The sequence below is a fragment of the Bradyrhizobium sp. 6(2017) genome, assembly GCF_011058295.2.
GTDB classification, from domain to species: Bacteria; Pseudomonadota; Alphaproteobacteria; order Rhizobiales; family Xanthobacteraceae; genus Bradyrhizobium; species Bradyrhizobium septentrionale.
On sequence record NZ_CP049289.2, the window covers coordinates 6,934,064 to 7,046,266 of the forward strand.

General features: G+C 63.6%; 112 protein-coding genes, 1 tRNA gene and 1 pseudogene (2 of these 114 only partly in view). 41 read left to right on the forward strand and 73 right to left on the reverse strand.

The window, feature by feature from the left end:
• Both G6P99_RS32845 and G6P99_RS32850 read right to left on the reverse strand, forming a co-directional pair.
• Positions 1-31, reverse strand: the start of a protein-coding gene (locus G6P99_RS32845; protein WP_035976615.1) for a PQQ-dependent catabolism-associated CXXCW motif protein. It extends 506 nt beyond the left edge of the window; the window shows 31 of its 537 coding nt (coding positions 1-31); the start codon lies at positions 29-31; the stop codon falls past the left edge of the window.
• Between the two features lie 14 nt (positions 32-45).
• The gene (locus G6P99_RS32850; protein ID WP_165124980.1) at positions 46-927 is read right to left on the reverse strand and encodes a substrate-binding domain-containing protein; all 882 of its coding nucleotides are present in this window, start codon (positions 925-927) and stop codon (positions 46-48) included.
• A gap of 167 nt (positions 928-1,094) precedes the next feature.
• On the opposite strand from G6P99_RS32850, the gene G6P99_RS32855 reads away from it, so the two are divergent.
• Both G6P99_RS32855 and G6P99_RS32860 read left to right on the forward strand, forming a co-directional pair.
• Positions 1,095-2,021, forward strand: coding sequence for a quinoprotein relay system zinc metallohydrolase 2 (locus G6P99_RS32855; RefSeq protein WP_165124983.1), 927 nt, complete (start codon positions 1,095-1,097; stop codon positions 2,019-2,021).
• Between the two features lie 44 nt (positions 2,022-2,065).
• Entirely contained in the window at positions 2,066-2,890 is an 825-nt protein-coding gene (locus G6P99_RS32860) for a quinoprotein dehydrogenase-associated SoxYZ-like carrier (protein WP_029080064.1), read from the forward strand.
• Between the two features lie 24 nt (positions 2,891-2,914).
• Here the strand turns inward: G6P99_RS32860 and G6P99_RS32865 are convergent, their stop codons facing one another.
• Positions 2,915-3,256, reverse strand: a complete 342-nt coding sequence (locus tag G6P99_RS32865) for a hypothetical protein (protein WP_371261155.1) — start codon at positions 3,254-3,256, stop codon at positions 2,915-2,917.
• Between the two features lie 149 nt (positions 3,257-3,405).
• Between G6P99_RS32865 and G6P99_RS32870 the strand changes: the two genes are divergently transcribed.
• From G6P99_RS32870 to G6P99_RS32885, 4 genes are read left to right on the forward strand one after another with little or no spacing between them, the layout of a single operon-like run.
• Positions 3,406-4,338: an ABC transporter substrate-binding protein gene (locus G6P99_RS32870; RefSeq protein ID WP_245284613.1), complete on the forward strand. Its 933-nt coding sequence runs from the start codon at positions 3,406-3,408 to the stop codon at positions 4,336-4,338.
• Positions 4,339-4,340: 2 nt separating this feature from the next.
• On the forward strand, positions 4,341-5,078 hold the full coding sequence (locus tag G6P99_RS32875; protein WP_029080067.1) for an ABC transporter permease: 738 nt from the start codon (positions 4,341-4,343) through the stop codon (positions 5,076-5,078).
• Positions 5,068-5,778, forward strand: coding sequence for an ABC transporter ATP-binding protein (locus G6P99_RS32880; RefSeq protein WP_029080068.1), 711 nt, complete (start codon positions 5,068-5,070; stop codon positions 5,776-5,778). The genes G6P99_RS32875 and G6P99_RS32880 overlap by 11 nt, the downstream gene beginning before the upstream one ends.
• A 41-nt stretch (positions 5,779-5,819) precedes the next feature.
• On the forward strand, positions 5,820-6,173 hold the full coding sequence (locus tag G6P99_RS32885) for a hypothetical protein (protein WP_029080069.1): 354 nt from the start codon (positions 5,820-5,822) through the stop codon (positions 6,171-6,173).
• A 125-nt stretch (positions 6,174-6,298) separates the two neighbouring features.
• Here G6P99_RS32885 and G6P99_RS32890 read toward each other — a convergent pair whose 3' ends face one another.
• The 4 genes from G6P99_RS32890 to G6P99_RS32905 form a co-directional block, all read right to left on the reverse strand.
• A complete protein-coding gene (locus G6P99_RS32890) occupies positions 6,299-6,535 on the reverse strand; it encodes a hypothetical protein (RefSeq protein ID WP_029080070.1) in 237 nt (78 codons plus the stop codon).
• Between the two features lie 96 nt (positions 6,536-6,631).
• Positions 6,632-7,516 (reverse strand): hypothetical protein, encoded by an 885-nt coding sequence (locus G6P99_RS32895; RefSeq protein ID WP_051346135.1) that lies wholly within the window; start codon positions 7,514-7,516, stop codon positions 6,632-6,634.
• A gap of 217 nt (positions 7,517-7,733) precedes the next feature.
• Positions 7,734-7,814, reverse strand: a complete 81-nt coding sequence (gene pqqA / locus G6P99_RS32900) for a pyrroloquinoline quinone precursor peptide PqqA (protein ID WP_009031067.1) — start codon at positions 7,812-7,814, stop codon at positions 7,734-7,736.
• 342 nt (positions 7,815-8,156) lie between these two features.
• Complete coding sequence (locus tag G6P99_RS32905) at positions 8,157-8,555, reverse strand: EF-hand domain-containing protein (protein ID WP_029080072.1); 399 nt, start codon at positions 8,553-8,555, stop codon at positions 8,157-8,159.
• Between the two features lie 202 nt (positions 8,556-8,757).
• Here G6P99_RS32905 and G6P99_RS32910 point away from each other — a divergent pair, with 202 nt between their 5' ends.
• The 4 genes from G6P99_RS32910 (at position 8,758) to G6P99_RS32925 (ending at position 12,199) form a co-directional block, all read left to right on the forward strand.
• Positions 8,758-9,003 carry a hypothetical protein gene (locus tag G6P99_RS32910; protein WP_245284607.1) on the forward strand — a complete coding sequence of 82 codons (246 nt, stop codon included), beginning with the start codon at positions 8,758-8,760 and terminating at the stop codon, positions 9,001-9,003.
• A 232-nt stretch (positions 9,004-9,235) separates the two neighbouring features.
• Entirely contained in the window at positions 9,236-10,900 is a 1,665-nt protein-coding gene (locus tag G6P99_RS32915; protein WP_165129063.1) for a methanol/ethanol family PQQ-dependent dehydrogenase, read from the forward strand.
• A 76-nt stretch (positions 10,901-10,976) separates the two neighbouring features.
• The gene (locus G6P99_RS32920) at positions 10,977-11,264 is read left to right on the forward strand and encodes a c-type cytochrome (protein WP_051346139.1); all 288 of its coding nucleotides are present in this window, start codon (positions 10,977-10,979) and stop codon (positions 11,262-11,264) included.
• Positions 11,261-12,199 carry a substrate-binding periplasmic protein gene (locus G6P99_RS32925; protein WP_029080076.1) on the forward strand — a complete coding sequence of 313 codons (939 nt, stop codon included), beginning with the start codon at positions 11,261-11,263 and terminating at the stop codon, positions 12,197-12,199. The genes G6P99_RS32920 and G6P99_RS32925 overlap by 4 nt, the downstream gene beginning before the upstream one ends.
• 16 nt (positions 12,200-12,215) lie before the next feature.
• Here G6P99_RS32925 and G6P99_RS32930 read toward each other — a convergent pair whose 3' ends face one another.
• The 11 genes from G6P99_RS32930 to G6P99_RS32980 all read right to left on the reverse strand — a co-directional run bounded on the left by G6P99_RS32930 (position 12,216) and on the right by G6P99_RS32980 (position 22,370).
• A complete protein-coding gene (locus tag G6P99_RS32930; RefSeq protein WP_165124986.1) occupies positions 12,216-13,130 on the reverse strand; it encodes a flagellin in 915 nt (304 codons plus the stop codon).
• 14 nt (positions 13,131-13,144) lie between these two features.
• Positions 13,145-14,920 (reverse strand): flagellar hook-associated protein FlgK, encoded by a 1,776-nt coding sequence (gene flgK, locus G6P99_RS32935; protein WP_029080078.1) that lies wholly within the window; start codon positions 14,918-14,920, stop codon positions 13,145-13,147.
• Positions 14,921-14,947: 27 nt separating this feature from the next.
• Positions 14,948-15,403 carry a hypothetical protein gene (locus tag G6P99_RS32940; protein WP_029080079.1) on the reverse strand — a complete coding sequence of 152 codons (456 nt, stop codon included), beginning with the start codon at positions 15,401-15,403 and terminating at the stop codon, positions 14,948-14,950.
• Between the two features lie 19 nt (positions 15,404-15,422).
• The gene (locus G6P99_RS32945; RefSeq protein ID WP_029080080.1) at positions 15,423-15,674 is read right to left on the reverse strand and encodes a hypothetical protein; all 252 of its coding nucleotides are present in this window, start codon (positions 15,672-15,674) and stop codon (positions 15,423-15,425) included.
• Complete coding sequence (flgE, locus tag G6P99_RS32950; protein WP_029080081.1) at positions 15,671-16,954, reverse strand: flagellar hook protein FlgE; 1,284 nt, start codon at positions 16,952-16,954, stop codon at positions 15,671-15,673. The genes G6P99_RS32945 and flgE overlap by 4 nt, the downstream gene beginning before the upstream one ends.
• Positions 16,955-16,973: 19 nt before the next feature.
• Positions 16,974-17,642, reverse strand: a complete 669-nt coding sequence (locus tag G6P99_RS32955; protein ID WP_035976580.1) for a flagellar hook assembly protein FlgD — start codon at positions 17,640-17,642, stop codon at positions 16,974-16,976.
• Positions 17,643-17,880: 238 nt separating this feature from the next.
• On the reverse strand, positions 17,881-18,399 hold the full coding sequence (locus tag G6P99_RS32960; RefSeq protein WP_334261766.1) for a hypothetical protein: 519 nt from the start codon (positions 18,397-18,399) through the stop codon (positions 17,881-17,883).
• A gap of 103 nt (positions 18,400-18,502) precedes the next feature.
• A complete protein-coding gene (gene fliS / locus G6P99_RS32965) occupies positions 18,503-18,934 on the reverse strand; it encodes a flagellar export chaperone FliS (protein ID WP_029080083.1) in 432 nt (143 codons plus the stop codon).
• Positions 18,934-20,640, reverse strand: coding sequence for a flagellar filament capping protein FliD (gene fliD, locus G6P99_RS32970; protein ID WP_029080084.1), 1,707 nt, complete (start codon positions 20,638-20,640; stop codon positions 18,934-18,936). The genes fliS and fliD overlap by 1 nt, the downstream gene beginning before the upstream one ends.
• Before the next feature lie 63 nt (positions 20,641-20,703).
• On the reverse strand, positions 20,704-21,528 hold the full coding sequence (locus G6P99_RS32975) for a flagellin (protein ID WP_029080085.1): 825 nt from the start codon (positions 21,526-21,528) through the stop codon (positions 20,704-20,706).
• Between the two features lie 140 nt (positions 21,529-21,668).
• On the reverse strand, positions 21,669-22,370 hold the full coding sequence (locus G6P99_RS32980; protein ID WP_029080086.1) for an RNA polymerase sigma factor: 702 nt from the start codon (positions 22,368-22,370) through the stop codon (positions 21,669-21,671).
• 509 nt (positions 22,371-22,879) lie between these two features.
• Between G6P99_RS32980 and G6P99_RS32985 the strand changes: the two genes are divergently transcribed.
• The 4 genes from G6P99_RS32985 to G6P99_RS33000 are packed head-to-tail and all read left to right on the forward strand — an operon-like array spanning position 22,880 to position 27,564.
• A complete protein-coding gene (locus G6P99_RS32985) occupies positions 22,880-25,384 on the forward strand; it encodes an HAD family hydrolase (protein WP_165124989.1) in 2,505 nt (834 codons plus the stop codon).
• 58 nt (positions 25,385-25,442) lie between these two features.
• Positions 25,443-26,141, forward strand: coding sequence for a hypothetical protein (locus tag G6P99_RS32990; RefSeq protein WP_334261769.1), 699 nt, complete (start codon positions 25,443-25,445; stop codon positions 26,139-26,141).
• 3 nt (positions 26,142-26,144) lie between these two features.
• Positions 26,145-26,801 carry a hypothetical protein gene (locus G6P99_RS32995; RefSeq protein WP_334261770.1) on the forward strand — a complete coding sequence of 219 codons (657 nt, stop codon included), beginning with the start codon at positions 26,145-26,147 and terminating at the stop codon, positions 26,799-26,801.
• Positions 26,802-26,841: 40 nt separating this feature from the next.
• A complete protein-coding gene (locus G6P99_RS33000; RefSeq protein ID WP_029080087.1) occupies positions 26,842-27,564 on the forward strand; it encodes a formyltransferase family protein in 723 nt (240 codons plus the stop codon).
• 100 nt (positions 27,565-27,664) lie between these two features.
• On the opposite strand, the gene G6P99_RS33005 is transcribed toward G6P99_RS33000, so the two are convergent.
• The 5 genes from G6P99_RS33005 to G6P99_RS33025 all read right to left on the reverse strand — a co-directional run bounded on the left by G6P99_RS33005 (position 27,665) and on the right by G6P99_RS33025 (position 35,889).
• Positions 27,665-28,840, reverse strand: coding sequence for a calcium-binding protein (locus G6P99_RS33005; RefSeq protein WP_165124992.1), 1,176 nt, complete (start codon positions 28,838-28,840; stop codon positions 27,665-27,667).
• 537 nt (positions 28,841-29,377) lie between these two features.
• Positions 29,378-30,331: an aliphatic sulfonate ABC transporter substrate-binding protein gene (locus tag G6P99_RS33010; protein ID WP_029080089.1), complete on the reverse strand. Its 954-nt coding sequence runs from the start codon at positions 30,329-30,331 to the stop codon at positions 29,378-29,380.
• 24 nt (positions 30,332-30,355) lie between these two features.
• On the reverse strand, positions 30,356-30,604 hold the full coding sequence (locus tag G6P99_RS33015; protein WP_029080090.1) for a hypothetical protein: 249 nt from the start codon (positions 30,602-30,604) through the stop codon (positions 30,356-30,358).
• Between the two features lie 374 nt (positions 30,605-30,978).
• Positions 30,979-32,433: a short-chain fatty acid transporter gene (locus G6P99_RS33020; RefSeq protein WP_051346136.1), complete on the reverse strand. Its 1,455-nt coding sequence runs from the start codon at positions 32,431-32,433 to the stop codon at positions 30,979-30,981.
• A gap of 54 nt (positions 32,434-32,487) precedes the next feature.
• On the reverse strand, positions 32,488-35,889 hold the full coding sequence (locus G6P99_RS33025) for a molybdopterin-dependent oxidoreductase (protein WP_029080092.1): 3,402 nt from the start codon (positions 35,887-35,889) through the stop codon (positions 32,488-32,490).
• Positions 35,890-36,031: 142 nt separating this feature from the next.
• Here G6P99_RS33025 and G6P99_RS33030 point away from each other — a divergent pair, with 142 nt between their 5' ends.
• The gene (locus G6P99_RS33030; protein WP_035976586.1) at positions 36,032-36,709 is read left to right on the forward strand and encodes a GntR family transcriptional regulator; all 678 of its coding nucleotides are present in this window, start codon (positions 36,032-36,034) and stop codon (positions 36,707-36,709) included.
• A gap of 39 nt (positions 36,710-36,748) precedes the next feature.
• Here the strand turns inward: G6P99_RS33030 and G6P99_RS33035 are convergent, their stop codons facing one another.
• From G6P99_RS33035 to G6P99_RS33110, 16 genes and pseudogenes are all read right to left on the reverse strand, one after another.
• Entirely contained in the window at positions 36,749-37,909 is a 1,161-nt protein-coding gene (locus G6P99_RS33035) for an acyl-CoA dehydrogenase family protein (RefSeq protein ID WP_029080093.1), read from the reverse strand.
• Positions 37,910-38,052: 143 nt separating this feature from the next.
• Complete coding sequence (locus G6P99_RS33040; protein ID WP_029080094.1) at positions 38,053-38,820, reverse strand: crotonase/enoyl-CoA hydratase family protein; 768 nt, start codon at positions 38,818-38,820, stop codon at positions 38,053-38,055.
• A 22-nt stretch (positions 38,821-38,842) separates the two neighbouring features.
• Positions 38,843-39,625: an SDR family NAD(P)-dependent oxidoreductase gene (locus G6P99_RS33045; protein ID WP_029080095.1), complete on the reverse strand. Its 783-nt coding sequence runs from the start codon at positions 39,623-39,625 to the stop codon at positions 38,843-38,845.
• 18 nt (positions 39,626-39,643) lie between these two features.
• Positions 39,644-40,894, reverse strand: a complete 1,251-nt coding sequence (locus G6P99_RS33050) for an acetyl-CoA C-acetyltransferase (protein ID WP_165124995.1) — start codon at positions 40,892-40,894, stop codon at positions 39,644-39,646.
• Between the two features lie 265 nt (positions 40,895-41,159).
• Positions 41,160-41,417: pseudogene (locus G6P99_RS33055) on the reverse strand (helix-turn-helix domain-containing protein); the annotation flags it as partial.
• Between the two features lie 10 nt (positions 41,418-41,427).
• Positions 41,428-41,850, reverse strand: coding sequence for a hypothetical protein (locus G6P99_RS33060; RefSeq protein ID WP_029080098.1), 423 nt, complete (start codon positions 41,848-41,850; stop codon positions 41,428-41,430).
• 477 nt (positions 41,851-42,327) lie between these two features.
• Positions 42,328-42,403 (reverse strand) — tRNA-Lys (locus tag G6P99_RS33065).
• Positions 42,404-42,578: 175 nt separating this feature from the next.
• Positions 42,579-43,172 (reverse strand): Spy/CpxP family protein refolding chaperone, encoded by a 594-nt coding sequence (locus tag G6P99_RS33070; protein WP_165124998.1) that lies wholly within the window; start codon positions 43,170-43,172, stop codon positions 42,579-42,581.
• A gap of 159 nt (positions 43,173-43,331) precedes the next feature.
• Positions 43,332-44,615, reverse strand: coding sequence for a TRAP transporter large permease (locus G6P99_RS33075; protein ID WP_029082597.1), 1,284 nt, complete (start codon positions 44,613-44,615; stop codon positions 43,332-43,334).
• Positions 44,615-45,187: a TRAP transporter small permease gene (locus tag G6P99_RS33080; protein WP_029082598.1), complete on the reverse strand. Its 573-nt coding sequence runs from the start codon at positions 45,185-45,187 to the stop codon at positions 44,615-44,617. The genes G6P99_RS33075 and G6P99_RS33080 overlap by 1 nt, the downstream gene beginning before the upstream one ends.
• A gap of 288 nt (positions 45,188-45,475) precedes the next feature.
• Positions 45,476-46,480, reverse strand: coding sequence for a TRAP transporter substrate-binding protein (locus G6P99_RS33085; RefSeq protein WP_029082599.1), 1,005 nt, complete (start codon positions 46,478-46,480; stop codon positions 45,476-45,478).
• Positions 46,481-46,539: 59 nt separating this feature from the next.
• On the reverse strand, positions 46,540-46,827 hold the full coding sequence (locus G6P99_RS33090) for a hypothetical protein (RefSeq protein ID WP_156928725.1): 288 nt from the start codon (positions 46,825-46,827) through the stop codon (positions 46,540-46,542).
• An 838-nt stretch (positions 46,828-47,665) separates the two neighbouring features.
• Positions 47,666-48,184, reverse strand: coding sequence for a hypothetical protein (locus G6P99_RS33095; RefSeq protein ID WP_029078765.1), 519 nt, complete (start codon positions 48,182-48,184; stop codon positions 47,666-47,668).
• Positions 48,185-48,244: 60 nt separating this feature from the next.
• The gene (locus G6P99_RS33100) at positions 48,245-49,015 is read right to left on the reverse strand and encodes a carboxymuconolactone decarboxylase family protein (RefSeq protein WP_165125001.1); all 771 of its coding nucleotides are present in this window, start codon (positions 49,013-49,015) and stop codon (positions 48,245-48,247) included.
• 109 nt (positions 49,016-49,124) lie between these two features.
• Positions 49,125-50,294 (reverse strand): 3-keto-5-aminohexanoate cleavage protein, encoded by a 1,170-nt coding sequence (locus tag G6P99_RS33105; protein ID WP_084518315.1) that lies wholly within the window; start codon positions 50,292-50,294, stop codon positions 49,125-49,127.
• 50 nt (positions 50,295-50,344) lie between these two features.
• The gene (locus G6P99_RS33110) at positions 50,345-50,737 is read right to left on the reverse strand and encodes a VOC family protein (RefSeq protein WP_245284537.1); all 393 of its coding nucleotides are present in this window, start codon (positions 50,735-50,737) and stop codon (positions 50,345-50,347) included.
• 308 nt (positions 50,738-51,045) lie between these two features.
• Between G6P99_RS33110 and G6P99_RS33115 the strand changes: the two genes are divergently transcribed.
• Positions 51,046-52,059 carry an AraC family transcriptional regulator gene (locus G6P99_RS33115; RefSeq protein ID WP_165125004.1) on the forward strand — a complete coding sequence of 338 codons (1,014 nt, stop codon included), beginning with the start codon at positions 51,046-51,048 and terminating at the stop codon, positions 52,057-52,059.
• 492 nt (positions 52,060-52,551) lie between these two features.
• Positions 52,552-53,475, forward strand: a complete 924-nt coding sequence (locus G6P99_RS33120) for a catalase family peroxidase (protein ID WP_165125007.1) — start codon at positions 52,552-52,554, stop codon at positions 53,473-53,475.
• Positions 53,476-53,504: 29 nt separating this feature from the next.
• On the opposite strand, the gene G6P99_RS33125 is transcribed toward G6P99_RS33120, so the two are convergent.
• Both G6P99_RS33125 and G6P99_RS33130 read right to left on the reverse strand, forming a co-directional pair.
• Positions 53,505-54,437 (reverse strand): helix-turn-helix domain-containing protein, encoded by a 933-nt coding sequence (locus tag G6P99_RS33125; RefSeq protein ID WP_029078768.1) that lies wholly within the window; start codon positions 54,435-54,437, stop codon positions 53,505-53,507.
• Positions 54,438-54,550: 113 nt separating this feature from the next.
• Complete coding sequence (locus G6P99_RS33130; protein WP_165125010.1) at positions 54,551-55,480, reverse strand: helix-turn-helix domain-containing protein; 930 nt, start codon at positions 55,478-55,480, stop codon at positions 54,551-54,553.
• A 429-nt stretch (positions 55,481-55,909) separates the two neighbouring features.
• Between G6P99_RS33130 and G6P99_RS33135 the strand changes: the two genes are divergently transcribed.
• The 4 genes from G6P99_RS33135 to G6P99_RS33150 all read left to right on the forward strand — a co-directional run bounded on the left by G6P99_RS33135 (position 55,910) and on the right by G6P99_RS33150 (position 60,218).
• Positions 55,910-56,860 carry a helix-turn-helix transcriptional regulator gene (locus tag G6P99_RS33135; RefSeq protein WP_029078770.1) on the forward strand — a complete coding sequence of 317 codons (951 nt, stop codon included), beginning with the start codon at positions 55,910-55,912 and terminating at the stop codon, positions 56,858-56,860.
• Between the two features lie 99 nt (positions 56,861-56,959).
• Complete coding sequence (locus tag G6P99_RS33140; RefSeq protein WP_156928404.1) at positions 56,960-57,277, forward strand: hypothetical protein; 318 nt, start codon at positions 56,960-56,962, stop codon at positions 57,275-57,277.
• A 146-nt stretch (positions 57,278-57,423) separates the two neighbouring features.
• Positions 57,424-58,578 carry an HlyD family secretion protein gene (locus tag G6P99_RS33145; RefSeq protein ID WP_165125013.1) on the forward strand — a complete coding sequence of 385 codons (1,155 nt, stop codon included), beginning with the start codon at positions 57,424-57,426 and terminating at the stop codon, positions 58,576-58,578.
• A gap of 152 nt (positions 58,579-58,730) precedes the next feature.
• Positions 58,731-60,218 carry an MDR family MFS transporter gene (locus G6P99_RS33150; RefSeq protein ID WP_414645601.1) on the forward strand — a complete coding sequence of 496 codons (1,488 nt, stop codon included), beginning with the start codon at positions 58,731-58,733 and terminating at the stop codon, positions 60,216-60,218.
• Positions 60,219-60,255: 37 nt separating this feature from the next.
• Here the strand turns inward: G6P99_RS33150 and G6P99_RS33155 are convergent, their stop codons facing one another.
• Entirely contained in the window at positions 60,256-60,894 is a 639-nt protein-coding gene (locus G6P99_RS33155) for an HD domain-containing protein (protein WP_165125016.1), read from the reverse strand.
• Positions 60,895-61,123: 229 nt separating this feature from the next.
• Positions 61,124-61,492 carry a hypothetical protein gene (locus G6P99_RS33160; RefSeq protein WP_156928405.1) on the reverse strand — a complete coding sequence of 123 codons (369 nt, stop codon included), beginning with the start codon at positions 61,490-61,492 and terminating at the stop codon, positions 61,124-61,126.
• Between the two features lie 29 nt (positions 61,493-61,521).
• Here G6P99_RS33160 and G6P99_RS33165 point away from each other — a divergent pair, with 29 nt between their 5' ends.
• Together G6P99_RS33165 and G6P99_RS33170 are read left to right on the forward strand one after the other, a co-directional pair.
• Positions 61,522-61,821 carry a hypothetical protein gene (locus G6P99_RS33165; protein WP_156928406.1) on the forward strand — a complete coding sequence of 100 codons (300 nt, stop codon included), beginning with the start codon at positions 61,522-61,524 and terminating at the stop codon, positions 61,819-61,821.
• 85 nt (positions 61,822-61,906) lie between these two features.
• The gene (locus G6P99_RS33170; protein ID WP_029078775.1) at positions 61,907-62,887 is read left to right on the forward strand and encodes an alpha/beta fold hydrolase; all 981 of its coding nucleotides are present in this window, start codon (positions 61,907-61,909) and stop codon (positions 62,885-62,887) included.
• Positions 62,888-62,930: 43 nt separating this feature from the next.
• On the opposite strand, the gene G6P99_RS33175 is transcribed toward G6P99_RS33170, so the two are convergent.
• The 3 genes from G6P99_RS33175 to G6P99_RS33185 form a co-directional block, all read right to left on the reverse strand.
• Positions 62,931-63,356, reverse strand: a complete 426-nt coding sequence (locus G6P99_RS33175; protein WP_165125019.1) for a GFA family protein — start codon at positions 63,354-63,356, stop codon at positions 62,931-62,933.
• Positions 63,357-63,490: 134 nt separating this feature from the next.
• Positions 63,491-64,486 carry a LysR substrate-binding domain-containing protein gene (locus G6P99_RS33180; protein ID WP_029078777.1) on the reverse strand — a complete coding sequence of 332 codons (996 nt, stop codon included), beginning with the start codon at positions 64,484-64,486 and terminating at the stop codon, positions 63,491-63,493.
• 392 nt (positions 64,487-64,878) lie between these two features.
• On the reverse strand, positions 64,879-66,441 hold the full coding sequence (locus tag G6P99_RS33185) for a 2-isopropylmalate synthase (protein WP_029078778.1): 1,563 nt from the start codon (positions 66,439-66,441) through the stop codon (positions 64,879-64,881).
• Between the two features lie 1,003 nt (positions 66,442-67,444).
• Between G6P99_RS33185 and G6P99_RS33190 the strand changes: the two genes are divergently transcribed.
• A complete protein-coding gene (locus G6P99_RS33190) occupies positions 67,445-69,730 on the forward strand; it encodes a hypothetical protein (RefSeq protein ID WP_198031127.1) in 2,286 nt (761 codons plus the stop codon).
• A 311-nt stretch (positions 69,731-70,041) separates the two neighbouring features.
• Here G6P99_RS33190 and G6P99_RS33195 read toward each other — a convergent pair whose 3' ends face one another.
• The 13 genes from G6P99_RS33195 to G6P99_RS33255 all read right to left on the reverse strand — a co-directional run bounded on the left by G6P99_RS33195 (position 70,042) and on the right by G6P99_RS33255 (position 84,385).
• Positions 70,042-70,986 (reverse strand): polyphosphate kinase 2 family protein, encoded by a 945-nt coding sequence (locus tag G6P99_RS33195; protein ID WP_029078780.1) that lies wholly within the window; start codon positions 70,984-70,986, stop codon positions 70,042-70,044.
• A complete protein-coding gene (locus tag G6P99_RS33200; RefSeq protein ID WP_029078781.1) occupies positions 70,952-71,962 on the reverse strand; it encodes a branched-chain amino acid ABC transporter permease in 1,011 nt (336 codons plus the stop codon). Before G6P99_RS33200 ends, G6P99_RS33195 begins: the two co-directional genes overlap by 35 nt.
• Positions 71,959-72,840, reverse strand: coding sequence for a branched-chain amino acid ABC transporter permease (locus tag G6P99_RS33205; protein ID WP_029078782.1), 882 nt, complete (start codon positions 72,838-72,840; stop codon positions 71,959-71,961). The genes G6P99_RS33200 and G6P99_RS33205 overlap by 4 nt, the downstream gene beginning before the upstream one ends.
• Before the next feature lie 164 nt (positions 72,841-73,004).
• The gene (locus tag G6P99_RS33210; protein WP_029078783.1) at positions 73,005-73,709 is read right to left on the reverse strand and encodes an ABC transporter ATP-binding protein; all 705 of its coding nucleotides are present in this window, start codon (positions 73,707-73,709) and stop codon (positions 73,005-73,007) included.
• A gap of 5 nt (positions 73,710-73,714) precedes the next feature.
• Positions 73,715-74,488, reverse strand: coding sequence for an ABC transporter ATP-binding protein (locus tag G6P99_RS33215; RefSeq protein ID WP_029078784.1), 774 nt, complete (start codon positions 74,486-74,488; stop codon positions 73,715-73,717).
• A gap of 22 nt (positions 74,489-74,510) precedes the next feature.
• Positions 74,511-75,821, reverse strand: a complete 1,311-nt coding sequence (locus tag G6P99_RS33220) for an ABC transporter substrate-binding protein (RefSeq protein ID WP_165125022.1) — start codon at positions 75,819-75,821, stop codon at positions 74,511-74,513.
• A 227-nt stretch (positions 75,822-76,048) separates the two neighbouring features.
• Positions 76,049-76,843, reverse strand: a complete 795-nt coding sequence (locus G6P99_RS33225; protein ID WP_029078786.1) for a dienelactone hydrolase family protein — start codon at positions 76,841-76,843, stop codon at positions 76,049-76,051.
• Positions 76,844-76,924: 81 nt separating this feature from the next.
• Positions 76,925-77,683, reverse strand: coding sequence for a substrate-binding domain-containing protein (locus G6P99_RS33230; protein ID WP_029078787.1), 759 nt, complete (start codon positions 77,681-77,683; stop codon positions 76,925-76,927).
• Positions 77,684-77,822: 139 nt separating this feature from the next.
• Entirely contained in the window at positions 77,823-80,933 is a 3,111-nt protein-coding gene (locus G6P99_RS33235; protein ID WP_029078788.1) for a multidrug efflux RND transporter permease subunit, read from the reverse strand.
• Entirely contained in the window at positions 80,930-82,126 is a 1,197-nt protein-coding gene (locus G6P99_RS33240) for an efflux RND transporter periplasmic adaptor subunit (RefSeq protein ID WP_246709682.1), read from the reverse strand. Before G6P99_RS33240 ends, G6P99_RS33235 begins: the two co-directional genes overlap by 4 nt.
• A gap of 365 nt (positions 82,127-82,491) precedes the next feature.
• The gene (locus G6P99_RS33245) at positions 82,492-82,947 is read right to left on the reverse strand and encodes a hypothetical protein (RefSeq protein WP_029078789.1); all 456 of its coding nucleotides are present in this window, start codon (positions 82,945-82,947) and stop codon (positions 82,492-82,494) included.
• Positions 82,948-83,157: 210 nt separating this feature from the next.
• Entirely contained in the window at positions 83,158-84,018 is an 861-nt protein-coding gene (locus G6P99_RS33250; protein WP_246709684.1) for an NAD(P)H-binding protein, read from the reverse strand.
• A 130-nt stretch (positions 84,019-84,148) separates the two neighbouring features.
• On the reverse strand, positions 84,149-84,385 hold the full coding sequence (locus G6P99_RS33255) for a DUF2798 domain-containing protein (protein ID WP_084518317.1): 237 nt from the start codon (positions 84,383-84,385) through the stop codon (positions 84,149-84,151).
• A 111-nt stretch (positions 84,386-84,496) separates the two neighbouring features.
• Between G6P99_RS33255 and G6P99_RS33260 the strand changes: the two genes are divergently transcribed.
• Positions 84,497-85,009 carry a TetR family transcriptional regulator gene (locus tag G6P99_RS33260; RefSeq protein WP_334261782.1) on the forward strand — a complete coding sequence of 171 codons (513 nt, stop codon included), beginning with the start codon at positions 84,497-84,499 and terminating at the stop codon, positions 85,007-85,009.
• A gap of 218 nt (positions 85,010-85,227) precedes the next feature.
• Here G6P99_RS33260 and G6P99_RS33265 read toward each other — a convergent pair whose 3' ends face one another.
• From G6P99_RS33265 to G6P99_RS33280, 4 genes are all read right to left on the reverse strand, one after another.
• Complete coding sequence (locus G6P99_RS33265; protein WP_246709686.1) at positions 85,228-85,587, reverse strand: potassium channel family protein; 360 nt, start codon at positions 85,585-85,587, stop codon at positions 85,228-85,230.
• Between the two features lie 133 nt (positions 85,588-85,720).
• The gene (locus G6P99_RS33270) at positions 85,721-86,980 is read right to left on the reverse strand and encodes a cupin domain-containing protein (RefSeq protein WP_246709688.1); all 1,260 of its coding nucleotides are present in this window, start codon (positions 86,978-86,980) and stop codon (positions 85,721-85,723) included.
• A gap of 244 nt (positions 86,981-87,224) precedes the next feature.
• Positions 87,225-87,926: an NUDIX hydrolase gene (locus tag G6P99_RS33275; RefSeq protein ID WP_029078795.1), complete on the reverse strand. Its 702-nt coding sequence runs from the start codon at positions 87,924-87,926 to the stop codon at positions 87,225-87,227.
• A 17-nt stretch (positions 87,927-87,943) separates the two neighbouring features.
• Positions 87,944-88,969, reverse strand: a complete 1,026-nt coding sequence (locus G6P99_RS33280) for an ABC transporter substrate-binding protein (protein ID WP_029078796.1) — start codon at positions 88,967-88,969, stop codon at positions 87,944-87,946.
• A gap of 179 nt (positions 88,970-89,148) precedes the next feature.
• On the opposite strand from G6P99_RS33280, the gene G6P99_RS33285 reads away from it, so the two are divergent.
• Together G6P99_RS33285 and G6P99_RS33290 are read left to right on the forward strand one after the other, a co-directional pair.
• The gene (locus G6P99_RS33285; protein WP_165125028.1) at positions 89,149-89,598 is read left to right on the forward strand and encodes a cupin domain-containing protein; all 450 of its coding nucleotides are present in this window, start codon (positions 89,149-89,151) and stop codon (positions 89,596-89,598) included.
• A gap of 216 nt (positions 89,599-89,814) precedes the next feature.
• A complete protein-coding gene (locus G6P99_RS33290) occupies positions 89,815-91,140 on the forward strand; it encodes a 4Fe-4S binding protein (RefSeq protein WP_029078798.1) in 1,326 nt (441 codons plus the stop codon).
• A gap of 75 nt (positions 91,141-91,215) precedes the next feature.
• Here G6P99_RS33290 and G6P99_RS33295 read toward each other — a convergent pair whose 3' ends face one another.
• Positions 91,216-92,115, reverse strand: a complete 900-nt coding sequence (locus tag G6P99_RS33295; protein WP_165125031.1) for an SDR family oxidoreductase — start codon at positions 92,113-92,115, stop codon at positions 91,216-91,218.
• A gap of 92 nt (positions 92,116-92,207) precedes the next feature.
• On the opposite strand from G6P99_RS33295, the gene G6P99_RS33300 reads away from it, so the two are divergent.
• Positions 92,208-93,092 carry a helix-turn-helix transcriptional regulator gene (locus G6P99_RS33300; protein WP_165125034.1) on the forward strand — a complete coding sequence of 295 codons (885 nt, stop codon included), beginning with the start codon at positions 92,208-92,210 and terminating at the stop codon, positions 93,090-93,092.
• A gap of 74 nt (positions 93,093-93,166) precedes the next feature.
• Positions 93,167-93,733 (forward strand): GNAT family N-acetyltransferase, encoded by a 567-nt coding sequence (locus G6P99_RS33305; RefSeq protein ID WP_029078801.1) that lies wholly within the window; start codon positions 93,167-93,169, stop codon positions 93,731-93,733.
• A gap of 497 nt (positions 93,734-94,230) precedes the next feature.
• On the opposite strand, the gene G6P99_RS33310 is transcribed toward G6P99_RS33305, so the two are convergent.
• Positions 94,231-95,016, reverse strand: coding sequence for an ABC transporter permease (locus G6P99_RS33310; RefSeq protein WP_029078803.1), 786 nt, complete (start codon positions 95,014-95,016; stop codon positions 94,231-94,233).
• Positions 95,016-95,831, reverse strand: coding sequence for an ABC transporter ATP-binding protein (locus tag G6P99_RS33315; protein WP_029078804.1), 816 nt, complete (start codon positions 95,829-95,831; stop codon positions 95,016-95,018). Before G6P99_RS33315 ends, G6P99_RS33310 begins: the two co-directional genes overlap by 1 nt.
• 180 nt (positions 95,832-96,011) lie before the next feature.
• Between G6P99_RS33315 and G6P99_RS33320 the strand changes: the two genes are divergently transcribed.
• On the forward strand, positions 96,012-96,935 hold the full coding sequence (locus G6P99_RS33320) for a ketopantoate reductase family protein (RefSeq protein ID WP_029078805.1): 924 nt from the start codon (positions 96,012-96,014) through the stop codon (positions 96,933-96,935).
• Here the strand turns inward: G6P99_RS33320 and G6P99_RS33325 are convergent.
• Positions 96,911-97,720 (reverse strand): IclR family transcriptional regulator, encoded by an 810-nt coding sequence (locus G6P99_RS33325; protein ID WP_029078806.1) that lies wholly within the window; start codon positions 97,718-97,720, stop codon positions 96,911-96,913. The two genes, G6P99_RS33320 and G6P99_RS33325, sit on opposite strands and share 25 nt — an antisense overlap.
• A 129-nt stretch (positions 97,721-97,849) precedes the next feature.
• Here G6P99_RS33325 and G6P99_RS33330 point away from each other — a divergent pair, with 129 nt between their 5' ends.
• From G6P99_RS33330 to G6P99_RS33360, 7 genes are read left to right on the forward strand one after another with little or no spacing between them, the layout of a single operon-like run.
• Complete coding sequence (locus G6P99_RS33330) at positions 97,850-99,085, forward strand: ABC transporter substrate-binding protein (RefSeq protein WP_029078807.1); 1,236 nt, start codon at positions 97,850-97,852, stop codon at positions 99,083-99,085.
• A gap of 56 nt (positions 99,086-99,141) precedes the next feature.
• Positions 99,142-100,491 carry an aromatic ring-hydroxylating oxygenase subunit alpha gene (locus G6P99_RS33335; protein ID WP_165125037.1) on the forward strand — a complete coding sequence of 450 codons (1,350 nt, stop codon included), beginning with the start codon at positions 99,142-99,144 and terminating at the stop codon, positions 100,489-100,491.
• Entirely contained in the window at positions 100,488-101,294 is an 807-nt protein-coding gene (locus G6P99_RS33340) for an SDR family NAD(P)-dependent oxidoreductase (protein WP_029078809.1), read from the forward strand. The genes G6P99_RS33335 and G6P99_RS33340 overlap by 4 nt, the downstream gene beginning before the upstream one ends.
• Before the next feature lie 31 nt (positions 101,295-101,325).
• Complete coding sequence (locus tag G6P99_RS33345; protein WP_029078810.1) at positions 101,326-101,919, forward strand: 3-phenylpropionate/cinnamic acid dioxygenase subunit beta; 594 nt, start codon at positions 101,326-101,328, stop codon at positions 101,917-101,919.
• Positions 101,920-101,946: 27 nt separating this feature from the next.
• A complete protein-coding gene (locus tag G6P99_RS33350; protein ID WP_029078811.1) occupies positions 101,947-102,141 on the forward strand; it encodes a hypothetical protein in 195 nt (64 codons plus the stop codon).
• A 23-nt stretch (positions 102,142-102,164) separates the two neighbouring features.
• Positions 102,165-102,560, forward strand: a complete 396-nt coding sequence (locus G6P99_RS33355; RefSeq protein ID WP_029078812.1) for a hypothetical protein — start codon at positions 102,165-102,167, stop codon at positions 102,558-102,560.
• A gap of 14 nt (positions 102,561-102,574) precedes the next feature.
• Entirely contained in the window at positions 102,575-103,774 is a 1,200-nt protein-coding gene (locus tag G6P99_RS33360; RefSeq protein ID WP_029078813.1) for an FAD-dependent monooxygenase, read from the forward strand.
• 13 nt (positions 103,775-103,787) lie between these two features.
• Here G6P99_RS33360 and G6P99_RS33365 read toward each other — a convergent pair whose 3' ends face one another.
• The 4 genes from G6P99_RS33365 to G6P99_RS33380 form a co-directional block, all read right to left on the reverse strand.
• The gene (locus G6P99_RS33365; protein ID WP_029078814.1) at positions 103,788-104,075 is read right to left on the reverse strand and encodes a DUF3551 domain-containing protein; all 288 of its coding nucleotides are present in this window, start codon (positions 104,073-104,075) and stop codon (positions 103,788-103,790) included.
• A gap of 119 nt (positions 104,076-104,194) precedes the next feature.
• A complete protein-coding gene (locus tag G6P99_RS33370; protein ID WP_414645442.1) occupies positions 104,195-104,467 on the reverse strand; it encodes a DUF3551 domain-containing protein in 273 nt (90 codons plus the stop codon).
• 42 nt (positions 104,468-104,509) lie between these two features.
• The gene (locus tag G6P99_RS33375) at positions 104,510-105,220 is read right to left on the reverse strand and encodes a hypothetical protein (RefSeq protein ID WP_245284539.1); all 711 of its coding nucleotides are present in this window, start codon (positions 105,218-105,220) and stop codon (positions 104,510-104,512) included.
• Between the two features lie 118 nt (positions 105,221-105,338).
• Positions 105,339-106,175, reverse strand: coding sequence for a hypothetical protein (locus G6P99_RS33380; RefSeq protein WP_029078817.1), 837 nt, complete (start codon positions 106,173-106,175; stop codon positions 105,339-105,341).
• A 229-nt stretch (positions 106,176-106,404) separates the two neighbouring features.
• Between G6P99_RS33380 and G6P99_RS33385 the strand changes: the two genes are divergently transcribed.
• The 3 genes from G6P99_RS33385 (at position 106,405) to G6P99_RS33395 (ending at position 109,126) form a co-directional block, all read left to right on the forward strand.
• Positions 106,405-106,620, forward strand: coding sequence for a hypothetical protein (locus G6P99_RS33385; RefSeq protein ID WP_029078818.1), 216 nt, complete (start codon positions 106,405-106,407; stop codon positions 106,618-106,620).
• Between the two features lie 158 nt (positions 106,621-106,778).
• Entirely contained in the window at positions 106,779-107,567 is a 789-nt protein-coding gene (locus tag G6P99_RS33390) for an ATP-binding cassette domain-containing protein (RefSeq protein WP_029078819.1), read from the forward strand.
• On the forward strand, positions 107,564-109,126 hold the full coding sequence (locus tag G6P99_RS33395) for an ABC transporter permease/substrate-binding protein (RefSeq protein WP_029078820.1): 1,563 nt from the start codon (positions 107,564-107,566) through the stop codon (positions 109,124-109,126). The genes G6P99_RS33390 and G6P99_RS33395 overlap by 4 nt, the downstream gene beginning before the upstream one ends.
• Positions 109,127-109,131: 5 nt before the next feature.
• Here the strand turns inward: G6P99_RS33395 and G6P99_RS33400 are convergent, their stop codons facing one another.
• Positions 109,132-110,844, reverse strand: a complete 1,713-nt coding sequence (locus tag G6P99_RS33400; RefSeq protein ID WP_029078821.1) for a sulfatase-like hydrolase/transferase — start codon at positions 110,842-110,844, stop codon at positions 109,132-109,134.
• A 169-nt stretch (positions 110,845-111,013) separates the two neighbouring features.
• Positions 111,014-111,727 carry a TetR/AcrR family transcriptional regulator gene (locus tag G6P99_RS33405; RefSeq protein WP_029078822.1) on the reverse strand — a complete coding sequence of 238 codons (714 nt, stop codon included), beginning with the start codon at positions 111,725-111,727 and terminating at the stop codon, positions 111,014-111,016.
• Positions 111,728-111,836: 109 nt separating this feature from the next.
• Here G6P99_RS33405 and G6P99_RS33410 point away from each other — a divergent pair, with 109 nt between their 5' ends.
• Positions 111,837-112,203 carry the 5' portion of a hypothetical protein gene (locus G6P99_RS33410; protein ID WP_035976313.1) on the forward strand. 254 nt of this gene lie beyond the right edge of the window, so only the first 367 of its 621 coding nucleotides appear in the window; the start codon lies at positions 111,837-111,839; its stop codon lies off the right edge, out of view.

Sequence of the window (112,203 nt, forward strand, 5' to 3'; positions counted from 1 at the left end):
GCGAAGCGGCGACCAACATCACCGCCAGCATGGCCGCAAGCCGGATCACGGCGACTTGGTTGCGGTCTCCGGCCCGATCGGACGGTCGTTCTCGTCGAGCAGCGGAACGCCGTAATCGAGCAGGATCTTGTTGATCGCCGGCTGGTTCTCCTGGATCAGGCGATTGAGCTGCCGCTTCCAGTTCTGATCGGACCCACGCACGCCCATGCCGATGCGATAGACGAGCTTCGGTCCAGTGGTCTCCTTGACCAGCGGCGTGATATGCATCGGCGGGTTCGCCTTCTTGGCGTAATAGGACGCCATCGGTCCCCACAGGATGCCGGCGTCGATCTCACCCTTGGCGAGATCGTTCATCATGGCCTCGGCCGACGAATCGTAGCGCGTGTCGATCATCAGCGGATAGGGCTTGGCGTTGCTCATCAGACCGTTGATGGCCATGTTGGTGGCGGGCGGCGTTCCCGCAACGATACCGATATGCTTGCCCTTCAGCCGCGCGTCCTCGAGCGTCGTGACCTCGTCGAGCCCGCTGCCAGGCTTGGCGACGATCGCATAGGCCGTGCGATAGTAGGGATTGGTGCCTTGCGCGAGGTCATCGCCTTGTGGAAATCCCATGATCACGTCGCAGCGATGCGCCGCCAGCGTCATCCGCACGAAGCCGGTCGCCTGCGGAAAGTACATGTAGTCGAGCTTCTTCTGCAGTTTTTCGGCAAACAGCTCGCCGAGCTTGTTCTCAAAGCCCTCGCCCTTTTCGTTCGAGAACGGCAGGTTGCGCGGATCGGCGCAGATGCGCAGCACTTTGGCATCGATCAGTTCGATGGAGAGTTCGCCCTGATCATTGACCTGCGCGTGCGCGATCTCGCGCCCGGCGAGACAGGCGATGAAGCCTGCAAGCGCGAGCAGAACAGGACGGTATCCGGCAATTCTCATCACGCGGTCTCCTCTCGAACGGACGCTTCGCCGTCATCCAGCAATTGCAGGGCGTACCATGACGTGCAACAGGGATAATGATCGCGACAGCGCCGCGTTGCTTGTTGCAGCGCAAACTGGCGCGCAACGACATTGATCGCGCGTCCCGGAGAAACTGAGGCTGAAACATGGCTCATGGCGGTTCGGTGCTTGCGCTGCTCCTGATGCTTTGGGCGCCGACCATAGCGTGGGCGCAAGAGGCGGAATTGCCTGTGAGCGAAGTCGCCCCCGGAATATTCGTTCACACCGGGGTCATTGCGTTGATGACGCGCGAGAACGAAGGCGCCATCGCCAATGTGGGGTTCGTGGTCGGCGACAGCGCCGTCGCCGTCATCGACACCGGCGGCAGTGTCCGCGAAGGGCGGCAATTGCTTGCAGCGGTCCGCAGCCACACCGACAAGCCGATCCGCTACGTGATCAACACCCATGCGCATCCCGATCACAGCTTCGGCAACGCGGCCTTCGTGGATGACGGGACCAGCTTCGTCGGCCACAAGACCCTGCCCCGCGCACTAGCGACGCGAGGGCAATTCTATCTCGACGGCTTTCGGCGCACGATGGGCGACGCGCTGATCGACGAAGTCAGGATCATTCCCCCGACCGTGCTGGTCGAGGACACGCTGAAGCTCGACCTCGGTGGACGCAGCCTGACGCTGAAGGCGTGGCCGCCGGCGCACAGCGACAACGACCTCACCGTGCTCGACGAACAAACCCAGACCCTGTTCGCCGGCGATATGGTGTTTCTCATCCATATTCCCGTGGTTGATGGCAGCCTCAAGGGCTGGTTGCGTGCACTTGACGACCTCGCGGCGATTGCCGCTGAGCGCGTGGTTCCCGGTCACGGCCCCGTGAGCGCATGGCCTGCAGCGCTTGCCGACCAGCGGCGTTATCTTGGGACGCTGGCCACAGACGTGCGTGCGCTTCTCGCGAGCGGCAAGCCGATCACGGTAGCCGCCGAGCATGCCGGGGAAGCCGAGCGGCCGCGCTGGCAATTGTTCGACGATTACAATGCCCGCAACGCAACTGCAGCATTCTCGGAAATTGAATGGGAGTAGCTGTTGGTCCTATAATGACGCAACTCGCATAGGATTTCGCGAACATGCCTCGACATCGCGCCCGCCTGCTTTGCATCGCCAGCCTGCTCACGATGACGCTGGGCATATCGGCTGCGCCCGCCGCCGAGGCCTATGATCCCTGGCCGGGCCTCGTCCAGGACATCTTCAGCAACCGCCCGATGAACGACGGCGGCGACGTCATCGGCATCGAGATGCCGGCGCGCGCGGAAGACGCCGCGATCGTCCCGGTGACGCTGCGTACCAAGCTGCCGCCCAGCGACAGCCGCCGCGTCGTCGCGATCACGCTTGTCATCGACGAGAACCCGGCGCCCATGGCCGCGAAATTCACGCTGGGGCCGAGCGCCAACGTCAGCGAGATCTCGACCCGCGTCCGCGTCAACAACTACACCAATGTGCACGCCGTCGCGGAACTCAGCGACGGCAAGCTCTATGTCAGCAAGGTCTATGTCAAGGCATCCGGCGGCTGTTCGGCGCCGGCCGGCAAGAACGTCGAGGAGGCGAAAAACCGCCTCGGCCAGATGCGCTACCGCCAGTTTACGAAGTCCGAACAGGGTCCGGCGACCAGCACGCGGGAAGCCCAGATCATGATCGGGCATCCGAACAATTCAGGCCTGCAGATGGACCAGGTCACGCAGCTCTATATCCCGGCCTTCTTCGTCAACGAGCTGCACATCTGGCAGGACGACAGTCCGGTGCTGGCGATGGAGGGAGGAATCTCGATTTCCGAGGATCCCAATATCCGCTTCACCTACGTCTCGAATGGCGCAAAGCTCTTCCGTGCCGAAGCCAAGGACACCGACGGGCACGTCTTCGAGCACGAGTGGAAGGTCGAGAATCCCGGGACCTGACGCGCCATCCGTCCACGACAGACACTAGAAGCACCTGACCTCGGCCTCGGCCTGGGCGCGCCTGAGGTCATTGAGCGCGTTCGCGGCCTGCTCGGACGAGCGGAACTGGCCGCCCAGATTGCCGCGCACCTGCGACATACTCAGCACCGTCTCGGCGGTGACGTAGCGATCATAAGGGATGATCGATGCGACGACGTCGATCGAGCAGGAACATTGCTCGATCGACTGCCGGCCTTCGCCATTGGCCTTCATGCAGCCGAACACATATTCGGCCCGTGCGGAGGTCGGATAGTCGTTGATCTCCTGGGCCCGCACGCTGATGGCCGTCCCGGCGAGCACCCAGACGGCGACAATCGGTCGTAGCATGCCAGCTCCTGCCATGGTCCTGCTTCCTCTTCTCTTCGCGCAAGCTATGCTATGGATGCTGATCAGAAAAGAAAACATTCGGGGAAGTGGCACAAGAAACGATGATCATCTCTGTTCGCACGGTGTTGGCTGCGGCAGTCCTGGCGGTCATGCAGTTCGGCACCTCGTGCAACGCGGAGACCATCCGCATTGCAGCGCAGAAGACCGGAACGCTGGCCTGGGAACTGGCCGTCATTCGCTCCCATGGCCTCGACAAGAAGGCCAATCTGACGATCGACGTCACCGAGCTCGCCAGCCCCGAGGCCGGCAAGATCGCGTTGCGCGCCGGCTCGGCCGACGTCATGGTGTCCGACTGGCCCTGGGTGTCGCGGGAGCGTTCGCTCGGCGCCAAGCTGCAGTTCTATCCCTATTCGAGCGCGCTGGGGGCTGTGATGGTCCCCGCCGCCTCGCCGCTCAAGACGCTCGCGGACCTCAAGGGACGCAAGCTCGCAATTGCCGGCGGCGCGATCGACAAGAACTGGCTGCTGCTGCAGGCCGCGATGAAGCAGGACGGCGTCGACCTGAAGTCGCAGTCGACCATCGTCTATGGCGCGCCGCCACTGCTTACGGCCAAGACGCTCGACGGCGAGATGGACGCGACGCTCAACTACTGGAATTTCTGCGCCGCGCTTGAAGCCAAGGGCTTCCGCCGTCTCGCCGGCATGGAGGAGATCCTGCAAAAGCTCGGCAGCAAGGGCCGCATCGCAATGATCGGTTACGTGTTCGACGAAGCCTGGGCCAACGCCAACAGGGATCTGGTGGCTCGTTTCATCGCCGTGACGCGCGCCGCAAAGCAGATCCTGGCGACCTCGGACGCCGAATGGGATGCGATCGCGCCGCTCACCGGTGCGCAGGATGCCGCAACCGTGCATGCCTATCGCGACCGCTACCGCGAAGGTATCCCGCGCCGGTCGATCGCGGACGAAGAAGCGGATGCGCGCGTACTCTACCGGGTGCTGGCGCAGCTCGGCGGCCGCGAGCTGGTCGGCACGGCAACCGAGCTCGATCCGGGCACGTTCTATCAAGCGATCCCAGGAGACTAAAGGTGCTGCGCCTCCTGTCCTTCGCGCTGTTCATCGCGACCTGGTGGATCGCCTCGCTGCTGATCGGCGATGCGAAGTTGCCGGCACCGCCGGCGGTGCTGTCTGTGCTCGTCGCCGAAGCCCGATCGGGGGCGCTGTTCCTCAATCTCGGTGCAACGCTGGCGCGCGTCGCGCTGGCCTTCACGCTCGCCATGGCGCTCGGCTCGGCGATCGGTTACCTGATGGGCCGCGTCTCGCTGGCCAACCGCCTTGGCGACCCCTGGCTGATCCTGCTGCTCAATTTGCCGGCACTCGTCGTCATCGTGCTGGCCTATATCTGGGCCGGACTGACCGAGGTCGCCGCGATCGCGGCCATCGCCATCAACAAACTGCCGACCGCCGTCGTCACGCTACGTGAGGGCGCCCGCGCGCTCGATCCCGCGCTCGACGAGATGGCAGCGGCGTTTGCCCTACCGCGCGGCCGCGCCTTCCGGCATGTGATCCTGCCGCAGCTTGCGCCCTACATCGCGGCCGCGGCGCGCTCCGGGCTCTCGCTGGTGTGGAAGATCGTTCTGGTTGCTGAATATCTGGGCCGGCCGAACGGCGTCGGCTTTGAGATCGGCGTCGCCTTCCAGCTGTTCGATATCCCCTTGCTGCTCGCCTACTCGCTAAGCTTTGCTGGTGTCGTGCTCGTCATCGAGACCCTGCTGGTGCAGCCGTTTGAAACCAGGCTAACGCGGTGGCGGCTCCGTGCAGCTTGAGGTCAATATCACCGGCAAGAGTTTTGCGAGCGCGGCCGGGAAGCGGCACGACGTGCTCGACAACGTCACCTTCACATTGAATGCCGGCGAGGTTGGCGTGCTGTTCGGCCCGTCGGGCTGCGGCAAAAGCACCCTGCTCAGGATCCTCGCCGGGCTCGACGGCAACTACCAGGGCCACGTCGCGCGCTCACCCGGCATGCGCCTCGGCATGGTGTTCCAGGAGCCACGGCTGCTGCCCTGGCGCACCGTCGAGGAGAATGTGCGGCTGGCCGCACCTCATGTCGACGACAGCACGCTCTCGGCGCTGTTCGAGGTGCTCGAACTGACCGTGCACCGCAACCATTTCCCCGGCGAGCTGTCGCTCGGCCTCGCCCGCCGCGTCGCGCTCGCCCGCGCCTTCGCCATCGAGCCGGATTTCCTGATCCTCGACGAGCCGCTGGCCTCGCTCGACAATGCACTGGCGGGTCGGCTGCGCGACCAGGTCGCGATCCTGGTGGCAAGCCGGAAGATGATGACGCTCCTGGTCACTCACGACCTCGACGACGCGGTCCGCCTCGGCGACCGCCTGTTCTTCCTGTCGCCGCGGCCGGCGCGGATCCTTCACGTCGAGACCATCGCCGCGCCGCGCGCGTCGCGCGATGAAGCCCAGATCGACGAAATCAAGCGGCAGCTCTCACAGTTGGACCTTGCAAATATGTGAGACGCCGTCATCCTTGGACAAAGGCGTAAGGGAGACGTTGGATGTCGCGTGCGTTGATTGCTGCTGGAGTTGCGTTGCTTGTGCTGCCGGGCGCGGTGCTGGCCCAAAGCAAGGGCAAGGGAATCCGGCTGTGGAATCTGACCAGCGCCACGATTTCGAGCTTCGAGCTGTCGCCGGCGGGCAAGAGCGAGTGGGGTCCCAACCAGACGCTCAACGACAAGGACAAGGAAGTCGACCACGATGAGCGCCTGCGCATCACCGGCGTCGAGCCCGGCCGCTACGACGCCAAGGTCGGCTACAGCGGTGCCAAGCAATGCTTTGTCCGCGACATCGAGATCAAGGCCGACGCCGTGTTTTCGATTTCCGACAAGGACCTGAAGGATTGCAACAAATAGAGCATGATCCGGAAAAGTGTGAAGCGGTTTTCCCTCGCGACAAACGCGGAACGCGTTTGCGCGGAGATCATGCTCAAAACGAGAAGCTGGAGCGCGACGACGATTGAACCCGGACCAATCGCACTCTAGCCGGCCGGCGGCTCGCCGCCCGTGTCAGCGCGATCATTGCTGTGCGGATACTCACAGCGCCATCGTACCGCGGTCCATTTCGGATGCTCGCCGACCCATTGCGCGATGTAAGGCGGCGCGGCCATGGCGCATTGCTGCAGCGAGCCGCTCCAGTTGAACACCAGATGCTGCTCCTCGCAGGTGGCGGGCGACAGCACGGCACATACAGTGACGATCAGATCAATCGGGTTCATGCGCGATCCCTAAGCGTGCTCATGAAATAGATAACACGACGGAATACGTATTCAGCCAAGACAGAGTTTCACAGCCCCGTGAGAGGACGTGGGAACCTAGAAGTTGAGACCGTACACCAGCCGCGCCTGATGGCGCTCGAAATTGACCAGATCGAGGGCGCCGCTGCTCCCGGCGTGCTGCCCCCAGGCCTGGACGCTCCAGGTCGCGGTCAGGCGTGAGCGCTCGGAGAGCTGGAAATAAGCGGTAGGTCCGATGAACAGCGCCTGCCCGGACAGTTCATCGAGGCCGATCCCCTCATACTTCCGGAAATAGCGCGCTTCGCCGCCGATCAGGATATCCGGCTTCACCTTGGCCATCAGCGCGAGCGCAACGCCGACCGTGGCGTCCTGCTCTGCTGTACCGGTGCGCGGTATCCGCGTCCATTCCGGCTCATAGCTGACGTTCAAAGCCGCCACCACAAAGTTCGGGATCACTTCGCGGTCGAACGCCAGCGTGAGCTCGGTGCCGTAGCTGCGGACGGCCGCGGCCGTCACTTCGTCGATGCGGTCGGCACGCGTCTCCAACGCGACGGTCATGCCGAATGGCGCCGCCTCGCGATCGAGAAAGCGATAGCGGAAATCGGCCGAGACGCCCTGCCACGACAATTGGCGGCGATCGTCAAAGCCCGGGACGCGATTGATGTCGTAGGCCGAGAACGACGTTCCGAGCTCGACGCGAAAATTCGGCGCCGGAACGAGTTCGAGCTCCAATTCCTGATTGAGCGTGCGATACCGTCCGCCGTCCTTGGCGAAGCGCCCGGTGGTCTGAGTCTGAAACTCGCGCTCGCCGACCTCGCCCACATCAGAGCCGATCATGAAGCCGAAGATGTGCTCGGTATCAAAACCCTCGGCATAGGCGCCGAGCGGCAACGCCGCGGCGACGCCGGCAACCACCGCGCACACCACGCCTACCCAACGCCCGATCTTGATTGCGAGATTCATCGTCCCGTAGCACCACCTTGAACCGCACTGTAGGACAAAGCAGTGTGGCCCGCCAATCGCGCGGGCGATGTCGGTCTCAAGGTCCTGTGGGAAGGATGTGAGGGACGCTGTTCGAGCGACTGTGTCAGAGCCGCGAAGGTACTTTGCGCGAAAGACGCCTGCCACGGCCCGATGCAGCAAGCTGCACCAGCCGGGCAGGCTGTCTCACATTATTGCGTTACTTGCGCGCTGCGCAGGCGTACATGTTGATTTCCATGCCCACCGGCACTTCGACGATCTTCGGTGTTTTCCAGGCCATTTCCTTCTCCCAAGTATAAGTTGACGCAAGCTTCGCGCCGCGCGGCAAGCTAGGGCTGGGTTTTCCAGGGCGCAAGCTGGGGTGGTCGGGACCCGACTTCGCTGCTGGACATGCCGGAACGGACGACGGCTCGCTGACGCCTGCCCGGCTTTGGAACGGTTGGGAAATTCCGACACTGTTCTGTCAGGCATATTCCGGCTGCCGGGCAGCGACGCACGGATAAGGAGACCCGAACACGGCGGCCGAGTCTTGCCCAAGAGCGAAATCGCAACTTTTTTTGTTATGCGCCGGATTCCGGCGTCAATGACCGGAATCGGCCCCGTGGAGGGTGCTGCCGGAAGCTTATTTGAGCAGGCGCAGCAGTGCCCGCCCGGCGCGCGACTTCAGCTCTTTCGCATCCAGCGTTCCGTCATTGTCGGGATCGGCGGCCTTGAAGCGCTGCTCGACGACCGCGAGATATTCGTCGAGCGTCAGGGTGCCGTCGTGATCCGGATCCGCCATCGCCAGCTCTTTTGCGGTCAGCCGTCCGCGCAATTCGCGCACGTCGAGCGTGCCGTCATGGTCAGGATCCAGCTTCGCGAACAGGACGGCGGCCGCCTTCTTGGCTTCGGCAAGGTCGACCGTCCCGTCATTGTCGGGATCGAGCATCTTGAGCACGCTGCCGCGGCCGGATGCCGCCAAAGCGGGGCCCGCGAGGGCGGCCATGGCCAAAGTCAAAGCAAGCGATCGGCGCGAAATCATCATTCGTCTCCCTTGCGTGCCGCTCCGGCGACGTGACGAAGCGCGCGCGCTGCAAATCGAGACAAAGCATAACAGCTTTGGAGACGCGTCGTACAGTTTGCACAGCCGGTAAGCGCTCGTCGGGTTTCGGGTGGAACGAGACCTCCCCACCGGGTCATCTCTGGAGTCCTGACGCATCGCACCCGAATGAACGAGGTCATCCATGAGCGGCATTTGCAGGAATGCGTTGGGCTTCCTTGTCGTGCTCGGCCTGATCGCGCCGATGTCGGCACAGACCAGAGCCCCTGCCCGATCCGCGGAGGCGGTCCAGCAACGCACGCTCACCGGCAAGGAGCGGCTCGGCCGCAAATGGACCGACGAGCAGCGCATCGACAATTGCAATGTGCCGCCGGACAAGCGGGGCATGAAGCCGCGCCCGAGTGCCTGTCCTCATTCGCCGTCAAGCTGATCGAACCGTGCGCGCTGCGACATAACCGCGGGCCACGCGTGGTGTTGTGTATTCCACGCCGCGGTAAGCTACGGACGCATCTGCGAAAAACCTGACGCTTCGGCCGCCCTGGGGCGTTCGCTGGGGTTCGTTCACGTTTTCGTATTGACCCGTTTTGCTTTCAGGCCGATGGTTGCATCCGCAACGTCAGGGAATAGGCGTGCAGCAAAAAGGTTCATTGGGAGGAGATATGATGAGACGCATTGCGCTGGCCGCAAGCCTCGTGATTCTTGCATCGTATGGTGCAAGCGCGCAGACCAACGAACAGTTGGTCAAGGGGGCGACTGATACATCGAACGTTCTCAATTATGGAATGGGCTACAATCTTCAGCGCTTCTCGCCGCTGAACCAGATCAACAAGGACACCGTCAAGAATCTGGTGCCGGTCTGGAATTACAGCTTGAACGACGACCGCAGCGAGGAATCGCAGCCGCTCGTCTACCAGGGCGTCCTTTACGTCACCACCCACAGCGCCACGATCGCGATCGACGCCAAGACGGGCAAGCAGATCTGGAAGACCAAGGTCGAGTATTCCGCCGAGACGCCGCGTATCGTCTGCTGCGGCATCATCAATCGCGGCGCGGCGCTCTATGACGGCAAGGTGTTCCGCACCACCCTCGACGCCAACGTGATCGCGCTCGATGCCAAGACCGGCAAGGAGCTGTGGCGCGAGAAGGCCGCCGACATCAAGGAAGGCTACTCGATGACGGTGGCGCCGCTGGTCGCCGACGGCGTTGTCATCACCGGCATCTCGGGCGCCGAATTCGGCACCCGCGGCTTCATCGACGGCTGGGATCCCGCGACCGGCAAGCGCCTCTGGCGTACCCACTCGATCCCGACGCCGGACGAGCCCGGCGGCGACACCTGGAAGGGCGATACCTGGAAGCTCGGCGGCGGATCGACCTGGATCACCGGCTCCTATGATGCCGAATTGAACACGGTGTATTGGGGCATCGGCAATCCCGGCCCGTTCAATTCGGCGGTGCGCCCGGGCGACAACCTCTACACCTGCTCGGTGCTCGCGCTCGACCCGAAGACCGGCAAGATCAAGTGGCACTACCAGTTCTCGCCGAACAATCCGTTCGACTATGACTCGGTGGCCGAAATGGTGCTCGCCGACATGAATGTCGAGGGCAAGCCGACCAAGGTGCTGATGGATGCCAACCGCAACGGCTTCTTCTACGTGCTCGATCGCACCAACGGCAAGCTGCTCGCGGCCAATCCCTATGTGAAGGTCAATTGGGCCACCGGCATCGACATGAAGACCGGGCGCCCGATCGAGACCGACGTCAGCAAGGATGCGCGTGACGGCAAGAAGGTCACCGTCTATCCGTCGATCCTCGGCGGCAAGAACTGGGAGCCGATGTCGTACAATCCGCAGACCGGCCTCGCCTACGCCAACACGCTGGCGTTCGGCGGCAAGTACAAGGCCGAGCCGGTGACGTTCAAGCAGGGCGAGTGGTACCTCGGCATGGACCTCACCGATCCCTGGGAATGGGGCACCGGACCGCGCGGCCATCTCAAGGCGATCGACCCGATGACCGGCAAGGCCAAGTGGGAAGCGCCGAGCGACATTCCGCGTTTCTCCGGCGTGCTCTCCACCGCCGGCGGTGTGGTGTTCTCCGGTCAGCTGACCGGCGAGTTCGAGGCGTTCGACGCCGACACCGGCAAGAAGCTCTGGCAGTTCCAGACCGGCTCCGGCATCGAAGGGCAGCCCGTCACCTGGCAGCAGGACGGCGTGCAGTATGTCGCGGTGACCTCGGGCTATGGCGGCGTCTACGCACTGTTCTCCGGCGACGAGCGGCTGGCGAAAGTGCCGCCCGGCGGGTCGCTGTGGGTCTTCGCGGTCAAGAACTGAGCGCGGAGCGCACGTGACTGAAAGAGTAACCCTGTTGACGGCGGCGATCTTCGCCGCCGTCGCGGCGGCCTTGATCATGCTGATCCCGGCTGCCGCACAGCAAACCAGTGCAATCGATCTTTCCGGTCAGGCCGACGAGGGCAAGGTCACCTACGCGAAGAACTGCTCGCATTGCCATGGGCCCAACATGGTCAACTCCGGCACCATCACGCCGGACTTGCGCGCCTTCCCCGACGACAAGACGCGCTTCGTGACGACCGTCAAGCAAGGCAAGAACGGCAAGATGCCGCCCTGGGTCGACATCCTGAACGAACAGGAGATCGCCGACGTCTGGGCCTTCGTGTCGAGCCGGAGGACGCCATGAGGGCTCTGCTTGCGGGCGCAGCGACGGCTCTGCTGCTCACCGCGATGCCGGTCGCGTATGCCGCCGGCGACCCGCTCAAGGTATGTCTCGACGAGGATCTGCCGCCGCTGTCGGCGCATCATCGCGGCAAGCCGGATGCCGGTTTCGACGTGGCGCTCGCGCAGGCCATTGCCGAGCGTCTGGGGCGGCCGCTCAAGATCCAGTGGTTCGAGAGCAAGCTCGACGAGGATTCGAGTCCCGCGCTCGAAGCCAACGCGCTGCTGTCGGACGGACGCTGCGCGCTGGTCGGCGGCTACGCCCTCACCACGGACTCGCTGAGGGTGCCCGGCGTCACGACGGCCAAGCTGCCGGACTTCGACGGCGCCACCCGCGAGGATCGGCGCCGGCGGATCCCGATCGGCGTGCTGGTGCCGAGCCGGCCCTATATCTACTCGCCGATGACCGTCGTGCTCGGTCCCAAGGCCAAGGACAAGCTCAAGGACCGCAAGATCACCGATATCGGCGATGTTGCCGGGCTTCGCCTCACGATCGAAAGCGGCACGCTCGGCGATGCCATCCTGATGACCTTCGACAAGGGCAAGCTGATCGACGACATCACCCACCTCGTTCCGGGGCGCAGCGACCTGCTGGGCGAGCTCGAGCGCGGCGAATTCGACGCCACGTTGCTCGACCTGCGCCGGTTCGACGCCTACCGCGCCGAGCATCCCGACACCAGGATCACGGCCTCGGGCTACTATTATCCGATCGGCGCCAACCGCGGCTACGTTGCGCTCGAAACCGACAAGGCGCTGCTGGAGGCCGTCAACAAGGCGCTTGAGGATATGCAAAGCAAGGGCAGCATCGCCGAGCTTGGCAAGGCCGCCGGCCTCACCTGGCTCGCCCCGCGCGAACCGATCATCCTCGGCGATGTCTGGCTGAAGATCTTGAACCGCTGATGCGACCTGTGGCCTGCTATCGCAGATAGCTCGCCAGGTTCAGGCCCTGGATCTTGGCGATCGCCGAATAGGATGCGGTCAGCTGCGCCTGATAGGTCGAAAGCTGCGCCGTCACTGCAGCGACGTCGACGCTGGTGAGGTTGGTCGACAGGGTCTTTGCGAAATTCTGGTAGTCGCTCTGGTTGGTGCTGGCGGTCTCGATCTGCGAAGCCGCTGTCGAAAGCTTCGCCTGCACCGTTGACGTCGCATCCAGCGCATTGCTGGCAAGGTCGAGCGCTTGCGAAATATCGCTCGACGACAGTGTCGTGCTGTTGCCGACGTACTTCAAGAGCCGCATCACCTGCTCAAAGGCCGGGTTGTCAGCTGTGACGCCGTAGGAAATCGACTGGCTGTCGGAGACGCGCACCGACGCGATCTCGCTGTCGCCCTTGTAGTAGCTGGTGTCTGATGTCGTCAGCGAGCCGGTGCCGGTGCCGGTGTCGAAGGTCGACAGATCCGCAGGGGCAGTGTCGGTGCGGGCGCCGCTGAAGACATATTCGCCGTCATATTGCGTGTTCAGCAGTCCCTGCATCTGCGATATCGCCTGCTGGGCATAGTTGATCACCGACGCCGTCGCCGTGCTGCTGCCGGTGGTCGCGGCACTGAGCTGGGTCCGAAGCTGCGTGATGATATCCGTCACCGAGCCGACCGCCGAATACATCGCCTGCACCTTGTTGTCGGCGAGATTACTGGCATCGATATAGGACTGGGCGCGCGTCACCGAGACCTGCAGATTGATGACCCGACCGGCGCCGGAGCCGTAACCGCCGAAATCCTCGGATTGCAGCCCGGAGGACTCCTGCACCTGCTCGTTGGCCATCACCGCCTGCACCCGCAGCGCACTGGTGATCATCTGTTCCGATTGTGCAAAGGTGGCAACACGCATCATCATGACAGCGGCCTCACTCAGCTTGCGCTCATCGCGGTCATCAGCGCCGAGAACATGGCGTTGATGGTCGTAATGATCTGGGACGCGGCAGCGTATTTGTTCTGCAACGAGCTCAGATTCGCGCTTTCCTGGTCGAGGTTGACGCCGGACTGCGACGACAGCGAGCTCGCATAGGTCGATTGCGCGGTCTGCTTGGCGGTGTAGGTCGCCGACGCCTGGGTCGCCTTGCTTGCGACGTTGGCGACGATCGCGGCGGCATAATCGGTGAACGAGCCGGTGGTGGCGCCGAGCCCGCCCGCCATGGCGAAATTGGTCGACCCCGTCAGCGTGCTCGAGAGCGCGTTCACCACCGTCGCGGAGCCCGGCGACAGCACCGAATTTCCGACCGTCAGCGTGGATGACGCATCGAGCGTTGCCGTCGGCAGCGCCGCCGTGCCGTTAAGGATGTCGCTGCGGACCGCGATATCCGACGCGCCAGTCCCCGTGATCAGGTCGTTGAGCCCGAAATAATCCGAAAACCCATCACCGGAACTGCCGACCGAGCTCGTCATCTCGTTGATGGCGACGCCGTTGCCGGACCCGGTCGCCGAAATTGACAAATGTCCGTTGGCATCGACCGACGCTGACAGGCCCGAGATGCCGTTGATCGCGGTAACGAGATCACCGACCGTCGCGTAGGACGACAGATCAAGATCCTTGTAGGACGCGAGATTGCCGCTCTTGTCCGCAACCGCGATGCGCACCGTGCCGGTTGCCGACAACGGCGTCGCGCTGCTCACGGTGGCGGTCCCGGTCAGGCTGGACGGCGGCGGCACCGACGTGCCCTGGTTCGACACGGCATTGACGCTCGTGGCAAGCTGCTGGGCGAGTTGATCGAGCTGCGATTGTGCGGCCGGCAACGTCTGGTCGCGCAGGGTGATCAGCGCGCTGACCTTGCCGGAGGAGATCTGCGAGGTGATGTCGACCCCGTTGACGATGATGCCGCTGAAGCCGCTCGACGATCCTGCGCTGTAGGTCGTTGAAGCCGTGACGCTGGGCAACGCCGTATAGCTCAGCGGATGCGCCGTGCTGTCGACCAGCGCCTGCCCCGATCCGGTATAGACCTGCAGATCGCCGGTCGACGTGGTGAAATAGCTCACATTCATCATCGACGCGAGGTCCTGCAGCGCGCTGTTGCGCTGGTCCTCCAGATCGGCGGTCGACTGCCCGGTTGCGGCCTGCTGCTTGATCTGCTTGTTGAGGTCGGAGATCTGCTGCAGATCGGAATTGATGTCGGTGACCGACGACGCGATGTCCTGGTCGGCATTGGAGCGCAGCGTCTGGATGCCGCTCGACGTCTGTTGAAGTTGCGTCGTGACCGCGGCAAGCGCGCTGACCGCGTTCGACTGCAGCGACGCACTGCTCGGCGTGCTCGCCAGCGACGACAATGCCGATTCGAAGGCCGCGAGCGTGTTGGCAAGCGAGGTGCCCGTGGTGGAGCTGTCCCCGCTCGAGGTGCTGCCATAGAGCTGCTGGAGCTCGGTCAGAAAGCTGTTGGTGGTGTCGGCGGCGCCGAGATCGGAATCGGCCCCGACCAGCGACTTCAGGAGCAGCTTGTCGACGGCGCTGGTGATCCCCGTGATCGTGACGCCGGTACCGACGCCGCCGGTGACGCTGGCGCTCTGGTTGGCGGTCTTCTCGGTATAGCCCTTGGTATCGGCATTCGAAATATTTGCCGAGGTCACGCTGATCTGCACCTGCGTGGCCGACAGCCCGCTGAATGCAATGCTTCGTGCAATATCGAGCGACGACACGGCTAACTCCCTCCGGCGCGGACCAGATCAGGCCCGCACGTTTGTGCCATAGGACATCGCGGGCGTGACGCGACGGCCGCCGGCCCCGTAGGGCGATACGTTGGCGATCTGCTCGCGGATCGCCTGCATGATCGCCTCGATCCGGCGATTGCTGGCATCGATCGCCGCACGCAACCGCATCACGTTCTCGTCCATCGCCCCGCGGAGCTTCAGGATCCGGTCCATCAGCTGCTCGCGCAGCACCCGATCCTGGACGTTGAGGTTTGCGGTCTTGCCAACGGCCTCTGCCACGCACTGCTCGAACAGGGTGGCAAGCCGGTTCTTCTCGTCGACCTGCTTCAGCCGCGAGGCCGGCAGGCCCTTGGCGAGCTCGACGTTCTCCTCGTTGACGATCGCGATCAGATTGTCGATCAGCGCGATCAACGACCTCGCGCGCTCGTCATTGCCCGCGGGATTGATCTTGATGTTGCGTTCCGGTGTCATGTCATCGCTCCCGTTCAAGCTAGTGTCCGCGACGCAGGGCGCGGACCGATTGTGCGCTGCGCCCATACGCGGTGATCGCCGTTACCCGGACCGTGGCCCGGTTGAGTTCCTGGTCGAGCCGCGCGCATTCGCGCATCAGCTCGCCGCGCAATGTCTCCACATCGTCGAGCAGCGCAGTGAGCTGCGCCCGGTCATTCGGCTGAGCTGAAGCGGCCCTCGCCTTCAGCCGCCGAAGCCGGACCAGCAGGCGGTCATTCTTTGCGGTCATCATCGCGACACCGCCGAGATCAGCGTATCGAACATCTTGTCGACGGTGGTGATCACCTGCGAGGCCGCGGAATAGGCCTGCTGCGCCGAGATCATGTTGGAGAACTGGCCGCTGGTGTCGGTGGTGCTGGATTCCAGCTCGCTGCCGTAGATCGTTCCGGCACCGTTGCTCCCCGAAGTCTGCAGCGTGGCGTTGCCGGAGGCCGCCGTCGCGGAGTACATGCCGTCGCTGGCCGCGCTCAATCCGTTGGGATCGCTGAAGGTCGCGACCGCAATCTTGTAGATCGCGATCGTCTGCCCATTGGAATAGGTCGCGTCGACCACGCCGCCCTTTCCGATCGAGATGCTGCTCAGCTTGCCGTAGGGCAGGCCGTCCGACGTGATGCTCGTGAGATCGACCGCTGGCGTGGTTTCGCCCGACGAATATTGCGTGAGACCGTCGGTCTTGCCGACCGTACCGAGATTGAGCGTGATGGCGCTGGTGCCGGAACTGTCGGCCGCACCATCTTTCCAGCCGGTCACCGAGATTGTTGGCGGGCTCGGCACCGTCGAGGCAAGCGAGCCATCGCTGTTGAAGGTAATATCCACCGTGTCGGTGATCGCGTTCGCACTGGCCGTACTGGAGTCCGACGCAAGCTTCGGCTGCTCGAAGCTCGCCTGCCAGGTATTGTCGGCGGTCTTTTTCCAATCGATCTGGATCGTGCTCGCCGTGCCGAGCGAATCGTAGACCGTTATCGAGCTGTTGAAGGTCGCGTTGACGGCGGCATCGGCCGGCAGATTCGCCGCGACTGTGGTCTTGGTGGTGGCACTGCCGCTGGTCGATGCCACCTGGGTGTTGATCGGCCCGAGGCTCGCGGCCGAGGCGTTGCCAACGATGTTGCCGTCAGCGTCGGTGCGCCAACCCTCGAGGTAATTGCCGTTGTTGACGAGATAGCCGGCGTTGTCGGTGGTGAACGCACCGTTGCGCGTATAGGAGGTGGTGCCGCCCGACGTCGCGTTGGTGGTGACGAAGAAGCCGCTGCCCTGGATCGCAACGTCGGTGGCGTTGGTGGTCGCGGCCAGCAATCCCTGCTGGGTGATGTTGGCACGGCCGGACACCGTGACGCCGCCGGACGTATATGAGGTGGCGCTGTTCGACGCCGTCACCAGATCTTCGAACATCGCCGAGGTGGTCTTGTAACCCGTGGTATCGGCGTTGGAGATGTTGTCGGAAATCATTGCCAGCGACTGGCTCTGCGCATTGAGCGCCGAGATCGCCGAGGAAAGTGCACCAGTGAGACTCATGATAATACTCCGGAAGCAATCAGGACGTGACGCCGATGATGTTGGCGGCGCTGACGGGGACGCCATTCACAAGCAACGAGGGCGTCGAGCCGGAGGCATCGATCCCGGTCACCGTTCCCGTCATCGTGGTGTAGCTGAGCAGCGAGTTTCCGGCGGCGTCGGTCGCGGTCACCTGGATCGTGTACTGGCCGCCATCGCTGAGCTGGGTGCCGCTCGTGGTCTGACCATTCCAGGTGAAGCTGTTTGAACCGGCGTTTCCGGTCCCCTTGCCGCTCCAGACCGTGTTGCCCGAGGAATCCTGGATCGTGATCGCGACGTTGGAAGCGGCCGAGGTGAGCGAGTAGCCGAAGGTCGCCGAGCCATTGGTCAGTTCGGCCGTGCTCGTCTTCGCCTCGACGGTGTGGCCGATATAGTTGACCGAGTTCAACGTCACGAGACTCGAGAACGAACTCGCCAGCGACGTCATGCTGGCGTTGGTCGACTGCTGCTCGGTGAAGTTGGCGTAGGAAGTGAGCTGGTTGATGAAGTCGGTCGTGCTGGTGGCGTTCAGCGGATCCTGGTTCTGCAGTTCGCTGACGAGCAAATTGAGAAAATCGGTCGAGCTCATCCCCATCGATGCGCTCGACGATGAACTCGACGAACTCGAGGCGGCGGAGGCTGCAGCAGAGGTTGCCGAGGAGACGGTCATGACAAGGCTCTCTTCGCCGCGGGCTAAGGCGGCGGAACGCGTTGGAACATTTGGATCGTGAAGTCGTTCGCAGATAAAACGGACGACGCGCCGATTTCAGGCGCGGATTCATTCGCGCGGAATCACTTGATTAATCGGCAGAATTTGCCGCGTCGGCTGCGGGCTCACGGCGCGCCGAGCGGGCGCAGGCGACCTGCCGCGGACACCGGGCCGCGGGCGCAAAAGGAATGTGGAGAGCCTAGAGCGAGAGGCTGATCGGCAAATCCGGCTCGCCGAGCATCAATGCCGGCGGCGCCAATGCTGGCAACAGGCAGAGGGCCAGCAACAGCGCGGGCAACACCTTGCCCTGCTGTGCGGTATCATCCGGAGCTTGCGCATCGTTCGGCTGTTCCGCCGGCGCGGCCGGCTCCGAGGCCGTCTCTTGTGCCGTCTCTTGGGGCAGTTTCGCCGCGGCGGTCACGATGCGATCGACAAGCCCCTTGGGCGCGCGAACCGGCGGCGCCGTAAGCGCCCGGCGCACCGCGCTCGCCTCTTGATAGAGCGTCCGCGCCTCGGCCGAGGATGCGAGGAGTTGGACGGCGGCAAGACGTTGATCGTCGGGCCAGCGGGACAGATCCTCCCCCAGCCGGTCGATCAGGTCTTCGAATATCGCAACGTCCATCGCGCGCGCAGATCCAGCCTCGTCGCCAAGGCTGTCATAAAGCATTCGCGGGACGGCGGAAATCAATTTCCGCCGCCGGTGCGTCACGTCCAGCATGGTGTCCGTCAGGCGGCTATTTTCCCCACCAGGACGCCTTCCGCGGGGCGTCCTGCACCACCGGCGAAGCGGTCTCGCCGGGCGATTCGTGCCTCAGCCGCGCCTAGCGGCCGGCGGCTGATTCGAGCGTTTTGGCCTTGGCGGCCTTGCCGGCGGTGGCCTCGACGTACTTCCAGGCGTCGCGGAGTTCCGTCAGGCTGGCGATGATGCGCCGGAAATTCTCCCTGGCCTGCGGCCGGCCATAGGAACGCAGGCACGCCATGATCAGGGCGTTGTAGGTGCGGTAGAGCCGATCGGCCATCGCGCCGCCACGGGTGAAGTCGAGATTGTGGCTCAGTCCGCGCAGGATCGCGGTCGCCCGCGTCAGATAGGTGTGGCCTTCCTCGAAGCGCTTCGCCTCGTGCGCGTCCAGCGCCTTCTGCAACAGCGTGATCGCGCCGTCGCACAGCATCACCACCGCCTTCAGCGGCGGCACCGCCACTGCGGCGGATCGGTAGGCATTGTTGGCAAGGTAGGCGGTAGCGTTCTGTGTCATCAGTTACTCGATGCTGAATCCAGGAGTGCTTTAAGGTAGCCCAGCGTGTTGTTCGCGCTTTCGATGGCAGCCTGATAATTGGCGTATTGGACCTGCAGCTGCGCCTTGAACGTCGCGGCATTGCTCTGGATGTCGCTGACCTGGGACTGCAGATCGGTATCGCGCGACTGCAAATTGGTGATCATGGTCTGCAACTGACCGCTGGTCCCGGAGCTGGTATGCGCGAGCTGATAGAGCTGCGATGCAAGGCCGGACGTCGACGTCACGGTGATCGATTGCGAGGTCGATCCGGTGTAGGTGAATGCCATGCCGGCGTAGATCGTGCCCGAATTGCCGATGAGGGTGTTGCCGACCACCGAAAAGCCGGAACTGTCGCCGCCGACCGAAGCGCCGCTCAGCGTGCCGGTCGAATCCACCGTCACGTCGAGCGTGAACGATTGCGGCGATGTGCCGGTGTTGACGACGTTGAGCTGGCTGGACGAGGTGGTCGTCTGCGCCGACAGCAGTTGGGTGACGCCGGCGAGATTTTGCGTCAGCACGGTCGACAGCGTACCGGTATCGAGCTGCAGCTCGTTGTTCTCGTTGAAGGACAGGCCGAGGTCGGCCATCGTCATGCCGCCCACGGAGCCACTGAGCACCTGCTGCAGCTCGGTCATGATATCGCGCATCGTGCTATCGCCGAACAGCACGGCGCTCGATGAGGCCGTACCGTCGGAATTCTGCGCGGACTGCGCGATCACCTGGTCGCGGAATGCGTTGTAGTTGGTGACGAAAGTCTGCAGCGCGGAGGTGATCTGGCTGGTGTCGGTCTGGATGCTGATGTTCAGGCTGGTGCCGCTCGGCGTCGGCTGCAGCAGATCGAAGGTGACGCCCGAGAGAACGTCGGAAATGTCGTTGGTGTTGCGGGTGAGCGCGATGCCGTCGAGGGTGAATTCCGCGGACTGCGACTTCTGCAGCACGTCGGTGAAGGCACCCGACGTGTCGGTGACGCCGAGCTTGTTCAGGATGTCGTCGCCGGAGGTCGAGGAATAGGTGATGTCGGCGGCGTCCTCGGTCCCGGTCAGCACCATCTCATAGGACCCGCTCGACACCTGGACGATGGAGGCCTGGACATTGGTGCTCGAGGTCTGGGCGTTGATGGTGTCGACGACATCCTGCATCGTCATGCCGCTCGTGATCGAGATCGCGGTGCCGCTGCCGCCCGCGAGCCCCAGCGAAAACGTGCCGGCGAGGCCCAGCGCCGTCGACGAGCTCGACTGCGAGGAGCCGATCACCTTCTGTGCGGTCGCGAGCTGGGTGATCTGGAGCGTGTGATCGCCGGTCGCCGAGCCGCTGTTCACGCTCATGTTGAGCGCCGAGGAGGCACTGACGTCGCCGGTGGACGAAATCGTCGCCGAGCGCGTGGCAAAAGCGTTGGTGGCGATCGAATTGATGATCGACGAGCTGAGCGACGACAACCCGGTTGCCAAAGTCGACAGCTCGGTCTGCAGCGACTGGTAGGCCGTGACCTTGGCCTGGTTCGCGGTGATCGTCGTGGTGATCGAGGTTGCCGCCGCGAGCTTGGCGTCGACCTCGGCTTCGATCAGGGCGTCCCAGTCGATGCTGGTCGAATTGGTCGTGCCGGTCGTGGTCACCGTGCTGGCAGAGCTGGCAGAACTCGACGACGTCGTGCCTGATGTACTCGAGGTGGCGCTGCTAACCGTCATGTCGACACTTCCGCCGCAATGGAAATCGGGCCGGCATCATGCCGGCCCGATCTGTCCTTCGAATTAGCCAAGCAGCTTGAGCAGGTACTGCGGCATCTGGTTCGCCGCCGTTTCCGCCGAAACCGCGGCCTGGGTCTTCACTTCGGCCGAGGACAGCGTCGCCTGCTCGGAGGCGATATCGACGTCCTTGATCGCCGAATTGGCGGACTGCAGGTTCTGGGTCTGGGTCGAGATCGAGTCGGCGCTGAAGTTGAAGCGCGACTCCTGGGCACCGATCTCGGCGCGGGCGGACGACACGGTGTCGATCGCGCTGTCGAGGGCCGACATCGCGCTGGTCGCGCTCGACAGGCTGGAGACGTCGAGCGAGGTGACGCCGAGCGAGGACGCCGTCAGGCTGGTCAGCGTGATCGTGATGGTGTCGGCCGAGGTCGAACCGACCAGCACCGAGACGCCCGAGGAGAACACGCTCGAACCATCGAGCAAGCTCTGGCTGCTGTAGCGGGTGCCGGAGGCGATGGAGTCGATTTCGCCCTTGAGCTGCGTGAATTCCGAGTTGATGTAGGCGCGGCTGGAGTCGGCCACGGTGCCGGAGGCGGACTCGGAGGCCAGCGACTTCATGCGGGCCAGGATGTCCGAAATGTTGGAGGCGCCGCCGTCGGCGGTCTGCAGGATCGAGGTCGCCTGCGCCGCGTTGGTGGCGGCCTGCTGCAGCGTCGTGATGTCGGAGGAGATGCGGGTCGAGATCGCGAGACCGGCCGCGTCGTCGGAGGCCGAGGTGATACGCGAGCCGCTCGACAGCTTCGACAGCGCGCTGGTTTCCTGCTGCGAGTTGATGTTGAGGTAGCGGACCGCGGAGTTGGCGGCGGTGTTGGTGGAAATTGCCGGCATGAGTAGCTCCTGTGCTGATGGGGCATGGCATGCCGCATCGTGAAAAAGAGAGGTGACGCGGATCCAGCCCCCGTCCGCCCGATCAAACGGGTCGGCCGCCGGTGGTCAGGCGCAAAAACTTCAGAAGCCGGAATTTATGGTTAGCAGTCGGTAAACGCGCCGCGCAGGTCACGTTCGTGCCGCTTCAGCATTTCGCGCAGCTGTTGCCGCCCGCGCTTCAACAGCGACTCCACCGCGGCCACGGTCGTATCCATGACCTCGGCGATCTCGCCGTTACTCATGCTCTCATGATAGGAGAGGATCACCGCAACGCGCTGCTGCTCGGGCAGCCGCTGCATCGCCACCTCCAGAAGATTGCCGATTTCGTTGCGCTCGATGACGGTCGAGGCATCGAGCTGGGTATCGGCGACTTCGGGCACGACGTCGACATTCTCGGTGCGCGGCTTGCGGCGCAGATCGATGCAGCGGTTGCTGACGACGCGATACAGCCAGGTCGAGAACTTGGCGCGGCCGTGCTGCCAGCGGCCGCGATGCGTCCACACTTTCAGCATCGTGTCCTGCACCACGTCTTCGGCGTCGGCGGCGTTGCCGACGATGCGCAGCGCGATCGCGTAGGCACGATCGACATGGCGTTCGACCAGAGCACGAAACGCCGCCTCGTCGCCGGCGGCGAGGCGGTCGAGCAGCTCCTTGTCCTCGTCCTGGATCTCGACGGTGTCGAGCGGGCCTGCATCGGCGACCGTGGGAACGTCGCTCCAGGGCGCAGCCGTCTCGACTGGCGCGACCGCGGCTGTTGTAGCCTCGATCTCGGCCGCTGCCGTCATATCAAGCGCGTAACTCATGCCCCGCTCTCCAACCAGCGCCGCTGGCACACATCCCATGCGGCTTCTGAGCGTTGAACGGAGGGGCTGGGCAAACCAGGCGAAGATTTTTTGTTATTTTTCAAATGCTTAGCTGGATGTTTTTGCCGACTGCCCGGCAAAAGCTGCCGCTGCGTCAGCGCGCAAGGAAAAGTTCGACGGGATCTGGAGCAGTCGTTCAGCATCGCCTTGCATGCCCGCGGGAAGAGATCGTCGCGCCGGAAAACGCTGTTGTCACACCAACTAACGCCACGCGAACACACGCATGCGCGGAGCATGCGAGTGATCCATCGCCGTTGGTCGCCATCTTGCATTCGACGATTGCGACTAGGCAATTTTTTCCGAATCACCTTTTCGACGTTATCGGATTTTTTGAATCTGTCAGTCGCGAAGCGCGCGTTTTTGAATCGCACATCAACTTTTTTGGATCAGCGCGCCTGATTTGTCTCACGCACGCGTTCAACGCATGAGGACTGGTGGGAATTTTGCGCATGACGATCATGACGGTCGACGCGACGCGTCGAGCGCAGAATGTTTCTGCATGTTCATTCGATGTTTTCGATACATTTCTGTTGCGTGCGTGCACGACGCCAGATGGCGTATTTGAAAGGGTTTTTCAGCTTTCGCGCATTGCTGAAAAATTTCCAAATATGTCCGTCAGTTTCGTTCAGCATCGAATCCAGGCCGAAGCGCGCGCGCGCAAGGTTGCGCTGGAGCGCAGCGGCTCCACTGAAGTGCACATCGCCGACATCTATAAGTACTTTCCGTTCAGGCTGTTCGGCTTGAGCCGCGATGCGTTGCGCGATCTCGCGCGAATCGAGTTCGAGGTCGAGCTCGAGCTGTGTCGCGCCAATCCAGAAATGCTCGAGAAATATCTGGACATGAAGCGCGGCGGTTTTCGCACTGGCTTCATTTCCGACACCTACTGGAGCACCGACCAGCTCGCGCGGCTGTTGCGCAGCTGCAGCCCCGGCCTGACCTGGGATTTCCTCTACGCATCCTGCGATCACGGCTCTGGCAAGAGCGAGGCGCTGTTCGAGGCCTATCTCGCCGAGCAAGGCATCGATGCGGCAAGCTCGTTCCATATCGGCGACAACCACATCGCCGATATCAAGGGCGCCCGCCGTCATGGCATCCGCCCGCGCTACTATCCGCAGGCCAGCGCGGCATTGTCCTCCAAGTTTCAGCGCGAGACGTCGATCTACGAATTGCTGTGTCCCGATCAGCCGTCGCGGCTCGATTGCGGCTCCCGCACGCTGCGGCGCGCGGTGACGGCACAGAGCGCGGAGCATTCTCCCGCCTTCCATCTCGGCGTCACCGTGCTCGGCCCGGTGATGGCGGCGTTCGACGCTTTCATCGAAGCGCGACGCTCCGCGCTCGCCCGCGAGGGCGCGCGGGTTGCGATCGGATTTCTCGGCCGCGACGGCCTGCTGCCGCATCGTGTCTGGCAAGCAGACCATGGCGAGAGCGGCGCCTATGTCGAGATCAATCGCCGCGTCAGTCTGGTCGGATCCGCCGATACACTCGAACCGCTCTGTGAACTCTTGAGCCGGGTCGTCAAGATCGATGCGGCGACCTTCGTCGATATCGTCAAGGTGCAGCCGCCCGCGGTGATGAGTTTCTTCGCGCAATATCCTGACGGCATCGCGAGCGGCCGCGAACTCGCCGACGCCCTGCCCGATCTGATGGATCCGCGCGAGATCACCGACATCGCTGCCGGGGTCCGCGCACGGCTGCTCGCCTATCTGCGCGCGCATATCCGGGATTTTGACGACTGCACCGACCTGATCCTCGTCGATCTCGGCTATTCCGCTAGCGTGCAGAAGTCGCTGCGCCGGATCTTCGATCGCGAGGGCATTCGCACCCGCCTGCACGGCGCCTATCTGCTGACGCTTGACGATGCCTTCGACGACATCGCCGATGACGACACCGCAGAGGGGCTGATTTCCGATCGGGTCGTCACGCCGCACGTAAAACGCATGCTGATCCGCAACGTCGCGCTGTTGGAGCAGCTATGCTGTTCTGCGGAAGGATCGGCGCGCGACTATCGTGGCGGCGAGGTGTTGCGCGAGGATGATCAGCGCCCAGCCGCGCAGCTGGCGCTCGCAACCGAAGTGCAGTCGGGGGTGCTGGCCTATGCCGCGCGCGCCCACGAGCTGGCACCGCGCTACGCGCTGCAGCCTTACGCGGACCCCACTGTTGCGGCACGCTGGGCCGCCGCTGTGCTTGGACGCCTGCTGCTGCTGCCAGACGACGACGAGCTCGTGCTGCTCGGCGGCATCAAACATGACGTCAATCTCGGCACCCAGGCGCTGGCGCCCCTGCTCGACGCCAGCTTCGTCAACGACTGCATCGTCGCCCGCGGGCTCGTGTCCGCCTGCACCGCCCCGGCACCTCCGATGTGGCTGGCCGGCAGTTTTGCCGCCCTGTCACCGGCGCATGCCTATCTCTACACGCTGTTCGGCGCCAACCGCCTGTCCGCGAACGTGTTCGGCGAAGCTCAATGCGGGACGCTGCAGGTCGGCCTGTTCCGCCACGACGGCCAGGCGTCGCTTGAGGCCATCAACGTCTATCACACCGGGCTCGGCGACCTTCGCCTGCGGATTCCGCTGTCGCGCCGCATGGCGGTCGCGACCATCGCGCTGCCGCTGGCAAAGCTCACCAGCAACGGGATGCTCCACGGCATCACGGTGCAGTACGGCGAGAGCGCCGCAAAGGCCGCGGACAATTCGAAAATGAAGACGATCGCCGAGGGACGGCTCACCGATGCCGGCATCGAGAGGAGCGGCCGTCACTTCCGTGCCGCCGGTGACGACGGCATGCTGCTGATCCCGGTCGACGGCTTCGAAGACGATGTTGCGATCTACACGGTCGCGCTGACCGCACTCGACCATGACCGCATCCTTGCGCTCGGGGACCGCGACGGCAACGAGGCCCCCTCGGCCACGCTGACCTGGCGCAGCGCCAATCGCACGCCGGCAACCAACGGCAAGTGATTTGTCCGCCTGATCTGACCGCCCCGCTCGTAGAAGGTTAACGAGGGGTAGCGCGGGCATGACATCGGCTGACACGGCGCAAGCGGACGGCTTGCACACGAATTTCGACCAATTGCTGTCGGCAAACGGCATCCGGATCAACGCGGCGCAGCGCCGGCGGCTCTCATGGCTGTCCGCGCGGCTCGGACGCGCAGCCGTCCATCAGCCCGGTTCAGTTCCGGCGCGGGATCACGGCGTCGTCATCCTCGTTGAGCCGCCGAGCGGCCCGGCCGCCGAGATGCTTTACCGGTCGCTTCGCGCCGACTGTGCGGTCGTTATCCCCTTCGGCGAGAATCCGGCATTCGACTTCCTCAAATCCAAGCTCACCGACTTCGGTACGATCGGGCCGAGCTCCGACCGTCCGCACGAGATGTGGTGGGGCGGCCTCAATTGGCGCCCGATCGCGCCCGAGGAGGGCTCCCGATCCGACGCATCGCTGCGCGTGGTCTCCTGCTATCCTCGCGCCCTCGGGGACGATCATGCCGGCACGCTCCGGCAGAAGCTCGCCGAATTTCAGATCGCCTGCGACATCGTACCGATCGACACCGCGGACGGCGAGCAGATGCTCGCATCTGAGAAATCAGCCTTCATGCTGCGGATGTGGGAGGAGCATCGCGAGCCGCTGCTCTTCGTCGAAGCCGATGCAACGCTCAGCGAGCCGCCGCTGCTGCCGTCATATCTCGATTGCGACGTCGCCCTCCACAAGTGGAACCGGTAGGAGATGTCGGCGCGCACCCTCTATCTTGGCCGGTCGCCTGCCGCCGAAGCGCTGCTGCGCAACTGGCATCACATCGCGACCGCCTATCCCGCGGTCTGGGAGGGCTATCTGCTCGATCAGGCCTGGAGCCTGACGTCGTCGCAGATGGCGCTCGACACCGCCTGGCTGCCGCGCTCGTACCATGCGCCCGCTGAGGACGTCGGCACGCCCCGCCACACCACCGTCGTTCACAATCTGCCGACCGATAACAGCGATCTTGGACCCGACGTCGAATTCGGCGTCGCAATGCGCCCCGCGCGGCGCGCCTGCCGCAGCGGCGGCCGCGACGCGATGATCGTAATCAACTCGCAGGCAGTTTCGAATGCCGCGATCACCGTGATCATGCGCGATATCGCGACCAGCGACGCGCGCGAGATGGCCGCCAGCATCGAGGCGGTGACCGGCGCGTTCGTCGCCGACTGTGGCGGGTTCGGCCGGCTCGAGCTCGCGCTCTGTCCCTGGCAGGACGATATCCGCGCGGCGAAGTCGGCCGCGAAAAGCGCGAACAACCGGATCATCGAGATTGCGCCGTGGCAGACGCTGCCCGCCGATCTGTTCCGCACCGTGGGTCAATCCCGCGATGCCGGCAGTGTCGTCGTCATGGCCGGTCAACGCGGCTGATATCGGCTGAAGGGCTGAACAGGGGAAGGACACCCGCACCATGAAGACCATCATCCTTCTCACCGGCGTCGCCAGCCAGCAATTCGCGCTCACCGAACTGTTGAAGGCGCACAATCCCGCGCTGTCGTTCCGCTGCGTGGTGGCGGCCGACGACCTCGCGGCGATCGAGCCGGAGGTCCTGCGCGAAGCCCGGCTATTAGCGTTCACCACCAGCGTCATCGTGCCTGAAAGCACATTGGCCGCGCTCGGTCATGGCGCCTACAATTTCCACCCCGGCCCGCCGCAATATCCGGGCTGGGCGCCGGCGCATTTCGCGCTCTATGACGGAGCCCGCACCTTCGGCGCGACGGCCCATGTGATGGCTGCGCGCGTCGATGCCGGGCCGATCGTCGGCGTCGAGTCCTTCATCATTCCCGACAAGATCAGCGTGCGCGGGCTCGAGCAGATTGCCTATGTGCGGCTTGCCCATCTGTTCTGGCGGATGTCGCGCGACCTCGCCTGCGATCCCTCGCCGCTGAAGGAATTGGACATCGCCTGGTGCGGCATCAAGAGCACCCGGCGGATGTACCGGGAGATGTGCGAACTCCCCGCCGGCATCAGCGCCGGCGAGCTGGCGCGTCGGATCCGCGCCTTCCACGACGATTTTCGCGGCATCCCGCTGGCCGTTTCCCTGCACGGCATCCGCTTCCAGCTGGCGACGACGGCCACGCAGACGTCCGAGGCGCCGCAGGTGGTCTCGCCACCGCTCGCCGCCGCCTCCTGAACACCGAGCCCAACCGGGCCTTGCTCTCGTTGCAGTAACCTCGCTCTGCCGCCAAACAACGGCAGAGGGTGGCAACGCAGCCGCCCTCTGCCGGGAGACTTCAGCTCACGATCTTGAAGTCACTTGCGCTGACGGAAGCAGCCGTCGCACCGTTCAGCCACACTGCAGTGTCAGGATCGACCTGAACCACAAAGTATGCGCCGTTCTGGTAGGAGTGCGACAGGACATCGGAGAAGGATTGGAACCCGGAGCCGTTGAGTTGTACGGTGTCCTTGCCTTCCGTCCAGTCCTGCACGACGTCGATGCCGCCAAGGCTGACGTTGAAGGTATCAGTGCCGATGCCGCTACCCGGTGCGCCGCCATCGCCTCCGAAGTAATAGTTCACGCCGGTGCCGCCATCGAAATAGTCGTTGCCGGAGCCGCCGATCATGTCGTCGACTCCGCTGCCACCGAAGAACTCGCCGTTGCCGGTGCCGCCATAGAAGTAGTTGTTGCCGCCGGCAGCACCGTACATGACGTCGTTGGCGCCCTCGCCGATCATGACCGATCCGTTCGGACCGGCGATGAAGACGTCTTCGCCCGCGGTGCCGCCGAACGCTTCCGAGCCCTCGCCGCTGGAAAGGTAGAAGTAGTCCAGCGACGTCGCGGTGCCATGGCCAATCTCAAGGCTCTCTCCCTCGCCGCCGACATAGATATCGTTGCCATTGCCGCCATACATCGTGGAGTCGCCGGAGCCGCTATAGAACAGGTCGGTCCCGTTGCCGGCTTCGATCAGATCGTTGCCCGTACCGGCGTAGAACACGTCGTTGCCGTCGCCGCCATACAGGCCTGAATTGGCGGTGTGAGAGAAACCGGAAGCTACCGCAACCGTAATGCTGGCTCCGTTGTCATTGCCGGAACCGCCGAAGAACGTGTCGTTGCCGAACGCGCCGTAGAGACCGTCCGTCCCGGAGCCGCCGAACAACATGTGCCTTTGGGTTGTACTGGTGCCGTCATCTTCGATGATGGCATTTCCGGTGCCGCCAAACTCGTGCTGAATGTTGGTCGTGGAGTTTCCGCCCTGGATCCAGTCGTTGCCGGTTCCGCCGTAGATGTCGCCCCAGGCAGTGCTGCTCCATTCATACCAGAGATAGTCGCTGCCCTGGCCGCCATAGATGACGTCGAAGCCCACAACGCTCGACGAAAGCTCGTCGTTACCCTGACCGCCGAACAATGTGTCGTAGCCCGAGGCAGGTTCAATATCTTGATTGGTGCTATCGCCATAAAAAACTGGCATCTCTTCGTCCTTTCATTTACGCGCGGACGGACAGGCTCGTATTTCTGGATGTGATACTTTTTCACCACGGAAAAATGCGTGGGCGAGAATGGCAACGCGTGCCGCATGAAATTACGCGCGCCGCGCAGAAGGCTAGTTGTCGAAGCTGACGCTGACCTTACGGCCCCGCGCGACCGCAGATCGATCGTTCGAGTCCGATTGTTCGACGGTTTGAATTTCAGAATGGATCGATAGCCGAACGATCGCATGCGCTTGCTGGCAACGCGATCGCGACCAGTCGCTCAGTTCCGGCGACGCGCACGACCGTTCGTGGCTGATCGCTTCGCCATCAAATGCTGGTGAAGTTTGACGATGAACGAAGTCTCCTGCTCACGCCGCCTCCGACGTCTAGCGAAGTGTGAGACAGGTCACGAGACGATGTGTGTCAGATGTCACTGATGTTCGACGACACGCATCTGGCCAACGCGCGCTGACATGAGGTTGAATCGTCATCGCGCTTTGGCTCGATATATGAGCGTGATCTCCGAGCGCACTCGTTCACGAGCCGGGTATCCACTTCCAGACGATATCCGATACGTTGATCGATTTTGGAATGAGCCCGATCCCTTTGAACCGATCGGCAATCGCCTGCTGGCTCCGGACGATCTCGGCATCGACCGGCACCACCTGGTAGTTCGAGCGCGCAACGAAGCGCCTGATAGCCTCGATGTCGACGCCGGTCGCCTCGGCTTGCGCGCGGGCCACCTCCTCGCGGTGGTCAGTCGCCCATTTTCCTTCGGCCGCGAAGAGCGAGTTGAGCTTCGCAACGACGGACGGATATTTCGCAACAAAGTCCGATCCCGCGATGTAGAATGCGTTCGGCTTGTGCACGTCCTTATCGAAGGCGATGACGCGCACCTTGTCCTTGATCTCCGCCAATGCCAGATACGGATCCCAGATCGACCACGCGTCGACGATGCCTCTGGAGAAGGCGACGGTCGCGTCCGCGGGCGCAAGCGGCGTCGGCGTGATCTCGTTCCAGCTGAGGCCCGCTTTCTCGAGCGCCGCGACCAGCAGGTTATGCGCGCTCGACCCCTTGCCGAACGCAACGCGCTTGCCCTTGAGGTCGGCCAGCGTTTTGACGGGAGAGCCCGCCGGCACAATGATCGCCTGATTGTTGCCGTCCGAGGTCACCGCCGCGACGTATCGGATGTTGGCTGCGCCAGCCTGCGCGAAGATCGGCGGCGTATCGCCGACAAAGCCGAAATCGACACTGCCGACATTGATCGCCTCGAGCAGCGGCGGCCCGAACTGGAAGTCGATCCACTTGACCTCAATGCCGAGCGGCTTGAACGCGTCCTCGACCGTATGCCGCTGGCGGACGGCGGGAAACAAGCCGCCCTTCTGCGTGCCGATGCGTATCTCCGCCGGCTTGTCGTCGGCCCGCGCCGGCACGGCCGCAAATGCTGACAACACCAACGCGACTGCAAGGATGCTACGTCTGGTCTTCATGACCGTCCTTTCAAAGGTTGCCTTTCAGATATTGCCTGAGCTCGATGACGGCCGGCTGCGGGCCTGACGTCGCTGCTGCAACGGCGCCCTCACCGCGCGCTCCGCGGCCCGCGCGGAGCCGAAATAGCCGCCATCGAGGCCGTCAAAGGCGCGATCCGAGGAGAAGAAGCAGAAACCGCTTTTGTCGCCGACAACGATACCCGCGGTGCGATCCGATACTTCGATGACATAGGCCTGGGACTTTTGGGCCTGGGATTTTTGGGTTTGGGACATGCGTGCTCAATCGCCGAATGGCGGCGCTCCTGTCTGATTGTCGCTGGCTTTGGGTTTGTCGAAGCGATCAACAACAGACGCCGGTCGCCGCCGAGACGCAGCGATGCTGCATGCGGCTTCGCATGTCGCACATCAGGCTGCGGTCATCATGTCTCATTGCGGTGGCCTTGAACAACGCGGGATAGCGCGCATCAATGTCCAGCCGAAGCGCGCGGCGGTCAATGAAATGGCTGTCCAAAGTTGACCGCCCGGCGCGATGCATCCATTCGCGACGGGCAGAAAAACAGCACAGATTTGGTGATGACGGTTGCGGACCGCCGAAGTGGCGGAGCGACGGCCGGGCGCCGAGCGCTATGGTGCCCGGCCGTGATTCCTCAAGGCAGGATCGGCGGGTGATAGCTGAAGGTCGCCATCAGGATTGCCGCCAGCAGCATCACGATCGGGAAATGGATGAAGAACTGCACCGAGGTGTAGCCGATCAGATCCTTCGACTTCAGGCCGAGAATGCCGAGCAGCGGCAGCATCCAGAACGGATTGATGAAGTTCGGCAGGGTCTCGGCGATGTTGTAGACCATCACCGTCCAGCCGAGATGCGCGCCGATATCGTTGGCCGCCTTCATGATATAGGGCGCCTCGATGATCCACTTTCCGCCCGCCGACGGCACGAAGAAGCCGAGCAGCGCCGAATAGATTCCGACCAGGAACGAGAACACGGTGGAATTGCTGGAGGCGCCGACGAACCAGTGCGCGATCGTGTCCGACAGCGTGGTGCCGCTGCTGTTCGGCACCTTGGTCAGGATCTGCGCGATTCCGGCATAGAACGGAAACTGCAGCAGCACGCCGGAGACGCTCGGCATTGCCTTGGAGAAGGATTCGATCAGGCTGCGCGGGCGCCAGTGCAGCACGATGCCGAGAATGAGGAAAACGAAATTGTAGGTGTTGAGCCCCGACAGCGTGATCAGCGGATTGCCGGACTGAAACGTCTGCCATAGCCAGCCGGCGGCAAGCAGCGCGATCAGGATTGTTAGCAGCGGACTGAACTCGAGCCAGTCGCCCGGACGGGCCGGCTTCCTGGCCTCGATCCGGTCATCGCCGAGCGCAACGCCGAGGTCTTCCGCCGTCTTCGCCTGCTCGGGCGCCGGCGTCGTGAAATAGCAGATCGTGGCCGAGACGACGGTCACCATCACGACGGTGACCATGTTCTGCCAGGTCAAAATGGTTTCCGAGAAACCGATCACCCCGGTGATCGGCAGAAGCGACGCCGGAATGCTGCCGGCATTGGCCTGGAGCTGCGCAGCCGACGAGGTGATGCCGAGGGTGAAGCCACAGCCGAGCCCGAGATAGCCGGCCGCGCCGGCCGCCCGATAGTCGAGCCGGATGTCGGTGCGCCGAGCGATCTCCCGCACCAGCAAGCCGGAAAAGATCAGGCTGAGACCCCAGTTCAGCAGCGAGAGAAAGATGCTGAGCACGCCGACAAAGACCACCGCGCCGCGCCCGGTCTTCGGCACGCTCGCCAGCCGCGCAAGCACGGCCGCCACCGGCGGCGACATCGCCACGACATAGCCGCCGATCGCGACCAGCGCCATCTGCATCGTGAAGGGAATCAAATTCCAGAACCCGTCGCCGAACGCGCGACTGACCGCTAGCGGCGAGCCGCCATGCAGGATCGCACCGACGGCAACCGCAATCACCGCGATCAGGACGAAGACATAGGCATCCGGAAACCAGCGCTCCGCGAACGCCACCAGGGCCTGCGAAAATCGCGCGATGATGTTATCAGCGACAGGTTTTCGCAGGCTCACGGTTTGGTCATGCGTTGCATTGGTCATTAATCTCGTCCCCCTACCGGTGATGCGGTGACAGCCTTCAGTGTGATTTGATCATCAAACCGCGAGCGTGAGGTCGGTCAGAGGGACCGCCTGGCAGGCAAGGCATTGTCCCTCGCTTGCATCGACAGGCCCGAGATGGGTGAACTCGCCATCGACGACCTCGACCGCACAGCTTTCGCATTGCCCGACGCGACAGCCACTCGGCAACGCGACGCCCGCCGCACTGGCAGCGTCGAGCAGCGTCCCTTGCTCCGGTGCCCAGGAAAAGCTCTGCTTGCTGCTGGCCAGCCGGACGGTGCGCGGCGCAAGATTGCCTGGCACCGCGGGCGGCGACACGAAGCTTTCGGCGAAGATGTCGAAGCGCGGGATACCGAACGCCGTCACAGCCGCGATCTGCGCCGCGACGAAATCCGGCGAGCCGCAGATGTAGACCAGCGGCCGACGCGTCGACAGCCGCTTGACCTGTTCGAGATCAAGCCGTCCCTTGCGCTGCGAATGCGAACCGACCGGGTCCTGCGCGAGCGGTGCCGAATAGAACGTCCGGCGCTTCAGCCCTGGTGTACAGGCTTCCAGCTCCGTGAGCCGCTGCGCGAACGGATGCTCACGGCTGCTGCGGCAGCCGTGCAGCAGCAGGATCTCGCCGACACGATCATCCGGCGCAATGTGTTGCAGCGTCTCGAGATGGCTGACGAATGGCGTGATGCCGATGCCGGCGGCGAGGAAGATCAGCGGCCGCGGCCCCTTCAATGGCGGCGTGAAGATGCCGCCCGGCGGCTCCAGCAGAACCTCATCTCCGACCGCGAGACTGTGCAGACGATCCGGCATGAAGAACGGCGCATCGCCGCGCCGTGCTTCGTCGAAGAAGCGCCCCTTCACCGCAATTGACAACGCTTGCGACAGTTCGCGCGATCCGGTCAGCGAATAGGCCCGCGCCTCCGCTGCGCCAGGCAGCGAAATCATCACGTGCTGGCCCGGCAGGAAGTCGGGCAGCGGACCACCGTCAAGCGGCCGCAGGCTGAGCGCGACCACGTTGTCGGCCTCGGCCCGGCGCTCGCCAACCACGAAGCGCCGCCGGCCGCTCCAGACGCCACGGCTTGCATCGGCGTCGCGCCTGATGTCGCAGACGATCGCGCGCAGCGGCACGGAACCGCTGACGGGATCGCGCGCATCGTCGTGCAGCACTGCGTTGATATTGCGCGTGCGGATACCTGCCGTCGTGGAGCGATCGCGGCCGAGCGGCGGACAATCCTCCCACCAGCCGAATTCGGCGACGACGACGCGATCGTCGAGCGCCGCATTGAGACGCACCTTCAGGCGTACGGCACCGCCCTGGGTCTCCACCACGGCCCAGTCGCCTTCCAGCAGCCCGCGCCGCTCGGCGAGTTGCGGGCTGATCTCGACGGCCGGATCCGGTGACTTTCGCCGCAGCGAGGCCACATGCCGATAGGAGGAGTGGACGAACCAGCCGCTCTTGGCGGTAGAGAGCACCAGCGGAAAGCGCTCATCCGCGGCACTGGTGAGCGGGCTGCCGACCGGCTCGACATGATCGGGCAAGGGATCGTACCCGTGCCCCAGCATCAGCTCCGAATAGATCTCGACGCGTCGCGTCGGCGTCGCAAATCCCGCCACCGTTCCGTCGTCGCGCGCGACGGCGTATTTTTCATTGCGGAAGGTTTGCGGGAAGCGGCGTCCCTCAGGATGCGCGCGCAGCTCATCGACGCCGACGCCGAGCGGCGCCAGCTGATAATTCCAGCCGGCCTTGATGTCGCCACCGAAGAACAGTTCGCCCATGCCGAGCTTCAGCGCGAGCGCCGCGGCGATCTCGTAATCGGCCTTCACCGCGCCCACCGGTTCGACCATGCGCGGGCGAAACTGCACGGTCTCGACAGCTTCCTGCGTGATCTCGAACCCGATCTTGAGCGCGTCGCGTTCCCACGGCGTGCTAGCCGGCAGCACGAAATCGGCGCTCTCCGCGGTCGGGTTCATGAACATGTCGATATGAACCTGGAATTCCAGCGCATTCAGCGCCGCACGGTTGCGCTCGGAATGGCCCTGCGAGACCACGAAGTTGGTGCCGAACGCGACCAGCGCGCGCACCCGGTAAGGCTCGCCGTCGAGCACAGCCCGGCTGAAGTCGCGCGCCGTGATCCAGCCCTTCGCCGGCGGGCCGAGCGGCAGTTCGCCAATGCCGAGCGCTTTGGCCTGCTGCTCCGGCGGCAGGATGTTGTAGTCGTTGAGGGCGCGGGTCGGCGGCGGTACCGGCCAGCGATTGCCGCCGGGCCGATCGCAGGCGCCGGTCAGCGCGTACAGCGTTGCGATCGCGCGCTCGATCGCGGTGGCGTTGGTGTGCTGGCCGACACCGGTCCAGGAGTGATAGGCGAGCCGCGGCCGGCCCTCGAGCAACGCGTTGAACGCGTCGACATCTTCGGTACGTAGCCAGGTCAATTCCGCCACGTGCGCCGGCGTGTAAGGCGCAACGCGCTCGGCCAGCAATTCGAACGCGGTTGCCGCCGATATCATCCGGCCGTCGCGCGCACGGATCGATAGCGCGCCACGCAGCCGGCCGCCGCTCTCCGGCGCGTGGCTTGTGTCGCAGGGCACCGGCGCGCCCGACGCATCGAGACGAACGAAGGCGTCCGCCGCGCCATCCGGCCACAGCGCGTCGGCGCGCAGGAAACGGCCGGTCGCGCGATCGACCAGCAGCGATCCATTGGTCCATGCGTTGACGAATTCAGCATCGAAGCTGCCGCTCGCGATGAGATGACGGATCGCGCCCATCGCGAGCGCGCCGTCGGCGCCCGGGCGGATGCGCAGCCAGAGATCGGCCTGCTGACCCGAGCCGTTCGGCTTCGGATCGACCACCACGACCTTGGCGCCGCGCCGCCGCGCGTCCGCAATCCGCGTCGCCTGGGCGAGCCAGGTGCGGGCCGGATTGTGGCCCCACAAGATGATGGCATCGGCGTTGTCGTAATCGGGAAAGCCGATGCCGCGGCCGAAGGTCAACGCATGCGCGTAGTCCTTGTGCCAGCCGCAGATCTCGACCGCATAGATCAAATTGGGGCTGCCGAAGCCGCGGATGAAGCGCTCGACCCACTCGAAGCTATCGACCATCGGCGTGCCGCTCGGCGTGGTGACGCCGAATGCGACGGCTTCGGCACCGCTCTCGGCGCGGATCGTGCCGAGCCGGTCGGCGATCTCGGTCAACGCCTCGTCCCAGGACACCTCGACCCAGCCCGGATCGGCGGCACCGCGCGGACGGGTCCGCTTCAGCGGCACGGTCAGGCGGCGCGGGCTGGCGACGATTTCGGGGGCGGCCCGGCCCTTGGCGCAAAGCGCGCCGCCGGTCGGGTGGTTATTTAATACCTCTACGCCGACAAGACGCCCGTCCTCGACCACGGTGACGGCACCGCAGCGCGAGCGGCAAAGCGTGCAATAGCCGGGCAGACGCTGTTTCACCGCCATCTCACGATCAGTCACCCCTAGTGACGCATCTTAGTAACGCGTTACACATTTACGTCATACGCTACCGCCCTCGTCAAGGCTAAGTAATAATCAGGGACGAATCGGAGCTCGGAGCGAGAGGCGACCACGACCACCCATGGACCAGAATTTGCGCGAACAGGTGCTGCAGCGGGTGCGCGCCGAGATCATTTCAGGGCAGAGCCTCCCGGGCACGATGTATTCGGTGCCTAGCCTCGCCGCGAGCCTCGGCGTCTCCTCGACGCCGGTGCGCGAGGCGCTGCTCGAGCTCAGCCGCGGCGGCCTGGTCGAGCCGATGCGCAACCGCGGCTTCAAGGTGGTGGAGCCGACGCTGACCGAGCTGCGCAATCTGTTCGACATGCGCGAGGTGCTGGAGTTGCACGCCGCCGTGCTGGTCGCCGCCAATCCCCCGCGGGATCTTCCGGCGGTGCGCGGCTGGGCTGACCAGATCGCCAGGGCCGTCGAGAACGACGACGTCCAGCTCTATCTGGAAGCCGACCGCAACTATCATCGTGAGTTCATCGCAGCAGCCGGCAACGAGCTCTTGACCGACATGGTGATGGGCCTACGCGACAAGATGCGGCTCTACGGCATCAGCTCCCGCGCGGGCCACGAGCGGCAGCTGGCGTCGGTGCCCGAGCATTACCGGCTGATCGAACTCGCGCTCGCCGGCGAGACCGAGGCGCTACCGACCCTGCTGCGCAGCCACATCCGCTCCTGGGAGCCGATCTTCGTCGATGCGCTGCTGCGCTCGAAGGAGCACGTGCGCGAGCCGCTGCGCCAGGCGCGCGGCTGACGCGGAGCGAGGCAGATAGCTGATCGCGGCGGCGATCGGCTAATCCAGAATGCTCTTGTAATGCTCCGAGAAGACATCACGGCCGATGATGAGCCGCATCACTTCGGAGCTTCCCGCCAGGATCCGATTGACGCGCGCGTCGGTGAACATGCGGCTGATCGGATATTCATCCATGTATCCTGCACCGCCATGCAGCTGCACGCCGAGGTCGAGCATCTTCCACTCGACTTCCGACGACATCATCTTGGCCTTGGCGCCCATATTGCTGGTCAGGCGTCCGGCATTGTGCTCGGCCACGCAGTGATCGACATAGACCTGCACCAGATCGATTTCCGCATCCATCTCCGCCATGCGGAACTGGGTATTCTGTTGTTCGGCGAGAGGCCTTCCGAACAGCTTGCGTTCCATCACGTAGGCACGCGTGATGTCGAACGCCTTGCGGCCATTGGCGATCGATCCGACCGCGGAGATTAGCCGCTCCTCCGCAAGGCCTTCCATGAGATAGTAGAAGCCCCTGCCCGGTTCTCCCAGCACGTTGGCCTTGGGCACCTTCACATTGTGGAAGAAAAGTTCGGCGGTGTCCTGCGCCGGCATGCCCATCTTCTTGAGATTGCGGCCGCGCTCGAAGCCTTCCATGCCGCGCTCGACGATCAGCAGCACCATGGCATGCTTCTTCTCGGCACCGGCGAGCCTGGCGGCCACGATCACCACGTCGGAATTGATGCCGTTGGAAATATAGGTCTTCGAGCCGTTGAGCAGAAAATGATCGCCCTTGTCCTCCGCCATCGTGCGCATGCCCGCGAGGTCTGAGCCCGCGCCGGGCTCGGTCATCGCGATCGCCAGGATCGTCTCGCCGCTGACGCATTTGGGCAGGAATCGATCACGCTGCTCCTCGGTGCCGAAGCGCTTGAAATAAGAGCCAACCAGGCGGCTGTGCAGCGTGTTGTACCAGCCCTTGCAGCCGGAGCGCGCGGTCTCCTCGATGATGATCTGCTCATAGCGGAAGTCAGCGTCGCCCATGCCGCCGTATTTTTCCTCAGGCCAGATCATCAGGAAGCCGAGGTCGCCGGCCTTCTTGAACGCGTTGCGGTCGACGATGCCGGCCTCTCGCCACTCCTCCATATGGGGCGCGATCTCGCCGGCGAGGAACTTCCGGTAGGAGTCGCGGAAAATGACCTGATCTTCGGTAAAGCTGCGCATCATTCCCCCAATAGAGCGTTTTCGAGCGAAGTGGGCACCGGTTCGCGTGAAGAAGCGACGTGGACACCGGCCGGCGTAAAAATTCGGAGCGCCGGTTCTGATTCAATCAAAACCGGCGCTCCGTTACCGAAACAGTCGATGGCTTACTTGCCCTTCCAGTTCGGCGCGCGCTTTTCTGCAAAGGCCGCCGCGCCCTCGCGGGCATCCTCGGATACGAAGACAGGACCGACGATCTCCTGTTGCCTCTTCCACATCTGGTCTTCCGGCCAGAGCCGGGATTCGACGATCACCTGCTTGGATGCCTTGACCGCGAGCGGGCCGTTGGCGCCGATCGCTGCCGCAAGCTCAAGCGCGGCGTCGAGCGCGGGGCCATCGGTCACGCGGTTGATGATGCCGAGTTCGTAGGCGCGCTCGGCGCCGAAGAACTCGCCGGTCAGTGCGAACTCCATCGCCACGCGAATGGGCATCTGGCGCGGCATGCGGATCAGCCCGCCGGCCGCAGCGGCCAGCCCGCGCTTCACCTCAGGGATCCCGAACTTGGCGTTGCCGTTCGCGACGATCATGTCGCACGACAGCGCGATCTCCATCCCGCCGGCGAGCGCATAGCCGTCGACGGCCGCAATCAGCGGCTTCTTCGGCGGCGCCTCGGTGAGGCCGGCAAAGCCACGGCCGGGGATCGACGGCCGCTCGCCCTTCAGGAACCCCTTGAGGTCCATGCCCGAGCAGAACGTGCCGCCGGCGCCGGTGATGATGCCGACGCCAAGGGCATCGTCGGCGTCGAGCCGGTCGATCGCCGCAGCCACGCCCTTGGAGAGGGCGAGATTGGCCGCGTTCTTGGCTTCCGGCCGGTTCAGGGTGATGATCAGTATCGGTCCGCGGACTTCAGTGAGGACCGGCGTTTCTTCGGACATCGCTTTCGTCTCCTGTAGTCACCTAGCGCGGGGCCATGCGGATGGCACCATCGAGGCGAACGTCTTCACCGTTGAAGTAGCCGTTGGTGATCATGGTCAGCGCCAGCTGCGCATATTCCTCCGGCATGCCGAGACGCTTCGGGAACGGCACCGACGCGCTGAGCGCGGCCTTCACGTTCTCCGGAGCGCCCTGCAGCAGCGGCGTGTTGAAGATGCCCGGCAGGATGGTGTTGACGCGGATGCCCTCGGCCATCAGGTCGCGCGCGATCGGCAGGGTCATGCCGACGACGCCGGCCTTCGAGGCCGAATAGGCGGCCTGCCCCATCTGGCCGTCCTCGGCCGCGACGGACGCCGTATTGACGACCGCGCCGCGCTCGCCGTGCTCCAGCGGCGTCAGCGACAGCATGCCCTGCGCCGACTTGGCGATGCAGCGGAAGGTGCCGACGAGGTTGATCTGGATGATGCGGTTGAAGGCGTCGATCGGGAAGTGAGTAGGTTCGCCGGTCTTCTTGTCCCGGCCGGCGGTCTTCACCGCGTTGCCGGTGCCTGCACAGTTCACCAGGATGCGCTCCTGGCCGTGCGCCGCGCGGGCCTTGGCGAAGCCCGCATCGACCTGCCCGTCGGAGGTGACATCGACCTTGCAGAACACGCCGCCGATTTCCCTGGCGATGGCTTCACCCTTCTCCTCGTTGAAGTCGAAGATCGCGACTTTCACGCCTTTCGCGGCGAGCGCCCGCGAGGTAGCTGCGCCGAGGCCGGAAGCGCCGCCGGTGACGACGGCGGCGACCGATGAATCGAGTTTCATTGCAGGTTCCTTTCGAGCTCAGATGCGTTCGATGATGATGGCCGGCGCCATGCCGCCGGCGGCACACATGGTGACGAGACCGTAACGTCCGCCGCTGCGCTCGAGTTCGTCGAGCGCCGTACCGATCAGGATCGATCCGGTCGCGCCGATCGGGTGGCCGAGCGCGATCGAGCCGCCGTTGATGTTGACCTTCTCGCGATCCAGCTTGAGGTCGCGGATGAATTTCTCGGCGACGACCGCGAAGGCCTCGTTGATCTCCCAGACGTCGATGTCGTCCTTGCTCAGGCCGGCCTTGGCGAGAACCTTCTTGGCCGCCGGAACCGGCGCGTTGAGCATCAGCGTCGGGTCGTCTCCCTGGTTGGCATAGGCCACGATGCGGCCGCGCGGCTTGAGGCCGTGCTTCTCGGCATATTCCTTCGAGGTGATCAGCACCGCGGCGGCGCCGTCCACCACGCCGGAGCTGTTGCCGGCATGATGCACGCCCTTCCAGTCGAGGTCCGGATAGCGGCGCTGGATCTGCTTCTTGAATGTCACCCCGTTGCCGAGATCGAAATCGGCAAGCTGCTCGAAGCTCGGCTTCAGCGATGCCAGTCCTTCGGCAGTGGTCTCGGGGCGCGGGAATTCTTCGCGATTGAGGGCGACGCTGCCGTCGTCGTTGAGCACGGGGATGACCGACTTGGCGAAGCGGCCTTCATCAATCGCCCGCTTGGCGCGCTGCTGGCTGACCAGGGCAAGGGCATCGCAGGCCTCCCGGCTGATCCCCTCACGCGTGGCGATCGCGTCGCCGCACACGCCCTGGTGAGACTGCGGGTGAATTTCGTCAAGCGCCGGATTGCCCGAACCCATCATCCGCGCCGGCTGTCCGGCCTTGGAGCGCTCGGCTGCGAGGGTCTGTTGATAGCTCATCATCTCGGTGCCACCGGCGATGACGCAATCCTCCATTCCCGACATCACCGACGCCGCCGCAAGGTTCACCGACGTGATGCCGCCGCCGCAGAAACGATCCAGCGTCGTGCCGCTGGCGTTGATGTCGTATCCGGCCGCGAGCGCCGACATCCGTCCGAGATCGCCGCCCTGCTTGCCTTCCTGGGTCGACGTCGACCAGATGATGTCGTCGACGGTCGACGTATCGAGCTTGTTGCGCTGCTTGAGCGCGCCGAGCACCGTTGCTGCCAGTTGCTGCGGGTGCAGGTGCGACAGCGCACCCTTGCCCGGCTTGCCGATGCCCCGCGGCGTGCGAACAGCGTCGATGATATATGCTTCAGACATGCGTTTCCCCTTCGTTTCAGATGTTTCGTGACTGTGGGCTCGTGGCGATGGTCCCGGTCATTCCGCCTCGGAACAGGCCGAAGCGTCAGCGGTAAGGTGGCGTCGCCGCAAGCGGCCCGGCAACCGAGTTGCGCTGGTCTTCGAAGTACTCGAAGCGCGAGCTCGTCCCCCGCGGCATCGATGCTTGCGCGTCCGGGAGTACTCGCTCTTCGGCACAGGCCGGCCTGTCGCAACCCTCCGCGAGCAACGGGGCGCCGGCCGTGTTGGCGTCGGGAGCCAGAGCATATTTCTGCTCGTGCGGCAGATAGATCAATTGACCGATCTGGGTGAGGGTCAATGTGAGACGAGAGACCGTCGATCGCGGAAGCCCGCAGCGATCGGCGATCTCGCGATTGCCGAGGCGCATGCTTCGACCCTCGAAGCAACGCACGATGTCGAATGCGCGCGATACCACCTGTATCACGCGTCGATTGTCCGTGCCGGCCGTCTCTTGCGCCATCAGTACTTCAGATCGACGTCCCATCGTTTACGCCTCAATCCTCATTTTCGTACGGGTGAACAAAGCCCACGCTGATTCGAGCAGAAGGCGCCGATCCGCGACGTCGCCGTCGGGCGCGCAACGTGGCGCGGCCCACGCGCGAGCGGACACGCATGCAGGATTTGACGGCAAGGATCGGGGTACGCCCGCGTCGGTGATCGCAGGGGTGCTGGTCAGCTTGTTCCGGGATCGACGGTTTGGCGCGGTCGCCGGTGTCATTCGGCGGAATGGCGCCCGCGTCGATTGTGCCGACACCGTGCCGCCGCAGGCTCAGCAAGGAATGCCGCCTGCCAGACAAGGCCGCCTCGGCCCGTTCGAGGCCGGTCTGCATGGAATCCGTGAGCGCGTGGTGTTCCAGCCGAGCGAAGCCGCCACCGAACGGGGCAAGCAGCTTCGGATATCTTTGGCCGGCCAGCATCAGGCGGATTCTTTCCCTAGGGTTTCTGCCTTAATTAAATGATTAATTAGTTGATTGGCTGATTAAGATGGGCGGGCCTCGCTGTCAACCGTCCTTCGGCGCGCGCCTGCCCCTCGCCCAGCGCCTTACACATCGCTCCACCCGCTCGCGGCCGGCTTCGTCGGAGCGGTGACCACGAGCCCGGCGTGACGAACTTTCTTCAAGCTGCGCCGACGCCGAACAGTGATCGAGCAGAACGTCTGCGAAAGTCCCCGCAATAGCGGGCATGCTCCGACGCATGATGCAGGAGCTATCGCGGAATGAGGTGCCGCCGGCCGCAATCGGTCGGCGCGACAATGGCAGGCTCATGCGAAACGCAGACGCACGCAAATTGAGATCGGACTGGGAAGCGGAGCAAACGCGCGCGGGCGTTGCCGGAATAGACACGACCGCTGGTCGGAATGACCGTTACGAGGGCGAACCTAAGCTATGAAAGCTTGGTGGGCGCACCAGGGCTCGAACCTGGGACCCGCTGATTAAGAGTCAGCTGCTCTACCAACTGAGCTATGCGCCCGGAACTTGTCCGGAAATGACCCTCGCAAGAGAGCGGTCGTTTAGCAAAGCGATTCCCCGATGTCCAGCAAATGGGCGCAACTTTTCCCGACTTTTACCAGCCCTCCTCACAGCCGAAAGGCCGCCGGATTCCAGCGGCCTTTCAGTAGCTTGGTGAAGAGCCCGGTGAACGGCTCTCAGAGCCGGCCGGAGCGCTCCTGATCCGGACCGTCGTCACGGTCGAAATGGTGGTCGCGGCCGCCGCGTTCCCAGCGGTCCATGCCGCGCTCGAGGCGGTGGCGGCGCCAGCCCTCGGCGCCGAAGCCGCGCCCCTCCATGTGGGTGAGCATCGTCAGCCGCCGCTTCTGGTTGTCGTCGAGCGTCTTGTAGAGCGGGTCGGCGGCGTCGGCGATCTTCTTCAGCGACGTCGCGGTCGCCGCCATGTTGTCGGCGCGGTCGCGCAGACGGGCGACCGGATCGTCCGGCTTCGCGGCCTTGTTCTCAGCCTTGTCCGCGTCGGCCTTCTCCGCGGCCATCCGCGCATTGGCGCGATCGAGCCGCGCCTTGGCGAAGTCGCGCACCGCGGCCTCGACCGGCGGCCACAGCTTCTCCTGATCCGCCGTCAGCTTCAGCCCGGCGTGGACGGCGGCGATCCGCGCGTCGAGGAAGGCGGCCCGGTCCTCGGGGCTCATCCGCATATGGCCGTGGAACCAGGGACGATGCTGGGCATAGACCACGGTCGAACCGGCAATCGTGAGCGCCGCGACGCCGGCGAGCAGAACTTTCTTCATACGAACCTCCTTTGAAGGTTGCTCGAAGATGATGCGCCCTGCCCACGCCTTCAACTTACGGATTGGACAGAGAGACCTCTCTTACCAAGATGTAATCCCCTTCTTTGCCCGCCAGAAACATCCAGAGCGCGAGGTCGCGCTTTGGATTTCTTGTTGTCGCTAAATCATTCCCAACAGCCGCGGCAGCCACAGCGAGATCTCCGGCACGTAGGTGATCAGGCCGAGGAACACCAGCATCGCGCACAACCACGGCAGCACCGAGATGGTGATCTCGCTGATGCCCATCTTGGCGATGCTGCTCGCGATGTAGAGGTTGAGCCCGACCGGCGGATGGCACAGCCCGACCTCGGTGTTGACGATCATCAGGATGCCCAGATGCACGGGATGCACGCCGAGCTTGGTCGCCAGCGGAAACAGGATCGGCGCCATGATCAGGAGGATCGACGACGGATCCATCACGTTGCCGGCGAGCAGCAGGATGACGTTGACGACCAGCAGGAACATCCAGACCGAGAAGTTCTTGTCGATGATCCAGGCCGCCATCTCCTGCGGGATCTGCTCATGCGTCATCAGGAACGAGAACAGCACCGCGTTGGTGATGATGTAGAGCAGCATCGAGCTCATGCTCGCCGCCTGCAGCAGCACCTTCGGCACCTCGGAGAGTTTTAGCTCCTTGTAGACGAACACGGTGATGAAGAAGGCGTAGGTCGCGGCGACCGCAGCCGCTTCGGTCGGCGTGAAGACGCCGCCATAGATGCCGCCGAGCACGATCGCGATCAGCGAGAGGCCCCAGATGCTTTCACGGAACGCCGTGAACTGCTGGCCGATCGTCGCCTTCGGCATCTTCGGATAACCGTTGCGCCGCGCGACGAAGAAGGTCACCGCGGCCAGCATCAATGCCAGCACCACGCCCGGCACGATGCCGGCCATGAACAGCGCGCCGATCGAGGTGTTGGTCGAGACGCCGTACAGCACCAGGATGATCGAGGGCGGCACCAGGATGCCGAGCGCACCCGAGGTCGAGATCACGCCGACGCCGAACCGCTTCGGATAGCCGTGATCGACCATCGCCGGCATCATGATCGAGCCGATCGCGACCACGGTGGCGACGCTCGAGCCCGAGATCGCCGCGAACATCGCGCAGGCCGCGACACCGGCAAGCCCGAGGCCGCCGGGCAGATGGCCGACCAGCGAGGTCGTGAACGCGATCATGCGCCGCGCGACGCCGCCGCGGGTCAGGAAGGTGCCGGCCAGGATGAAGAACGGGATCGCCATGATGCCGAAATTGTCGAGGCCGGAAAACAGCTTCAGGCCGACGCTCTCGATCGGCACCTCGGTCATCGTGAACAGGAAGGTCAGCACGGTCAGGCCGAGCGAAATCGAGATCGGCATGCCCGTCAGCATCAGGGCAAACAGCAGTCCGAAAATAAGGGCGGCGCTCATCACGCTTCTCCAAGCGCGATCGGCGCATTCTTGCTGGTCTCGACGCCGTCGACATGGGAGGCGTCATGGTGCGGCAGCTCGTTGGTCCACCAATAGTTCCAGCACACCTGCAGGAAGCGGAAGCACATCAGGTAGGAGCCGAGCGGGATGCAGGCGTAGACGATCCAGCTCGGGATCTCGAGATCGGGCGAGACCTGGTCGGTATGCATCAGTTCGAACACGAACTTGGCGCCCATGGTGCCGACGATCCCGGTGAACAGCGCGCCGCCGAGCAGGCCGAACATGATGGTGCGCTTGCGCCAGAAATCATTGAGGCGGTTGATCAGGACGTCGACGCCGACATGGACGCCGGCGCGCACGCCATAGGCCGCGCCGAACTTCGCCATCCAGATGAACATGTAGATGCAGAGTTCCTGCGACCAGGCGAGATTGATGCCGAACAGGTACGGATACAGCACCGGCACGTCGACCAGAAAGCGGTGCACGACCGTGATGAAGGTCAAGAGCGTCGCGGCGCCCATCAGGCTCGCGATGATGATTTCCTCGAGCCGGTCCAGAATTTTCAGCAGCATTGATCTCCCCTGTCATGGCCTGATGCGGCGACCGGCCACGGCACCCAGGCCGCGGCCTCGCACGGCCGCGGCGTTTATTCGATTACCTGACGGTTCTCGGTCGAGAGACCGATCCGCAAACTCCCTTCACCTCTCCCGCTTGCGGGGGAGGTCGCATTGCATCGAAGATGCAATGCGGGTGGGGGCTCTCTCCACCAGAATGACTCGCGGCGATGCCCCACCCCAGCCCTCCCCCGCAAGCGGGAGAGGGAGCGCACCGCCTTCTTGGCGGCTAATAGGCGATCCGCCTCAGTTCATCGGGCCGCGGCCCGTTTCCTTGAGGAATTCGTCGATCAGCGGCTGGCCGACGCGCGACGCCACGTCCTTGTAGACCGGCATCATGGCCTTGCGCATCGCCTCGTCCTGCTCCGGCGTCAGCGCGATGATCTCGGTCTTGCCGGCCTTCTTGATCTCGGCGAGCGCGTCCTCGTTCTCCTTGGCCGACTGGCTGTTGCCGAACTCGGTCGCTTCCTTCATCGCCTTGGAGAGCTGGTCGCGGACATCAGCCGGCAGGCCGTCCCAGAACTTCTTGTTCACGACGACGATGTAGCCGATATAGCCGTGATTGGTGACGGTCGCGTACTTCTGCACCTCATGCATTTTCTGGGTGTAGATGTTCGACCAGGTGTTCTCCTGGCCGTCGACCACGCCGGTCTGCAGCGCCTGGTAGACGTCGGAGAACGCCATCACCTGCGGGATCGCGCCGAGCGAGCGGAACTGGGCCTCCAGCACCTTCGACGACTGGATGCGGAACTTGAGCCCCTTGTAGTCGGCGGGCGCGACCAGCTTCTTGTTCGCGCTCATCTGCTTGAAGCCGTTGTCCCAATAGGCGAGACCGGTCATGCCCTTGGAATCCAGCTTCTTCAGCAGCTGGGCGCCGAGCGGGCCGTCGGTCACCTTGCGCAGCGATTTCAGGTCGGGGAGGATGTAGGGCAGATCGAAGACTTCGAATTCCTTGATGCCGATCGGGCCGAACTTCGAGTTCGACGGCGCCAGCATCTGCACGGCGCCGAGTTGCAGCGCCTCGAGCTCTTCCTTGTCCTTGTAAAGCGTCGAGTTCGGATAGACCTCGACCTTCACCTTGCCGCCGGTGTACTTCTCGGCGAGTTCCTTGAACTTGTCGGCCGCCTTGCCCTTTGGCGTATCCGAGGCCACCACGTGGCTGAACTTGATGACAACAGGCGACTGCGCCGACGCCGGCCCGACAAAGGTCAAGGCCGCGATCGAAGCCGCAGCCAATATGAGTTTACGCATGTTTCCTCCCGCGTAATTGCGGAGCACGTTTACCGGCCCCGAGACATCCGGTCGCACCATTACAGAGAAGCCGCGGCGATTGCCATTGCCCCTTTAGCAGGGGCCAAATGCGCCGTTGCTGCACTGCAAAATCCGATGCGGCGGTATCCCCTTCGGCTCTTGCGACCGTTCAATGACACCGCCCGCACGCTGTGCCCGGCGATCGCGATACGGTCAATGCGAGGTTTGGCAATGGCGAGTTCGCCGGGCGCGAATGCTGCGCTGTCGTCCCTGCGAAAGCAGGTAGCAAGAAAGGCCGTTGCGCGACCCAGAATTCCACCACTGTTTTTGCGAGCAACGAAGACCATGTATTCGGTGTCATCACCCGCGCATACGGGTGATCCAGTATTCCAGAGGCGTCCGTGCTTGAATCGAGAGGCCGCGGCGTACTGGATGGCCCGGTCAAGCCGGGCGATGACAGATGAGGGTGGGACGCAGCTCCGCATTCTCGCGACATGATTTGTCCGAGCTTTGCATCTCGTCTCGCCCTCCTCAGAGGGCGCAGGGAAAGCCGGGTGCCGATTGCACCCATGGGCCCCGAGCAACGGGTAGAAAGCTCGGGGGTAGGACCACAGGTGTAACCGGAGCAGTCCGGCTTTCCCTGCGCGATGGTTTTACGGCTTACTTCGTGCTCTCCCCGGCGAGACTTGGCTTTTTTGTCACCGCCTTCGCAAGACGCAATTGCCTCTCACAAAAGGACACCGGCCGCTAGGGCGTCAGGACCACACGACTTCACCGTCCGCCTCATGCACACTCGTCACTCGCGCAATCGGCGTCCACCGCATCTCACCGCAACACCCGTGACGATGCGCAGCGCCCCTCGATCGGGTGAGACGGACACATTGAACATCTGAGTTGGGTGAAACGCCAAGCGGAATATTTTCTTATGCCGATATTGACAGGTTTTGCCGAGTTGCCCGTCGTGTCGAACCGGCAACACACCTCCGGGCCAACGCGGCGCCCAGGCGATCTTCGCTTTCCGGGATTCGAGCGCCGGAAATAGTCTCCGCCATCGTCGAGCTGCCGCTTCCTGCGATAAATCGTTGATCACCACGTCGCGCACAAATGGTGAACCGGAAATACCCACTCAGTTCGTGATCAAGGCGCAGGCAATCTCAGCCGCAGTTGCGCTGTGCCCGGACTGCTTCAGGGTTGCATCGGGACCGATCGGCGGCGTCGCACAAAAAATTGCTCGAACAATTCGTCACCACCGATATCTCTGGCGATTTCTCTCAATGCAAAGAATGGCATCAGCACAACAAACATGATCACCGCGAGCACGAGTTGTTCCAAAACACCCTGAGTCCCGATGCTGCTCATTACTGTCTTTCCCTTCCATAAGGCGGCCAGGCCTTCCTCGAGCAGATGAAATACAAGCAGAATAATCGAGAACACGGCAGACCTGTACGCGATCGGGTAGATCAAAGGCTTGTCTCGCAGCTCATCGGCGACGTGAAGCTCTTCTGCGACAAAAACAATCTTGGCCAGCACGAGGGCATTTATGATGGCAAAGCCCTGATGATAGAACGAGGCCTCTCCCAGAACGATCGATTTGTGAAGCGCGAACAGGCCGAGCAGTACCCAGAGATAAGCGAATATCCAAAGCAGCTTCTTTGCTTCGACGACGCCCTTCTCTTTCAGGCGGTTGAGCAGATCCTCGGCCATTCCTCGATCTCCTGCCAAATCTCGTTCGGTTAAATCACGCTAATGAACAAGTTTCGGCCGCTAGTTTCTGCCGGCCGTCGAACCGACGTTGGCGCGCTGAAATCGCTCCAATTCCTCCGCGAGGATCGGGACGCCGAGATTACAGGCCTGAACGCCCTGAACGACACACAACTTCAGGACCTCCATGATTTCTTCAATCGTTGCGCCGGCGACGAGCGCCCCCTTGATGTGGCGTCGCGTCCCGGGCGCATACATGTGGGTGTAAGACGCATCGAAAGCGACGCTTAAGAGCTCCACCTCTTTGGGCGCGAACGTGCCGCTTCCATAAACCCCCGCACCTGTCGCCATGAATGCGTCGGTCCAAACCGGGTCGAGCTGAAAAAACGGGTCCCACGCCGTATTCCATTGACCGACCGACCTCATCTTGTCGCAGGCCGGTGTCGCGACCGGGGGCCTCGGAGCGGACCTAGCTCCGGCCGCTTTGCCTTCCTCAAGCAGGATAGGCGCGCCGAGGCTGCAGGAATGGATCGACATCACCGATGCCATCTTGAGGATGGTGAGAATCTCATCGCGGGTTGCCCCGGTCTGGAGCGCTGCGCGGATATGCCGCCGCGTACCTTCCGGATTGAGATTCGTGCAGGCGGCGTTGAGCGCTACGCCGACCAGTTCGACGAATTTCCGTGGCAGGACCCCGTCAACCCACGGATCGATTGTCATCTTCATGCACGCCGCAGCCCAGGCCGCGTCCCATTCGACGAGCTTGGCCCCGGCCGCGTCCCACGGACCCATCTCGCCCGGCGAGGCTGACGCAATTGCATGATCATTGATCATTTTTCTGCCTCGCTAGAATGAGAACTGGCTATCGGCATCCGGCGCCGTCCGCAACATCTGCCATAAGCCCCGCCCTCAGCCGAGGGCGGGACTTCGAAGTCTTCGTCAGCTAATTCCTCGCTGCCATCAACGCGGCTTGTGCAGCCCTGACCGGCTCTGGTGCGATCATGCACGCGGCGATTGGATGCGAGTCACCTCCGATGACGGCCGGTTTGATCTTCCCGTCGGTCGGCCACGTGAGGAAACCCGGATTGAACTCGGTAGGATTGGGCGGCATGCCGTTGTTTTGGAGCGTCTCGTCAACGCTGTTGTACCAGGTGCCGACCTTCATAATCTTGCGCGCCTCTTCTGCGGTCGCCACTTTGCGGCCGAACTCCTTGCAAAGCCGCACCACACCCTGAATTTGCTCGACCGTAGTCTTGCGCTTGCGATCGGCGCCCCAGAGATTGTCCTCGTTGCCGACGCGCACGTGCTGACCAAGCACAAGGGACATCGCGGAGATGGATATCAAACCTCTCATGCTGGACCAGAACGTGTTAACCGATCCCTGCGGCACGCGTTGCAGGAAATGCATCAGATCAAATGGATTTCGGCCGAGCGTCCCGCCGCCGTAAGCGCAGAGCGCCATGTTCAGCGGACCCATGTAAACGCCTGCACGGATCAACCGCTCGATGATCTCCCACTGGTGAACATGAGCGGGAACGAAGTAAGGCTGGATGCCATTCTTCCGAAGACGTTTGAGGTGCTCGACGTAGAAGGCAGGCGTCGAATCCACCACCATGCCGGACCACGCCGCAAGCACCTTGGGATCGTCCATGTGCGTCCCCTTGATGTCTTCCTTAGAGAACATCGAGGCGATGTCCCACAACGTGGTTCCGGTCGTAATCGTCACATATTCCGGCTTGGGGTCTATTTCCGTGAGCATGTGGCGGGTGTCGTAGTCGAGCCACTTCGCCTTGGCGTCATCCGTGTGCGGCGCGAACGAGATCGAGCCGCCGACTTGAATGATCATGTCCGGGACGGCTTCCTTCACCCGCCTCATCAGGTAATTGTACTCGTCGAAGTTCGTCGAACCCATACCGGTGGCCGGGTTGCGAACGTGGAAGTGCAACATGGTGGCGCCGGCTTCGTAGCAGTCCACCGCGGCCTGAACCTGCTCGTCCCAGGAGAGGGGAATATCACTCGCGTCACCCGGCAGCCACGCCGGACCGTACGGCGCCGCGGTAATAATGAGCGGTGCCATGTTTTCCGGGAGGATTGAATTGTCCGTGTAATACATCTTCGTTCCTTTCGGGTTGGCGTTAGCGGTCCATCGTGATCGTTTCGGAACTAGTCGGGCTCCGGCATCGGAAAGGCGGTCGGGTCGGCCTGCCAAATGCCGAAAGTGTTCTTCGCAGGGTCCGCCACAATGGTCACCCAGGCGGTCTTGGGCACCGCTGTCTTCGGGCGGATAATCGAACCGCCCAAGTGCAGAATCCGAGCAGCAGTTTCATCGAGCGAGGGCACGTTGACGAACAGCATCCAACCGTTCAAACCGGGAATCGCGCGATGCGTGAGCCCGCCATGCAATGCCGGTCCCTCGCCTGCGCCGGACTGGATGCGCCAGTAACCAATGCCGGGCATCTGCTCGACCTGCCAACCGAACGCCTTGCGATAAAAGTCGGCCAATGCGCGCGGCTGCTCACCGTAGATCTCAAAATGAGTGACTGTGTTTTTCATCATGATGATGGTTCAAGACGTCTGTCTTGCTTCGCCAATAATTTACGCCAGAAGCCCTTCTCGTCTTCGATCAGAGAATGCTCGTAGTGCTCTCAAAGTCGCTTTGTGAAATTGTATCGTCCTAAGATTGCTTGACGGCACGAGCCTTTCCCCGCGGCGTTGTATTCCTGTCAATGCGATCTATGACCGCACGCCAACTTGGGGTAAGGAGATCATGGCCAGAAATGAAATAAGATCGCTTGCTATTTTGCGACAATCCGATCTGATATTTTCCGCCGCGCAATGGCGGCTGTCACGCCGGGTCACAGCAGATGGATGGGCAACAGCGCGTCGGAGTTCTGGTCGCGCTCCCGCTAGTCCTGCAGGAGCTGGGCGAAGACCCCGCAAGGCTCATTGCCGGCGCCGGTATTGACCCTGAGTTGCTGCACAATCCCGAAAACTCACTCACCTTCGTTGAGCTCGGAAGACTTCTGGAGGCCTGCGTGACTGCGACGGGCTGCGAGCATTTTGGGCTGCTTGTCGGACAACGGTCGACCACCGAAAGCCTCGGACTGGTGGGACGGCTGATGCGGAATGCTCCGACGCTCAAGGACGCGCTTCTCGACCTGTGCACCAATCAAAAGCGCTACGTTCGTGGCGCGGTGGCGTACCTCGTTGTTCAGGACGAAATCGCTTTCCTGGGGTATGCCGTCCATCATCCGGCGATGTTGGCCATCGATCAGCTCAGTGACGGAGCAATCGCAGTAGGCTTCAACATAATTTCGGAGCTTTCAGGTACCGCACCTGATGAGGCCTTGCTGGCTCGCCGTGCACCCGGCAATCTCGCGCCTTACCGCCAATTCTACGGTTCTACCCCGAGGTTCGATGCACAACAGAATGCATTGGCCTTTCCTGCCAGCCTTCTCACACATCCCGTGCGTGGCGCCGATCGCGAGTTGCGCAAAACCCTGGAAAAATTGGTCGCCAGCTATTGGGCCGTCGAACAGCCGAGCGTTGCGCAAACGGTCACTCGCCTGCTCCGGGCTCGAATCGTTTTTCCCAACACGTCGCTGGAAACGGTGGCAACTGAGCTATCCATGCACCCCCGCACGCTCAATCGCCGATTGCAGGCGGAGGGCAAGAGTTTCCGGGACTTGATGAGTGAGGCGCGTTTTCAAGGCGCGCGTCAACTGCTCGAAGGGACCAGGATGGAGGTTACCGAGATCGCGCTTGCGCTCGGTTATGCCGAACCGAGCAGCTTCACACATGCATTTCACAAATGGTCAGAGATGACGCCCAGCGAGTGGCGCAAGCACGGAAACGCAGGACTTGATCGTCTGCAGTAGGCCTCGCGAGCCGTGGTGCAAAAAAGCCAGCGCCGCCGCGACACTTTGTTGATACGCGGAATATCCGGGTTGCACCAAAAGCCGGTCATCCACGACGCGACGGAATATCAGATTTTTTTTTGCGAAGGACCGCGCCTGGCTAGGCGTCAGGACCACACGACTTCACCGTCCGCCTCATGCATACTCGTCAGTCGCACACTCGGCGTCCACCGCATCTCACCGCAACACCCGTGACGATGCGCAGCGCCCCTCGATCGGGTGAGACGGATATATTGAACATCTGAGTTGGGTGAAACGTCGAGCGGAATATTTTCTTATGCCGATATTGACAGGTTTTGCTGAGTTGCCCTTCGTGTCGAACCGGCAACACACCTCGGAGCAAGATTGATGTGTTCGCAGCAATCGCTCTGCAATCAGGTCAATTGCTCGGGGGCAGCGGCACGCACGGCTCGGTAGATATTCACGATTACCGAGCTTCGAACAAAGGTCGCTATGTCCGAATCCCCGAGGGGCGCTGTTACGCCCGCCTCGATTGTTGACGCGCTGAAAGCTGTGGCCGGCGATCCGCCAAAGGCACGCGCGAGCTTTGCCAAAGGCCAGTGCGTCCACGGCACCTACATACCGTCCCATCAGGCGGAGGAAATCACGAAATCGCTGAGCTTCACGAGACCATCCCGCGTGCTGGCGCGCTTCTCCGTGGGCGGCGGCAATCCCGATGTGGCGGATACCGAAAGTCTCGTTCCGCGCGGCTTCAGCTTCAGGCTCGGCGACATCGGCCATCGCACGGATATCGTCACGCAAAACTCTCCCGTTCATTATGCACGGACGCTCGCGCAGATGCTGGCGTTCCTGGAGGCGCGCATCCCGGGCCCCGATGGAAAGCCGGATATGGAGAAGGTCAGAGCATTCTCTGCCGCCAATCCGGAAACGCTGCATCACGTGAACTACATCGCCACGCGGCCGCCTGGGAGTTTTGCCGGCACGACCTATTGGGGTGTGCACGCCTTCCCCGCCACCAATGCGATGGGCGAGATACGGTTCATCAAATTCAAGATCGCGCCGGTCGGCGGGGACGTGACGCTGGCGGGACCGGAAGCCAAGGCGAGGTCTGCCGACTTCCTGCACGACGAGCTCGAACAGCGGGTTGCTACGGGCAACATTCGCTTCAGCGTGCTCGCGTTGCTCGACCGCCCCGGCGACCCCACCATGGACCTGACTGTCCGATGGCCCGATGAGGATCATCGCGAAGCCGTGCGACTGGGGACGATCGTGATCACCGGCATCGAGCCAAACGAAACCTGCGATGGCTCCATCTTCGATCCGGCAAATCTCGCCGAGGGTATCGGTCACCCGCATGACGAGATCTTTGCAGCGCGCGCCACAGCCTACGCCATCTCACTGAAGATGCGTCGCTGATCAGACGGGCCGCTGCACATTGCCCGGAATTACGCATCCCCTCCGGACACGCCGAGCTTTTCGCGACGCCACACGCCCGGGCTGATCCCGACCACGGCCGTAAACACCCGCGTAAAGTGGCTTTGGTTGGCAAAGCCGGCCGATATCGCAATCTCGGCCAGGGGCAGCTCGCGCACCGTCATCAGTTGTTGGGCCACCTCGACACGCTGGCGGAGCAGCCACCGGTGCGGCGGTAGGCCGGTGGAGATTCGAAATGCGCGCGAAAAATGGCTGACCGAGAGGTCAAACTCGGCCGCGATTTGTTGCAATGGAAGCTTTCCACCGAGGTCGGAATCCAGTCTTTCGCAGGCGCGTTTCGTCTGCCACGGCGCGAGGCCACCGCGAGCCGGCTCGGCTCTGCGCTGCATTCCGCCATAGGTCTGCGCGACATGAACTGTAAATGCGAACAGCGAGTAGTCGATGAAGAGCCGATTGGTCTCAGTCGGCCGACGCAGCGCTGGCAGGAGCGCCCCACCGATATGACGGATGATCGGGTCGTCATGGCCGACGCCGAACTGACAGGGAAGATCGCCAACGCGCGGTGCGCGGGACTGCTCCGTGATGCCGTCGAGCGCCGAGCGCGGAAGATAGAAATGGAGGGAATGGAACGGCTTGTCGATGACGAATCGCGGATCGATCTTCATGTCGTACAAATATGTTGCGCCCGCTCGGATATCGGCCTTGGTGACGCACTTGCTGCGTGCCCAGAGCTCGCAGCTCGGGTAATCGTTAAGCTTCAGGCTGACAACATAGGAATCCTCAAGGACCATCCCGCCGGAAAGGCTCCGCACCGGGGCATCATCCCGGGTTTCAGTGACGGCGATCTCGGTATTGCGCAGTGAACGCGTGATCAACGAGGGCGGTTCATGCTCGAGATGCAAGAACCGCCTGACGTTCTGACCGTAGAAACCCCTCTGCGTCATGTGGGCCGTCCCATCGTCAGGAGTTGGGCCGGCTGCTCTCACTCGCATTGTCGCCTGCGCCATCTCATTGAAGACTCGCCGCTGATCGGACGAGCCGCCGCGCTGCCCGGAAATCACGCATCCCCTCCGGACACGCCGAGCTTTTCGCGGCGCCACACGCCCGGGCTGATCCCGACCGCGGCCGTAAACACCCGCGTAAAGTGGCTTTGGTTGGCAAAGCCGGCCGATATCGCGATCTCGGCCAGCGGCAACTCGCGCACCGTCATCAGCTGCTTTGCGGCCTTCACCCGCTGACGAAGCAGCCACTGATGCGGCGGCAGCCCGGTGGAGCTGCGAAAGGCCCGTGAAAAATGCCCGACCGAGAGGCCGAATTCAGCCGCGATTTGTTGCAGCGAAAGCTCTCCGCCCAGATCGGAGTCGAGCCTTTCACAGGCTCGTTTCACCTGCCAGGGCGCGAGACCGCCGCGGGCCGAATTAGTGACGCGCTGCAGTCCGCCATAGGCCTGTGCGATGTGCGCGCCGAACGCAAGGATCAGGTGATCGATGAAAAGCTGGTTCGCCTCGTCCGGCCGGCGCAGACCCTGCAGCAGCGCCGCGCCGACATGGCGCATCACCGCGTCGTCATGGCCGGTACCGAATTGACAGGCGAGGTCCTCGACGCGCGGCGCGCCGGCCTCTTCAGCGATACGATCGAGCGCCGAACGCGGCAGATAGAACTGGATGGAATGGAATGGCTTGTCGATGACATAGCGCGGATCCTGCCTGAGATCGTACAGCCATGTCGTACCAGCCCTGACATCCGCCTTGGTGACACACTTGCCGTGCTTCCAGAGTTCGCAGTCCGGATAGTCATGGAGCTTCAGGCTGACGATATAGGCCTCGTCTGCCATGGACCCGGAAAGACCCGGCACGGGGTTATCATTCTGCGTTTCGGCGGCAGCGAGATCGATGCCGCGCATTGAGCGCGTGATCACCGCGCTCGGCGCATCCTTCAAATGCAGGTAACGCCCTACCCTCTGCCCGAAGGTGCCTGCCTGGGTCATGTGGGTCGATCTCATCGTGAGGAGCTGGGCCAGGCGGCTCTGGGTTCGCCTGCGCGGTCGCCTGCATTATCCGGGATCGGCGCGCCGTGGTCTAGGTCTGCGGCGTATCGCGCGGCCATTGTGACCGTCTCGTGACGGGGACGATTTCCGCAGTGATTTCAACGCGCGGCATGCGACCGCGCTGATGACATCGATCAACGATGCTGACCTAACGCCCGCGGGCCCACCCGTCACACGACGCTTGCAGCAGGATCAGGCAAGGCGCGGCCGTTTTGGGAAAGAACCCGTAGTTCTCCGGGCCTAAAACGCGCAGCCAAAGCTCGCAGCATTGACCGGCAACAATACCGAACACCCGAAGCAACGGCTTCACGCCAACCCGGGCGTCGGGCCGGTGGCGCGCGCATGGCCTCGCAATACGAGTACAAGCCGATGAGCAAACCGATCCAGCACGATGCGCCAGAGCATTCGCAGGCAGCCCCCGAGGCGCGTCAAACCGACGTGCCAAGCAACGAGCACCGTACCGCCGATGCCGAGATGGCGCGCGTGCTCGGGACCACCCCGTTTCACATGGCTCTGGACTCCTCGGGTGCCGGGATCGCGCACTGGAAACATGATCCATTGCACGACGTCGTCGAGCCGATGACCCATCACGTCATCATGGCCTACAACGGCACGGTACAGCACGTGGAGCGGCGGTCGGGACAATCGGTTGCGACTGGAACGTTCCGGCCCGGCGTCGTGATCATCATTCCGGAAGGATCGAGCTCGCGATGGGATATTCCAAAACCCGTTGACGTGGTTCAGCTCTATCTTCCGCACGCCATGCTCACACGCGTTGCGGACGAGGTCGACGCGGCCACGCCGAAGGACATCCTGGAGCGCACGGGGCATCCCGATGCCATCACGTCCCGATTGCTGCTCAGCGCATCGGAGATCGTGGAGAGCAACGACGCGCTGGATACGTTGTTCAGGCAGCAACTGACCGAGTTGCTGGCCACCCGTCTCCTGCTGGCGCACGCCAGTTCGCCAACCACGATCCAGCCGGTCAGGGGAGGATTGGCGCCGAAAGCGCTGCTTCGCGCGATCGAGCGCCTGCGTTCGGACAGCGATTCTGACGTGTCATTGGCGGCGCTCGCGTCGGAGGCCGGCCTGTCGCGCTTCCACTTCTGTCGCGCCTTCAAGGAGAGTACCGGACTGTCACCCCATGCCTGGCTGCGCCAGCACCGGCTCGAGCAGGCAATGAACATGTTGCAAAACACCGATGAGCCAATCGTGTCAGTGGCGGCGGAGCTCGGCTACGCCTCGCAGACCGCCTTTGCCGCGGCGTTCAAGAAACTGACCGGCGAAGCACCGCGCGATTGGCGGCGACGCGCCCGTTAGCCGCAATCCATCTGCAAGCACGGCAATCTCGCTGGGGCAGCGGCAATGTCGATCCGATAGATCAGCATGGCCAACACCCGCAACGGATGGAGACTAGCGATGAACTGGAAGACATGCGTCACCGCCCTTCCTGCAATCGTTCCACCACGGCGAGCCATTGCGACCGCCCTCGTCTACGGTCTCTCGCTCGGCGTTCGTTTCACCTCAGCCACCGGCGAACAAGTGGAAGTTCACTCGCTGGCCACGGCGTCGATCATGACAACAGACGATACACCAACATCCGACAATGGCTGGCATCTGGGACCGGCGCAGCCGATTGCTCTGCGGCTCACCCAGCCGCCGGCTGCCGGGCGCTGTCATGCGGGGTGTGGACGCACCATGCCCATGGCATCGGCGCCCACATGCGGCGCTCCGTAAGCGTCGGATAAATTCCTCTCACATCTTCGTATCGCATGCGATCGCGCCGGTCCCTCAGGGATCGCGATGATGACGCGTGCATCCGGCATCACTGCCGGCGCCTCTCACCCGATTGAACTCTTGCGCCACAGCTTTCGGAGGACACCATGTCGACCCTTCCCTACGCCGCCGAGCAGAAAGCCGGCATCCACCCGTCTCCGTCGCGCCATGCCATCCGGCGCGCAGCATTCGCACTCGCCGCAGCGCTCGGCGTCGCCGGCACTGCCGATTTCGGCTACTACTACATCACCACCGGCCGCTACCTGGAAACGACCGACGATGCCTACGTCAAGGCCGACTCCACTATCGTCGCACCCAAGGTTTCGGGCTACATCGCCAAGGTGCTCGTATCCGACAACGAGCCGGTCAAGGCCGGCCAGACGCTGGCGCGGATCGACGATCGCGACTTCAGGGCCGCGCTGCAACAGGCCCAGGCGGATGTCGCCGCCTCCGACGCTGTCGTCAAGAACCTCAACGTGCAGATCGAATTGCAGGAGCCGCTGATTCAGCAACAGGCGGCCGAAGTCGATGCGATCGATGCCAGCCTGAAATTCGCGCAGCAGGAACGCGCCCGCTACGACGAGCTGATGAAGACCGGTGCCGGCACGATCCAGCGCGCCCAGCAGACCGACGCGGCGTTGCGCGCGCAGACTGCGCAGCTGCAGCAAGGCAAGGCCGGATTGATCGCGGCCAACAAGAAGATCGAGGTGCTCGCGACCCAGCGCGCGCAGGCCGTCGCGCAACTCGGCCGCGCACAGGCGGTCGAACAGCAGGCTGCCCTGAACCTCTCCTATACCGAGATCACGGCGCCGGTCGGCGGTACGGTGGGCGCACGAACACTTCGCGTCGGCCAGTATGTGCAGGCCGGAACCCAGCTGATGGCGGTCGTGCCGCTCGACGCGGTCTATGTGGTCGCGAATTTCAAGGAGACCCAGCTCACCCATGTGCGCAACGGCCAGCCGGTCGAGCTGCGGGTCGACAGCTTCCATTCGACCAGGCTGAAAGGTCATGTCGACAGCCTGTCGCCGGCGAGCGGCCTGGAATTCGCTCTGCTGCCGCCCGACAATGCCACCGGCAACTTCACCAAGATCGTGCAGCGCGTGCCGGTCAAGATCGTGCTCGACGATGCGAGGCTGAGCGGCCGCCTGCGGCCGGGCATGTCGGCTGAGCCGACCGTCGATACGAAATCGGCCGCTGTCGCCGAGCGTCTCTCCGACAAGAAACGGCTCGCAACGCGCGACGCCGGTTCGACAGCCGACTGATGCTTCATCCCTCGCACGCGGTGACCACCATGACCACAGCGCAAGCCACCAGCGAAGTCGCTCCCGCCAGCGCAACTCCGTTGCCGGCCGCAGGTCCCGCCATCTCCACAAAGACCTGGCTCGCGGTGACGGGCGCGACGCTGGGCGCCTTCATGGCGGTGCTCAGTATCCAGATCGTCAATGCCTCGCTTGCCGACATTCAGGGCGGAATCGGCGCGGGCATCGACGACGGCGGTTGGATCTCGACGTCCTATCTGATCGCCGAGATCGTCGTGATTCCACTCTCCGGCTGGCTCGCCCAGGTGTTCTCGGTCCGCATCTATCTGTTGACCAACGCGTTCCTGTTCCTGGTGTTTTCCGCGGCGTGCGCGCTCGCGCACGACCTGCCGCAGATGATCGTGCTGCGCGCCGTGCAGGGCTTCACCGGCGGCGTGCTGATCCCGATGGCGTTTACGCTCATCATCACGCTGTTGCCGAAGGCGAAGCAGCCGATCGGGCTCGCGATGTTTGCGGTCTCGGCAACCTTCGCGCCTGCGATCGGTCCGACCATCGGGGGTTATCTCACCGAGAATTTCGGCTGGCAGTACATCTTCTACGTCAACGTCGTCCCCGGCGCGGTCATGATCGCCATGCTGTACGTCTCGCTGGAGGCTGCGCCGATGAAGCTGTCGCTGCTGCGCGAGGGCGACTGGGCCGGCATCATCACCATGGCGATCGGGCTCGCCGCGCTGCAGACCGTGCTGGAAGAGGGCAACAAGGACGACTGGTTCGGTTCGCCCTTCATCGTTCGGCTGGCCGTCATCGCTGCGGTCGCGCTGGCGCTGTTCCTCGCAATCGAGCTGGCCACCAAGCGGCCGTTGCTCAACTTACGCATCCTGCTCCGCTGCAATTTCGGGTTCGGCGTTCTCGCGAACTTCCTGCTTGGCGTCTCACTGTATGGCTCGGTCTATGTCCTGCCGGTCTACCTGTCCCGGATCCAGGGTTACAATTCGGAGCAGATCGGCATGGTGCTGGCCTGGACCGGCCTGCCGCAGCTCCTGCTGATCCCGCTGGTGCCCCAGCTGATGAAGCGCTTCGACCCGCGTCTCGTGATCGGCATCGGCTTCGTGTTGTTCGGGGGTTCGAACTTCATGAACATCCATATCACGAACGACTATGCGGCAGACCAGCTGTTTTGGCCGAATGTCATCCGCGCCCTTGGTCAGGCACTGGTGTTCGCGCCGCTTTCCGCAGTTGCGACCGCCGGAATCGAGCAGGAGAACGCCGGCTCGGCCTCTGCGCTATTCAACATGATGCGAAACCTCGGCGGCGCAATCGGCATCGCGGCACTGCAGACATTGCTGACGAAGCGCGAGCAATACCACTCCAATGTGCTCTCGCAGCACGTCACCATGCTCGAGCAGGCGACCCGCACCCGGCTCGATCAGCTCACGCAGTATTTCATCAACCATGGTGTGGTCGACCGGGTGGACGCCGTCCACCACGCCTATGTCGCGATCGGCAAGGTCATCCAGAAGCAAGCCTTCATTCTTGGCTTCAGCGACACCTTCTATCTGCTCGGCGTCTCGCAGATCGTCGCGCTGATCGCGGCGCTCATGCTCACCAAGCCCGATCGTCTCGACGCCGGCGGCGCGCACTGACCGTCAACGGCAACGCCTCACCGGGGTTGATGACGACCTAGCTCGGCCACGGCGTATTGCGAATCCGCGTGCAGGCGTTCGGCCTGTGGAACGTCGGATCGTGCTCGCAGACAAAATCGAAGTTGACCGTGCCGAACGTGGTGTGCGGCTTCTTCAACGCCGAGCAGGTTTGAACCGCGATGAACTCGTTCTTGAAATCACCGCGGGGAAACGCCGCGATAACGCCGTCGCGCTGCTCTGCCGTGTAGTCGTCGTATCCGACGCCGACGGCGTCGACCAAAACCCCGGCATTGGTGAGCGCGATTTCCGGCCGCATGTATTGCGGGATGCCGGGCGTGGTGTGCAAGGCAATCGCCCCCCACACCAGATCCGCCTTCGGCTCGGGAATGCCATGACTGCGGAGAAACTCGCGCGCCGCATCGGCTCCGTCGACCTCGAACCGCTTGGTCTCGGTATGGAAAGCGTCGGCAAGACCCAAATCATGGAACAGCGCGGCGACATAGAGCAGCTCGAGATCGAACTTCAGGTTCTGCCTGATGCCCTTGAGCGCGCCGAACATGAACACGCGGACCGAGTGATTGAACAACATCTCGGTCTCGTGCTGCCGCACCAGCTCGGCGGCTTCGCGTGCGATCCTGCTATCCGGGATCCGAACGCCGGAAATGATCTCGGCCATCGTCGCGCTCCTGTCTGCTGCGATATCGTTGGTCAATACGTAGCGCGCAAATGGCGAACCGGAAGTCTTCTGCTGAATGAAGATTTGACACTGAGATATTGAACCTGATGCAGCATCTCGCTCAGGCATCGAGCCTGCGGCGCGGCCGCCTGGCTCCGCGCGTCCGTCGCGATGGACAGCAAGAGACCGCCCGAAGGCGGTCCCTTACTCAGGAGAAAAGACGTTTCCGTCAGATATCGACCTGGATCGAAAGGTTGGAGCGTACCCAATCCGATTGCCCAGCCTTCAGCCGCTTGGCTTGAAATTCCGCGAAAGCCGGATCGGCACCAAGTGAGGCCAAGCTGCGCCCATAAGCCTCTATACTTTCGAAGCGAGCGACAAAGGCGTAATTCCCGACCTCGCCACCGATCACCGACCAATAGCTCACGTCGGCCCCGTGTTTCCTCCAGAGTACAGCCCCTTCCTTTGCAAGCTGCAAGACCGTCGCAAGATCGCCACCGGGTTTTGGATGTGAAACGAACTGCATGACAACTGCAGGCATTTTCCCCTCCATTGATAAATTATTGCGCCAAATAACTAGGTGGTCATTCAACGCCATGGAGAATTCCAAACAGGGCCGTCTCAGGCTTGATCTGGATCAATCCTTTTCCAGCAAACAGCCAACGGGCGATGAATGAAGCGGCCGTCATCACCGTCAACGCGCAGACCATCAATTTGGCGGCTCGCGCTGGATGCGATCTGGAGCACACCCGCGAAACCGGACGCAAATCGCCTGATAGCCCGGAGATCGATCTGCCGCCCGGCAAGGTCACCCTCCAGGTCGCGAGCGGCACGGCCGATATCCGGGAGTTCGAGGTCGCGGCCGACGAGACCTGGGGCCTGCTGGCCGGTCCGACCGGCGTCCCCCTCCCCATGCGGCTTTACTGACGCGAAATTGCGCTAAGCTGTCGGCACGCGTTGTCCTTGGTGGATCGAAAATGGTCCTCGCCTCGCCCTGAATCGGGAACAGCCCATGCCGCCTGCCATCACACCGGACTTGCAGACCATCGAGACCAACGGCATCCGCCTTCGTGTGGCATTGGCCGGCGCGGGCCCGCTCGTGATCTTGATCCACGGCTTTCCGGAGAGTTGGTATTCGTGGCGGCACCAGATCCCGGCGCTGGCAGCCGCCGGCTATCGCGTTGCCGCGCCTGACGTCCGCGGCTATGGCGGCAGCGACAAGCCGCACGCCATCGAGGCCTACGCGCTCAAGACCATCGCGGCTGACATCAACGGCCTGATCGCGGCACTCGGCGCGGACCGCGCCGTCGTGGTCGGTCACGACTGGGGCGCGCCGATTGCCTACGGCACGGCCTCGTTTCATCCCGAGCGCGTGCGCGCCGTGGCGGGCCTGAGCGCACCGGCGCTCGGCCGGGGACCGATGCCGAGCGTCCAGCTGTTTCGCAACATCTACAAGGATCGCTTCTTCTACCAGCTCCATTTTCAGGAACCCGGCGTGGCCGAGGCCGAACTGGAGGCCAACGTCCCGACCAGCCTGCGCAAGCTCTATTATTGGAGCTCGGGCGAAGGCCAAAAAGCCGGCGCGAAGATCGACAATCCGGCAGCGCGCGGCCTGCTCGATCGCCTGGTCGATCCCGATCCGCTTCCGGGCTGGCTGAGCGCGGCCGATCTCGGCTACTTCGCCAGCCAGTTTCAGAACAGCGGCTTCCGCGGCCCGCTCAATCGCTATCGCAACTCCGAGCGCGATTTCGAGGACATGGCCGTTTTCGACGGCAAGCAGATCACGCAACCGACCGCCTTCTTGGCCGGCAGCCTCGAGCCGATCCTGCGCATGATCCCCGGTGTCGATATGGTCGACCTGATGCGGCAGCGCTGCGCCGACCTGCGCCTGGTCCGGATCATGGAAGACGCCGGCCATTGGCTGCAGCAGGAGCGGCCGGCCGAGGTCGACGCAGCGCTGCTCGAGTTTTTGCGCGGCCTTCCGGCGGAGTGACGCGTGGCGACATTGCCGCGCTGCCGACGGCCGACGGCGACGGTCAGTCAGCCGGGCTGAAGCGCAGCGTGCCGGCCCGACGCGTCGGTTTCCCGGTGTCGTTGGTATGATTGACGCCGTCCATGACAGGCACTTCAGGGAAATCGAACGGGCTTACCCCGTCCAGGCAAGCCACGTTCACGGCATACAGGCTCTGGTCAGATCGTCGTTGATGATGGGTGTAGATTCCGCAGCGAGAACAGAAGAAATGCTGCGCCGATCCGGTATGGAAGCGGTAGCGTGTCAGCGCATCGTCGCCCTGCAGGAGCTTGATCCCGCCCATCTCCGCCATGGCAACGATGGCGCCTCGTATCCGGCAGTAGGAGCAGGTGCAGCGGCGGATCGAATTGAAGCCGTCGCTGAGCGTTGCCTCGAAACGCACCGCGCCGCAACTGCACCGGCCAGCCCGAATGTTCGTGTCGCTCACCATGTTGCCCGTGCTGATTGAGACTGACCTCAACACGAAGCGTATCTCTGGAATGTGGGCCGCACAATTCAGAAAAATTCGCGCAACACGCGAGAAAAACTTGCGCGAAGGCAGGCAGCAACGGTGTTGGGCGTGAACTACACGTTACACGCCAGTCCGCCAACCCGCCGGCTCTGGTCTGTCTCGACGGCGCGCAGATGATCCAGCATCAGGCGGCTGGTGGCCGACAGATGCGCTGAGTCGCGGATCACGATCTTCAATTCGCGGCGGCCCCAGGCATCGCGCAGCGGAATCGCGCGAAGACCCATGCCGGCGCCGACCACCTCGAAGGCGCGATCGGGGATCAGGCCAAGCCCCATATTGGCTTGCACCATGCGGCAGACCGCATCGAAGCCGGGCACGTTGATGCGCAGCCGCATCGTCTTGCCGGCCTGGGTCGCGGCATATTGCGAACGCAGATAGATCGAGCTCGCGGTGTGCAGGCCGATATGGTCGAAATCGAGCGTCTCGGTGAACAGCAGACTGGCGCGGCCGGCCAGCCGGTGGTCCGGCCGCATCACGACCACCAGATTGTCGTAGCGGTAGTGGAAGGCCTCGAGCGCGCGGCTGTCGGCCTCGGCCGAGCAGATGCCGATCTCGGCCGCGCCCTCCTCGATGCCGCGCACCACCTGCCCGCTCGGCCGTTCCTGCAGGTCGACGCGGAGCAATTCATGCGCTCCGAAGAAGGCCGAGAGATCCTCGGGCAGATACTGCACGATCGCCGAGAGGTTGGCGAGCATGCGGACATGGCCGCGCACGCCGTGCGAATATTCCGACAGCTCGACCGCGATCTTCTCGACATTGAGCAGCGTGACCCGGGCGTGATGCAGCAGCGCCTCGCCGGCCGGCGTCAGCGCCATGCCCTTGGCGAGCCGCTTGAACAGCGTGACGCCGAACGCCAGCTCGAAATCGTTCATCCGCTTCGACACCGCCGACGCCGCGATCCCCTCGCGCTGCGCGGCGCGGGTGAGATTCTGCTCGTCGCAGACCGCGACGAACAGGCGAAGCGTGGTGAGATCGACGCGGCGGGTGAGCGCGGTCTCTGCGGGCGTGGGGCTGCGTTGCGTGTCTGATACGAGCGAGGCGAGCGGCATGGGCAGCGTCCTGGCGGGAGAGGACGCAAGGTTAGCCCCGGGGGTGGCGCGGAAGATTCCAAAGCAGCGCGGGATGGCGCGAATTGTTGGTAAATTATTCCAAGAATGCCACAGGAAAGCGAATTCCATCCCAAATCGCTCAGGGCAATCTCTCACCATCACCCCCGCGCAACGGCTTCGCCGTTGTCGCTGGAGGTGCGAGCGAAGCGAGCCTCGAAGGGCGACGGCCCGGCCCTCTCCACAAGGCGATCGTCACGCGCCGAAGCAGCGGGGCCGTGCATCCTTCGAGACGCGCGTTCCGCGCTCCTCAGGATGACGGGTTGAATGTGTGCTCAAACGAAAAACGCGGCGCCGGGGCGCCGCGTTTCCGATGCGTCGATCGCGCGCGTTCGTCAGCCCGCGACCTTGGACGCCGGCACGTCGCGCTGGCGCTTCATCACGATCTTGTTCAGCGCGCCGAGATAGGCCTTTGCGGAGGCGACCAGCGTGTCCGGATCGGCGGCGCGCGCAGTCATCGAGCGGCCCTCATGGGCGAGACGCACCGAGACTTCGGCCTGCGCGTCGGTGCCTTCAGTCACCGCGTGGACCTGATACAGCTCCAGCTTGGCCTCGTGCGGCACCAGGCGCTTGATGCAGTTGAAGACGGCGTCGACCGGGCCGTTACCCTCGGCCTCCTCGATCTTGATCTGGCCGTCGACGTCGAGCTTCATGGTCGCGCGCTGCGGGCCATGGGTGCCGGCGATCACGGTCAGCGAGGCCAGCTTGATGCGGTCGTGGGCGGCCGCCATCTCCTGGTCGACCAGCGCCTCGATGTCCTCGTCGTAGATGTCCTTCTTGCGGTCGGCGAGCGCCTTCATCCGCGTAAAGGCATCCTCCAGCTGATTGGCGCCGAGCTTGTAGCCCATCTCCTCCAGCTTGTGGATGAAGGCGTGGCGGCCGGAATGCTTGCCGAGCACCAGCGAGGACTGCTTCAGGCCGACCATCTCGGGACGCATGATCTCGTAGGTCGAGGCGTCCTTCAGCACGCCGTCCTGATGGATGCCGCTCTCATGGGCGAACGCGTTGCGGCCGACGATCGCCTTGTTGTACTGCACCGGGAACGAGGTGGCGGCCGACACCACCTTCGAGGCGCGGGTCAGCTGCGTGGAGTCGATCTTGTTCCAGTACGGAAACTTGTCGTTCCGCACATTGATCGCCATCACGATCTCTTCCAGCGCGGCGTTGCCGGCGCGCTCGCCGATGCCGTTGACGGTGCACTCGACCTGCCGGGCGCCGCCGACGATGCCGGCCAGCGAGTTCGCGACCGCCATGCCGAGGTCGTTGTGGCAATGCACCGAGAAGATCGCCTTGTCGGAGTTCGGCACGCGCTCGATCAGCGTTCGCATGAAGTGGGTGTATTCCTCCGGCACCGTGTAGCCGACGGTGTCGGGGATGTTCACCGTGGTGGCGCCGGCCTTGATCACGGCTTCGACGATCCGGCACAGATAGTCCATCTCGCTGCGGGTGCCGTCCTCGGCCGACCATTCGACGTCGTCGATCTGGTTGCGGGCGCGGGCGACCATCGCGACCGAAGTCTCGATGACCTCCTCGGGCGTCTTGTTCAACTTCACGCGCATGTGCAGCGGCGAGGTCGCGATCACGGTGTGGACGCGGCCGCGGCGGGCGAACTTCACGGCCTCCGCGCAGCGGTCGATGTCGGCCGGATGGGCGCGCGAGAGGCCGGCGATGACCGCGTTCTTGGAGCGGCGGGCGATCTCGCTGACCGCCTGGAAGTCGCCTTCCGAGGTGATCGGGAAGCCGGCCTCGATGACGTCGACGCCCATGTCATCCAGCAGTTCGGCGACCTCGAGCTTCTCCTCGAAGGTCATGGTGGCGCCGGGGCACTGCTCGCCGTCGCGCAGGGTGGTGTCGAAAATGATGACGCGGTCCTTGTCGGACTTGTTCGCGGTGGTCATGTCAGAAATTCCTTTGAGCTTTTGCGCCCGTCATGTTGCTGCTTGAGCGATTACCTGGGCGAATATCAGGGTCCGGTGATCTCGTACAAACCCCTGAGTGCCCAGGCGCAAACGCCCAGCCGGCCCTCAGGGGCAGGTAAGAAGCAGGCCGCCAATAAGCAGGGTGGGCCGCGCGGCCGGGATCGTGGCGGTAGCCTGCGCCACCTCCCCCGAAATCCCATCGATTTGGCCGCGAATCAGCATTGCCAGACCCTGTCGAGCGCCAAAATCCTCGGGCAAAACCGTTGACGGTTGGTTGCCGGGAGCGCTTACGCGCCGTCGTTCTAGACGATTATGGCAAGCCGCCGCAATGGGTAAAGATGGTCAGAGGGGTTGACCTAAAGGCGGGGCGGCGGGTTCGCTCGTGGACGCTGCACACGTGAGGGATGCACCGGCGGTAGGATTCCCTCCCCCCTTGCGGGGAGGGTTAGGGAGAGGGGTGGCCACACGACGTGCTCTCTCCATCTTCTGCCTGGATCATCACGATGCGATCGAGATTGTGAGAACGGCGGCCCTACTTGATCATCTCGCCCCCGGGGCCACCCCTCTCCCCACCCTCCCCCGCAAGGGGGGAGGGAGCCCGACCAGTCTGCTCACCTCACGAGATCGACGCCGTGAATCGTAGAATCGTAGAATGGGTAGAGCGAAGCGAAACCCATCGCCTTCCGACGTTGTCACGCCGGTCATCGCATCGTCGGCTGCGTTAGGCGCAGCGCGCGCTCGCACCCGTGCCGGGACAAGCGCAACGAAACCTGACGTACACCATGACACCATAAGCGACATCATCAGGCGCCACCCACGCCACCTACGCCGCCGGCACAATCAATCTTTGTTCAACTGGTTGCACCTAGTCTGCGGGCGGCGACCCGAGCGGACTCATTTCATGGCCGACGAGACGACCACCTGGTAGCCGCGGCGCTTTTGCCGGCGATCCAGGCGAAGACTTTTTGGTTAAGGAGATATGATGCCCGCGACGAAATTGGCCGAAGGGCTCGACCAGCGAGAAGAGTTCAACCAGCGAGAACAGCTAAACCAGCGAGAAGGGCTCAATCAGCGACAGGTCGGCTTCAATCTCTTTCTCGTCGGATTCCTGATCCTGTTCCTCGAGCTGGCCTGCATCCGCTGGTTCTCGGCCAAGGTCGTCTTCCTGCAGTTCTTCACCAACATCGTGCTGCTCGCGGCGTTCCTCGGCATGTCCTGCGGCTGCCTCGCCGCGCGGCGCAGCACCAACTGGCTAGCGCTGTTTCCGGGGCTCGCCTTCGTCACCTTCGCCACCGTGGTCGCGATCATGCTGCTGTATTCCTACTGGGGCGGGCTCGCGGTCGACGTCGGCAATCAGGCTTCGCCGCAGGAGGTGTTTTTCGGCACCGAGTATCGCAACCCCGATCTCGCCCAATTCGTCGTGCCGATCGAGGCGATCGCCGGACTGTTCTTCGTGCTGATCGCGCTGATGTTCGTCGGCCCCGGCCAGGCGCTTGGCCGCGCCTTCGACGCCTACCCCAACCGGGTCGCCGGTTATTCGCTGAACATCGGCGGCAGCCTCGCTGGCATCGTCGGGTTCTCGCTGCTGTCGTTCGCGCAGGCGCCGCCGGTGGTCTGGTTCGGCATCAGCTGCGCCGGCATCGTCTATCTGCTCTATCAGGACAAGGCGCTGTCGATCCTGCGTCTCGCGACACTGATCGTGGTGGTGGGTTTCATCGGGTTCTACACCGATCGCTCCGAGACCCATGAAAACCGCTGGTCGCCCTACTACGCCGTCGACCTCAACAAATCGAGCGGCGAAATCACCGTCAACAATATCGGCCATCAGGAAATGATGCCGTTCAGCGATCGTGGCTCGTCCTATTCGCTGATCCATCTGCTGCAGAAGCACAGCGGCGGCGCGCCGTTCAAGGACGTCATGATCATCGGCGCTGGCTCCGGCAACGATCTGGCGCACGCCTTGCGCTTCGGCGTCGACCGCATCGATGCGGTCGAGATCGATCCGGTGATCCAGAACATCGGCATCAACAACCACCCCGACAAGCCCTATCAGGATCCGCGGGTGGTGCCGCATCTCGATGACGGAAGGCATTTCCTGCGCACCACCGAACGCAAATACGATCTGGTGGTCTACGCGCTGGTCGACTCGCTAATCCTCCACAGCGGATACGCCAACATCCGCCTCGAAAGCTATCTGTTCACCGAACAGGCGTTCCAGGACGTCCGCCGCGTGCTGAAGCCGGACGGCATCTTCGTGATGTACAATTACTACCGCCAGGGCTGGATCGTGCAACGCGTCGCAGCGATGGCGAAACAGGTGTTCGGCTGCGATCCGCTGGTGCTGCCGCTGCCCTACAAGGAAACGCTGACGTCGTCGGAGGCGGTCGGCTTCACCACCATCATCGCGGGCTGCAATCCGCGCATCTCCACCGCGTTCCGCGACCGCGGCCAGTTCTGGCTGAACAGCCTGCCACCGGAGAACCTTTCGGTTGACGGCTTCGACAAGCCGCAGGACAAGGTACAGGTCAAGGCGCAAGATAAGCCGCAAGACAAGTCAGCCGCCAAGCACGGCGACTGGGTGCCGCTGGCGCCGGCGAAACTGGTGGTCGACAATGCAGGCGCCGGGCAATCGACCAGCGACGACTGGCCGTTCCTCTATGTCAGCGGCAGGCTGATCCCCGACCTGACCGTTCGCTCGATGATCCTGCTCGGCGTGCTCGGGCTTGGCCTCGTCTATCTGTTCAAGCCGAAGGGCGTCTGGCGGCCCAACAACCGGATGTTCTTCCTCGGCGCAGCCTTCATGCTGCTGGAAACCAAGGCGGTGGTGCAGATGGCGCTGCTGTTCGGCAGCACCTGGCTGGTCAACTCCGCGGTGTTCTTCACCGCGCTCGTGCTGATCCTCGCCGCCAATCTCTATGTGATCAGGGTGCCGTCGACCCGGCTGGTGCTGCACTATGCCGGACTGCTGGTGCTGCTGGCGGTCGCGGTGCTGGTGCCGCTCGACACCTTCCTGAGCGGCGGCCTCGTCTGGCGCTACGTGATCCCCTGCGCGCTGGCGCTCGGCCCGATGTTCTTCGCCGGCGTGATCTTCGCCCGCACCTTCCGCGACGAGGCCAACCCCGACCAGGCGTTCGGCTCCAACATCGCGGGATCAGTGATCGGCGGCCTCGCCGAGTCCTGCTCGACGCTACTCGGTTTCCGTTATCTCCTCATCGTGGCGATCGGGTTCTATCTCTTGTCCGCGTGGATGCCGTCGCGCAAGGGGTAGTGACGCTGCTGCTCCGTGACGACCTGACACGATACATCGTGCGAGCGTTAGGGAGTCACTGACGGTAGGGTTCCGTCCCCCCTTGCGGGGGAGGGTTAGGGAGAGGGTGGCCACACGGCACACTCTCTCGATTTGTCTCTCGACGACGCGCGATCGAAATTGCGAAGACAGCGCTCACGTCGACGATCTCGCCCAGGGCCACCCCTCTCCCCAGCCCTCTCCCGCAAGGGGGGAGGGAGCCTGACGAGCGTGCTCACATTACGTAGTTGGGCCGCGAGCGAGAAAAAACGCGGCGCTAGTTCTTCGCAGTGCTACTTCTTCACAGCCACCTTCTTCTCCGCCGCGCCGCCCTTGCCTTCCGCATCCAGCGCGGCGCGGACGCGCTTGAATTCGCTTAAGTCGGCCTTGTCGACCTCGGGGAATTTCAGCTCGAGCCGGTCGAGCGCATTGACGATGGTCGAGCCGATCACGACGCGGGCGAACCATTTGTGGTCGGCGGGCACGATGTGCCAGGGCGCTTCCTTGGTCGCGGTGTGGTGGATCATGTCCTGATAGGCGGCCTGATACTTGGCCCACAGCGCGCGCTCGGAAATGTCGGCCATCGAGAACTTCCAGTTCTTGGCCGGCTCCTCGAGCCGGGCGAGGAAGCGCTGACGCTGCTCCTCCTTGGAGACGTTAAGGAAGAATTTCAGGATCATGGTGCCGTTGCGCGACAGATAGCGCTCGATCGCGGCGATGTCCTCAAAACGCTCGCGCCAGATGTTCTTGGTGACGAGGCGCTTCGGAATCTTCTGCTTGGCGAGCACGTCGGCGTGCACCCGCACCACGAGACACTCCTCGTAGTAGGAGCGGTTGAAGATGCCGATGCGGCCGCGCTCCGGCAGCGCGATCATGGCGCGCCACATGAAGTCGTGGTCGAGCTCCCTGGTCGACGGCTGCTTGAAGGAGGAGACCTCGCAGCCCTGCGGGTTGACGCCCTCGAACACACTCTTGATCGCCGAATCCTTGCCGGCGGCGTCCATGCCCTGGAAGATCAGCAGCAACGACCAGCGGTCCTGGGCGTAGAGCTTCTCCTGGTAGTCGTTCAGCCGCTTGCGGTTGGCCTCGATGATCTTGCCGCCGGCATCCTTGTCGATGCCGCCCTTCTCGGCGGTCGGGTAAGATTTGAGATGAAACTCGCTCGAACCGTCGAAGCGGAACGGTGCGACGTAGGGTTTCAGTTCATCGGCGAGCGATGGGGGCGATTTGTTGCTCATGACCTCTCGACGGCTTGCGTGGCGATTTGACCAGGTCGATCACGCTACCAAGAATGCCCTTGGGCAGGAAGATGATGAAAAGCACCAGCAGCACGCCATAGACCAGATTGTCCCAGCCGACCGCCTTGGTGCCGAAGCCGATGCGCAGCACCTCGGCCAGCACGATGGTGATAACGGCGCCGACCGTGGGCCCCAGCGCGACATAGACGCCGCCGACGATCGCCGCAAACACCATCTGCAGGGAGACTGCGATGCCGCTCACCGTGTCGGGCGAGATGAACATCTGGTACTGGCAATAGAGCGCGCCGGCGAGCGCGGTCATCAGTGCGCTGATCAGGGTGATCTTGAGCTTCTCCGCGGTGACGTTGACGCCGGCCGCGGCGGCGGCGTCTTCATCCTCCGAGATCGCCTCCATGGCGTGGCGGATCATGCTGCGGTCGATCGCGCGCCAGATCACGAGGCCCAGAACCCAGACCGCGAGCGCGATCAGATACCAGGTGATCTTGTCGTCGAACTGCAGCGCGAACAGGCCCTTGCCGCTCGGCGCGCGCTGCGGCGTATAGCCGAGCGAACCGCCGGTATAGTCGCGGGTCGCGGTGATGACCTGGAGCACGATGCCCGACAGCGCCAGGGTCACCAGCACGAAATAATGCCCGGTGATGCGGAAGCGGAAGCAGGGATAGGCCACGATCAGCGCGAGCACGCCCGCGGTTGCCATGCTCAGGGGAATGCCGATCCAGGGCGAGACGCCGAGGTGGTTCCAAAGCAGCGCGGTGACATAGGCGCCGATGCCCATGAAACCGCCATGGCCGAGCGAGACCAGGCCGAAGCGGCCCATGATCGACCATGAAGTGTAGGCGAACGACCAGATCAGGATCAGCACCAGCACGTGCAGATGATAGGGATCGCGGTGCACGAAGGGCAACGCGACCAGCGCAATCAGCGCGACGACCCAGAAGGCGAGCTTGCTGTTCACGAGCGCCTCGCCAACAGGCCCGCGGGCCGGATGAACATCATGACGATGAAGAAGGCGAAAGCAAGCACGTAGCCCCATTCGAGATCGGAGAACAGGCCGCCGAGCGAGATGATCTCGGCGAACACGAAGGCGGCGATGAAGCCGCCGATGAAATTGCCGAGCCCGCCGAGCACGCAGATCAGGAAGGTGATCGGCCCGAACGACAGGCCGACGAACGGATGCACGTCATATTGCAGCACCAGGAGGCAGGCGGCGAGGCCGGCGAGCCCGCCGCCGATCGCCGAGGTGACGAGATAGATCCGCCTGGGATCGACGCCCATCAGCGGCATGATCTGGCGGTCCTGCGCGATGGCGCGGATCGCGGTGCCGGTGAAGGTGCGGGTCAGGAACAGATAGACGCCGATCATGCCGACCAGCGCCGCGCCGAACGACAATAGTCGTGCGTAACTGAAATTCATCTCGCCGAGCGCAAGCACCGGCAGGCGGATGCCGAGATTGCGGAAGTCGATGCCGAAGGCGACGGTGGCAAAGCTTTGCAGGATGAACAGCACGCCGCCGGTGGCGAGCAGCTGGTTGATCGGCGGCGCGGTCAGCAAGGGCGCGATGACCAGGAAATGCAGCGCGGCCCCCAACAACGCCACCAGCAGGATGACGAGCGGCGCCGCCGCCCAGTACGGCAAATGATAATACTGCACGAGATAGTACATGCCGTACATGCCGATCATCACGAGCTCGGCGTAGCAGATCCAGGTGACGTCGATGACGCCGAAGATCAGGTTGAGCCCAAGCGCCAGCAGCGCCAGCACGCCGCCAAGCAGGATGCCGTTGATCACGGCTTCCAGCAGGTAGATGTCGAAGATGTCGAGGAAGGATTGCATGGCTGCTGTCTTTCTTACCTCTCCCGCTTGCAGGGGAGGTCGGCGCGCGAGAGCGCGCCGGGTGGGGGCTCCCTCCGCGATACGACTCGTGGAGAGACCCCCACCCCGGCCCTCCCCCGCAAGCGGGAGAGGGAGAACGCCGATCGAGTGAATGCAATCATCCCCTATACCCCGAGATACGCCTGCTTGATGGTGTCGCTCGCTGCGAGCTCCGCCGCTGTGCCGGCGGCGCGGATGCTGCCGGCTTCCAGCAGATAGGCGCGGTCGACGACGCGCAGCACCTGCTGCACGTTCTGCTCGACGATCAACACCGTCAGCCCGCTGGCGCGGATGCGCTTGACCAGCTCGAACACCTGCTGCACCACGACCGGCGCGAGCCCGGCCGACGGCTCGTCGAGCAGCAGCAGCTTCGGATTCGACATCAGCGCGCGGCCGATCGCGCACATCTGCTGCTCGCCGCCCGACATGGTGCCGGCCATCTGGTGCTGCCGCTCCTTCATGCGCGGAAACAGCTCGAACACGAAGTCGAGCCGCTCGGCGTAATGCGCGCGGGCGCCCGGCATGTAGGCGCCCATCTTCAGATTGTCTGATACCGTGAGCCGCGGAAACAGCCGACGATTTTCCGGCACATGCGCGATCCCGAGGCTGACGATGCGATGCGGCGGCGTCGCGACGACGTCGGTGCCTTCCATCGCGATGGTGCCTTTGATCGGACGGATCAATCCGGAGATCACGCGCATCAGGGTGGTCTTGCCGGCGCCGTTCGGGCCGATCACGCCGACCGCCTCGCCCGCCCGGACGTCGAGGCTGACGTCGAACAGCGCCTGGAAGCTGCCATAACCTGCATCGATCGATTTCAGTTCCAGCATGCCGCTCACGCCCCGATCCGGCGGCGCGCCTGCTCGGCGACGGCGGCAGCCAGGCTCGCGTCGGCATCGGTGCCGAGATAGACCTCGATCACGCGCGGATTGCCGGCGACATCGGCCGGCAGCCCTTCGGCGATCTTCTCGCCGTGATCAAGCACCATCACGCGATCGACCACGCGCATCAACACGCCCATGATGTGCTCGACCCAGATGATGGTGATGCCGAGCTCGTCGCGGATCCGGCGCAGCATGTCGGCGGCCGCGTCCATCTCGGTCTCGTCGAGTCCGCCGAGGCTTTCATCCGCGAGCAGGAGTTTCGGGCCTGTGGCGAGCGCTTTTGCCAGTTCGAGCTTCTTCAATCCGGCAGCGCCTAAGCCCTCGACGCTGCTGTGGCGATCGGTCGGTAGCCCAACCATCGCCAGTGCGCGTTCGGCCGCCTCCTCGGCCTTGGCGCGGCTGTGACGGCCCTGGCCGTAGAAGCCGGCAAGCACGACATTCTCGAAAATGCTGAGGCGATGGAACGGCCGCGGGATCTGGAAGGTGCGGCCGATGCCGCCGACGATGATGCGATGCGGGGCCAGCCCCGCGATCTCGCGGCCGTCGAACAGGATCGAGCCCTCGGTCGGCGGCAAGGTGCCCGACAGCATGTTGAAGATCGTGCTCTTGCCTGAGCCGTTCGGGCCGATCAGGCCGAGGATCTCGCCCTGCGCGACGCGGAACGAGACGCTGTTGACGGCGCAAAAGCCGCCAAACCGCTTGACCAGGCCTTCGACGGCGAGCACGGCGGTCCCTTTCGCGAGCGAACTATTTGTAGCTGTAGGTGGTGCCGGCCGGCAGCGGCAGCTCGGTCTCACGCTGCATCTGGCTCTTCGGCCACACCACATAGGATTTGTCGTCGATATATTGCAGCACCACCGGGAACGAGCGTTCGTTCTGCCCGGCGAACTGCTCGCCCTCGCCGAAGAATTTCACGCCGTAGCCGAGCATGGTGCCGCCCTCGGGAATGTCGGTGTCGAGCGCGGCCTTGCGCAGCGCGTCCGGATCGACGCCGCCATATTTCTTGATTGCGCGCGGCAGCACGTCGTCGAAGAACACATAGGCGTTGGATGCGCCGATGCCGACATGGGCGGAGCGGATCGGTACGCCCGGCTTGAGCTTGTCGAATTCCTCGCCGACCATCTTGATGACCGGCGGGAGCTTGGGATCCATGCCCTTCTGGTTGGCGAGCCAGATCGAGATCGGGTCGGTGTTGAAGAGATAGTTGGCGTCGGCGCCGAGGCCTTCCTTCAGCTTCTCATAGACGCCATAGCCCGCGCCATGGCCGACGATGGCGCCGAATTTCAGCCCCTGCTCGCGCGCCTGACGGAATAACAGGGTGATGTCCGGATTGTAGCCGGTGTGGAAGATCACGTCGGGCTTGGCGCGCTTCAGCTTCGTGACCAGCGCCGACAGGTCGGGCGCGGTCGCCGAATAGCCCTCCTTGAGCACGATATTGAAACCGGCCTTCTTCGCGCCGGCCTCGTTGCCCTTGGCGACGTCGACGCCATAGGCGCCGTCCTCGTGGATGATCGCGACGCGGAGGTCCTTCGGCTCCTTGCCGAACTTGGACATCGAATATTGCGCGATGAAGTCGGTCGTCATCATGCCGTACTGGTTGCCGGCGGCCTGCGGACGGAACACGTATTTGTAGTTCTTGCCGTCGAACACGCCTGAGGAGATGCAGGTCGTGATCCACATGAATCTCTTCATCTGCTCGACCCGGGCCGAGACCGGCACGCATTGCGCCGAGGAGAAGAAGCCCATCACCAGGTCGACCTTCTCCTGCTCGAGCAGGCGGACGGCCTCGTTGATGGCGATGTCGGGCTTGCTCTGCGCGTCGGCGTAGACCGCCTCGACCTTGTAGCCCTCGACGCCGGTCTTGACGTAGTGGTCGAGCATGATCTTGACGCCGGTATATTGCAGCTCGGAGCCGCCGCCGGCGAGCGGGCCGGTCAGATCGAAGATCACGCCGATCTTGATCTTCTTGTCCTGCGCATGCGCCGCATTGGCCACGCCGAGCGCCGCAATCGCAACAGACAGACCCGCGAGCCAGCGGGCAGCCCTCCTGACCGGCATGAATCCCTCCCCAGAGATTGTGCACTGCATTTTTTGTTGTCGTGCCGCCCTATCACAGGGGGAGCGGCCGATGATGTCAAGCGCGATGGCTGCGTCCGCACGGCGCAGGCCTGCGTAAACTTTCGGCGGAGCATCGCGGACGCGCGGCGCCGGCGCGGGTGCTCATCCTACCCGCGGCCGCTTTGCCCTCAAATCAAAAAAGGCCACCCTGTGGGTGGCCTTCTGGTTCACTTTTGCAGGCTTGCGGCGAACAGCTTGGCGGCTTCGGCCTTCGATTCCTGATCGGCCTTGGCATCGTATCTGAGCGGCAAATTGAACTTCTTGCCGAGCTCGGTGGCTTCCGGGTTGGTGAACGCGTGCACGGCGCCGGGATACTCGATGATGCGGTAATCGGCCTTCGCTGCGTCGAAATCCTTCTTCAGAGCATCGTACTGCTCAAGCTTCACGAACGGGTCGTCGGCGCCGTTCAGAATCAGGATTTTCGCCTTGACGGCTCCCGGCGCCGGCGCGGGCGTGTTGAGACCAAGTGTAGCGTGAAAGCCCGCAACGGCGGCGAGATCGGCACCGGCACGCGCCATGTTCAGCACCACCGCGCCGCCGAAGCAGTAACCGACGGCGCCGATCCGCTGCGGATTGACCGAGGCCTGCTTGGCGAGCTGCTCGCGCGCGGCGTTGAACCGCTGCTCCATCACCTTCGGGTTCTTCATCACCGAGCCAGAGAGCGCGCCGGCGTCCTTCGGGTTGTCGGCGGTCTTGGCGTCGCCGTACATGTCCGCGATGAAGGCCGTGTAGCCCTGCTCCGCGAACTTCCGCGCCTCAGTATGGATATGCGGGGTGATGCCCCACCATTCGTGCACCATGACGATGCCGGGCCGCTTGGCCTGGGTGGCGTCGTCATAGACGACAAAGCCCTTCATCGTGGTCTCGCCGTCCGTGTAGGTGACCGGCTCTTCCTTCACGGCAGCGTGTGCGCTCGCGACCATTGCGATGGCGCAAAGTGCTCCCATTATGCTTGTTCGCATGTTTGACCTCCTGCGGGTTTGGCACAACACTACATTGGCATGCCAACGATTCCTGCGCTAGGCTTTGAACAGCGGTGCTCGCTAGGGCCGCTCCATGCCGGCCCGCTTGATTGCCGCGAGTAAAATTTCGGTGTCCGAGGACAGAAAATCGATCAGGCGCCTGGCTGCTTCCGGCGCCTTGGAGTCGCTGACCACAGCGGCTGTGAAGGTTTGGACAAGCTGGAGATCTGGCGGCAGCAGACCAACCAGTTCAATGCCGTGCTCTTGAACCAGTTCGCTGGTCGGGCCGATCGAGAGATTTGCCTTGCCTGCCCTGAGCGCTTCGGCCGCCTCAGTGCCACGCGCCTCGAGGGTGAGCCTGACCGAGTCCGGCATGTTCAGCTTTGGGAAAACCTTGTCGCGGAAATACTGTCCGCTCGTGCTGCTTGGCGCCACGATTTGGCCCGCGTCGATCAAGGCTTTCCTGAGCGCGATAGCATTGCCGATATCCGGCTTCGGCGAGCCTGCCCGAACCGCGGCGGCCAGAGGCGCCGTCGCCAATCCGGCTTCGGATCTCGCACGAATCCGTCCGTCTTCGTTGAGCTTTCGAAGTCCCTCTCGCGACAGGATCACCACGTCCGCTTTGATGCCGTTGGCAAGCTGATGCCTGATCGTTTTCGGACCGATGCCCTCCGACGCGCCAGATCCGGTTTCCACCCTGATGCCGGTGCTTCGCTCGAATTCAGGCAGGACTTCCCGGTAGACCGCGGCGAAACCGCCCGAAATGATGACCTTGATCGTTGCGGGGGTGTCGGAGATTGCCGGCGCCGATGCCGCGGCAGCGGTGGGTTGCTCGATCATTGCATCTTCCTTGCTTACTGAGGTGAAACTAGCATTACCGGACTAGCCGACAAGCCAGTTGGTTCAGCCAGTTGGTTCTCACGGCGACTGGCTCCAACCGATCCCGGTTTGGCACGGTTACCAGACGCGCCAAGCATTTTCACTCAGCCGCGATCGCCGCTTCGACCGGGCGCGGAGCGACCGTGCGGGCTCGGCGGCGGCTGAAGCGGTGCAGCGCGAGGTAGACCACCGGCGTCGTGTAGAGCGTGAGGAATTGCGACACCAGCAGGCCGCCGACGATCGCATATCCGAGCGGCTGGCGGATCTCCGCGCCGGTCCCGTGCCCGAGCGCAAGCGGCAGGGCGCCGAGCAGCGCCGCGAACGTCGTCATCATGATCGGGCGGAAGCGCTTTAACGCCGCCTGGAAGATCGCCTCCTCCGGATCCATAGCCTCGGTCTGCTCGGCATGAATTGCAAAATCGATCATCATGATGGCGTTCTTCTTGACGATGCCGATCAACAGGATGATGCCGATCAGCGCGATGACGCTGAGCTCGAGGTTGAACGCCATCAGGACGAGAAGCGCGCCGACGCCAGCCGAAGGGATCGTCGAAAGGATCGTGATTGGATGGATCAGGCTCTCATAGAGCGCACCCAGGATGATATAAACCGCGATCAGCGCCGCGAGGATCAGGAGAGGCTGGGTCTTGAGCGAGTCCTGAAAGGCCTGGGCATTGCCCTGGAAGGTGGTGATCAGGGTGGCCGGGACGTTGAGGTCGTGCTTTGCCTTCTCGATCGCCTCGACGGCCTGTCCGAGTGCTGTGCCCGCAGCCAGGTTGAACGACAGCGTGATCGCGGGGAACTGGCTCTGATGGCTGACCGATAGCGACCGCACCGTGCGCTTTTGTTCGACCAGCGCGCTCAGCGGCACCTGCCGCCCGCTGCTGGACGGCACGTAGATCAGATCGAGCGCGCCAGGATCGAGCTGGAATTGCGGATCGACCTCCAGGATCACCCAATAGCTGTTTTGCTGCGTGAAGAATTGCGCGACCTTGCGCTGTCCGAACGCATCGTAGAGCGTGTCGTCGATCGCCTGCGTGGCAACGCCGAGCCGTGATGCCGTATCTCGATTGATCTCGAGCCGCAGGGTCGGACCGGCGATCTGCTGGTCGGTCGCGACGTCGCGCAGCAACGAAATTCCCTGCAAGGTGCGAAGCAGGATCGGCGCCCAGTGATCGAGCTCGTCGAGATCGCTGTCCTGGAGCGTGAGTTGATACTGCGTGCGGCTCGCGCGCCCGCCGACATTGATGTCCTGCGACGCCTGCATGAACAGCGCAACACCCTGCACGGCGGCAAGCTTCGGCCGCAGCCGGTCGATGATCTGGCTCGCGCTGGCATCGCGCTGGTTGCGCGGCTTGAGATTGATGAACATGCGGCCGTTATTCATGGTCTGGTTGACGCCGCCGACGCCGACCGCGGACATCACGCCGTCGATACCGGGATCAGCCATTAGAATACGCTCCAGCTGCGACTGCCGCTCCAGCATGGCTGGATAGGAAACGTCCTGCGAGGATTCCGATACGGCGACGATGAATCCGGTGTCCTGCTGCGGAAAGAAGCCCTTCGGAATCAGGACATAGAGATAGCCGGTCAGGATGATGGTCGCGATGGTCGCAGTCAGCGTGAGCCGCCGGTGACGCAGCACCCAGCGCAGGCCGGATTCGTAAACCGCGAGCATGCCATCGAAGAACTTCTCGCTGAAAGCGTAAAGCCGGCCGTGCCGCTTGCCCTTTTCGTCCTGTAACAGTTGCGCACACATCATCGGCGTCAGCGTCAGCGAGATGACGGTCGACACCAGGATCGCCACGCTCACCGTGACGGCAAATTCGCGGAACAGCCGCCCGATGATGCCGCCCATCAGCAATACCGGAATGAACACCGCGATCAGCGACAGGCTCATCGAGATGATGGTGAAGCCGATTTCGCGCGAACCCTTCAGCGCCGCCGCAAGCGGTGAGTAGCCCTGTTCCAGGTAGCGCGCCACATTCTCAACCATCACGATCGCGTCGTCGACGACGAATCCTGTCGCGATCGTCAACGCCATCAGTGAAAGGTTGTCGAGGCTGTAGCCGAGGACATACATCACCGCGAATGTGCCGACCAGCGACAGCGGAACGGTGATGCCGGGGATCAGGGTGGCCCAGGCGTTGCGCAGGAATAGAAAGATCACCATCACCACCAGCGCGATGGTCAGCATCAGCGTGAACTGAACCTCCTCGACCGAGGCGCGGATGGTCTGGGTGCGGTCGGTAACGATATGGACGTCGACGGCCGACGGGAGCGAAGCCTTCAGTCGCGGCAACGCCGCCTTGATGTGCTGGACGGTGTCGATGACGTTGGCGCCGGGTTGCCGCTGAATGATGAGAATGGCCGACGGTTGTCCATTAAAGGTGCCGGACCCGCGAATATTTTCGGCGCCATCCACCACGGTGCTGACGTCGCCGAGCCGGACTGGCGAGCCGTTGCGCCAGGCTACGATGACCGGCCGGTAGCCCGCAGCATTGAACAACTGATCGTTGTTCTCAAGCGTAAAGCCTTGGCGCTGGCCGTTCAGCGTGCCCTTGGGCGCGTTGAGCGTGGCGGTCGCGATCGCCGACCGCAGATCCTCGAGGCTCAGGCCGCGGCCAGCGAGTTCGAGCGGGTTGGCTTCGACGCGCACGGCGGGCTTTTGTGCGCCGGCGATCAGCACGGCAGCGACCCCGTCGACCTGAGAAAGTTGCTGCGCGAAGATGTTGTCGGCAAGGTCGCTGACCGTCGTCATCGGCAGCGTGTCCGAGGTCATCGCCAGTACCATCACCGGCGGGTCCGACGGATTGGTCTTCCGATAGGTCGGCGGTGACGGCAAATTCTTCGGCAACTGCCCGCCGGCGGCGTTGATCGCGGCCTGCACGTCCTGCCCGGCGGCGTCGATGTTGCGGGCAAGGTCGAACTGGATCGAGATCACCGATATTCCAATGCCGCTCACGGAGGTGAGCTGGGCTACGCCCGACATCTGCGCCAGCTGCCGCTCCAGCGGGCTTGCCACCGAGGAGGCCATCGTCTCCGGGCTCGTGCCCGGCAACTGGGCCGTCACTTGAATGGTGGGAAAGTCGACCTGCGGCAGTGGCGCGACCGGCAACAGCAAATAGGCGACGAGGCCGACCATTGCGAGACCCGACATCGCCAGCGCAGTTGCGATCGGACGTCGGATAAAGGGTTCGGAAATATTCATCGCGCGCCGCCTTGTTCCCGACCTTGGGCCGTGGACGCGGCGCGTTCCCGCGCGGGAGCTACCGGCGCGGCCGCGGTCACGACGCGTGCGCCGGGCCGGAGCTTGTAGTGGCCGTCGACGACGACGGTTTCATGGGCAGCGAGGCCGCTCTCGATCAGCGCCTCGCCGTTGCTGCTGGCGGCGATCCGCACGGGGTGGGTCTCGACCGTGGAATCCGGCCGGACGACGAAGGCGTAGCTGCCGTTAGGTCCCGATTGCAGCGCGGATTCCGGCACGACCGGCCCGCGGCGGACGCCGAGCAGCAGGCGGGCGCTGACGAATTGGCCGGGCCAAAGCCGCCCGTCGAGATTTTGAAAGATCGCCTTGAGCCGGATCGAGCCGGTGCCTTGATCAATCTGGTTGTCGATCAGTTCGAGACGGCCTTCGGCAAGCTTGATGCGGTCGTCCTGACCATAGGCCGATACGACAAGCGCGCCGCCCCGCATCGCATTGACGATCTCCGGGAGATATTTCTGCGGCAAGGTGAAGATCACGCCGATCGGCGCCACTTGTGTGACGACGACAAGTCCGCCCGGATCGGAGGCATGGACAATGTTGCCCTGATCGATCAGGCGGATGCCGGTGCGGCCGGCGAGCGGCGAGACGATCGTTGTATACCCCAGCTGCAGGCGCGCATTGTCAATCACCGCCTGATCATGCGCGATCGCAGCTTGATACTGTGCGACCAGCGCCTCCTGGGTATCGACGCTCTGGCGGGTGGCGAACTCCTTGACCACGAGCTTGCTGTAACGCTCCAGATCACGCCTGGCATTGGCGAGCAGCGCTTCGTCGCGCGCCTTATCGGCCTCGGCTTGATGCAGTTGCGCCTCATAAGGGCGCGGATCGATCTGCGCTATCAGGTCGCCGACCTGTACATCCTGGCCTTCACGAAAGGCGATCCTTTGCACCTCGCCATCGACGCGCACTTTCACGGTCACGGTGTTGTAGGCCTGGACCGTGCCTAGTCCCACGCGCGAAATCGCGAACTCCTGATCCTTCACCACACCGGTCGTCACCGGCACGGGCCGGGCAAGCGCGGGATTCGCGGCTGGCTTCATGGCGCTGGACGGAATGCCTTCGCGCCACAGATAAGTGCCTGATACCGCAAGCGCGGCTGCAGACAGGCCCGCAATCCATAATCTAGGAACGTTCATCGTGTTGTCCTGTCATGGAAGGGGCTGACTTGCTCATCCCTCCGCTGGCGCTTCCTTGGGAACCGGATTATTATTTATACGACGTATAACTTATACGGCGTAAAAGCAAGGCTGATGCCGCAAAACGCCGATCAGGGGGCTTGGCTCACAGGATCTTGAAGGCCGCCGACACCCTGTGGCGGTCGGACGGCGAGGAGGCGATGACGACCCGTGGCGTTAGCGGGGGTTCGGCACCGAGTTGAAGCCGAGCAAAAGACTCGGCTCGGACCAAAATCACGCGCAAGAATTTACTGCCTCAGGACCGAGAGCTCGGCTACGCCTTGCACCAGACCGCATACAGAGTCTGGCCGCTCGGGGTTTCGGGACTAGTCCACTGAGAAAAGAAAAGGACTGACTGAAACGAGCGGCGTTCCGTCGGCCGTTTGCTTCACTCTGAACTCTATTTCTTTTTCAGCGCTCGTGTCCAAAACGCTGACAGACAGTATCGCAATGCACGTGACTTCTCGCGTTGCCTTGTCCCTTGACTTCACGAGTATCGTGCGATCCAGGCTGTAGACAGCGCTTTTCTTTGCACCGTCCAAAATCGTCGATTTTTCAGCTTCCGATTTCGCAGCATTCATCATTGCGTCAAGCGAACTCGAGTATTTGAGAGTAAAAGTCACCAGCTTGTTATTTTGATCGTCCGAAAATACCTTGAGTACCGAACTCCGGGCATCCAAAGAACGACACTCCTGCTCCGCCAACTGGTCCGCCGCTTCTCCACAGCCGCTCAACAAGAGCAGCAGAACGAAGCGTGTCAGAAGCGCCTGCCCTTCCCTCATAGGTCTCATTGGACTGCCCGCGTCGGATTGCCCCGATACGCCTTGCGCCAGACCGACGACAGAGCGTGACCGCGGGCAGATTATTGCGCTGGAATTTCGGTCGGCCGAGCCATCGCACGGCCTCGATCCAAAGCGGACCATCCGGGCGCCCCAACGGTCGGATTCCGCTTGCGGTATGTGGTGGACGCCGCATCAAAGCGCCGGTCCACGCTACTTGAATTCGGCGGCATGGAGCTTCACGAAATCGTGCATGTTCACCGGTGCTTCTCCGGTGAGCTGGTACATGGTGTCCGTCATGCGGTCGTAACGCCCCTGCCGGTTCAACTCGGTCATGGCCGAGAGATGGCTGACGACGTGCTCAGGAAACCCTGCCCGCCGAAGGCCTTCGCTCCACGCCGCGAGCGGGACGTCGCGATATCGGATGGGCCTGCCGAGCGCCTCGGAGAACGCACGCGCATGGTGGTTCAGATCGGCGGATTCCGGCCCCGTCAGATCGTAGATTCGTCCGATATGCGGTGCGGGATCGTCGAGGATCGCCGCGACCGCGCGCGCCACATCGACCGCCGAGATCGGCGAGGTCTTGCCATCGCCCATCGGAAGCGCCAACTCGTCGGAGGCCCGCACGCCGGCGGCGGCGAGCATCAGAAAGAAGCCCTCGAGGAAGACTGTCGGCCGCACCGTCACGACCGGCAGTCCCGACCAGGCCAGAGCCTGCTCCGCCAGCCAGTGCAGCCTGTGCTGCGGGCTGTCGGTGGTCTCGTTGATGCTCATCTGCGAGACCGTCATCTGCGACATGTTCACGACGGCCTCGACGCCGTGGTGGCGCGCCACCGCGGCAGTGTTGATCGTGGCTTCCAGGTAGGCCGCCGAGACAGACATTCCGAAATAGATACGCCGGCAACCTTCGATGGCGCGGTGCATCGAGGCGAGGTCCGTCAGGTCGCCCTTGACGACCTCTGCGCCGTGCCGCCGCAAGCCTTCGGCGCGCGCGTCCTCGCGCCGAACCAAGGCGCGCACCTTGTGACCACTCTTGAGCAGGAATTCGGTGAGGTTGCGGCCGATGCCGCCCACAGCGCCGGCCGCTCCGGTCACGAGAATCGGCTTGTCGTGCATATGTTTCGTCGTCATGTTGCTGACCCCGGGGTTACGTTCAAAGGACGAAGTGGCTCAGAGACGGTGCTCGTTGTGCGGCGACCCGGCCTCAGCGCGTCGGCAATCCGGCCTGCCGCATGACGAAGCGCTGGATCCGCGGGATGACGATGATCAACATCGGGACGATCACGACGTAGCTCGTTGCCGCGGCCTTCAGCCAGCGCATGGCAAAATCGGGCTGGAACCCGTAGTTCAGGGCGAGACCGATGAACGACATGCTGGTCGACGTGATCAGGCCGGTGATCAAGGAGATCGAGGGTCCAATCAGTTTCGGGGAAAGGGCCATTTGCTTGCTCCTGGGTACGGTTTTATTATTTAGACGACGTATAACTTTTACATTGTAGAAGCAAGAGGGCCTATGCCGAGAACTGCCGATCCGGAGCTGCCTCACAGGATCTTGAAGGCCGCCGACACGCTGTGGCAGTCGGGCGGCGAGGAGGCCGTGACGATCCGCGGTGTGGCAGCGGAAGCAGCCACCACGACGCCGACGGTTTATAGCTACTACGCCGACCGGGAGGCGTTGCTGACGGCATTGCGCACGCTGGCCTTTCAGCGCTTCTCGGCCTACCTCGCAAAATCCCGCGACTTTCAGGACACCTGCGTACGACATCTCGAGTTCGGCAGCACCCACCCCCGCGATTATGAATTGCTCTACGGGCGCGGATGGATGGAACGCGTCACAACGGGTGCGCAGGCCGGCGAGATCGAACGATACACCACCCATATCGTGCGCGCCGGTGTCGATGAAAGCAGGGCCGCGCACATCGCCTATCCGATCATGATGATGCTGCACGGCGTGGTGATGCATCGGCTGTTGAACAAGAAGCCGGGTCCCCTCGGCCGGACGATTGCCGCAGCCTGCCTCGACGCCTGCATGACGCTGCTCGAAAGCGCGCGGCAGGGGAAATAGCAGATTGCGATTTAGAACCGCGGAGACGATTGGCCCGATGCGCTGAAAGCCAGCTTCCGAACACGGCCGCAATGGGGTCAAACGCGGAAGTCGGAGCGCGCAACCGTGACGTCCGCTTCACCCCCGACGCCGGACTTTCGATAGCAAGCGCTACGCTTCCGAAAAGGGCCACGAGCCGACTCATCCAATGCAGCAAACAGCACTCTTACTTGATCACCTCATCGATATTCAGATCGCTCGCCTCCGTTCCCGGCATTGGTGAGCGCTGAGTGCATGGCGTAGACCGCAATTGCCGCTATGAGAGCCGTGACAAAGAGCCCGAAAAAGCCAAATCCTATCGCAAGTGCGCGCGTCAACGTCTGCCTCGGGACGAGATCACCGTAACCAATTGTAAGGCCGTTAATGAAAGTAAAATAGACTGCATCCCCGAGAGACCAGCCCTCAACAAAACCGGTCAGCAAGCCCAGGGCAAGCTGAATCGCCAGAATTGCCGACAACACCGGCCACGTCACGTGAATGGCATGACCAAGCGCCAAGAAAAAACGCCGCTGCAACGTTTTCGGTGTTGGTCGGTTCATGTCGGGGCGATCTCCGTAAATGCCGCGCTGCAGAAGTGGCGCAGCTCATCAACGGATCGATACAAAAATTTAGTTCGGGCGCTTCGCGGTTAGAAGCTCCGTGTCCCGATTGCTGGCTGTGGACCCTCACCCACTACCGCCCATCTGATCGCGCCGATTTGTCAGGGCCGCTGGCGCTCGCGAGAAACACGTCGTGCTTGGGAAACTTCTCGAATAATTCCGGCGGTTGCGCGAAATTGACGGCGAGCACGTCAGCGGGGTTGCCGGCAATCCACTGCGACAGATTGATCGTCTCGTAAGTGCCGGCGTTGAACCCGATCAGGATGCGCGCAGGCGTATTGCCAATATTTTCGATCGAGTGCCCGTAGCCCTGCGGAATGTAGCCAACGTCGCCTTTCTCCAGCGTCTCGACGCGGAACCGTCCGTGGGATCCGAAAAGGGTGACGGACACCTGCCCGTCGATGACGTATTGCCACTCGTCCGCGTTAGGGTGCCAGTGCAGCTCGCGTAACGCGCCAGGATCGAGATCGAGGATGACGCCGGTCACGGTCGTCGAGATCGGGAACCGACTGGCATCGACGCGCCACTCCCGGCCGCCCTTGTAGACCCCGTGCGGTTCCTGGGCGAGCAAACGGTATTTGTGCGTCTGCGGCGGCAGATTTACGCCTTGCAACGGGGCGGCCGGCTGTGCCGGAGCGATTGCTCCGCGGGCAAAATAGACCTCCGTCTTCGGAAACGAGTCGAACGTCGCCGCGGGCACGCCGAAGTTCTTGGCCAGAAGAGTCTTCGGCGCGTGGCCGATCCAGTCCGTGATGCTGAAGGTGCCGAACTCAGAAAAGTACCCGTTGTCGAAAATGAGAATAAAGTGGCAGGCCTGGCTACCGAGACACTGCAGCATGTGGCCGTGCCCGCGGGGAAAGTACCAGATATCGCCAGGCTCGAATTCGTTGGTCTCCGCCCGGCCCTGCGGATCGATGACCGTGGTGCGAACGCCGCCCTCGATGACGAATGCCCATTCGGCTGCTGTGGCGTGCCAATGAAGCTCGCGCATCGCGCCAGGTTCGAGCCGCATGGAGACCCCAGCGATGCCTTTGGAAATCGGCAGCTGCTTGACCGTCGCCTCCTTGCCGTAACTTTCGCCGATAACTTTTCCCTCGGATTTCTCCAGGGCGAACTTGAAGGTCGGCAGGTCATCGGCCGCGAGAAGCGGATCGGGGACGTTGTTCATGAAGCTCGGATCGCCGGCCAGCGCTGGCTTTGCTGCGGCCACAGCTGCCGCAGCAAGCGCTGAGCCGATAAGAACGTCACGCCGCTGCACGTTTGACATGATGATATCTCCATGATGGCGTTGATCGTGATGTACCGAAACCACGCGCCCGCTCGGGCCATTCATTGCGGCAGGTTGCCCCGACACCTGATGTCGCACTGCCGAGCGACCGCGGTAAGTTGCTGGAAATATTTAGACCGCTCGCGGGCCGGCGCCCCGAATGCCTTGCCTCCTTTTGATGCAATGTTACAACTGGTCAAAACCACCGTACAGGGGTGCTAGTGTCAGCGTCGGGTCAAAAGCCGTCAATGACGGACGATCCAGGCAACGACCGCTTCACCCTCGGAAGCGGAGCTTTACGCGTACGTGCCTACGCCGGAAGCTGCGTTTCGATGAACGCGGTGACGAAGCGCGGCATTGCGGCGGTGAGATCGGCGCGGCTGCGCACCAGATGGATGCCGGCAAGCTCGGGGTGCTCCTGCCGCGCGAGGTTGGTCTCGATCCGCTCACGCAGCGCGTCCGCTGGCATGTCGACGCGCAGGATCTGCATCATCGCCAGCGCAACGCCGGTGTAGATGCAGTGCCAGTCGGCATCGGCTTGGCAATCCGCTGCGGTGAGGCCGGTCTCCTCCTCGAGCTCCCGCATCACGCTGCCGGCGATGTCGACCGTCTCGCCCCTGATATCGTCGAGATCGGGCGTGCCGGAGGGAAAATAGATCCGGCCGGCATTCGCGGTGTGCTTGCCCATCACCCCACACACAAAGGCGCCATCGTTCGTAAGCAGTGCGCCCATGCCAAAACCGTTGAAGATCTCCTTGTCCGGAAAGCCCCAGTCGCGCCAGGCCAGGAAGCTCGCGAAATCAGTCTCGAAATAGCTCGCGCTGAGTCGCTCGGCGGCAAACACCGGATCGCGCCCGAGCAGGACGCGGCCGTTCCACAATTTCGGGTTCAGCCGCTGCTGCTCGGCGAAATGCGCGTCGATCTCGGCGCGCCGTTGGTCCGCGAAGGGCCAGGGACGCCGCTGCAATGCGAGGTCGAGCGCGGTGACGCGACAGATGAGTGGAGACTGCATGTCACTCGCCAAGTAGTTTACTTCGCGCTTCCGGTCGTCTTCTTGGCCTGCTCGACGTATTTGTTGGTGTAGGTCTTGGTGACGTCGATGCCGGCCTTCGCGACCTCGGGCGAGCCCTCGCTGAACACGGCGAGCACGGCTTCCGCACCCTTGGGGTCCATCTTGCCGGTTTCCGAATACATCGGGATCGTGTTCTTCAGCGCGGCCAGATATTGCTCCTTGTTCTTGCCAACGAGCTCCTCCGGCATCTTGGCCATGATGTCCTCGGCGGAATGCGAATGGATCCAGGCCAGCGTCGCCATGATCGCATCGGTCAGCGCCTGCACCTCCTTCTCGTGGCCGTTGACCCAGGCGGTGGTCGAATAGAGCGCGCCGCCGGGATATTCGCCGCCGAACACCGCCAGCGTGTCGTGCTGGGTGCGGGTGTCGCTGAGGATCTTGAGGTCGGCGTGGCTGCCTTGCAGCACGGTGACGGAGGGATCGAGCATCACGGCGGCATCGATCTGGCCCTGCTCCATCGCGGCCACTGCAGTCGCGCCGAGGCCGACGCCGATCACGGCGGTACCCGCTGGATCGAGGCCGTTCTTCTTCAGCAGATATTTCAGGAAGAAGTCGGTCGAGGAGCCCGGCGCGCTGACGCCGACCTTCTTGCCGGCGAGATCCTTGATCGAACTGATCTCGCCGGTGTGCTTCGGCGAGACCACCAGCACGAGGCCGGGATAGCGGTCATAGACCACGAACGCCTGCATCTCCTGCTTCTTGGCGGCGATATTGACGCAATGGTCGAAATAGCCGGAGACGACATCGGCGCTGCCGCCGAGCACGGCCCTCAGCGCATCCGAACCGCCCTTGAGGTCGACCAGCTCGACTGCAAGGCCGGCCTTGTCATATTCGCCAAGCTGCTTGGCCAGCACGGTGGGCAGATAGCACAGGCAGGCGCCGCCCCCGACCGCGATGGTGATCTTGCTTTGCGCCGCGGCAAGGCCCGTGGACAGGGTCAGCGCCAGCAGCGTTCCGGCAAGCTTGCCAAGCAGTTTGTTCATGACGTCCTCCGTTCGACCGGCCGGCAAGATAGAGGAGCCGGCGCGGCTTGAGAAGGCGACTTTCCGACAACTGGTCAAGCCGGCGGCGGCGGCATAGCATCGCGGATACAAGGAAACGCCGAAGAAGCACCAAGCGAAACATCAAGAATAGTTCAAGGGAAACACCAAGGGAGGTCTTCATGAATCGGATTGCAACCGCGCTGTCGATCGGCGCCGCCTTCGCCGCCGGCTGTGGCGTCACCCATGTGCTGCGGCCGGCGCTCGCTGCCGAGAGCATCACGGCGCAGGTCATCCACACCGGCGAGATGGAGGGCGACAAGCTCGGCGACGCCAACAAGGTCGGCTTCCGCTCCAAGATGTTCGTCTCGGCCGACGGCGCCACTGTCTCGATCCAGGACGGCAACGTGCCGAAGCACCTGCACCCCAACACCAACGAGATGCAATTCGTGCTCGAAGGCACCGGCACGATCTGGCTCGGCGACAAGGAAGTGACGGTGAAGCCGGGCGATTTGATCGTGATCCCGAAGGGCACGCCGCATGGCGGCAACAGGCCGGACGGCCGCGCCATCAAGTCGATCGCGATCAAGACGCCGCCGCAGGCGCCGGATGATACCAAGCTGTTGGACTGACAGCAGCCCTCTTCACGTCATTGCGAGCGAAGCGAAGCAATCCATCTCTCCTTATATGCGGACCGATGGATTGCTTCGTCGCTTCGCTCCTCGCAATGACGATCGTCACGGGCCAAAAGGCCGGTTCCATCACATGACCCCCAACAGATAATTCACTTGCCTCTGGTCCGGCCGCTTAATAATATGATGATCGTCATTTTATAGAGAGCCGGAACCATGAGCCTGGACGATCACCCCACGGTCAGGGCTGTGCGCGCTCGCGGCAGCCAGCACGTCCACGACGTCCCGGTTTCTTCGGAACTCATCAAGCGGATCGCGCGGGAGTGCGGCGCCGACGATGTCGGCATCATCGAGTTCGACCGGGCGGCGATCGCGCCGCAACGCGACTTCATCCGAAAGGTCTACGGCCGGACGCGCTCGCTGCTCGCGATCGCCTGCCACATGAACCGCGAGCCGGTGCGCTCGCCTTCCCGCTCGGTCGCCAACGAGGAATTCCACAGCACCTACGATCACGTCAACGAGACCGCACGCGCGATCGTTCGCGCGCTCGACGAGCACGGCATCCCCTCCTGCAACTCGGTCGCCGCCTTCCCGATGGAGATGGACCTGCCCAGGATCATGATGGTCCAGCACAAGCCGATCGCGGTCGAAGCCGGTTTGGGACGCATGGGAATCCACCGCAGCGTCATCCATCCGAAATTCGGCAGCTTCGTCCTGCTCGGCACCATCCTGCTCGGATGCGAGGCGGATGCCTACGACCAGCCGATCGACTACAATCCCTGCCTCGAGTGCAAATTGTGCGTGGCCGCCTGCCCGGTCGGTGCCATCAAGCCGGACGGCGGCTTCGATTTCCTGTCCTGCCACACCCACAATTATCACGACTTTCTCGGCAACTTCGCGCAGTGGGTGGAGAAGGTCGCGGATGCAAAGGACGCAAGGGATTATCGCGCCCGCGTTCCCCGCACCGAGACGCTGAATGTCTGGCAATCGCTGTCGTTCAAGCCGGGCTACAAAGCGGCCTATTGCATCTCGGCCTGTCCGGCCGGTGAAAACGTGATCGGACCTTTCCTCAGCGATCGCGACGGCCATTTCGCTGACGTCGTGCAGCCGCTGATCGACAAGGATGAGTTCGTCTATGTGATCCCGGATACCGACGCCGAGGACACGGTGACGCGACGCTTTCCGCACAAGAAGGTTCAGCATGTCACGTCCGGCCGCCATACCGGCAGCATCCAGGCCTACATCTTCTCGCTGTCGCTCGGATTTCAGCGCGGCAGGGCGCGCGGCCTGGACCTCGTGACGCACCTGCGCTTCACCGGGGCAAGCGCGCTGGATATGACGGTCACGATCAAGGGCAAGGATCTTAAAGTGGTGCCGGGACGGCATGTGGGAGAGGCTGGCTTGCTGATCACCGCCGATACAAAGGCATGGCTGGGCGTGCAAAACCGCGACCTTGCGCTTGCCGATGCGATCGCCGCAGAGTTGGTGAGCCACAGCGATGAGACATTGTTTGCGGCCTATATGCGGTGCTTCCCGCTCTGAGCCGCTGCGTAGGGTGGGTTAGGCGAAGCCGTAACCCACCATCTTCATTGCGCGGCATCGGCGGGTTACGCTTCGCTAAGCCTCCTGCGCGAAGTACGCGGGATGATCGATGTCGGCGATCAGCCCGGGCTGCTGCGGCTGCCAGTCGAGCCGTGACCGCGTCCGCGCACTCGAGGCTGGCACGTCGGCACCGGCGAACCTGCCCAAAAAGCCGAAATGCGCGACCGCTTCCTCCGGCGACTTCGACACCAGGGGAATGTTCAGGCGCCGCGCGATCACCTCGGCGATTGCCCTGAACGGCACGCCCTCGTCGGCGATCGCATGGAACGGGCCGCCCTCGACGCCGCGCTCGAGCGCGAGACGATAGAGCCGGGCCGCATCAAGACGATGCACGCCCGGCCAGCGATTGAGCCCTTCGCCGACATAGCCGGAGACCCCCTTCTCGCGCGCAATGGCGATGAGGCGCGGCACGAAGCCGTGATCGCCATGGCCATGCACGGACGGCGCAAGCCGGATGACGGCGGCGCGCACACCGCGCGCCGCCACCGCTGTTGTGGCCGCTTCGGTCATGCGCGGCAGTGCGGGCGAAGGCGGATGCGGCGCGTCCTCCTCGGTGGCAACGCGGCCCGGCGCCATGGTCGCAACGCCCGACGTCGTGATCAGCGGACGGTTCGAGCCTTCGAGCATGGCGCCGAGCGTCTCGATCGCGCGCCGGTCATCCTCGGAGTTCTCTGCGAACTTCGAAAAATCGTGGTTGAAGGCGCAGTGGATCACCGCATCCGCCTGCGCGGCGCCGCTTCTGAGGCTATCGAGATCCTCCAGCGTTCCGTAGTGAACCTCGGCGCCGGCGGCGGCGAGCGCTTCCGCTCCCTTGTCGGAACGGGTCATGCCGAGCACCTGATGGCCGGCGGCAATCAGATCGTCAGTGACGGCCGAGCCGACCCAGCCGGTCGCTCCAGTAACAAACACGCGCATCAGCAAGCCTCCAGGTTTTGCTGGAGACAAATTGGGGTCACCGCGCTATCGTGGTAAAGTAGTGACTTTATCATGGTATAATGGCTAACACGATGAGCGAGCCGCGCACCCAAGGGAATCTGCATGAGAAGCTGCATGAGAAGCTGCATGACAACCTGCTCGGCGCCTATCTGAAGGACCGCCGCAGCAAGCTCGATCCTGCGACGTTCGGCTTTCCGCCGGAGCGGCGGCGCACGCCGGGCCTGCGCCGCGAGGAAGTGGCGCAGCGCGCCAACATCTCAGCGACCTGGTACACGTGGCTCGAACAGGGCCGCGGCGGCGCGCCGTCGGCCGACGTGCTCGACCGCATCGCGCGGGCGCTGATGCTGACCGATGTCGAGCGCGAGCATCTGTTCCTGCTCGGCCTCGGCCGCACACCCGAGGTGCGCTACCACCGAAGCGAAGGTGTGACGCCGCGGCTGCAACGCGTGCTCGACGCGTTGCTGCCGAGCCCCGCCGTGATCAGGACCGCGACATGGGACATCGTCGCCTGGAACCGGGCGGCGACCGTGATGCTGACGGACTATGGATCGCTGCCGCCGCGCGAGCGCAACGTGTTGCGCTTCATGTTCCTCGATCCGCGCGTCCGCGCCGCGCAGCACGATTGGGCAAGCGTGGCGCGCTTCGTCGTCGGCGCCTTCAGGGTGGACGCCGCCCGCGCCGGAGCTGCCGCCGAGGTGCAACCGTTCGTCGATGAGCTCTGCCGGCTGAGCCCCGAATTCGCGGCGCTGTGGCGCGACAACGACGTGCGAACCCATGGCGAAGGCATCAAGCAGCTCCGGCACCCGATCCTGGGGCCGGTCAAGTTCGAATATTCGGCGTTCGCGGTTGATGGCCGGCCTGACCTCAGCATGATCGTCTACAATCCGATCGACCCGGAGGTGACGGAAAAGATCCGCGGGCTGATGGACGCCGCGCCAGCGCACGAGCGCGCGTGATCGACGCGCGCTCGCCAAGCTCGTGCCGCCGGGATAGACTCGAACTGGATTGCGACCGTCATTGGGTCGATTGAATGAGACTGTTCTCGCACCGACTGACGTTGCGAACATGGCAAGAGGCCGATAAGGCTCGATTTGCGGAGATGTCAGCGGACTCCGCCGTCATGCAGCATCTGCGCCCCCTCCCGACACGAAAGTCGAGCGATGCCTGGGTTGATTTCCAGATCGAGCATCAATCAATCCATGGGTTCTGCATGTGGGCCGTGGAACTGAGCTCCTCCGGAGAATTTGTTGGCGCGGTCGGATTGCTGGTTGTCAATTTCACGGCTCAGTTCACGCCTGCTGTGGAAATCGGCTGGCGCCTGCCACGCGCATTTTGGGGACAGGGGCTCGCCACCGAGGCAGGTCACAAGGCGCTTGAATTTGGCTTCCGAGAGCTGGGTTTACCCGAGATTGTCGCGCATGCGAGCGTCCACAACACGCGCTCTCTTCGCGTCATGTCCAGATTGGGGATGTCGCACAAGCCGGCCGACGATTTTGACCATCCGCGTGTCAAGGAATCAGACCCGCTCCGGCGACAGGCGCTCTATCGCTTGAAACGCAATAACTGGCCTGTCACGGCCGAGCAGCCGCACCGATGAGTAGCTCAGATCTTTTCAAGCGCACGCGGCAGGCTAACGGACATGATCGTCGCTGCCTTTTACAAAGCGAAACGCGAATTGAGTTACCGCTCTGACACGACCTCAGGTATAGTCGCCCCACCACCGACCCAACGGTGGGATTTGGGAGAAGATAGCCATGAAAGCCTCGTTACTCCTCGCGGGCCTAGCTGTCGCGATCTTGTCGATTGCCCCCGCAAATGCTGAGAACAAACCCGCCCCCGCTAGGCAGGCAACCTCGGGAGCAGCCTGCTCCGTCTCCAGTAGCTGGCCCAATCCTACGCCGGTCGTTTGCTGGCCAGAGGGCGTCAAACGTTTCCACAACTTCAACGAATGTAGGGAATCCTTTCTGAAGTTTGGCCACGATACCAACGGCATTTCGTGGTGGTGCCACAGCCAGGGATACAAGACCTGACGGTTTCGGACTCAGAACGCGTAGAGGCCGCCTTCGTTGGCGGCCTCTTTGATTGCAATGACGGTTAGTCCCGCGATACCGCCGTCGGCCGCCAAACCAGAAGCCGCTTCTCCACCGCCGTCACCGCCATGTCGATCAGGATGACGAAGGCCGACAGCACGAACATGCCGGCGAACACGCCGGCGACGTCGAACACGCCCTCGGCCTGCTGGATCAGATAGCCGAGGCCAGCCGCGGAGCCGAGATATTCGCCGACCACGGCGCCGACCACCGCGAAGCCGACCGACGTGTGCAGCGAGGAGAACATCCAGGACAGCGCCGACGGCCAGTAGACGTGGCGCATCAGCTGCCGCTCGTTCATGCCGAGCATGCGGCCATTGTCGAGCACCGTGGTCGGCACTTCCTTGACGCCCTGATAGACGTTGAAGAACACGATGAAGAACACGAGCGTCACGCCGAGAGCGACCTTGGACGAGACGCCGAGCCCGAACCACAACGCGAAGATCGGCGCCAGCACGACGCGCGGCAGCGCGTTGACCATCTTCACATAGGGATCGAACACCGCGGCGACGCGCGGCTGCCGCGCGAACCAGAAGCCGACCAGGATGCCGCCGGCCGAGCCGATCACGAAGGCGAGGATCGATTCCCACAGCGTGATCGCGAGATGCTTCCAGATCACCCCGCTCGAGAACCATTTTACAATCTGGGTGAAGACGTCGACCGGATTGGAGAAGAAGAACGGCGGCAGCAACACCTTGCCGAACACCGACACGGTGGCAAAGAACTGCCACAGCGCCAGCGTGACGACGGCGACCAGAACCTGCAGGAACAATAGCGTGACGCGCGACATCAAGCGGCCCCCGCCTGCGTCGACTGGACATAGCCCTTCATCACCTCGTCCTTCAGCACGCCCCAAATCTCGCGGTGCAGGGCATGGAAATCCTTCTCCATCCTGACTTCAGAGATATCGCGCGGCCGCGGCAGCGTGATGCGCCAGTCGCCGATGATGCGTGCGGAAGGACCTGCCGACATGATCACGACGCGATCGGCCAGCGCGATCGCCTCCTCGAGATCGTGGGTGACGAACAGCACCGCCTTGCGGTCGGCGCTCCACAATTCCAGCAGCAGATTTCCCATGATCTGCCGGGTCTGGGCGTCAAGCGGGCCGAACGGCTCGTCCATCAGCAGGATCTTCGGATCGCGGATCAGCACCTGCGCCAGCGCGACGCGCTTGCGCTGGCCGCCCGACAGCATGTGCGGATAACGGCCCGCAAAGGCGCCGAGCCCGACCGCTACGAGCCATTTCTGCGCGCGCGCGAGCGCCTCGGGGCGCGGCGTGCCGGAGATCTCGAGCCCGATCGCGACATTGTCGATCGCGGTCTTCCAGGGGAATAACGCATCGGCCTGGAACAGGTAGCCGGCGTCGCGGTTGAGGCCGCCCAGTGGCTTGTCGAAGATCCGCGCTGATCCAGCGGCTGGTTTCAAGAGCCCCGCGGTGACGTTGAGCAGCGTCGACTTTCCGCATCCGGTCGGACCGACAATGGCGACGAACTCGCCATGCGCCACCGCAAGATTGGCCTGCTCGACCGCGGTATAGACGCGTCCATCCGCCAACCGAAACGCCACCGTCGCACCGTCAAGCGCGACTGCCGTCGGCTCCGCCATCGCCACCGCATTCCTCCCAAACGTTCGGGGATGGCTTAGCGGGTCGAGCGGACAAGTTCAACGGAGGAAGATGGCGCAGGCAGACGAGGCTGCGGTCACGCGGTTTTCAGGCAGAACGGGTTGCGCATTGCGCCGACATCGCCGAGGCTACGGGCCAACGCGATGGACAAGGAGAAAAACATGCGGATCGCAGTGGTAGGCGCCGGAGGTGTCGGCGGTGGCTTTGGTGCGGCGCTCGCGCATGCCGGCGCTGACGTCACCTTTATCGCGCGCGGCGCCCATCTGGCCGCGATGCGGAGCGAGGGACTGAAGGTTCAGGGCGGCCGCGGCGAGACCCACCTGGTCCCGACCCAGGCGACCGACGATCCGGCAAGCGTCGGCCCGGTCGATATCGTACTGTTCTGCGTCAAGCTGTGGGACGTCGAAAGCGCCGGGGCGCACATCAAGCCGATGGTCGGTCCCGACACCGCCGTGATCCCGCTGCAGAACGGCATCGACGCGCCCGACCGGCTGATCCCGATCCTCGGACCTAACGCCGTGATGGGCGGCGTGGCGCAGATCTCAGCCTCGATCATCAAGCCCGGCGTGATCAACCAGGTCGGCACCTTCATGCGCATGATCTTCGGCGAGCTCGACGGCCGCATCACGCCGCGCAGCAAGGCGCTGCTCGAGCTCTGCCTGAAGGCCGGCTTCGATGCGACGCTGAGCGAAGCGATCAACACCGAACTCTGGATGAAGTTCGTAGGCCTCGCCACCAATGCCGGCATGACCGCGGTCACGCGGCTGCCGATCGGCAGGCTGCGCGACGATCCCGATTTGCGCCCGTTCTTCGTGTCGGCCTGCGAGGAGACAATCGCCGTCGCCCGCGCCAGCGGCGTCAAGCTGCCGCCGGATACGCTGGAGAAGGTGCTCGCCTTCATCGGGCACGCGCCGCCCGCCATGAAGGCCTCGATGGCGCTCGACCTCGAGCGCGGCAACCGGCTCGAACTGCCCTGGCTGAACGGCAAGGTGGTCGAACTCGGCCGCAAGCTCGGCGTGGCGACGCCGACGCACGACATGCTCTATGCGGTGCTGAAGCCCTATGCGATGGGCGCGCCGTCCTGAAATCCCAGCAGGACTGAAATCTGCCGGCCCGCCGCGCGGACCAGCCTGGAAAATTCCAGCAGCTTCTGCTCGTCGATGCGCGCGCTCGGCCCGTAGAGACCGACCGAGCCGACGACGCTGCCGCGGTGATCGAAACACGGCGCGGAGACCGCGACCGTGCCGGCGAAGATCTCGCTGTGGCTGGTCGCATAGCCGTTGCGCCGGGCAAATGCCAAGGCTTCCTCCAGCCGCGCACGGTCGGCACTCTTCGGGACGGTGGCGAGGAGTGCGGCCTGCCGCGACGGGTCCATGAAGGCCAGCATCGCTTTGCCGGTCGAGCCCCGGGTCAGGCTCGAACTGTCGCCGACGCCGCGGCTGATCGAGAGCACGTGACGGCTCTCGCATTCGAGGATGCAGATGCCGCGATCCTCCTGCATGCGGAACAGCGCCGCGGTCTCGCCGGTGGCCTCGCGCAAGCCTTCGACAACCGGACGTGCGACCGCGACGACTTCGAGCCCCTTCAGCCAGACATGGGACAGCTTCATCACGCCGTGCGACAGCCGGAAGCGCTGCGGATCGCCTTCGGCCTGGATCAGGTCGCGCTGCGCCAGCGTCTGCAGCAGGCGATAGAGTGTCGGCCGGCTCAGCCCGACGCGCTTCTGGATATCAATCACGCTCATCGCCGGCTGATCGGGCGTGAAGCATTGCAGGATCGCGATCGCGCGATCGACTGCCCGGACGCCTGACGCGCCCTGCTCGGTGTCCCGTTCCGTGCCTTGGGCTTCCGCCTTCGGTTTCTTCGCCATCGTCCACATCCGCAAATTTGGCAGGGCGCGCTGCATCCAGCGCGCTTGACCAATGGGCCCGCGCGGATACTATCTCAAATTATGAGAATAATGTCCACTACATGGACATAGCAGAAGTGGACGGGAGGATTGGAATTGCCTCAGACAGACGCCTCGCGCAGATGGGCCGCCGCTACGATCGCCACGCTGATGCTCTCGACGCCGCTGGCGCAGGCCGCGCCCGACGGTTCGGGCATCTCGGATGGCGTGGTGCGGATTGCGGTGCTGGGCGACTACGGCAGCGGCCGCGATCTCGGCGGGCCCGGTTCGGTGACGGCCGCCAAGCTTGCCGCTGAGGATTTTCACAACAAGGTGCTGGGCAAGCCGATCGAGATCATCTCGGCCGATCACCAGAACAAGCCTGATGTCGCGGTTGGGATCGCGCGGCAGTGGTTTGATGTCGAGCATGTCGACGCGGTGACCGACCTTGCGGTGAGCTCGGTCGGCCTCGCGGTCGCCGGGCTCGCGACGCAGAGCAACCGGACTGCCCTGGTCTCGGGCGCAGCGACCTCGGACCTCACCGGCGACAAATGCTCGCCCGTCATCACGCATTGGGCCGACGACACCTACGCCCTGTCGGCCGGCCTGGTCGGCGAGTTGGGCCGCCGCGTCGGCAAGGAATGGTTCTTCGTCGCGGTCGACTATTCGTTCGGCACCGCGATGGTGAAGGACGCCTCACGTGCTGTCACCGATGCCGGCGGCAAGGTGCTCGGCGCAGTGCGCTATCCGTTCAACACCACCGACTTCTCGTCCTTCCTGCTGGCCGCCCAAAACTCCGGCGCCAAGGTGGTGGCGCTGGCCGGCACCGGCGCCGACACCGTCAACGCGGTCAAGCAGACCCACGAATTCGGCCTGCAACAGGGCGGCCAGACCATCGTCGGCATGCTGACCTTCATCTCCGACGTCCACTCGATCGGCCTGCGCGACGCGCAGGGCATGTACATCGCATCACAATATTACTGGGATGACGACGACGGCACCCGCGCCTTCGCCAAACGCTTCATCGCGATCGAGAAGCGCGAGCCGACCAAGCTGCAGGCGGCGACCTATGCCGCCGTGCGCCATTACCTGAAGGCGATCGAGGCCGGCGGCAGCGACGAGGCGAAGGCGGTGAATGCCGAGATGCGCAAGCTGCCGGTGGATTTCTTCGGCCGCCCCGCGCACATCCGTAAAGACGGCCGCGTCGTCTACGACCTCTCGCTCTACCGCGTGAAGAAGCCGGACGAGAGCAAATATCCCTGGGACTACTACCAGAAGATCGCGGTCATCCCCGGCGACAAGGCGTTTCGCCCCGAAGGCACCGGCGGCTGCAAGCTCGACAAATAGGACGCACCATCATTCGCCGCGACGCAGCGTCGCGCAAACCAGACAAGGAGAAGCCGATGCCGCTTCGCAACGATTTCAAAGAGCTTGTTGACGTCAAGGGTGGCTTCATCAGCCGCGAGATCTTCGTGGACGCCGATATCTACCGGCAGGAGCTCGACAAGGTCTTCACCCGCGCCTGGCTCCTGGTCGGTCACGAGAGCCTGGTGCCCAATCCCGGCGATTTCTACACCTCGCGGATGGGTGAGGAGTCGGTCATCCTATGCCGCGACAAGAAAGGCGAGATCCACGTCTTCCTGAATTCGTGCCGGCACCGCGGCATGAAGGTGTGCCGCTACGAGCAGGGCAACACGTCGCTGTTCACCTGCCCCTATCACAGCTGGACCTACACCACCGACGGCAAGCTGCAAGGCGTTCCGCTGCACCGGACGCTCTATGACGGCGTGCTCGACCGCGAGGCCAATTCGCTGGTCTCGGTGGCGAAGCTCTGCAACTACAAGGGCTCGATCTGGGCAACCTGGGACAAGGATGCGCCCGACTTCATCACCTATCTCGGCGACGCCAGGATCCATCTCGACCAGGCGCTCGATTGCCGCGACGGCCGCGAGGGCGGCTCCGAGGTGATCGGCGTCCACAAATGGGTGTTCCCCGCCAACTGGAAATTCGCCGCCGAGAATTTCCTCGGCGACACCTATCACAATCCGAGCCACCGCTCGGTCGACCTGATCGGCATCGGCCCGAGCGCCGCCGCCGGCAAGAAGGGCCGCCGCGACGACGAGCTGGAGAAAGCGCAGCACGTCTGGATCAGCTTTCCGGAAGGCCATGGCGTGCACAGCGCGATCCAGCCGGAGGCCAACGAATATACCGAGTCCTTCCTCGACAATCCGATCCTGGAAAAATACTTCCGGCACTGCTTCGAGGAGCGCAAGCGGCGGCTCGGCGAAGGCGCGCGGCTGCTGCCGTTCGTCGGCACGATCTTCCCCAACACGTCCTATCACGGCCGCCAGCCGCGCGGATTGTGCGCCTGGCATCCGCACAGCCCGACCTCGACCGAAGGCTGGCGCTTCTTCCTGGTCGACAAGGACGCGCCGCAGGAAGCCAAGGACTATCTGCGCCACTACTACATGCGCTACTCCGGCCCGGCCGGCATGACCGAGCAGGACGACATGGAGAACTGGCTCTATGCCACCGCCGCGAGCACCGGCACGGTCGCGCGGCGCTACCCGTTCAACTATCAGCAATCGATGGGCGCCTACACGAGCGACCATCCGCTCGGCGGCGATGTCTCGACCCAAGTCACCGAGCAGATTGCACGCGGCTTCTACCGCCGCTGGACCACCTACATGCAGGGCGGCGATTGGCATGAGCTGCTTGGATCGCCCGCAAGCAACCGGCAGGCCGCAGAATGACCGCGCCCCGAAAAACCGTCCTCGTCAGCGGCGGCACCTTCGGCATCGGCCGCGCCATCACGCTCGGCCTCGCCAGGCGCGGCCATGCAGTGGTGGCGTTCGGCCTCGAGGCGCCGCAGGTCTCCAGCACCGCGCAGAACGCCATTCCGGCCCTGCGCGAGGAGCTGGATCGCGAGGGCCTCTCGGCCGAACTGATGGAAGCCGATGTGTCGCAGACTCGCGACGTCGCGCGGGTGGTCGCGCACGCCATGACGCGGTTCGGCCGCATCGACGGCGTCGTCAACAACGCGGCGATCGGCCCGCTCGGCACCGTGCTCGACACCGACGAGGCGCTGTTCGATCGCATCATCGCTGTCAACCTGAAGGGACCGTATCTGACCAGCCGCGCCGCGATCCCCCACATGATCGCGCAAGGCGGCGGCTCGATCGTCAACATCGGATCCGGCGCCGGCTGGGGCAAGCCGAACATGGCGGTCTACAGCGCGAGCAAGGGCGGCGTTGTCGCGCTCAGCGCGGCGATGGCCTACGACTTCTTCCACCAGCGCATCCGCGTCAACACCGTCATCCCCGGAGGCGGTGGGATCGTCAGCGGCATGAGCCTCGGCCGTGCCGGCGGCGATGCGGCGCGCTTCGGCAAGGGCGCGTCGGGCACCGCCGCGGGCCGCGTCGCCGCCGGTGACGACATCGCTAATGTGGTGGCGTTCCTGCTGTCGCCGGATGCCGAGACGCTGTCCGGCACCGTGATCGATGTCGGCTGCTTCGCCCAGCAGGGCGGGCCGATCCCGCCCAAGCCGGCGTCCTGACAAGTCAGCGATGCCTGATGAGGAGATACCGATGACGACAACCGTTCAGGATCAGGACAGACAAGCGCAGGCTTCGAACGCCACGATCGAACGTTCGGCGGCCTACTACCGGCTGAAGGCCGATGTCGAGGATTTCTACTACCGCGAGGCCGACCTGCTCGATGACCGGCGCTTCCGCGACTGGCTCGATCTGCTCACCGAAGACATCAGCTATTTCATGCCGATCCGGCGCAATGTGAAATTCGGCCAGCAGGCCGCGCGCGAGAACACCAGACGCGGCGAAGGCATCAGCTGGTTCGACGAGGACAAGTGGACATTGACCAAGCGGGTCGAGCAGATCCTGACCGGCGTGCATTATGCCGAGGAGCCGCTGTCGCGGATCACCCACATGGTCAGCAATGTGCAGATCAAGGGCGCGCGGCCGGATATCGATGCGGCGCGCGAGCTCGATGTCGCGAGCCGCTTCCTCGTCTACCAGAACCGCGTCGAGTACGAGACCTACATCTTCGTCGGCCGCCGCAACGACACGCTGCGCCTGACCGACCTTGGCTGGAAGATCGCAAGGCGCGAGATATTGCTTGAACAGAACATCCTGCTGGCCAAGAATCTCACCACGTTCTTCTGAGCGAGGCCAAGGAAAGCAAGGGAAGCGATGATTGACGTGACGGCGATCAAGGTCGGGACGCGGCTCAAGTTAGAGGCCGGCGTCGTCGCCGAGGTGGTGGAGAACATGGACGATGGGCAGTGGCTGCAGGTGCGCTATCTGGACTCCCCTGCCCGTCCCGGCGACGTCGGCATGGTGGAGCTGTGCCACGCCCAGGATGTCATCAAGGTACTCAGCGAGTAGCTCCGGCCAACGGATAATCGATCATGCTGCGCTTTGAATACATGCCGAGCGATTTCCATCCGCTGTTCCTGTTCCTCGGCGAAGCCGCCGATCTCGCCGCGCTGGCAAAACTGTTGCGGCGCTTTGCCGAGAGCCCGCAAACCATTGCCGTGGCGGAGCGGATTCCCGGTGCCGTCTCGCGCAACGCGCTGGTGCTGGCCCCGGCCGACGACGAATTCGGCATGCGCGATCTCGGTGGCCGCTTTGCCTGGAAGCTGACGGATTGGCAGGCGCAGCGGATCGCCGAGCGCATCGAGCTGCTGACGCCTGAGGATAACAAGTCCGGCTCGGAAATCGTCGAGATCGGCAGCGAGGGCGAGATTCCGGTCAAGCTGTCGCGCGGCGAATTCACCGACGACTTCCTGATCACGCGCAGATAACGGCGGCATAGAGCGTGAGTGAACAACGCACACCAAAAGTCCTGATTGCCGGCGCCGGGATCGGCGGCCTCGTCGCAGGATTGGCGCTGCTGCAGCGAGGCATTGAGGTCGAGATTTTCGAGCAGGCGTCCGAGCTGCGCGAGCTCGGCGCCGGCGTCCAGCTCAGCGCCAACGGCACCAGCGTCCTGATTGCGCTCGGCCTCGAACGGGAGATGCAGGCGATCGCCTGCGAGCCCTCCGGCAAGGAGATCAGGCTGTTCAGCACCGGGCGGACCTGGAAGCTGTTCGATCTCGGCGCCTCCTCGCGCGCGATCTATGGCGCGCCCTACTGGATGGTGCATCGCGGCGACTTTCACCGCGTGCTGGTTGACGCGTTCAACGCACGCGCGCCTGGCAGGCTGCATCTCGACAGCCGCTGCGCCGGTTTTGACGAGGACGGCGACGGCATCTGGCTGCGTCTCGCCAATGGCGAACAGCACCGCGGCGGCGTGCTGGTCGGCGCCGACGGCGTGCACTCGGAAATCCGCCGGCAGATCGGCGGCAACACAAAACCGTTCTTCTCGGGCGTCGCCGCCTGGCGCGGCCTGGTGCCGATGGCACGGCTGCCGGCACGCCTCAGGCGCGACGTCGGCACCAACTGGGTCGGTCCCGGCGGCCACGTCATCACCTATCCGGTGCGCGGTGGCGAGCTGTTGAACTTCGTCGGCATTTTCGAGGGCGAGAGCTGGTCTGTGGAGTCGTGGACCGAACGCGGCACGCGCGAGGCCTGCAGCGGCGCCTTTACCGGTTGGAATCCGGAAATCCACAGCATCATCGACAACCTCGATGTACCCTACAAATGGGCACTGCTCGGCCGCGATCCGCTCGACCGATTCGTCGTCGGACGCGCCTGCGTGCTCGGCGACGCCGCGCATCCGACGCTGCCGTTCCTCGCCCAGGGCGCCAACATGGCGATCGAGGACGGCATGGTGCTGGCGCGCTGCCTCGAACGCTTCCCTCCCGAAGAGGCGCTGCAGCGCTACCAGACCGCGCGGCTCGCGCGGACCAATACGATCGTGGTGAAGTCAGCCGAGAATGCCAAGCGCTTCCATAATCCGGCGCTCGCTGACGCCGAAGGCGCCGATGCCTATGTCTCGCGCGAATGGCAGCCGGACCGGGTGCGCGAGCGCTATGACTGGCTGTTCACCTACGACGCGCTAAACGTGCCGGTCTGACGGCGCTCCCGCGTCAGTAAGCGCGATAATGCCGTCCGCGATGCGCCCGGCGCTTCGGGGGCGGTTGCGGGGCGAAAAAAGGATTCACCGAGCACATCGCGCCACGGCCCGATGCGCCCGCCTGGCACTGCGGGATCGAGGTGAAGCTGCAATCGATGTAGTTTCCGCCGAACCGGCCGCCATAGACATGCATGCACACCGGATAGTTCGGATCGTAGGCCTGCCCGGCGGCAGGTCCGGCAAGCACACCACCAAAAGCGGCGACCGCACATGCGGCGATCGCGAACAGTTTCAGGCGCATCGGTCTCTCCTTGTCGTCCGGAAGGTTTCCACGCAACTGCCGGAGTGTGTCAACAGCACCGGCGAAGCGTCCGCCATGCGGGCCGGCACGGGCGAACAATATGCCAGTGCCCGGGCGTGCTACTCCGTGCGTTGGCGTTGCCCCTTCTTCGGCGCTGTTTTTGGACCCTTGTAGAAGGGATTGACCGAGCATGTCGCCGATCGCCCGGAGGCCGTTGCCTGACACTGCGGAAGCGATGTGAAGCTGCAATCGATGTACTCGGGCGTCATCCTGCCCTCATAGACTTCCATGCACACCGGATAGTTCGGATCGTACCTTTGTGCGGCGGCTGGCCCGGCGATGCACACGCCAACGACCGCGGTGACAAGGGCTGCGGCGATGGTGAATTTCATGCGCATCGCGTTCTCCTCACGCCTGATCCGGAGCGCCGGGCATTATCGCTGGCCGTCTGCCGGCTTGCTGTCGTCTTCGCCGAGACAGCGGATCATGAAGGCCGTCGTGTCCCGCGGCAGCACTTGCGCGGCGCGCGCCTTGAGACGGCATTCGAGCTGCGCGATCTGGCGCGCCCGTTGCCGTTCCGACGGCAGCGTTGATTGCCGCAACCGGCGCAGCGTCATTGGCGAACCATCCGACTCGAAGCTCAGTTCGTACTTCTTGCCGTTCTGGTCGGTGGCGGCGCAGGTGATGGTGGACACCTGCCGCGTGATGAAGCTTCCGACCTGGCGGCAAGAGCCCGTCGACATCTCGACCAGGGGCACCGGCAGGCCGTCGACGCGCGGGCGGTCGCTCGACTTCAGCAGCATGCGGTCGACCGCAAGCTCGAACAGATTGTCCTGGGTGCGCTCGGTGCTCTCGCCGGAGAACGAGATGATGTGGCTCTTGTCGGCGGGATCGTCGAGCACCACGGTGAATTCGGAACGGCCGCGCAGGGTGTGGAAATAGGCCACCGCCTTGCAGCTATAGCTGCGGCCCGCGACGGTGACATTGCGGCAGGTGCCCGACATCAGCGCGTAGAGATCGACGTCGTAGACCGGGCCGGCGGCAACAGCGAGCGCAGGCCAGCAGACGATGGCAGTCGCAATCAGTTGAGCGAAACGGGAGATCATGCTGAAACGGTCGAGAACACGGTCGTTGGAGAAGTCCATGGCGCAGGGTCGCCGATTTCCACGGACTGTGCAACGATGAAGCAGGCCTAAATGTGGACGCCCCGCAACCGATGGGGGAATACAGGGCGATCCGTGCTGAAAGGCCGCGGCCCTGGCGTCAGATCTGCGGGCCGGACAGCGTGACCTCGCGCTCGGCGCGGAACACGTTGCTGTAGAGGTTCGCGATCCACTGGCGGCCGCTTGCCGTCATGTTCAGGCAGTTGATGGCGCCCTGGATGTGCGGCGCAACCATGTTCCAGTAAAATTGCGGATAGCGGTCGACGATATCGGCCGGCGATTCATAGCCGAGCTGGCGGTTGATGCCGACTTCCTCGAACTCGTGATAGAGCGCGTTGGCCTTCCTGATGTAGTTGGGATCGCCGAGCTGCCCGATGAAATCGGCCGCCCGGACGATCGCCGCCTCATCGTCATATTGCTGGCCTTCGGGCGCCGGAAAGCGCGTCCCCTCGATGTTGCGCGCGACGCGCTCGCGATCGAGCGGAAGCACGGCCTCGAGTCTATCAAGCACGTACAGCTTGGAGCGGTCGACATGATACGGCATCAGGCCCGCATCCGACGAGCCGCGCGGCAGCACCACCTTCTTGCCGGAGGCATCGATGACGTAGCCGTCCGGCCCATCTCCCTTCAGCAGGCCGCGTACATAACCGATGTCGTGGGTCAGGCAGGCGATGATCGTGTGGGTGTAGTCCTCGGCGGTGACGTGGGTGTGCAGCGCGCGGCCGCGGATGATGTCGTGCCCGGCCAGCGTGACCAGCATCGTATGTTCGACATTGTGATAGAGCGCATCGCTGTTGCCGATGCATTCCAGCGCGATGCGAGCGGCGGCCGGCAGCAATTCGCCGAAGCGCGCCTGCGAAGCTCCAAAGGTGCGGCTCACATGCGTTGCGAGAAACTTCTCCAAAGCACCTGCCGCCAACTCAGGTAACGTCATCATCGATGCAGCCCCGACCGCGCAACGTCCCTCGCTGGCCCCGATCTCACGTCGTAGTTGGGCGGCAACTATAGCGTATCTGCGCGCGTGCGGCTACGCGCTGGCGGACGCGGTGATTCGCTCCAGCCGTACTTTCCCGGTCTTGCCGGTCGCGGCGTCAAGGCTGCTGATAGTGGCATGAACCCTGCATGAGTCGGTACAGACCGGGTTAACCCCACCGATAAAGGCTATCATGCTCGTTACGCTCGTCGCCATCCTCTGCAATTCTCAGCTCTGTATGGAAAAGGTCGTTACCACCAGTGACCAATCCGGCATCACCATGGGAGCCTGCGCAGTGCATGCGCAAATCGGCATCGCCGACTGGCTCGCCAAGGGGCCATATCACGAATGGCACCTGCAGAGTTATAAGTGCATCATGGGCAAATACGTACCCAAGAACGAAGTGTGATGTATGCTCACAGCCCCCGAAGGGGCTGATCCACTTCAGTTGCCCGACTGGAACAGCCTGCGGGGACCACGCGGCGCAGCCGCCTGCGCCTCAAGTCAAAGTCCGTTTTATGGGCTATCACTGTCGTTCACGATGGTGAGACATGAGGTTGCACTGGAATGCCCGCAACGCCGCTGATTGCCTACGCGCATGTCGGCAAGAGTTTTGACGATGGTCGCGTGGTGGCGGTCGACGACGTCTCGCTTGACGTGGCCGAGGGCGAATTCCTGGCTGTTGTCGGCGGCTCGGGCTCCGGCAAGACGACGCTGCTCCGGCTCGCCAACCGGCTGATCGAAGCCGACCGCGGCAACATCGCCGTTGAGGGCGAGGACGTCAGTCGCATCGACCCGATCCTGCTGCGGCGCCGCATCGGCTATGTCTTCCAGAGCGGCGGGCTGTTTCCGCATCTCACCGTCGCCGGCAATATCGGCATCACGCCGAAACTTCTCGGCTGGCCGCAGCCGGAGATCTCGGCGCGGATCGACGAACTGCTCGACCTCGTGCGGCTCGACCGCTCACAATATCGCGACCGTCTGCCGCACGAGCTTTCCGGCGGCCAGCGGCAACGCGTCGGCGTCGCGCGTGCGCTGGCTGCGAAGCCGCGCATCGTGCTGATGGACGAGCCGTTCGGCGCGCTCGATCCGCTGACCCGCGACGCGCTCGGCGACGACTATCGAACCCTGCACCGCGAGCTCGGCCTGACCACGGTCATGATCACCCACGACATGACCGAGGCGCTGCTGCTTGCCGATCGTGTCGCGGTGATGCGTGGCGGCAGGCTGCTTGCGCTGGGCACGCCGGCTGAGCTCACGGCCAGTACCGACGGCTATGTCGGCGAACTCATGCGCACGCCGCGGCGACAGGCCGAGCGGCTGGGCGCATTGCTGCCGCGGGACGGCGCGGCATGAGCCTGTCAACCGATCCGCGCTGGAGCGAGGCGCTTGCCCACCTGCCCGATTATCTCGGCAATCATGTGCGGGTCAGCGTCGCCGCGCTGGCGCTCGGACTTCTGATCAGCCTGCCGCTCGCGATCGTGGCCCGCAACCGGCCGGTGCTGCGCACCGCGCTGCTCGGGCTTGCCAGCATCGTGCAGACCGTACCCGGCCTCGCTCTGCTCGCGCTGTTCTATCCGTTGCTGCTGGCGCTCGCCGCGCTGACGGCGGCGTGGCTCGGCTTCAGCTTTTCCGCCTTCGGCTTCCTGCCCGCCGTGCTGGCGCTGGCGCTCTATTCGATGCTGCCGGTGTTGCGCAACACCATCACCGGACTGTCGGGCGTCGATCCCGCGGTGCTGGAGGCCGCCCAGGGCGTCGGCATGACGCCGGGGCAATCGCTCACCATGGTCGAGCTGCCGCTGGCTCTGCCGGTGATGATGGCAGGCATCCGCACCGCGGCGGTGTGGGTGATCGGCACCGCGACACTGTCGACGCCAATCGGCCAGACCAGCCTCGGCAATTACATCTTCGCCGGCCTGCAGACCCAGAACTGGGTGTTCGTGCTGTTCGGCTGCTTCGCCGCCGCCGTGCTCGCGCTGGTCGTCGACCAGTTGCTGGCGCTGATCGAGAACGGCCTGCGCAACCGCAGCCGGATCCGGACCGCGCTCGGCGGGCTCGGCATCGCCGCCCTGATCGCGGCAACGCTGGTTCCGGCGATCGCGCGTCCGCAGGCGCGCTACGTCGTCGGCGCCAAGACCTTCACCGAGCAATATGTGCTGTCGGCATTGATCGCGCAGCGGCTGCAGGCGGCCGGCCTTTCGGCCACGACCCGCGCCGGTCTCGGCTCCAACGTGATCTTCGACGCGCTCGCATCGGGGGATATCGATGTCTACATCGACTATTCCGGCACGCTGTGGGCCAACCAGTTCCACCACACCGATATCAAGCCGCGCGCCGAGCTGCTGGGCGAGCTCAAGACGACGCTGGCGAAGCAGGACATCACGCTGTTCGGCGAGCTCGGCTTCGAGAATGCCTATGCGCTGGTGATGCCGAGGAAGCGCGCCGACCAGCTCGGCATCCATTCGATCGCCGATCTGGCGTCGCGCGCCCCGACGATGTCGATCGCCGGCGACTATGAATTCTTCTCGCGGCCGGAATGGGCCGGCATCCAGAAGGCCTACGGCCTGACGTTCCGCGCCCAGCGCCAGATGCAGCCGGATTTCATGTACGCCGCCGTCGCCTCCGGCGAGGTCGACGTCATCGCCGGCTACACCAGCGACGGGCTGATCGCGAAATACGACCTGGTCACGCTCGCGGACGACAGGCACGCCATCCCGCCCTATGACGCGATCGTGCTGCTGTCGCCAAAGCGGCGCGACGACGAGGCCTTCAAGGCCGCGCTGCGGCCGCTGCTCGGCAAGATCGGCATCGCCGAGATGCGCGAGGCCAACCTGCGCGCGTCGGGCAATGACGCATCATCGTCGCCCGACGTCGTGGCGCGCTGGCTGTGGGAGAAGGTCGGGGGAAAATCGTAGGATCGCTAAAGTCCCTTGATGATCCCGGCGTCGATCAACATGCGGTTGAAGCGGCGCGCTTCCGCACCGTCCTTGCAGGAATAGAACGCGCCGTTGCAGCGAAGCATGATGGCCTTCTGCTCCTCGAACGACGGATCGAGCGGAATGCCCGCGGCCTCCTGGATCACCAGCGGCAAATAGGCGGCGTCGATCGTGTCCATCACCGCCGGGCTCTTCACCGGTTCGAAGTTGACGGCGTCGATCGCGTAATATGTCGCGTAGTAGCGCGGATCGTAATCCATCAGCTTCTTGCCGATGCCGGCCTCGTCGAGCTTGGGATCGAGCAGCTGCGGCGAGAACTCCGGCTGATGATCGCCATAGCGCACGATCAGGAACGGCTGCGCCGGGAACTTCTTCTTCAGCGCCGCGACGAAGCCGGCGTAGTCAGTGGCGCTCATCGCCTGCCGGCGCAGATATTCGTCGACCGACGGCGTGTTGCCCGGCTGCTTCCATGACGGCAGCAGATCGGGACGGAACTTGGTCTCCCACGGGAAATGGTTGGCGGCGAGATAGACGAAGGTGAACAGCGGCGTGGCTGATGTCTTCTGTTCCGCCATCAGTTTCAGCGCCTTGTCGTAGAAGAAGCTGTCGGGCTCGACGTCCTTGGCATGCAGATCATGCGCATCGTAGAACTGCTGGATGCCGGTCGTGGTCTGGAAGTTGCGCGCGCTCATGAAGGCGCCGAACGCCGGATACAGCGAGAGCGTCTCGTAGCCGCAGCGCCGCAGCGCCAGCGGCAGACCGCGCGCGACCCGGCCGGATGCGATGCGGGTGACGAAATAGGAGAAGCGGCCGAACGAGCGCGACGACAATCCCGCAAGCACGTTGTACTCGGTGAACCAGCTCGGCCCGCCATTGCTCTCGGCGAGGAACTTGCGCTCGACGCCGTCATAGGACTTGAACTGGCTGCCATAGCCCGGCGGCACCTTGATGCCGGAGGCGGCACGGATGTCGAAGCTCGATTCATCATGGATCATGATGATGTTCGGCCGCCGCCCGGCGGGATGGCAGGCGTCGACCAGCGGCACCTTGAGCTGCTCGCTCGCGGTTGGATCCGACTCCATGAAGCCGTAGGCGACGAAGTCGGACACCGCGGTCACGCCGGAGCGCGCGAATTTCGACAGATAGCCGTCGTCGTAATAGCCGCGCCAGGCTTCATCGGGCCAGGCGAAGGCATAGCCCGAGAGCGCTGCCGTGCAGGCAAGGCAGGCGGCCGCGGCCGGCAGGCGGCGGATGCGGAACGGATCGAGCCACCACAGCGCGTACATCAAGGGTAGCGTGACGAGGCCGGCACCGATGATCGACCAGCGCAGGTTCGGGAAGATCGTGAGCAGGAACGCCGCGGTGTCGCGGTCGATCACCATCAGGTCGACGAAGTTCGCGGTCATCTGCACCACGTCGTGCTTGAACCGCGACAGCAGCACCAGCACCACGACCAGCGTCAGCGACAGCGCGCCCGACAGCGCCGGCCGGCGCAGCAGCGCGATGAACAGGAAGTTGAGAATTCCCCAGGTGAGCAGGAAGCAGAACCGCGAGCCGAAATCGGTCTCGGTCCGCAGCATCAGGATCAGCGCGCCGAGATGCGGCGCGGCGACCGCCATCAAGCGCCAGATGCCGAGCGCGACGAGACCGCCGGCGAGCGCGGCAACGGAAGAGTTTTGCTGAGGCGCGGGCGCCATGGGCGGGACGCAATACAAACCCGGCGCAATGGCACGGCCTTGACTGGCAATGGCCAGGAGGCACACCGCACAGCCGGTGTCTGCGCCGTGTCATAAAACCGTATTTGAATCGTCATGAACGCGCAATGAATTTACCCGCCCGGGTGTGCCGTGGCCGGCAGCGCGCGGCTTAGACCTTGGCCGCAGGTGCCGCGCTCCCCGCGATGCCGGCAATGAAGAGATCGACGATGGCCGCGGCCATCTGTTCGACCTCCGTTTCGCCGACACCCCAGCGCGGCAAGTGACCGTCGATGTGCATCCGCGCAAAGCCATAAACCAGCGCGCGGCCGGCGATCTGGACCTGCTTGAGGTCGCGCGCTGCGAGCTGACCGGCCGCAAATGCCTCCGCCAGCGTGCGCTCGGTCAGGCCGATCAGCTCGGCATTGTCGCTGGAGACGCCAGCCGAGCGGTCGTGGTCGAAGAAGCGGCGGCTGGAGATGATCTCGAAATGGGTCGGGTTCTTCATCGCCCAGCGCAGATAGGCGATCCCGAGGCAGCGGAAGCGGCCGAGCGGATCGCCCGGCGGCGCCTCGGCCAGCGCCGCCCCGATCTCGGCGCGGAAGCGGCGCTGCGCCTCCTCCGCCACCGCGTTCATCAGGGCGTCCCGGCTCGGGAAATGCCGGAACGGCGCCCCCGGCGAGACCCCGGCGCGGCGGGCGGCCTCGCGCACGCTGACCGCCTCCGGCCCGCCCTCGCCGACCAGTTGCATGGCGGCATCGATCAGGACCCGGCGGAGGTCGCCGTGGTGGTAGGGCTTGGCCGCCGGTGCCCGCGCTGGACGCGGCTTGGACGACCGGCGTCCGGCAGGTTGGCTGCTGGGGGATCTCTTGGCGGGACGGCGCATGGCGCACCTCTAGCATCACCCGCTTGTGAATGTAAGCACCGATTACACAGATTGACCTCCCGCACCCGCGACATGTAACTGGTGATTACATCAACAGCGGAGGCGGGATATGGCGACGGGTCGAAACTGGTTCGAGGGCTGGCGGCTGTTCGGCCTGCTCACGCTGACCCTGATCGGGCTTTCGATCTGGATCGCCGCGATGCGGCAGTTCGAGGTCGAGGGCGTGCGGATGGTGATCCGCTTCACGGCGCGGACCTCGCTGCTGTTGTTCTGCCTCGCCTTCTCGGCTGCCGCGCTGGCGCGGCTCTGGCCGAACGCCTGGACGCACTGGCAGCGCCGCAATCGCCGCTATGTCGGCGTCACCTTCGCGGCCTCGCACGCCATCCATGCGGTCGCGATCGCCGCGTTCGCGGTGCTCGATCCGGCAGGCTTCGCGGCCGCGACCTCGGTGGTGTCGTACGTCTTCGGCGGCATCG

Coding starts and splice junctions, on each gene's coding strand:
- G6P99_RS32865 (WP_371261155.1), bottom strand. CDS start 3,256: ATGCTACGACCGATTGTCGCCGTCTGGGTGCTCGCCGGGACGGCCATC.
- G6P99_RS33210 (WP_029078783.1), bottom strand. CDS start 73,709: ATGCTGGAACTGAAATCGATCGATGCAGGTTATGGCAGCTTCCAGGCG.
- G6P99_RS33030 (WP_035976586.1), top strand. CDS start 36,032: ATGGACCAGAATTTGCGCGAACAGGTGCTGCAGCGGGTGCGCGCCGAG.
- G6P99_RS33340 (WP_029078809.1), top strand. CDS start 100,488: ATGACCGCGCCCCGAAAAACCGTCCTCGTCAGCGGCGGCACCTTCGGC.
- G6P99_RS32910 (WP_245284607.1), top strand. CDS start 8,758: ATGAGCGGCATTTGCAGGAATGCGTTGGGCTTCCTTGTCGTGCTCGGC.
- G6P99_RS33150 (WP_414645601.1), top strand. CDS start 58,731: ATGGCGGTGCTCAGTATCCAGATCGTCAATGCCTCGCTTGCCGACATT.
- G6P99_RS33185 (WP_029078778.1), bottom strand. CDS start 66,441: ATGACCACCGCGAACAAGTCCGACAAGGACCGCGTCATCATTTTCGAC.
- G6P99_RS33370 (WP_414645442.1), bottom strand. CDS start 104,467: ATGAAATTCACCATCGCCGCAGCCCTTGTCACCGCGGTCGTTGGCGTG.
- G6P99_RS33120 (WP_165125007.1), top strand. CDS start 52,552: ATGTCCGAATCCCCGAGGGGCGCTGTTACGCCCGCCTCGATTGTTGAC.
- G6P99_RS33365 (WP_029078814.1), bottom strand. CDS start 104,075: ATGCGCCTGAAACTGTTCGCGATCGCCGCATGTGCGGTCGCCGCTTTT.
- G6P99_RS32985 (WP_165124989.1), top strand. CDS start 22,880: ATGACGATCATGACGGTCGACGCGACGCGTCGAGCGCAGAATGTTTCT.
- G6P99_RS33315 (WP_029078804.1), bottom strand. CDS start 95,831: ATGGCGGAGCCGACGGCAGTCGCGCTTGACGGTGCGACGGTGGCGTTT.
- G6P99_RS33135 (WP_029078770.1), top strand. CDS start 55,910: ATGAGCAAACCGATCCAGCACGATGCGCCAGAGCATTCGCAGGCAGCC.
- fliS (WP_029080083.1), bottom strand. CDS start 18,934: ATGACACAGAACGCTACCGCCTACCTTGCCAACAATGCCTACCGATCC.
- G6P99_RS33300 (WP_165125034.1), top strand. CDS start 92,208: ATGAGCGAGCCGCGCACCCAAGGGAATCTGCATGAGAAGCTGCATGAG.
- G6P99_RS33000 (WP_029080087.1), top strand. CDS start 26,842: ATGAAGACCATCATCCTTCTCACCGGCGTCGCCAGCCAGCAATTCGCG.
- G6P99_RS33020 (WP_051346136.1), bottom strand. CDS start 32,433: ATGACCAATGCAACGCATGACCAAACCGTGAGCCTGCGAAAACCTGTC.
- G6P99_RS33130 (WP_165125010.1), bottom strand. CDS start 55,480: ATGACCCAGGCAGGCACCTTCGGGCAGAGGGTAGGGCGTTACCTGCAT.
- G6P99_RS33320 (WP_029078805.1), top strand. CDS start 96,012: ATGCGGATCGCAGTGGTAGGCGCCGGAGGTGTCGGCGGTGGCTTTGGT.
- G6P99_RS32850 (WP_165124980.1), bottom strand. CDS start 927: ATGAGAATTGCCGGATACCGTCCTGTTCTGCTCGCGCTTGCAGGCTTC.
- G6P99_RS33110 (WP_245284537.1), bottom strand. CDS start 50,737: ATGATGAAAAACACAGTCACTCATTTTGAGATCTACGGTGAGCAGCCG.
- G6P99_RS33295 (WP_165125031.1), bottom strand. CDS start 92,115: ATGCGCGTGTTTGTTACTGGAGCGACCGGCTGGGTCGGCTCGGCCGTC.
- G6P99_RS33090 (WP_156928725.1), bottom strand. CDS start 46,827: ATGGTCTTCGTTGCTCGCAAAAACAGTGGTGGAATTCTGGGTCGCGCA.
- G6P99_RS32975 (WP_029080085.1), bottom strand. CDS start 21,528: ATGCCGGCAATTTCCACCAACACCGCCGCCAACTCCGCGGTCCGCTAC.
- G6P99_RS33115 (WP_165125004.1), top strand. CDS start 51,046: ATGGATGGGCAACAGCGCGTCGGAGTTCTGGTCGCGCTCCCGCTAGTC.
- G6P99_RS32895 (WP_051346135.1), bottom strand. CDS start 7,516: ATGAATCTCGCAATCAAGATCGGGCGTTGGGTAGGCGTGGTGTGCGCG.
- G6P99_RS33285 (WP_165125028.1), top strand. CDS start 89,149: ATGAATCGGATTGCAACCGCGCTGTCGATCGGCGCCGCCTTCGCCGCC.
- G6P99_RS32860 (WP_029080064.1), top strand. CDS start 2,066: ATGCCTCGACATCGCGCCCGCCTGCTTTGCATCGCCAGCCTGCTCACG.
- G6P99_RS33075 (WP_029082597.1), bottom strand. CDS start 44,615: ATGAGCGCCGCCCTTATTTTCGGACTGCTGTTTGCCCTGATGCTGACG.
- G6P99_RS33265 (WP_246709686.1), bottom strand. CDS start 85,587: ATGAACCGACCAACACCGAAAACGTTGCAGCGGCGTTTTTTCTTGGCG.
- G6P99_RS33255 (WP_084518317.1), bottom strand. CDS start 84,385: ATGGCCCTTTCCCCGAAACTGATTGGACCCTCGATCTCCTTGATCACC.
- G6P99_RS33060 (WP_029080098.1), bottom strand. CDS start 41,850: ATGCTGGCCGGCCAAAGATATCCGAAGCTGCTTGCCCCGTTCGGTGGC.
- G6P99_RS33180 (WP_029078777.1), bottom strand. CDS start 64,486: ATGCCGCTCGCCTCGCTCGTATCAGACACGCAACGCAGCCCCACGCCC.
- G6P99_RS33355 (WP_029078812.1), top strand. CDS start 102,165: ATGCTGCGCTTTGAATACATGCCGAGCGATTTCCATCCGCTGTTCCTG.
- G6P99_RS32925 (WP_029080076.1), top strand. CDS start 11,261: ATGAGGGCTCTGCTTGCGGGCGCAGCGACGGCTCTGCTGCTCACCGCG.
- G6P99_RS32905 (WP_029080072.1), bottom strand. CDS start 8,555: ATGATTTCGCGCCGATCGCTTGCTTTGACTTTGGCCATGGCCGCCCTC.
- G6P99_RS33050 (WP_165124995.1), bottom strand. CDS start 40,894: ATGTCTGAAGCATATATCATCGACGCTGTTCGCACGCCGCGGGGCATC.
- G6P99_RS32940 (WP_029080079.1), bottom strand. CDS start 15,403: ATGACACCGGAACGCAACATCAAGATCAATCCCGCGGGCAATGACGAG.
- G6P99_RS33160 (WP_156928405.1), bottom strand. CDS start 61,492: ATGGCGTTGAATGACCACCTAGTTATTTGGCGCAATAATTTATCAATG.
- G6P99_RS32885 (WP_029080069.1), top strand. CDS start 5,820: ATGTCGCGTGCGTTGATTGCTGCTGGAGTTGCGTTGCTTGTGCTGCCG.
- G6P99_RS33040 (WP_029080094.1), bottom strand. CDS start 38,820: ATGTCCGAAGAAACGCCGGTCCTCACTGAAGTCCGCGGACCGATACTG.
- G6P99_RS33290 (WP_029078798.1), top strand. CDS start 89,815: ATGAGCCTGGACGATCACCCCACGGTCAGGGCTGTGCGCGCTCGCGGC.
- G6P99_RS33390 (WP_029078819.1), top strand. CDS start 106,779: ATGCCCGCAACGCCGCTGATTGCCTACGCGCATGTCGGCAAGAGTTTT.
- G6P99_RS33270 (WP_246709688.1), bottom strand. CDS start 86,980: ATGAATGGCCCGAGCGGGCGCGTGGTTTCGGTACATCACGATCAACGC.
- G6P99_RS33280 (WP_029078796.1), bottom strand. CDS start 88,969: ATGAACAAACTGCTTGGCAAGCTTGCCGGAACGCTGCTGGCGCTGACC.
- G6P99_RS33070 (WP_165124998.1), bottom strand. CDS start 43,172: ATGAAGAAAGTTCTGCTCGCCGGCGTCGCGGCGCTCACGATTGCCGGT.
- G6P99_RS33235 (WP_029078788.1), bottom strand. CDS start 80,933: ATGAATATTTCCGAACCCTTTATCCGACGTCCGATCGCAACTGCGCTG.
- G6P99_RS33245 (WP_029078789.1), bottom strand. CDS start 82,947: ATGAGGGAAGGGCAGGCGCTTCTGACACGCTTCGTTCTGCTGCTCTTG.
- G6P99_RS32920 (WP_051346139.1), top strand. CDS start 10,977: ATGCTGATCCCGGCTGCCGCACAGCAAACCAGTGCAATCGATCTTTCC.
- G6P99_RS32990 (WP_334261769.1), top strand. CDS start 25,443: ATGACATCGGCTGACACGGCGCAAGCGGACGGCTTGCACACGAATTTC.
- G6P99_RS32870 (WP_245284613.1), top strand. CDS start 3,406: ATGCAGTTCGGCACCTCGTGCAACGCGGAGACCATCCGCATTGCAGCG.
- G6P99_RS33395 (WP_029078820.1), top strand. CDS start 107,564: ATGAGCCTGTCAACCGATCCGCGCTGGAGCGAGGCGCTTGCCCACCTG.
- G6P99_RS33240 (WP_246709682.1), bottom strand. CDS start 82,126: ATGAACGTTCCTAGATTATGGATTGCGGGCCTGTCTGCAGCCGCGCTT.
- G6P99_RS32955 (WP_035976580.1), bottom strand. CDS start 17,642: ATGACCGTCTCCTCGGCAACCTCTGCTGCAGCCTCCGCCGCCTCGAGT.
- G6P99_RS33275 (WP_029078795.1), bottom strand. CDS start 87,926: ATGCAGTCTCCACTCATCTGTCGCGTCACCGCGCTCGACCTCGCATTG.
- G6P99_RS33230 (WP_029078787.1), bottom strand. CDS start 77,683: ATGATCGAGCAACCCACCGCTGCCGCGGCATCGGCGCCGGCAATCTCC.
- G6P99_RS32855 (WP_165124983.1), top strand. CDS start 1,095: ATGGCTCATGGCGGTTCGGTGCTTGCGCTGCTCCTGATGCTTTGGGCG.
- G6P99_RS33405 (WP_029078822.1), bottom strand. CDS start 111,727: ATGCGCCGTCCCGCCAAGAGATCCCCCAGCAGCCAACCTGCCGGACGC.
- G6P99_RS33175 (WP_165125019.1), bottom strand. CDS start 63,356: ATGGTGAGCGACACGAACATTCGGGCTGGCCGGTGCAGTTGCGGCGCG.
- G6P99_RS33345 (WP_029078810.1), top strand. CDS start 101,326: ATGACGACAACCGTTCAGGATCAGGACAGACAAGCGCAGGCTTCGAAC.
- G6P99_RS33380 (WP_029078817.1), bottom strand. CDS start 106,175: ATGATGACGTTACCTGAGTTGGCGGCAGGTGCTTTGGAGAAGTTTCTC.
- G6P99_RS33005 (WP_165124992.1), bottom strand. CDS start 28,840: ATGCCAGTTTTTTATGGCGATAGCACCAATCAAGATATTGAACCTGCC.
- G6P99_RS33045 (WP_029080095.1), bottom strand. CDS start 39,625: ATGAAACTCGATTCATCGGTCGCCGCCGTCGTCACCGGCGGCGCTTCC.
- G6P99_RS33310 (WP_029078803.1), bottom strand. CDS start 95,016: ATGTCGCGCGTCACGCTATTGTTCCTGCAGGTTCTGGTCGCCGTCGTC.
- G6P99_RS33325 (WP_029078806.1), bottom strand. CDS start 97,720: ATGGCGAAGAAACCGAAGGCGGAAGCCCAAGGCACGGAACGGGACACC.
- G6P99_RS33350 (WP_029078811.1), top strand. CDS start 101,947: ATGATTGACGTGACGGCGATCAAGGTCGGGACGCGGCTCAAGTTAGAG.
- G6P99_RS33305 (WP_029078801.1), top strand. CDS start 93,167: ATGAGACTGTTCTCGCACCGACTGACGTTGCGAACATGGCAAGAGGCC.
- G6P99_RS32995 (WP_334261770.1), top strand. CDS start 26,145: ATGTCGGCGCGCACCCTCTATCTTGGCCGGTCGCCTGCCGCCGAAGCG.
- G6P99_RS33335 (WP_165125037.1), top strand. CDS start 99,142: ATGCCGCTTCGCAACGATTTCAAAGAGCTTGTTGACGTCAAGGGTGGC.
- G6P99_RS33170 (WP_029078775.1), top strand. CDS start 61,907: ATGCCGCCTGCCATCACACCGGACTTGCAGACCATCGAGACCAACGGC.
- G6P99_RS32980 (WP_029080086.1), bottom strand. CDS start 22,370: ATGAGTTACGCGCTTGATATGACGGCAGCGGCCGAGATCGAGGCTACA.
- G6P99_RS33190 (WP_198031127.1), top strand. CDS start 67,445: ATGCCCGCGACGAAATTGGCCGAAGGGCTCGACCAGCGAGAAGAGTTC.
- G6P99_RS33010 (WP_029080089.1), bottom strand. CDS start 30,331: ATGAAGACCAGACGTAGCATCCTTGCAGTCGCGTTGGTGTTGTCAGCA.
- fliD (WP_029080084.1), bottom strand. CDS start 20,640: ATGACGGTTAGCAGCGCCACCTCGAGTACATCAGGCACGACGTCGTCG.
- G6P99_RS33105 (WP_084518315.1), bottom strand. CDS start 50,294: ATGTATTACACGGACAATTCAATCCTCCCGGAAAACATGGCACCGCTC.
- G6P99_RS32945 (WP_029080080.1), bottom strand. CDS start 15,674: ATGATGACCGCAAAGAATGACCGCCTGCTGGTCCGGCTTCGGCGGCTG.
- G6P99_RS33015 (WP_029080090.1), bottom strand. CDS start 30,604: ATGTCCCAAACCCAAAAATCCCAGGCCCAAAAGTCCCAGGCCTATGTC.
- G6P99_RS33220 (WP_165125022.1), bottom strand. CDS start 75,821: ATGCCGGTCAGGAGGGCTGCCCGCTGGCTCGCGGGTCTGTCTGTTGCG.
- G6P99_RS33400 (WP_029078821.1), bottom strand. CDS start 110,844: ATGGCGCCCGCGCCTCAGCAAAACTCTTCCGTTGCCGCGCTCGCCGGC.
- G6P99_RS32915 (WP_165129063.1), top strand. CDS start 9,236: ATGAGACGCATTGCGCTGGCCGCAAGCCTCGTGATTCTTGCATCGTAT.
- G6P99_RS33225 (WP_029078786.1), bottom strand. CDS start 76,843: ATGCGAACAAGCATAATGGGAGCACTTTGCGCCATCGCAATGGTCGCG.
- G6P99_RS33385 (WP_029078818.1), top strand. CDS start 106,405: ATGCTCGTTACGCTCGTCGCCATCCTCTGCAATTCTCAGCTCTGTATG.
- G6P99_RS32930 (WP_165124986.1), bottom strand. CDS start 13,130: ATGATGATGCGTGTTGCCACCTTTGCACAATCGGAACAGATGATCACC.
- G6P99_RS33125 (WP_029078768.1), bottom strand. CDS start 54,437: ATGACGCAGAGGGGTTTCTACGGTCAGAACGTCAGGCGGTTCTTGCAT.
- G6P99_RS33085 (WP_029082599.1), bottom strand. CDS start 46,480: ATGCGTAAACTCATATTGGCTGCGGCTTCGATCGCGGCCTTGACCTTT.
- G6P99_RS33080 (WP_029082598.1), bottom strand. CDS start 45,187: ATGCTGCTGAAAATTCTGGACCGGCTCGAGGAAATCATCATCGCGAGC.
- G6P99_RS33140 (WP_156928404.1), top strand. CDS start 56,960: ATGAACTGGAAGACATGCGTCACCGCCCTTCCTGCAATCGTTCCACCA.
- G6P99_RS33155 (WP_165125016.1), bottom strand. CDS start 60,894: ATGGCCGAGATCATTTCCGGCGTTCGGATCCCGGATAGCAGGATCGCA.
- G6P99_RS33100 (WP_165125001.1), bottom strand. CDS start 49,015: ATGATCAATGATCATGCAATTGCGTCAGCCTCGCCGGGCGAGATGGGT.
- G6P99_RS32890 (WP_029080070.1), bottom strand. CDS start 6,535: ATGAACCCGATTGATCTGATCGTCACTGTATGTGCCGTGCTGTCGCCC.
- pqqA (WP_009031067.1), bottom strand. CDS start 7,814: ATGGCCTGGAAAACACCGAAGATCGTCGAAGTGCCGGTGGGCATGGAA.
- G6P99_RS33145 (WP_165125013.1), top strand. CDS start 57,424: ATGTCGACCCTTCCCTACGCCGCCGAGCAGAAAGCCGGCATCCACCCG.
- flgE (WP_029080081.1), bottom strand. CDS start 16,954: ATGAGTCTCACTGGTGCACTTTCCTCGGCGATCTCGGCGCTCAATGCG.
- G6P99_RS33095 (WP_029078765.1), bottom strand. CDS start 48,184: ATGGCCGAGGATCTGCTCAACCGCCTGAAAGAGAAGGGCGTCGTCGAA.
- G6P99_RS32960 (WP_334261766.1), bottom strand. CDS start 18,399: ATGCTGGACGTGACGCACCGGCGGCGGAAATTGATTTCCGCCGTCCCG.
- G6P99_RS33375 (WP_245284539.1), bottom strand. CDS start 105,220: ATGGACTTCTCCAACGACCGTGTTCTCGACCGTTTCAGCATGATCTCC.
- G6P99_RS33205 (WP_029078782.1), bottom strand. CDS start 72,840: ATGCAATCCTTCCTCGACATCTTCGACATCTACCTGCTGGAAGCCGTG.
- G6P99_RS33195 (WP_029078780.1), bottom strand. CDS start 70,986: ATGAGCAACAAATCGCCCCCATCGCTCGCCGATGAACTGAAACCCTAC.
- G6P99_RS33035 (WP_029080093.1), bottom strand. CDS start 37,909: ATGCGCAGCTTTACCGAAGATCAGGTCATTTTCCGCGACTCCTACCGG.